Genomic DNA, 86,771 nt, shown 5'->3' with positions numbered 1-86,771 from the left:
CGAATGGTGATAATCCAAGCGTCTCCGGCGGCAGCCGGCGCGATGTCCGCTTGAGCGGATGAATTGTCCTGGGAAAAAAGCCCGGAAACGGTGAAGAATCCGCACAGGCACAGGGCAAAGAACTGAAAATATCGCTTTTTAATTAAACCAACCATTGAATAAGTATACACGATTCTGCTATTTTATGGTACCCTAGTTAAAATATGGTTTCGGAGAGGTTCCAGTGGCAAAAGAAAAAAGGAAATATTGGATCATCCTGGTTTTTTTCATTTTTGTCGCCTATGTTTTTGTTGCCGCCCAGCCGATTCCCGTGGAGACCATCCTGGTTCCCCGCTGGCTCAGTTCTCTGGAGTCGGACTATTCCACGAATATGCTTACAGAAAACAGCCCATCCCCGGATTACCTTGTCCCCTTTAAGCTGGGAAACCGTTTCGGCTATGTGAATACCCGGGGTCAATTTACCATTAACCAGCCTATCAGGGGGGCTGGCACAAGCGGCGTATCCCTTTCGGAAGATCGTTGGGCGGAATTTAAAGCGGTTCCCGAAACCATACATATCCGCAATCCCCAGGGAGAATCCCTCACAACCATAGAAAACGGCAGGGGTTATCCCCTATTCCTGGATGGAAAAATTTTTCTTATCGGGGAAGATCAGACTTCCCTTTCCTTGGTGGAGGAAAGCGGGGAGATACTCTGGACCTACGATTTTGCGGCTCCCCTTACCAGCATTGATGCCGGCTCGGATCTGATCCTCACCGGCTCCCTGGATGGGACCGTGGAACTGCTGGACGCTTCGGGAAAGCGGGTCTATTCCCTTAACCCCGGCGGTTCCCGGCTTGCGGTGATCCTGGGCTGCCGTATCTCCCAGGACGGTTTGCGGCTGGCCATTATTTCGGGCTATGACGATCAGCGCTTTCTTCTTCTGGAACAATTTGGAAATTCCTACCGGATTGTCTACCACGAATTTCTGGAAGACGGATTCAGGCATGCGGTCCATATGGCCTTTGTTGAAAATGACAAATGGATCGTCTTTGAGCGTCAGGGCGGGCTGGGGCTCTACGAGATTGAAACCCGGCGAAGTATTAAGGTGCCCCTTAATGGAACCATCACCGCCTTGGATGAAACAGGCAATAGTGGCCTGATCTTTGTAATCAGCTCCCTGGGGGGCGCATCGAAAAATCTGGTCGCCATACGGCTGCCCGGTATCATCGTCATGCAGGCCGCCTTCAAAAGCGAGACCGCCTTTTTAAGCCGGCGGGGTTCGGAACTCTACGTTGGCGGGGGCATGACCCTGGCCTCATTTGAATTGGAAGAGAGATAAGTATGAAAAATAAGTACCTGCTTTTAGCCGCGGCGTTTTTTGCCCTATCCGGTCTCCACGGAATGGAATGGCCTACCCAGGAAGGACTGATGAGCCGCAATTTCGGGTGGAACGATCATGGCAAACCTGTTCTGGGGGTGTGTTTTGAGGTTGAAGGTCCCATCCGCGCCGCCGATGCCGGGGAGATCCTCTTCTACAATGATCCTGAAACTACCGCCTCCCAGCTTCCCTCGCCCCTGGGCGCCTGGGTTGCCCTGGATCACGGCGATGGGCTGGTGAGTATATACAGCCGTTTTGACGAAAAGACATTACCGGAAACCCTTTCTCTGATTGAAAAAGATACGGTCATTGCCTCTGCGGGAAAGTCCGGCTGGTCCAATGATGGGGGGTTTCTTTTTTCCCTCTTTGACCGGCGGGAACGGCGCTGGGTTAACCCGTCTATGATCATCACCCCATTGCCGGATACGCGGCCGCCGAATATTCTGTCCGTTACCCTGAGTAACGGGAATAACAGAGATATTAAGCTCAGCCCGGGCTCAGCCAGAAATACTATCAACCAGGGCCGGTACACGGTTTCTGTGGAAGTTTCGGATACCCGGGAAGGAAACGGAGACCGGCAGCTGGCCCCTTTCCGGATCGTCTGTTCCCTAAACGGCGTTGAGCTAGGCTACCTCAACCTTGAAACCTTCTCCGTCCGGGATGGAATTGCCATGGCCTACCGGAACAGTCTGGCCCCGGTGCAGCAAGTCTACGCCCCCTACCCCGCCTTTGAAATCGGTGATATCGCCTTTACCCGGGGTCAGGTCACCCTGGAAATAATTGCCCTGGATAATGTCCAAAATCCCCGAAACGAAATCTACCGGCTCCAGGTTGATTAAAACATGGTCCACCCCGGTGGGGAAAGAAAAAAACCGACCCATCCCCTGCGCCCTCTGCGGCGGCGCGGAATTTAGTCCGCATCTTTTCTGTGAAGATTTTTTCTATGTCCGCTGCCGGCGCTGTGGTCTGGTACAAATGAACCCCCAGCCGGAACAAGCCGAAGTGACCCGGCGTTACCGGGAAGGTTCCGGTACAGCGTACCTGTCCTACGAGCTAAAAAACGAACCGGCGTTTCTGCATCTCCAGGAACTGGCCCTGGCGGACGCCGGGTTCGAGGAGCTGGAACGGGATCTGCGTGCCCGATCCTCCCAGGGCCGGGTCTTGGACATAGGCTGCGCCACCGGAGCATTGTTAGAAAAGCTGCGGGATCGCGGCTGGGCTGTAAGCGGGGTAGAGATTTCCCCCGCCGCCGAATATGCCCGTAAAGAACGCTCCCTTGATGTACGGAGCCTTCCCCTGGAGGAGAACCGGTTCCCCAATGCGAGCTTCGACCTGGTCCTGGCATCCCATTTAATCGAACACCTGAACGATCCCGCTTCCTTTGTCCGGGAAGTTTACCGGATACTTGCCCCGGGGGGCTATTGTATCGTTACCACCCCGAACATCTCGGGTTTCCAGGCTCGGCTCTTCCGGAGCCATTGGCGCTCGGCGATTTTTGACCACCTCTACCTATTTTCAATAAAGACCCTGTCCCGGCTTTTAACACAGCATGGGTTTACGATAGAACGGATATGCACCTGGGGGGGACTTGCAGCGGGGCTTGCTCCGGCGCCGCTAAAGCGCATAGCCGACAGGGCAGCAAAATTTTTTACCGCCGGAGATGTGATGCTGATCCGGGCAAGGACAGCCCGCTGAGTCTAGCACAAACCATCAAGAATAGTTATACTGTGATTTATAAAAGAGGTATAAGAACCATGGCAAAGAGTTATCGTTCCGAACTTGTGGGAGTATTTGGATGTCCGGTAGATGAAAATCCTACTATCGTGATGGAAGAGGCGGCTTTCAAGGCCAAGAACCTTAATTGGCGCTATATTACCATGCTGGTAAAACCCGAAAATCTGGACGCCGCCTTTGAGGCCCTCCGGGCGCTGAATTTTGCGGGGGTCAACCTGACCATACCCCACAAGGTAGAAGCCCTGAAATACGTAGATGGGCTGAGCAAAAAAGCGGAATTAATAGGAGCCATCAATACTATTATCAACCGGGATGGCAAATTATTTGGAGAAAATACTGATGGCGCAGGATTTGTCCAGGGTATGCAGAAACAGGGACTTGAACTCCGGGGCAAATCCATTGTCGTGCTCGGAGCCGGCGGCGCCTCCCGGGCAATCTGCGTGGAGTGCGCCTTGGCGGGAGCCGGTAAACTGCTGATCCTTAATCGTACCCTGCATAAGGCCGATGAGATCGCCGCGGTGGTAAAAAAGAACACCCCCTGCGAAGTTAAGACCGCCGAATGGAAGGGTACCGCCCATATCCCCCCCTGTGACATCCTGATCAACGCCACGTCCATAGGCCTTTTCCCGGACCCGGGATTCCCGGATATCTTCTATGAAGACATCACCCCGGCTATGATTGTACAGGATATTATCCCCAACCCTGCCAAAACTGAATTTTTGAAAAAGGCAAAAGAGCGGGGAGCCATGACCTATGACGGCCTGAGCATGCTGGTGGAACAGGGCGCCATTGGTTTTAAGCTCTGGACCGGCCAGGATGCCCCCACAGAGGTGATGCACAGCGCCCTGGCAAAGGAATTTGAATAAAATCTAGTTAATGCGATGGTAGCTAAGCTGTTTCCGTTCCGCCATGGATTTCCTCAGAAGCTTTTTCATGGTCAGGGCGAGCGCTATGGTCAGGGGCACACAGGCGCCCAGCCACGCCAGGGGGCCGGCGAAGCAGAGCCCGACAAAACTGAAAAAGGCCGGCAGGAGAATCGCTGCCAGGGTACGCATCACCAGTTCCATAATTCCCGCCACCGTGGGGATAAGGCTGTTGCCCAGCCCCTGAAGGGTCTGCCGGAAAATAAACAGAAAGGATAACAAAATATAACAGGCGCCGTTTATTCGAAGATAGGTGTAGGACAGGGCGACTGCGTTAGGATCCGAACCGATAAAGATCGCCGACAGCTGGCGGCCGGTAAGGAAAAAGGTGATCCCCATGATTATGCTAAAGGCGCCGGAGATGATAGAACTCTGGATTATCCCGGCGCGGATACGGTCGAATTTGCGGGCCCCGTAATTCTGGGCTGTAAAGGTTGCCATGGTAACCCCAAAGGACATCATGGGCAAAGTCGCCACCATGTCTATCTTCTGGGCCGCTGTAAAGGCCGCCACCGCGGTGGTTCCCAGCTTATTCAGGGCGAACTGAAGCACCACCACCCCGATAGCAATGATACTCATCTGGAAGCCCATGGGCATGGCCACCCGGATATGTTCCGCCATATCCGCCTTATCAATTTTCCAGTCCTCCTTACGGATCTTGAGGATGGGAAGTCTTTTGACAATCACCAAAGCGCAAAAAATGCAGGAAACAAACTGGGCGATAACCGTGGCATAGGCCGCCCCCTCCACCCCGGTATGGAAGACCAGGATAAAAATATAATCCAGGATAATATTGACAACAGAGGCAATTACCAGACAAACCAGGGGGGTCCGGCTATCCCCCACGGCCCGCATTACATTGGAGAGGAGGTTGAACATCATCAACACCGCGGTACCCCAGAATATGATGATGATGTACCTATAGGCGCCGTCAAAAATCTCCGCCGGAGTGCGGAGAAGCTTCAAAATAGAGCGGGTAAAGATCACGCTCACCACGGTTAATATCAACGCCATGATGATACTGAGAACTATGCTTGCCGCAAAGCTCCGGCGCACCCCCTTCTCATCCCCGGCGCCGAAACGCTGTGCGGTAATAATCGCGGTCCCGGAGGTAAACCCCATGACAAAGCCAAGGAACAGGAAGCTGAGGCTTCCGGTACAGCCTACCGCCGCCAGAGCAGCCACCCCGATGGTACGCCCCACAATGAAGGTGTCCGCCATACTGTAGAACTGCTGGAAAAGATTTCCGATAAGCAGGGGAATGGTGAAGGAAACAATAAGTAAGGCTGGGTTGCCTACGGTAAGGTTTTTAGTCATAATTTGTATGTACACCCATAGTCTACCATAATCGCTTTTCTTATTCAATGTAGTACGGTACAATGGAAGGTATGAGATTTAAGTGTATACTATTTGATCTGGATGGTACCCTGGTAGATACCATCGGCGATATTGCCGCGTCCATGAACCATGCCCTGGAAGAAGGGGGGTTCCCCGCCCTCACCCGGGAAAGTTATGCTAAAATTGTCGGCAACGGCCTGAGAAACCTGGCCGCTAAAGCCCTGCCGCCCTCGGCCTGTGACGAAAAAACCGTGGATACCGTATACCGCAGCGCCATAGCCTATTATACGGACCACCCGGCGGATCTTTCACGGCCCTATCCGGGAATACCGGAACTGGCGGCGGAGCTGCGGGGAAGATCGGATAGAAGGTCCGCAATTAAGACCGCCGTCCTGTCCAACAAGGCGGATTCCATAACCCAATTGGTAATTGGGAAGCTCTTCCCCCGCTATACTTTTGATATGGTCCTGGGAGAGCGGCCGGGGGTTCCCCGAAAGCCGGACCCCACCGCCGCCTGGGAGCTTATTACGGAGCTCGATTCAAGCCCCCGGGAAACTCTGTTCGTAGGCGATTCGGAGGTGGATGTGGCCACCGCCCTGGCCGCAGAATGCAGCTTCCTGGGGGTAAGCTGGGGCTTCCGCGGCAGGGCTATCCTGGAAGCCGCCGGCGCCGACCGGATCATAGATGATCCGGCGGAACTGTGGGAACTCCTGGCCCTGCGGTACTAACCTTAAAACGTATCCTTAATGTTTTTGTAGGGCAGGGAATATCCCACCGCCACATTTTCACAGGTACATTCCCCATCATAGGTATTAATGGCGGAATAGATCACCGGATTTTTTTTGCAGGCCCCCTCAAGCCCATGGGCGGCAATCTGCAGCCCATACTTGATGGTTGCGTTGGTAAGGGCGACGGTCGAAGTTCTCGGAACCGCGCCGGGCATATTTCCCACGCAATAGTGGAGAATATCATCCACCACAAAGGTCGGGTTATCGTGGTAGGTAACCTTGGTGGTTTCCGCACAGCCGCCCTGATCCACCGCAACGTCAACAATAAGACTGTTGGGGCTCATGTTTTTAAGATAGGCCCGCTTAATCATCTTCGGCGCCGCCTTTCCGGGAATCAATATACAACCCACCACCAGATCCGAAGAAGCCATGGTTTCCTCAATGGTACCCGGGGTACTGTAGAGGGTCTGGATCCGGTCGCCGTAAATATCGTCAAGATAGGCAAGCCGTTCCAGGTTGATATCCATGATGGTGACATCCGCGCCCATACCGCAGGCAAGCCTACAGGCGTTGGCGCCCACAACACCGGCGCCCAGAATCATGACCTTCGCCTTAGGTGTACCCGGTACACCGGCGAGCAGCTTTCCGGAACCGCCGAAGGGCTTCTCCAGGTATTTCGCCCCCTCCTGTATACTCAGGCGGCCGGCGATTTGGCTCATAGGCGCCAGCAGGGGAATGGTTCCGTTCTTTTCTATCAGGGTTTCATAGGCCACCCCGCGAATCCCGGATTTGAGCATAGCATCGGTGAGCGGCTTGTCCGCCGCAAGGTGCAGATAGGTAAAGAGGATAAGGTTCTTTCTGAAATATTTGAATTCCTCCTCCAGGGGTTCCTTCACCTTGACGATCATATCGCTGGATTTCCAAATGACGTCGGCGGAAGCGATCATTTTCACCCCGGCCCGTATATACTCCTCGTCACGGAATCCGGAACCGAGACCGGCGTCCTTTTCGATGAGCACCTCATGGCCCTCACTGATATAGGATTTAACATTATCCGGGGTCAGACCGACACGAAACTCATTGTTCTTAATTTCCTTTACACAACCAATATTCATTTTTTGCTCCTCCTGGAATTTTATCTGTCAATTTATACTATAACTATAAAATAGCCTTGGGAGGAAACACAATAAAAAAGCTTTTAAAACCGGATTGATCATGATTTTTTTCCAGGTTTCTTTTGAAATTTCGCTTCTTTTATATCAGTTGATGTATATCCATATATATGAAATAATATGCCCGGGGAAGGAAGGAATATGAATACCCTCTATTTTAACTATGCCCTTGAAATTGAACGTACCGGGTCTATTACAAAGGCGGCGGAAAGCCTTCATATGGCCCAGCCTAACTTAAGCAAACACGTAAAGGAGCTGGAAGATTCCATAGGGTTTCCCCTGTTTGCACGGAGTACAAAGGGGGTAATCCCCACAAAAAAGGGCGCCCAGTTCCTGGTATATGCCCGGAAGATCCTTGACCAGATGGAAAGGATTTCCGATCTATCCGATACAAACAACAAGGTACGGCAGCGTTTAAGTATCTCCATACCCCGGAGCAGCTATATTGCCGAAGGATTTACGAATTTTGTTTCCGAACTGGATCATGATAAAAGCATTGATATTAATCTTCAGGAAACCAATTCCATGCAGACCATAAACAGCCTTGAAGATAAGGTGTTTGCCCTGGGAATTATCCGGTATCAGACCATTCATGAAAAATATTTTCTTGATTACCTGAAGGATAAAAACATGGGTTACGATAAAATATGGGAGTTTGAGTTTGTTGTTTCCATGTCCAAAAACCACGAACTGGCAAAGGTCCCCGCCATAACGGTTCAGGACCTGGCCCCGTATACTGAAATTATCGATGGGGATATCATGGTCCCCTATATCGACACCCTGGATATTTACCGTTCAAGCCCTGATATGGAATCGCAAAAGCGAATCTATCTGTACGAACGGTACAACGAGTTTGATCTTCTCAGTACCATCCCCAAAATAATCATGTGGACCTCTCCGCTTCCCGATAATCTGCTTGACCGGTATGGGTTAATACTCCGGAAATGCAAGATAGAAAACAACCATTATAAGGATATCCTCATCTACCACCGGGGCTACACTCTCTCGGAGCTTGAAAAAAAATTTATCGATAAGATATTTGAAGCGAAAAACAAGGTCTCCTCAAAGATCTATACCTAGCCTTTCTTCGCCATTTCCAGGATACGCCGGAATGCGGAATTGTCTTTTTTTAATTCCCTGGAACCCCTGGTTATCTTGCAGAGCGAAAGCCCCAGGTTTTTCGCAATCTCCCGCTGGGGAAGCCCCGCGTCCAGGGCTTTGACCAGGGCCCACCGGGCGGCGATATCCGCCGTTTCCGCAGGGGTCAGGAGGCAGCGGAGAAAGGATTCGATAAGTTCCGGTTCCCCGGTATTCGCAAGGGTCCGTGATAATTCTCCGAGATTTTCTCCAACCCTGGGATCGTCTATATTCATACTTAATCCTCTCCGAACACTATCGCTGTAAAGGTTAGCAGCTTCGCTTCCGGGTTCTCGCAGGAACCGGGAGGAAGACCCGCTTTAACACAAATATAATCCAGATATTCATCCAGGTTCCATCCCTGCTCCACCGGCACCTGGGGAAGCAGTACCCCGGACCGGCCCCTCAGGGTGAGGTGAAGCCCGTGGACACCCACCACCACCTGCCGGGGATCGGCGCAGACCTCCATGGGGGAGAGGGCGGAGATTTCGATACCACAGGCGGGCCATTCGTCCCGGGCAAGGGGTGGAAACCGGGGATCTCCAAAGGCCGCTTCGCAAGCCATGGTACGGACGGTTTTTTCCAAGGGGTCCGGGGATGCCATCCTGCCTATACAGCCCCGGAGACTTCCCGCCTTACGGAGGGTTACAAAGGCCCCGCAGGGCCGGAGCAGCGCCGAATTTCCGCTTTCGATTGACCGCTGCAGTTCCGGATCCCGCGAATATTCGGGCCGCCGGTTTTCCAGCCTGGCGGCGATGCTTTCCCGGGCGTCCGCCAAGAGGGCCTTCCGTTCTTTGGAATTTATGGTAAAATCCATAAATACAGTGTATCATGGATACACAAATTTGAGAACAACCATGAATGTGCAAAACAACAAGGGATTATTCATCAGCGCCGTCAAATACTCCTTTCCGGTCCTTCTGGGTTACCTCGCCATCGGAATAGCCGCCGGCCTCCTCCTGGTAGACGCCGGTTACCCCTGGTGGCTCAGCCTGATCATGAGCGTGGTGATGTACGCCGGGGCCGGTCAGTATATCGCCGTGGGCCTCTTTGCCGCCGGGGCAGGTCTTCTTGAGGCAGCCCTGGTACAGCTGGTGGTCAACGCCCGGCACATAGCCTACGGTCTCACCATGTTCAAACGGTTCAATGCCGCCGGCCCCTATAAGTTCTATCTCATCTTTGCCCTAACGGATGAAACCTTCGCCCTCCTCTCTTCCCTGCCTGAAGATAAAAACCAGGACCCCAGAGCGAAAAGCCGCTTTATGTTCCTGGTGGCCCTCCTGGATCATGCATACTGGACCTTCGGCGCGGTGATCGGCGCTTTGCTGGGAACCCTCATCCCCTTCAGCATGGAGGGGATCAGCTTTGCCCTAACCGCCCTGTTTATCGTTCTCATGATCGAACAGATACTCCGGGTAAAGCGTCCCAAGCCCTTTATCATTTCCGCCCTGGCGGCGATCCTGGGCGTAGCATTTCTGCCCTCCCGGCTCTCCCTGCTCTCGGCCATGGTGATTGCCCTGGTTACCGTACAACTGCTGACGGGGAAGCGCCCCGTAGAAGCCGGTACAGGAACGGAGGCCGGAAATGGTTAGCGTCACCCAGGCCCTTGTTATGACCTTCGTCATGGGGGCGGTAATTTTTTTCTGCCGGGTGTTCCCTTTCCTGTTCTTCCGAAAAAAGACATCGGAGACCTTCCTATCCCTGGTGGAAAAAACTGCTCCCCCCGTGGCCATGACCGTACTGGCGTTCAACGCCATAAGCGGACCCATCAAAGACAACATCCACATAAGCATCCCGGTGCTGATAGCTTCCGCCTTCACCGCCCTGGTGCACCTGTGGAAGCGGAACCCCCTGATCAGTATTATTGGCGGAACCGCGGTGTATATGGTCCTGAGCAGAGTTATGTGAGGGGATAGGAAGTGGCTGGAGCGCAGAAATGCCTGAATTAACCGAAAAAGATAAGGTTATAGAGAAAATACGAAAACTCTTTGCGATGTCCGAATCCACTTCGATTAACGAGGCGGCAATAGCGGCGGAAAAAGCACAACTGTTGATGAGTGAATACAGCATATCCGCCGGAGATTTTATGGCATCCTTCGATATCCCCACAAAAAGAAATATTCCATTGTGGCAGCAAAGCCTTGCACTTACGGTTGCAGATTTATACGGTGTAGTCATGAGGCGGAATCAAAATTTAATTTATGAAGATGATGTCTCCAGCTATTATACCTTTTCTATTCAGTTTATTGGTGATGAAGTTTATGCAACGGTTGCAAATGAAATGTTTGTTTACCTCAAAGAAGCAATACAGCGGCTGTCTATGGCGGTAGGCGGACGCAGCAGCCGGGATGCTTTCTGTAAAGGCGCTTCCCGGACTGTTATTGAGAAACTCAATAACATGGATACCGATGAATCATGGATCAGCCAAAGAGAACGCCGGTATTTGCAAGCCTGTGATTATGTCGAAAATACCCTGGCGCTTATTGTTCCCACGAGAAGAACCGTTAAGTTTTCTATTGATCAATCAAATTACGATAAAGGGCGCGATGCGGGAAATAGCATCTCCCTGCATCGACAGACAGGCGGAATAACATCGCAGGGTCCTCAAATAACAAAGTATCATTGACATTTTCCCCCGGCCCTGCAAAGGGCAAGATAGAATTCAGATGTTTTTATTTTTTCGGGTATATACAAGAGTGCTTCAAAATTGTTTAAAGCAGCGGATAAACACAGTTCCGGTGTTAGCAATGTATCCGGAATAAAAACCAATACATTCGGATCTCTCTGTATTGCGGCGGTGTAGAAACCGGGATCACCCCTGAGTGCGTCCGGTACCCTCCGAAAGACCCTTGTATCGTATTCAATGGCAGTAAGATAGAATTCCCTTGTTTTGAATTCTTCAGGAATGGTTTTCAACACGAATGATGCAAATCGATTCCTGATAGGCAGCCAATATAAATCCTGACTCCGCATGGGTTCCGGTACAAATTGCAGCGCATGGCCATCCTCTTTGACGAGCCTGTAAAAATAATGTGTAAACGGCTATACTACCCAAAGGAGTAAGTATGGCCTTTTCGAAAGAATTGCTGGATGAGATCCTAAAGGATTACAAAGGCCCTGAAGACATGATGGGGCAAGAAGGGATCATCAAGCAGCTGAGTAAAGCCCTGATAGAACGGGCAATGGAAGCGGAGCTTGCTGAGGCTAACATCGACTTCTTTGACTTTTTTGAAAATATGATACACTGAAGGTTTAAATTGAGATGCACGAATTTCATTAGAGGTCATAGGCAAAATATGATCACTACAAAGAATCTCCGCAGACGCCAAGACTGTGGGGGCTTGGTTAAGTTATTACAGGTTGGTATACTGACCTGTATGGACTATGATGAACAGCTTTTCAGGATACGCTGGCCCAGGGGGTTTATATGCCCCCGCTGCGGCGGCACGGCTTACTATCCTGTGCAAAAGCGGAATCAGTACGAATGTTCAGGCTGCGGATATCAGCTTTCCTTAAGCGCAGGGACCCTCATGCACAAGAGCCGTATCCCTCTGGAAAAGTGGTTTGCAGCGGTGGCCTTGTATAACCGCAGTCCGGATATTACACCCCTGGAATTTTCGCGTACCCTGAGGCTGACCAAACCAACCGGGAGCCTGCTGCTCAAAAAGATACGCCAAGGACTGGTGAACGGGAATGACAGAATCCTTTTGACCAAAATGATAAATGAAGAAAAGGGTAGTTCCGTAAACTAAAACAGCCTTGTTTCCTGTAATAACTTAACCAGCGCCCTATAACCCCTCAAAAAGCCCCAAAAAGCCATTTTTTCGGCTTAAAATTTATTACTTTTACCCATGTCGTTAGTATATACAATCTACCGAAGAAAATCTTTGAACTGACAGGTAAAGCATATAAAAAGGTTGGAGTGTTTTATTAATGGGAAAGGAAAAGCAATATACAAAAAAAGCCCGGCTTATTGATAATCTTTTGCTATTGACGGAGGCGGAAAAATTTGAGGTTAAAAAATTCTTTAATAAGTATCCGGTTTATGAGAGCAAAATAGACTGGAACAATAGAGATTTGCATTACACTGATTTTCTAAAGGTATTTGAACTGGCAGAAAGGTCTGCAAAAAACAGTAAAAGAAAAGCAAAGAAAAATCCGCTTACCCTGTTCCTGAATTGCAATTGTAATATTATTGCCCAAATGGAAGATTTTATTATTACGATCCCCCTTGATTGGGAATGCATGGTTTATTTTAATTCTTTTGGTTGTGGTGGCAGCGGCGCCAGGTGGTGTATTGGGGATAAAAAAACCAGCGAGCACTGGGATACCAGCATTATAAAAGGTGAAAATTTTTTCTTCATCTTCTTTTTAGAAACGGATACCATTTTTGGTAAAAAAATCATTATTCAATATGCGGATAATCTCTATAGAATTTGGTTGGCTGATGATACTCCTTTTTGGTGGGGAATAAACTATATTAATGATATTTCTAAATTAATTTATACTGTTTTTGGAATAAATGAACAAAATATGTTAAAAGAACTATTGATAAATAAGCAGTATTTTTTTAATTTTGGTATTTTTAAAGAAAATTATGATTCAGATGATCAAATTAGAAGTTATATGAAAATAGTAACAATACTTCATCTGGTGAATGAAGTGAAACATTTTACTAATACCAATAGTATATGTAGAAATCAACTTGGCATTTATACATTATTTCAAATGCTGAATAAGGTTGGATTACAATTAATTGAAGAGGAAGGTTTAATAAGGCCGCGTGTCGATTGTTCGGTTAATGAATTGTTTGAGCTTATCAGTATGTATTATTTTCTATTTACTAATGGGATTGGTATTACATCTAAAAATTTTATTGATTTGTATGAAGCATTTGATTTTATTTATAAAAAAGGAAGTGAGGCGGATAGAAACCGTTGTTTAAGTGAAATTAAATTGCTTGAAGCTGCATATAAAGAGAACTGTTGCAGATAATGAAGGATATGCTACTGATGAAAACTGTTGGACTTGGAAAAAACGCCCCGCAGAATTACCCGGTCTTGGTTGTGTTGAGCAGGGTTTCTATTTGAACCATCACATAATCCTGAAACTTTGGAGGCAAGTCGTTGAACAGGCTAATCATGCGCTGGAGTTTTTCGTCCGGTGTCTTGTACAGCATCTCCCCCTCGCCGTTTTTCAGCCATGCTTCACTAATCCCAAAGGTCAGCGAGATAAGGTGGATAATCCGGTCATTGACCTTCCGGTGATTGGATTCCAATTCCGCAATATAACCATTGCTGATAAAAATGGCTTTGGCAAACTCCGCCTGGGACATATTGAGGGCTTTTCGGGCCTGTTTGAGGCGTTCATTGACGGTCATAGGTCAAATGTACCACAAGAAAACTCACTAAACAAGGTATTTTTTTACGGAATGAGGATTGACGAATACTCACATGTTGGTATATTATATCTACATTGTGAGTATTTTACAATGAGGTGAACTGCCATGACAAAAGAAGAAAAGCTTGACAAGGTATGCAATGCATTTTCCGCCCTAAGCGAGGAAAAACAGGAGTATATCATCGGCATTTTGCAAGCCCTGGTTTTTGCAGCAAATGAGACCTCAGCAATCCGGAAAATGGCAATTAAACAAACACCGGAGGTACGGAAATAAAAAAGGGCACTATTCTCATCATTCCAATAAAGTCCACCCTACCATGACATTAGGTGTCACTAGAAATATGGTATACCATATGCTACTATCGGAGCAGCCGAAGAACTTCGGACAATAAACGCAAAAGGAGACTAGTTATGGGAAAAGAAAAACTTGAAAAATTCTATCAGGAGCTGAAACGCCTTGAAAAAGGTACCGTACAAAGGTGGAATTTTGGGGAAGCTATTGAAAACTTAAAAACAAGTCAATGGCCGCAGAAAGGCGTGTATTTTTTCTTTGACGACACGGAAGCAGGTCTTGGTGATTTTCCGCGGATAGTGCGGGTGGGAACAGTTGACATAGATGAAAAACCAAAAAAAGCAAAATTAAGGGGCAGGCTTAAAGCGCATTATGGGGCGAAAAAGAATAATGGTGGTAATCATCGTGAATCTTCATTCAGAAAGCACGTTGGCAATGCCTTTATCAATTCAGAAAATCTTATGAATGAATACCCTGAATGGGATAAGGGAAACAAGAGGCCAAAAAAATTAGCTGAAAAAGAATTGCCCCTTGAGCAAAAAGTATCCAAATATATCAGAAATCTCGGCGTTGTTGTATTGGATATTCCGGACCGCGATGCCAGAAAATATATTGAAAGTAACGCCATCGGTTTTTTGTCAGCCCTGTTGCCAAAATTCGACTCTATTGATGGTGACTATTTGCTTAAGAAAAGCATTAAGGACGAAATAAAAAACAGCCAGTTATGGAATGTAGATGATGTCGATTATAAATATACCGATGATTTTCTGGACAAATTAAAACACTGGGTTGATTACAGTATCGCTGAATATAAAAAAGCCTGATAAGGACGGCGATAAAAGGGGGTGAACAGTGAGCGACAATATTCCTCAAAAGTACAAAAATTATTTTGAATTTGCTGATGGATCATGGTGGCATATTGAAACTGATATTACTTGCTACTACACCGAAACCGGTTCTGTCAACAATCCTGTCGTAAAGGCCAGAAAAAAACAGTGTACACTCGAAACGCTCTATGCCGAGGCGGAGAAGGCAGCAAAAACAAAAGCAAAGAGCGCGTTTCCCCAGACTGATGCATTTTGGAAAGCTGCGATACTCTTTTCCCCACACGATAATATAATCAAGTTTATGCCCGAGGAACAAAAAACAGAAGAAATCTGCCTTGTCGCCGCGCGGAGGCAATATACCCTTGAATTTGTGCCGCTCCCCCTGCGGACTTACCCTGTATGCCTTGAAGCGGTTCGGAATGGCAGCCGTCTGGAATTGGTACCCGAGCGCCTGCGGACAGCGGAACTGTGTCTTGCGGCGATACGGGGGTCAGAAGACTCTCCCCAGGAACTATGCTATATTCCCCATTCCGTGCTGACAGGGGAAATGTGTTTAGAGTCTCTGCAGAGAATGAAAAGGACTGCCAATTTTCTGGACAAGGTATTTGACTGTTTGCCGGAACATTTGCGGACCCGGGAAATGTATCTTGCCGCAGTACGGGAAATTGCATATGCAATCAACTATGTGCCGCAGAAGTTTATTACAAAGGACTTCATTCTGGATGCAATAACAGAAAGCCCCCGGGGGACCGCAGCTATAGAAGCGCAGTACAAGTGGGTATCTGGTGTTGGAAGAAAGGTAGCGCAGCTTGAGGATTTTGGCTCTAACGTCTTGTACGAGCGATGGCTTTTTGTACTCAAATATATGCCGGAAGAACTAAAAACCAAAGACCTGTTTCTTGCGGCGGTACAAAAAAACGGCCACGCCCTCTTTCTGGCGCCTATGGAGATGCGGACCCGGGATCTTTGCCTTGCGGCCGTACAAAATGACGGCCATGCGCTTGCATTTGTTCCCGAAGATTTGAGAGACCCGGCGATGTGTCTTGCTGCGGCACAGGCGCCAAGTTCTTTTGCATCCGGACCGTGGAACTATTTCCCTCCGAAATATATTCCAAATGCAGTATTTGGTTCCGTGGTCCCGGCGGTATGGAAAGAAGTATTTGATGCTGCGCTTGCAACCCACGGATTAGGGATATCATTGAAGAATATTCCCGAAGACTGCCGTACGCCGGATCTTTGTCGTGCAGCCGTCCTTCGTGATGCCTATCATGAACTTGAATATGTGCCGGAAGAACACATACCAGCACTTTACCAGTTGATGGATGAAATACTGGAATCAGCATGGTTGGGCAAGCCCGCCACTATTCAGGTGAGCGCAATTCAGGCGAACGCTGTTCAGGCGGAGGCTATTCGGAGGAGCCTTTCGGTTTTTTTTAGAATGTTGCCGAAGGAATACAAAACTTACGAACTTTGCCTTGCTGCCGTTAAGAACTCTCCAGGCAATTATAATCTGGTACCGAAAGAATTCGAAACCCGGGAAATGGTTTTTTCCGCTGCGGATTACTTCCTTCCGGTATCTAACATTCCGGAGGAATTCAAAACGCCGGAATTGTGGCTGTATGCCGTACAGCATAATGGCCGAAGTCTTTGTTCTGTCCCTGAAGAAGAGCGTACAGTTGAGCTTTGTCTTACCGCCCTTAATGCCTTCAGTGATATGTTGAACTATCGCCACATCCGTACTGATATTATTGAACCTATTCCAATCACGATGAGAGAGGAAATATGCGCCCTTTTTTTAGACAACAATCCCCCAAAAACGGCTCTGTCGTCCGAAACACCCCCGGTTCTTACCTCGGAGGAGCTTAAGAAAAAGGGCAATAAAGCTCTTGAAGAAAATGATTTATCCGGTGCAATTGCCGCCTATACAATGGCAATACGCGAAGTCTCCGGAGCTTCCAATGACTGGCGTTTTTTTAATAACCGGGGCATTGCATACCGGAGACTTGGAGAATACGATAATGCCCTAAAGGATTACCATGAAGCCCAGCGGCTTTCGCCTACTGCAATGGGTTATTATAATTTGGGCTTAGTGTATTGTGATCTGGAGGACTATGCCAAAGCGCGGGAAAGCTATTTGCAGGCTTTAAAGCTTGACCCTGCAAATGAGAATGCTCTGGCTGCTCTTTCCGAGCTTGATAAGCACCCTGCGCTTGATTCTGATAAATTTATTGGGTATGATGAAGATGATTGTGAGCATCAGGCGGAGGGAATCCAGGGAATCTATTTCCCCGATGGAATAACTTTGGTTGGTGGTACTTTTAGTGAAAATGAAATTGTCCAACTTATATTTCCTTCGGGTGTTACTGTTATAAATGCGGAATTTTCATATAACCAAATAGAAAGCGTTCAGCTGCCGGAGAGCTTAACGGAAATTGGTGCGGAAGTTTTTTTGGATAATCAACTAGAAGAAATTTTTCTTCCCGACAGCCTTACCGAAATCGGCGATGGCGCGTTTTGCGCAAATAAATTAAGCAGCGTACATATTCCGGGAAAGTTACGGTATATTTTAGAGAATGTATTTTCGGATAATGAAATAGAAGAAGTCGATCTTGATGATGCGGCTGCGCTTGAAGGAATTGCCACAGGCGCATTTTATAACAACAAAATTCAACATATTGACCTTAAGGGTGTCAAGAATATCGGCAATGGCGCCTTTGACAAGAATCCCTTAACCCTCATAAGCATAGGAAGCAACGTTAATGAGGAAAATGATCCTCCATTTGCACCAAATACATTTGGCATATTCGGTGAATCCTTTGTTGCGGCCTATATGGGCAATGGCAGAAAAGGGGGAATCTATTTTTACGATGCCCCCTCCGGTACATGGAAATACGATGGAAATTACGATAATTGGGAAATACATTTGGAGCAAGAAGATTCCTCGGAGATTCCCCCCGCACCGGTTCCGTCCCCTGTAACGTCGGTTGCGTTGCCTGTAACGCCGGTTGCGTTGCCCGTAACACCGGTTGTGCCGCCTGTAACACCGGTTGCACCGCCCGTAACGCCAACGTCCGTCCCTGTCCCGCAAACTGCGCCTTCCATCGTACCAGCCGTAACGGCTGCTGGAACAACCTGTACCCAATGCGGCGCGTACATAGCAGATGGCATTAAATTCTGTTCATCCTGCGGAACAAAGGTTTCCACGGCGCCGGAAAACTGTCTGTCCTGCGGCGCAAAGCTTAACCCGGGAGCGCAATTCTGCTCATCCTGCGGGGCAAAAATTTCCGCCGCCCCGGCGCCTGCATCCGCCCGCCGTTTCATCATCCTGTGTACAGCGGTTCCAGGCATCATTGGCATTTTTGCAGGCGGTTTTTTTGGCTCCGTCATTATGGCATTCTTTGGTTTCGGTATGGGTTCTCTTGTATGGAAAAAGCATAACCGGCAAATTCTGGCCTCGCCCCTGGGCAAGGTATTTGGAAAGAAACGATGATGCCCGAAAAAATGCCCTGGAGCACAGAACTTACAAAACGGACACGACTGGAATTGGAAGAAATGCTCACCTGCACGGACCCGGATACGGGTAAAAAGCAGTGGGCATTGGGGAGCATGGTTGTGGACGCCGCGCGGTTCAAGAACGCCGATGGCACACGTTTTGGTATGATGACAGTAGAAAATGCTGCGGTGGATAAATGGATAATACAGCTGGACGGCGGCGGTGAGGAATCTTACGAAACGGTTGACGCGCTTCTTGAGGCAGGCTGGGCTCTGGATTAGTATAAAAATTAAAACATCAAATTTCAGGGAAATATGTTCAGGCCGTATAGGCCATGGAAAATTGTATCGCAGCAATCATCCGGTTTGTGATGGTATACAGGTTAAAGAAATAGCTTTTGCCGCAGGGGCAGCGGGAATAAATTCAATTATAAACCTCGTTGATAGTGAAGCCTCAGTAAAATCAAAGATTGTGCACTGCCCCTGGTACAAAAAATTATATGAAGACGGCAATGTTATTGCATTGCATATGAATATGAAATTTATGGATAATCTGTTTGGTAAAAAATTGAAAAAGGGGATATTGTATATGGTTGAAAAAAATCCTCCCTATCTTTTTCATTGTGAAGCAGGAATAGACAGAACAGGGTTTGTTTCAATGGTGTTGGAGATATTGCTGGGCGCTCATTTTAATGAAATTGTAAAGGGTTATATGCTGTCCTTTGTTACCAATTCCGAATATTCCGAAAATGATTTTAAGCAGGGCGCCATGTATATTAAAAATATGATGTCCAGGATAAAGGGAGAAGCAATAATACCGGGCGAAGATTTTTCGTTAATTATACATGATTATTTAATAAACAAGCTTGGGTTAAATCACGAAGATATAATAAAATTGAAAAATGTTTTAATATGACATTAGATGTCACTGTGATCATGCTATACTATATCATATAAATGGAAGGTATAGTACTGATGGGTGAAGCGGACGGGCTTATCAAAATACAGGGCGGCGTCTTTATGATGGGAAGCCCCGATACAGAAAAGAAAGGGTGGGATGCAAGTGAAGCCGATCCTGACGAAACCCTTCATCAAGTAAAGGTTTGGGATTTTTTTCTGGGCGCTTGTCCTGTTACCCATAGAGAATATGAGGAGCTGATCGGATACAACCCGAGCAGGTTCAAGGGCGCGGAAAACCCGGTGGAACAGGTAACCTGGTATGAGGCAGTAGAATACTGCAATCTACGGAGTCGCCGGGATGGGCTGCACCCGGCCTATCATATCAATAAGGAAGAGATTGACCGGAACAACCTGGACTGTCACGACCTGCACCGCTGGACCGTAAGCTGGGATAAAAGCGCCGATGGGTATCGGCTCCCCACAGAGGCTGAATGGGAATACGCCTGCCGGGCCGGAACCACTACTTCTTTTAGTACCGGAGACACCATTACTACGGATCAGGCAAATTTTAACAGAAAACATAAAAGCGGAGTACTTCCGGTGGGCAGCTTTAATCCCAATGGCTGGGGTTTATACGATATGCACGGGAATGTGTTTGAGTGGTGCTGGGATTGGTTGGGGCCATATACCACTGATACCGATACACCCGACGGACCGGCATCAGGAACCCAGCGTGTACTTCGGGGAGGAAGCTGGAATTGGTGGCTCTACGGAGTCCGTTCCGGCAGTCGGTTTGCAGGCCGCCCCTATGGGCGGTACTATCTTTCCATCGGGTTCCGTCTAGCCCGTTCTTCTTTCAATGAGGTACACGTTTATGGGTGATACTTCCATGAGGGAACTCCTGAAAATAATTGTACAGGAAAAAGGACCCGAGGTCTTTGACAACCATGTCCTTCTGGCAGGGTTATTAAATGACTATGCCTTGGGGGAATATAAAAAGGAAAGAAGTGTGCTGCTGCGCCTCCTTTCGGATTCCCCGGAGGGGGATAGTGTTTTGTGGGATCCCTTGTCCCGGGAAACCCGGATCGGTGTGGAACCAGCCATAGCGGCGCCGGTTATTCCTGAACTTGTGCTGATCGACGGGGGTACTTTCCTGATGGGAAGCCCCCTGTCTGAGCCGGATCGGAATATTGGTTCCAGGAAGAATACCTATGATTATGAAAAACAGCATCAGGTAAGGGTGGATTCATTTTTTCTGGGGAAATACGCGGTGACCCAGGGTGAGTATGAGGATGTGACCGGGGATAATCCAAGTGAATTCAAAGGGAGAAACCTGCCTGTTCATAAAATAAACTGGTATGAGGCGGTTATATATTGCAATTTGCGCAGTAAAAGTGAGGGGCTTTTGCCGGCCTATACCATCCATAAGGATCGGATAGATCCGGGTAATTACTGTAAGTACGATGACTTCAGATGGCTTGTGTACTGGAACCATGACGCCGACGGGTACCGGCTGCCCACGGAAGCCGAATGGGAATACGCCTGCCGGGCCGGAACAAAAACGACTTTTTATACCGGGAACAGTATTTCTGCCTACCAGGCTAATTTTGACGGGACTTACAAAAGGGAGATGCTTCCGGTTGGGAGCTTCGATCCCAATAACTGGGGCTTATATGATATGCATGGGAATGTACAGGAATGGTGCTGGGATTGGGAAGGAAAATACGAAGATAACGCAGTCAATCCCCTGGGACCGGCAACCGGGGAATGCAGGATACGCCGGGGCGGCGCTTATCTTTGGTCATCGGCTGGCATACGCTCCGCCATGCGGTCCAGCTATCCTCCCTGCACTTATCATACTGAAATGGGGTTCCGTTTGGCCTGTTCAATAAGAACAATGTAAAGGAGGCTATATGAAGGACTATTTTGAATTTGAGGATGGATCGTTTTGGGCGGTGCGTACCAGCGGGAAAACATTTTGCGCTTTATCCGGTAGTATTTATGACAGTTTCAATCCTGGGGTGATGGAAAACGAGGGCTATAAACGCTACAGCAGGTACAAGGATATAGAGACCGGCGTCTTTGACAGTGAGGCTGAAGCGGAGGAAGCTGCGCTCAGTTTGGCGGACGGAAAGCGTCTGACGGCGAAACCCCAAACTAAGGCTTTTTGGGTCAGGACGGTTGAGCGTAACCCTACTCTGATTCTTTTCGTACCCCAAACACTTAAAACAGAGGAACTATGCCTTGCGGCGGTTTGTAAAGACGAATCTGCCCTTGAATTTGTGGACCATGCGCTCAAAACGGCGGAGCTTTGTACCACTGCGGTAAGGAGGAACCCCTACGCGCTTCAATTTGTACCCGAGGGGTTAAAAACCCCGGAGCTGTGCCGGCTTGCAGTCAAAAAATACCGCGCTGCGCTGGAATATGTGCCTGAGGAACTGCGGACAGCGGAATTTTGCAAAGCTGCGGTAAAAAAAGACGGGCGAGCGTTCCGGTATGTACCGGAAGCGTACAAAACTCCGGAACTCTGTACCGAAGCGGTTTATGGATACGGCCATATGCTTAAGTATGTGCCGGAAGCGCTTAAAACGTTCGAGATATGTTTTGCCGCCGTGTACTATTTACGTGACTTCCGTTTTGTCGATGAAATTGACGGGATATATTCTGCACTTTACTACGTTCCAGAAAAATTTAAAACCCCGGACCTATGCCTTAATGCCGTTGCTAAAGACTCTGAGGCGTTGAAATATGTACCCCCCAAACTTGTTACCCCAAAGCTCTGCCTTACTGCGGTAGAATACTGGGGTTCCGCGCTTAAACTCGTACCGGAAAAACTCAGAACCCGGGAACTCTGTCATGTAGCGATAAAAAATGATGGCGAATCCCTTGAATTTGTGCCCGGAGATTTAAAATCAGAAAAACTGTGCGCTCTTGCAGTACAGCACGATATGGCGCTTCAATTTGTGTCGGAAAAATTTAAAACCCGGGAACTGTGCCTTACGGCGATAAAAAGCCAGGGGGAGGCCCTGCAATATGTGCCGGACACCTTCAAATATGGGGCATTTTACCTTGAGGCGGTTCAGAAAAACGTTGAAGCCTTTAGCTCAATACCGGAGGCGGATAAAACACCTGAACTCTGCCGTCTGGCGGTAGAAATGAAAGGTGAAGCGCTGCAACACGTACCGGAGGCGCTTAAAACGCTGGAATTCTGCGACCTGGCGGTAGAAATGAAAGGTGAAGCGCTGCAATACGTACCGGAGGCGCTTAAAACGCCAGCACTCTGCGCACTGGTGGTACAAAAAGAGCCTTATGCACTGGGTTATGTCCCCGAACAGCTCAAAACAGCGGAAATGTGCCTCTCGGCGGTAATAGAAGATGGCTGTGCGATCAAATATGTACCTGAAATGCTTATCACAGAGGAACTATGCCTTGCGGCCGTTCAAAATGATGGATCTGCCCTGGAATACGTGCCCGAGGTGTTCAAAACAGAGGCTATCTGTCTTGCGGCGGCGGAAAAAGGCTTCGGTTGGGACAAGCTCCCCGATAGGTTAAAAACCCAAGGGTTCTATCTAATGGTAATCCAAAAAAAATATTTGGGAGCACCTCTGGATAAAATGCCCGATGATTTTAAAACTTATGATTTCTGCATGGAAGCCATCAGGGTAGACGGTAATGAACTGGAATATGTTCCGGAAGAACTCAAAACCTTTGAACTCTGTGTAACCGCATTACAGCAATCTCGTGGTGATGTGCTTTCTGATATACCCGATTCATTTAAAACGCCGGAGTTCTGCTTATCGGCAGTAAGAATATCCGGCTGTAATCTGGGTGGTGTACCGGAAGAGCTTAAAACAAAAGAAATGTGTGAGCTGGCGATAAAGAGAGACGGTATTGCCTTGCAATCTGTTCCGTTTCGCTTACGTACCCACGAATTATGTTATATCGCTGCAGAGAATTCGCCTGTCACGATTGAGCATTGTGCACCTGAGCATCTAAAAACGGAAGAACTCTATTTTGCGGCAGCAAATTGCGAAGGAGGGGGTTGGCTTCTGAACTTGCCGGATAGCATGCAAAGTGAGAGAATTTTTCTTAAAATCCTGGAGAAATGGACTTATAACAACAGGGTATTGGAACACATGCGCAGCGAATTCAAAACCCCGAATTTTTACTGTAAGGCAGTTCAGGTAGAATTCTTAACGCTTGAGCAGGTGCCTTTGGAACTCAAAACATCGGATTTTTACCGTAAGGTGGTTCAGGGAGAAGGCTTAATACTTGGGCAGGTGCCTTTGGAACTCAAGACCCTGGAACTCTGTATGGATGCGGTTATCGAAAACGGCAGTGCCCTGATGTTCGTACCGGAAGCACTTAAAACGCAGGAACTCTGTTACCAGGCAGTTAAAAGTAATGGATATGCGCTGCAATATGTTCCGGAACCGCTCAAAACTGAAGAATTGTATCTCCTCGCTGTACAAACCAACCGTTTTGCGCTTAAACTTATAAACGAGCGTTTTTTGAGCGCCGAACTATGCCTCGCCGCCGTCAAGGCAGACGGCACGGCGCTGCAATATGTCCCCCAACTTCTGCGGACAGCGGAACTCTGTTTAGAGGCGGTTAAAAATGCAGACAGCGTACTTGAATATGTGCCCGAACCGCTCAAAACATTCGAGTTATGCGCCATGGCAGTAGAAAGGAAATATGGCTATGCTTTAAACTATAACTATGTACCGGAATCGCTTAAAACGCAGAAACTCTACGAAATAGCCGTGAAGTGTGATGTAGAGGCGCTGCAATATATCCCCGATGAATACAAAACATTCGACCTCTGCCTTGCGGCAGTAACGCAAAACGGCCATGCCCTTCCCTATGTAAATTACAAAGCTCTTTCTGCAGAGCAGTACAGGGTGCTCTGCCGCACTTCCCTTAATGCTCCATCTAGCTCGTTCGCATTTATTGCAGCCGCTCAACCCAGTTGGTCTTAAAATTGAGGTTTAAGCGATGATAAAATACAATTGGAAGGCGGCGAGGAGTTCTTACGAAATGGTTGAAATAGAACAAGCTATTTTGGCCGGATTGGATACTCTCAATACATTGTTGCAGCAATATACTGTATCGAGGTGGCAATTACAGGAATCATTCAGATTCGCTGCGTTACACCACAATCGAAAATTATTATTGCATATCAGGAAAGAATTTAAAGCTGTTGATTATAATATAAATGGGCTAATGGATATGTGTGTGGGAAACGATCTCAGGCAGACTTTGCGTGAAGATCAATTACAAGATGGCAATAAATCTATAGTATCAATGGCGTCAAAATTGGCAACCCTGGGGCGGATATATGCACCCCTATCAGGATACAACTCTCAGCTTGATCTGGAATGGGACTTGTTGATGTATTGTATTCACGGCCAGGATTACTTTTCCTTTACATATAATAAAAGTCAAGATAGGGAAGCTAATATAGTGGCAATGACCGTAGAGCAACAGCGGCAATGGGCGAAAAAAAACCATGTTTTTTCAATATTAAACGCGGTTAATGCCATCGGAGTACCGTCCGGGTTATTTAATTCGTCATACCCGGTTAAACCCAAGCGGCATATCAGGGAAGTGTTAAAATCATAATGTATATAATACCTTTAGCTAAGTAAGACATTAGATGTCACTGTTATTCTGTATAAAGGAGACTATATGAAGGACCATTTTGATCCAGGGATGATGGAAAACAAAAGCATGAAAGAATTATCTTTGCTTGGGTATAGGGTTCCTCCCCATGACGATGAAGCGGAAAGGGCAGTCCTTGGGGCATTGCTGCTTGATAAAAACGCCCTGGAAATTACTGAAAAATTTCTAACAGGAGATGATTTTTATTCCGGCGCAAATAAACGGATTTATCAGGTTGTTGGATATTTGCTGCATAAAGGGTATGTTGCGGATATTATTACGGTTGCCGCAGAACTTAAGAAAAACGGAGAGTTGGATACAGCGGGTGGTTATGGATATATTGCATCCCTAACCAGCGTGGTGCCTTCCATTGCAAATATTGAATACTATGCAAAAATTGTATTCGCCTGTTCTGTAAAAAGGTCATTATTCAAAATAGCTAACCTTATCATTGACAAGGTGTTTGATGAATCAGTAGAATACGGAGAAATTCTGGAAAAAGCCCAGCAGGATATATTCGGTATTGTGGAGAATAAGAAGGGGATAATTTATAAAAGGCTGGATAAAATAGTACCACTGTTTATTGAAAAGACAGAGGAGCGCTTAAAATCAGGATCGTCCCTTACAGGTATTCCATCGGGATTCAGTAAGTTGGATGAATTGACATCAGGTTTTCAGCCCTCCGATTTTATTGTAATCGGCGCCCGGCCTTCGGTGGGGAAAACTGCCCTGGCATTATCCATGGCCGCTCATATTGCGATTAAAAAGAAAATCCCGGCGGCATTTTTTTCTTTGGAAATGAATGATCTTTCCCTGGTCCTGCGACTTTTTGCGGGGGAATCCCGGATAGATGCCAAAAGGCTTAAAACAGGGTTCTTAAAATCCAGCGATTTACAAAAAATGCTTGAGACCGCAGGCAGCTTATATGAAGCCCCCTTGTATATTATTGATACACCTAACATGAAACTTTTTGACCTCCGATCTCAGGCGCGGCGTTTGCGGCTTCATGAAAAAGTTGAGATTATTTTTATTGATTATCTGACCCTGGTTACTCCCGATAATACAAATTTGCAAACCTTTGATCAGTTTGCGGAAATATCAAAATCCCTTAAAAGTCTTGCCAGGGAATTGGAAATTCCCATAGTGGTGTTATCCCAACTGAACCGCCAGACCAGTGAAAAGGGAGCACAGCTCAACAATATCCGCGCGTCCGGCGCTATTGAACAGGATGCGGATCTCGTTATGTTTCTAGAAAGAAAGCTTGGGGAATCCGAAGCAAAGATTAATGTGGTTAAGCAGCGTCAGGGGGAAGTGGGATATGTAGATATTGTCTTTTTACCGCAATATACACGGTTTGAAAATCTCGCCAAGGATAATTAGCGTTACCGCAGAATATTGATGCTACATCTTGATAGGGGTTCCATTTGGCCCGTTCAATAAGAACAATGTAAAGGAGACTATATGAAGGATTATTTTGAATTTGCGGATGGAGCGTTTTGGGCGGTGCATACCAGCGGAAAAACATTTTGCGCTCTATCCGGTAGTATTTATGACAGTTTCAATCCTGGGGAGATGGAAAATGAGGGCTACAAACGCTACAGCGGGTATAAGGATATAGAAACTGGCGTCTTTGGCAATGAGGCTGAAGCGGAGGAAGCTGCGCGCATTTTAGCGGATGGAAAGCGTCTGACTGCGAAACCCCAAACTGAGGCTTTTTGGGTCAGGGCGCTTGAGCGTAACCCTGCTCTGATTTTTTTTGTGCCCCATGGGCTTAAAACCGGGGAGCTATGCCTTGCGGCTGTTCGTAAAGACGGATCCGCCCTTGGATTTGTGGAGGAAACGCTCAAAACGGCGGAGCTTTGTACCGCTGCGGTAAGGAGGGACCCCTACGCGCTTCAATTTGTACCCGAGGGGTTAAAAACCCCGGAGCTGTGCCGGCTTGCGGCCAATAAATACGGCGCCACATTGGAATATGTGCCCATGGAACTGCGGACAGCGGAACTCTGCAAAGCTGCGATAAAGAAAGACGGACATGCGTTGCAGTTTGTACCGGATGCGTACAAAACTCAGGAACTCTATACCGAAGTGGTCAACAGAAACGGTCATATACTTAAGTATGTGCCGGAAACGTTTAAAACATTGGAGATGTGTTTTGCCGCTGTATCATTTATATCTGAAGTCGAGCTTGTCGATGAAAGCGGCAAGATGCGGTCCGTACTTTACTACGTTCCCGAAAAATTTAAAACCCCGGAATTATGTCTGGCCGCTATTGCCAATCACCATGAGGCGCTGGGATATGTACCCACCGAACTTGTTACGCCAAAACTGTGTCTTATGGCGGTGGAACACTGGGGTTCTGCGCTTAAACTCGTGCCGGAAAAATTCAGAACCCGGGAACTTTGCCATGCAGCGATAAAAACCTATGGCAAATCCCTTGAATTTGTGCCCGAAGAATTAAAATCAGAAGAACTTTGTACCACTGCGGTAAGGAGGAACCCCTACGCGCTCCAATTTGTGCCGGAAAAATTTAAAACCCGGACACTGTGCCTTAATGCGATAAAGAGCCAGGGGAAGGCCCTGCACTATGTACCGGACACATTCAAAAATGGGGCATTTTATCTTGAGGCGGTTCGGAAAAACGGTGAAGCCCTTTGCTCAATACCGGAGGAGGATAAAACCCCTGAACTCTGCCGTCTTGCGGTAGCAAAGAAAGTGGAAGCGCTGCAATACGTACCGGAGGCGCTTAAAACGCCGGAACTCTGCGCCCTGGCGGTACAAAAAGCGTCTTATGTACTGCACCATGTTCCCGAACAGCTCAAAACAGCGGAAATGTGCCTCACGGCGGTAATGAGACATGGCTATCTAATTAAATATGTACCGGAAACGCTTATCACAGAGGAACTATGCCTTGCGGCTGTTCAAAATTATGGACCTGCCCTGGAATACGTGTCCGATGCGTTCAAAACAGAGGCTATCTGTCTTGCAGCAATGGAAAAAGGCTGCGATCCGGATGACATCCCCGACAGGTTAAAAACTCACGAGTTCTGCCTAAAGGCGGTCCAAAGCGGATTTTGGGAATTGGATAAAGTTCCCTATGATTTTAAAACCTATGATTTCTGCATGGAAGCTGTCAGGACAGATGGTGGTGCGCTTGAACATGTTCCGGAAGAATTCAAAACCTTTGAACTCTGTGTAACCGCGTTACAGCATTATCTCGATGATGTTCTTTCCCATACACCCGCTTCTTTTAAGACCCCGGAATTCTGCTTGTCGGCGGTAAGGATATCCGGAAAAAATCTGGGTGGTGTACCGGAAGAGCTTAAAACAAAAGAACTGTGTGAACTGGCGGTAAAGAGAAACGGTTTTGTCTTGCAATTTGTTCCGTTCCGCTTACGTACCCGCGAATTGTGTTATATCGCCGTAGAGAGTCAGCCTGACGCGATTGAGTATGTACCTGAGCATCTAAAAACGGAAGAACTCTATTTTGTGGCGGCAAATCACAAAGGATTTTTTGTAGGGACTTGGTTTTATACCATGCCGGATAGCATGCAAAGTGAGAAACTTTTTCTTAAAATCCTGGAGAATTGCCCTGGTGACAGGGGGGTCCTGTATCACATGCGTAGCGAATTTAAAAACCCGGATTTTTCCCGCAAAGCAGTTCAGGTACTCGGCATGGCGCTTAAACATATCCCTGTGGAACTCAAAACCCGTAAACTCTGCATGGATGCGGTTATCGCAAACGGCAGGGCCCTGAGCTTCGTACCGGAAGTGCTTAAAACGCAGGAAATCTGTTACCAGGCAGTTAAAAGTAATGGAGCAGCGCTGCAATATGTTCCGGAACCGCTCAAAACCGAAGAATTGTGCCGCCTCGCTGTACAAACCAACGGTTCTGTGCTTAAATTGATAGACGAGCGCTTTTTAAGCGCCGAACTATGCCTTGCCGCCGTTAAGACAAACGGCAATGCACTTCAATATGTCCCCCACCCCCTGAGGACAGCGGAAGTCTGTTTAGAGGCGGTTAAAAATGCAAACAGCGCGCTCGAACATGTGCCCGAGCCGCTCAAAACATTCGAGTTATGCGCCATGGCGGTGGAAAAATACGGCTACGCATTAAACTTTGTACCAGAGGGACTTAAAACGCAGGAACTTTACGAAATTGCCGTGAGGAATGACGGAGCGGCGTTACAATATATCCCCGATGAATACAAAACATTCGACCTCTGCCTTACGGCGGTAAAACAAAACGGCCTTGCCCTTCCCTATGTGAATTACAAGGCTTTTCCCAATATTATTAATTATAAGGACCTGTTCGCATACTTGTACATGGCGCTCTGCTGCGCCTCCCTTAATATTCCCTCGTCTTACAGTGTAATAGTTTGTTGGCTTGACAGGCATGAAGCAGCGTTTTTCAGGAAAGCTAATAAAGCCGAAAATTACCAAGTACCTATTATATTTGCAAAAAATTATACCGAGTTTAAACGCCATATAACGGCTGATTCGATGCTAGTTATTTCAACAAGAAAAGGTAAATTTAAAAAAACAATCCAGCTTGTGCGGCAGTATCCTCAGTATCGATTTTGGGCGTTTGCCAGATCAGATGATGAATGCACAACTGTACCCGAACTTAAGTTTCTCCTGGAACTGAATGTAGATACATCAGATGGGACATGTCAGCAGTATAGGGAAGAAGAATTACTTATAATTTTTCGTACTTGTCTTTATAGGTTTATAAAAAGTAGCGTGAAATGTTAACTAATTTGGGGATGGAGGGTATATTGTTGGTATGAAACGACCATTATACGAAAAGAATGCATATTGTTTAAAAGGATATTGATATGAAAAGAGTATTAATTGAAGCCCAACAATCCCCCGTAACCTATTCGGACATACAGGCAGCTTTTCATACCTGCCATCAATTATTTCGTAAATTGTGTTCTTTGAGTTTACCAGATCTTTCAGGGGCATCCCAGGTGTCTGTACTCACCAAATTATCTGCAGCAGAGCATCAATTGAAATTCCGGCTTCGGGAAGCTGATACATATTTCCAACAAATATTGGCTGATTTACAAGAAGCATTAGATGATGTTACTGTAAAAGTTCAGCAATACCAATCAGGTAAATCTATTATGATTCAAGAAGAAGCCGACCCTACGACCTGCTCTATTATCATTGATATTCAATTCATTATCCAAAGATATGAGTTCTATTTGAGTCTTGAAGATCCGGTTACCCCAACGGAGTGGGTAATGAAATGGTATACTCAGTATATTGAACAGACAAAACGGATGGATGCTATAATTAAGGCCCAAATGAAAACTATTCAATTAAAAGTAATTTATACAGATAATGCCCAAACAATATTAAATACTTCTTAATCTGTCGACGGTATATACATAACCATATAATTCCGAATTATTATAAGGGCGATAGTGATATGAAAAGGGTTTTAGAGGAAAAAAAGTTAGGTCATTTGCAGGAAATGTCCTATCCTTGTAAAAAGAACGATGGATATGGGCTAATAATTGAAATTCGCTCTACAGATGAACAGGGGGAATTAGGTAATAAAGAATCACCCGCTCATGCCCATATTTATGATACTAATAAAAACCCTGTCGGTGAAATTGAAATAACAGTTCAAAAACCGGAGCGCCCAAATGACGTTATTCCTTATAGAGGGGAATTACCTGACGAGTATTCAAACCGAATCTGCAAGTGGGCAAATGATTCAAATAAACCAGGCATCAATCACTGGGACTGTTTGATAGAAGCCTGGAACAGAAGAATGCCCGATTAACTAAAATTATACATAACTATATAATTCCGATTTAGTATGCCTAATCCATATTTTCGAGAGAAAATAATGTATCACGATCTCGCGCTAGTTGAATAGCTTGATTGATAGAATACAATTCGGGTCGAGTCCGTTGAACAGTTGTAATGAACGTATTCAATGCTCGCAAACAGTCAACCCAATCCTGATAGATGGTAGCCATCTGTTGTTTTTCAGTCGCATCGACTGTTGTTAAGGCTTGGAATATTCCCTGACCGCTTCCAATGAACCGAGCAGTATTTGCAAATTGTACCAATGAGTCATTAGAGGTTTGTACATTAATAGCTGCATCTTCATGCTGAATCAGCCACATCACATCAGCATGGATATATGCAATAGACTGCTTAAGTTCGCGAATTACCACATCTCCAGCATCACTCTCGTCTAATTTCGGTTTACCAACAGTGAAATAAGTCACGAAATCAACCGGTCCGGCAAATTTTTCATAGTATTGCCCAAATAATTCTCTAATAGTGTTCGATTCAGCGGCCATATCTTGAATTGCCGCTTCTACTGTAGAAAAATGTATAGCCGTACTTTCTCGTAAGGGTCTTTGCATATAAATAATATACAAGGGTATACCAGTAAAAGGAACTACTTGAAGATAGAAATATTTAAACAGCCTGCTATGACACTAGAAGTCACTCTGAATATGGTATACACTGTAAAGACAAGGAGTGTCCTATGCCGTCCCGCCAATTTGAAGAAAAAGTCCGGATAAACCGTATACTCGTTATTGATGAAATGATCCGTTCCGGGCGCTATCCAAATGCCTCAGTCCTGGCGGACAGGACCGAGGTGAACCGTCGTACTATCCTGCGGGATGTGGAGTATCTGCGGGATATGTACCAGGCGCCTATTGAATACGACTTCAAACGCAGGGGCTATTACTATACGGAACCGAATTTCTTTGTAAAAAGCGTTGTTTTGACCGAGGGGGAGCTGTTTTCCGTGGCCCTCTTTGATCAGCTCCTGGAACAGTATAGGAACACCCCTCTGGAGAAAAACCTCCGGATGATATTTCAGAAGATCCTCAAATCCCTGCCGGAAACGGTGACCCTGAATTCAGTCTTTTCCCCATCCAATGCAAGTTTTATCCCGGACCCCCCGATCAGCATTGACCCAAAGGTTTTTGAGGCCCTGTTTACTGCCCTGAACACCCGCAGGACCATAACCGTGGAATACCGTGCCCTGGATAAAATCTCCTATATCAAACGCACCCTGGACCCTTATCACGCTATCTGCCAGCATAACTATTGGTATATCCTTGCGTTTTGTCATGAAAAACCGGGTCTGCCCGGATCTTCAGCGGGAGTCCCGCGGATCTATTCATTTTCCCGTATTAAATCCGTCAAGTTAACCGGAAACCATTTCAATTTACCTGACAATTTCGACCCTAATGATTATTTTGACCGGGAAATGGGGGTATTTTCCTCGAACCATGCCCCCTATACCTTCGAACTCCTGGTTCACAAGGATGTGGGAACCTTTGCCATTGAACGGCAATTCCACCATACCCAGCGCCTTGAACAGCGCCAGGACGGCTCGGTCTATATCAGCTTTACTACCACCCAAATAGAAGAGGTAAAGCGCTGGGTCCTGGGGCAGGGCTATACGGTAAAGGTCCTCAATCCTCCGGAATTAAAGAAAATGGTTAAAGACGAAATCGAAAAAATGCGGAAAATCTATCAATAATTGAAATATTTCAGAGTTTCTTTTTTTGTGACATTAGATGTCACTGTGACTATGCTATAGTATGTCATAGAAATAAAGGAGAAACAATGGAAACCGGAGAAATCAAGGTAAAACGCCCTCTGGACCTTCTGGGACATATAGGGAAGATCGTATCCCTGTCCCGCAAAAAAGGGCTCGGCAGGGAATTCGCCGCCGATGCAAAACGCCATATCCGCTTTGTTATGGATAAACTGGACCTGAAACCCCAGGAAGCGGTGTTTTTTTCACACCTCCTTGCCCGGTTTGATGAAGGTTTCATTTCCCTAAGCGAATTAACCGAATCAATGAAGGTCAGCAAAATAAAAATTCTACGGTACATGGATGTCCTTGAGACACTGGAAAAGAAACGGTTTATAACCAGTCGTGTAATTGATGAAGAACAATATAACAGGGGCAGGCACAACCACGTTATCTACCGAGTCCCCCTGGAAGTTGTAAACGCCGCCCGCAAGGGAGAAAAGGTTTCACTTCCGGTGTACCGGAACCTGCCTGCGGATGAATTTTTTATGGTTTTGTACTCCATAATCCAAAAAATGGGGGATGAACTGCGGCTTAATCCGTTGCTTGGGGAGATAAACAGCCTCTTTCAGCAAAATGACCAGCTCTTTTTCCCCAAAAAAATCAGGGATTACCCCTTAGATGATTGTAATTTTTTACTGCTGGTATATTTCTGCTGCAAGATGGCGGTTGATGAGGATGAACAGCTTTCTCTGCATGAGATTGAAAACTTTTTTGAATCGATGAACACCATTCCTTTTGTAACGAAAAGTGAGCTCCGTAATCTTAAACACGGTAATAGCGAGCTTTTTACCCTGGGGCTTATCGAAAATACCGGCGCCGCCGGCTTTAAGGAACGGGACCAGTTTACCCTGACCGAAAAGGCAAAACAGGAACTCCTGGGAGAAGTTGAGCTTACAGAAACCCGGATAATAAAAAAACGGGACCTTATTCCGGCGGACAAGATCACCGCAAAAGAACTCTTTTACCATGAACAGGAAGCGCCCCAAATCAGGCGGCTCAGGGAACTCCTGGAACCGCTCCAATTCGGCGCCGTGCGGGAACGGCTCACGGAAAAAGGGATGCGGACCGGTTTTGCCTGCTTGTTTTCCGGCCCCCCGGGAACAGGGAAAACCGAAACCGCCTACCAACTGGCCCGGGAAACCCGCCGGGACATCATGATAGTAGACATTTCCCGGACAAAAAGCATGTGGTTCGGGGAGAGCGAAAAAATCATTAAAAATGTTTTTGACCGTTACCGTTCCGCAGTGGAAACCGCGAAAAAACACGGCGAGCCTGAACCGATATTGCTCTTTAACGAGGCCGATGGGGTCATTGGTAAACGCCGGGATCTGAGCAGCGGTAATACCGCCCAGACAGAAAACGCCATTCAGAACATTATCCTCCAGGAAATGGAGAACCTGACAGGGATACTGATCGCTACCACCAATCTTGTCCAAAACCTGGACAGGGCTTTTGAACGGCGTTTTCTTTTTAAGATTGAATTCGCCAAGCCCTGTCTTGCCGCCCGTGAATCCATCTGGCAGACCATGCTCCCCCTCTTGCCCCCCGAAGATATCCGCAGCCTGGCATCCGGGTTTGATTTTTCCGGGGGTCAGATAGAAAATATCGCCCGCAAGTACTCAATGGAACAGGTACTTACCGGCAGGGAACCTTCCCTGGAAGCGCTGGTACGTTTTTGCACTGAAGAAAAAATGGAGAAGAAAGAAAACCGTATTGGCTTTGGGGTGCAGCAATGATAGGTGAAACGGATGGGCTAATTAAAATACAGGGCAGGATTTTTATCTGGGCGCCTATCTCGTTACCCATAGGGAATATGAGGATCTGATCGGATATAACCCGAGCAGGTTCAAGGGCGCAGAAAACCCGGTGGTGGAGTACTGTAATCTGCGCAGCCGTCCGTTTCGCCCACCGGTCCGGATTTTCTCCCTATGGAATGCACTATAATTCCATCGGATTCCGTTTGGCCCGTTCAATAAGAACTATAAAAAAGGAGATAAGATCATGAATGAATTGACAAAGGGAGTAATTCTGAAAACCGGGAGCCTCAAGACCATCAAGGTCGGGGAAAAACTGGGAGAGGGCGGACAGGGCGCAGTGTACCGGGTAAGTTATGACGGCAAGCCCAAGGCCCTAAAATGGTATTCCGCAAAAAAGTTACGGAATCCGGTGAAATTCCATGAAAACTTAGAGAACAACATCAGGAAGGGCGCCCCCACGGAATCCTTCCTCTGGCCCCAGGACCTTACCGCAGGGAAGCCGTCGGACGACTTCGGGTACATCATGGATCTCCGGCCTCCGAAGTATTATGAATTTTCCGAGTATCTTCTGGCAAGGCAGAAATTTGCCAGCGTTACAGCTATGATCAACGCCGCCCTTTACATCGCCGCCGCCTTCCGGGAACTTCACAACAAGGGCTACAGTTACCAAGATCTGAACGATGGGAACTTCTTTGTTCACCCCAAAACCGGGGAGGTGCTTATCTGTGATAACGATAATGTGTCCGAATACGGCAAGAACTTAGGTATCGCGGGAAAGTGCCGGTACATCGCCCCGGAAATTGTTCTGGGGAAAGCCATGCCCAGCGTACATACGGACAAATTTTCCCTGGCGGTGGTACTTTTCCTGCTGCTCGTGAACAACCACCCCCTGGAAGGCAAAAAGGCATACCCCCCCTGCATGACCGAGGAGCTGGAACGGAAACTCTACGGCGGGGAACCGCTTTTCATCTTTGATCCGGAAGACGACTCAAATTCCCCGGTTCCGGGAATCAACAACAACGCCATCGTCCGCTGGCCCCTGTACCCCGGCTATGTACGGGATAAATTCACCGAAGCCTTTAGCAAAACTGCCCTGACAGACCCATCCTTCCGAGTCATTGAACGGGATTGGCTCAAAACCTTTATACGCCTGCGGGGAGAGATTTTTAAGTGCCCCTGCGGGGAAGTGTTTTTCGCCGATCCGGTTAATCCCACAAAATGCCCCGCCTGTGGAGAGGAACATACCTTTGATCGGCACATCAGTACCCCCAGGTACAATATTCCGCTTCATCAGCGTACAAAACTCTACGCATGTCATACCGAGGGGGATTCGGACGATTTCTCCACGGTCACCGCCGAGGCCGTTATTAACCCTGATACGGGCTTGCCGGAACTTAAAAACCGTTCGAAAAAAACCTGGCTGGTCTTGGACAGCACGGGCAAACAGGTTTCCCGGGGGCCGGGGAAAACCGCGTCCCTGGATAAGGGTACAACCATTGTGTTTGGCAGTGTTACTGCCCAAATAATATAAATAGTAAGGAGTAAAAAATGTCATTAAACGAAGCGGTAGAGGCGATTCCCCGGAAAACCATGGTACTCTTCTTCCTGGTGGATACATCGGGAAGCATGGGTGGATCAAAAATCGGCGCGGTCAACGCCGCCATTGAGGAGGTGATCCCCGAATTAAAGGACCTGTCCGCCGCCAACGCCGATGCCCGGATCAAGATAGCGGCCCTGGAATTCTCAAGCGGTTCCCGCTGGGTTACCGCCCAGGGACCTGAGGACATCGAGCTCTTCCGGTGGCAGTACCTTGACGCCGGAGGTTCCACGGACATGGGGGACGCCTTTAGAAAACTAAACGAAAAACTCTCCATCAAAGCTTTTATGAAGGAAGCCACCGGCTCATTCGCCCCAGCGCTGTTCCTCCTCTCCGATGGGGAACCCACCGATGATTTTGATATTGCCCTGGATGAATTAAAACAGAACAATTGGTTCAAGAAGGGCATTAAGGTTGCGGTGTCCATCGGCGACGATGCCAACAAGGGGATGCTCGCGAAATTTACCGGCAGTACCGAATCGGTGCTGGAGGTACATTCGTCGGCCATGCTCAGGAAGATGATCCGCTTTGTCAGTATCCGCGCCTCGGAGGTAGCCAGTAAAAGTGTGCAGGCCGGAGTTTTTGGAACCGCTGGCCAGGCATCGACGAATGGCGGTTCGGCCGTACAGGCCTCGGTTCAGGCTGGGAGTGCTGCCGGGGGTGCCAACACCGGTATAGTGACACCCACTATCAGTGTCACATCAGCCGTTCCAATGGCTGCTCTCTCTTCTGAGGCCGGGGGCGTCCCGGCGGCATCGGTGCCGGAAACAACAATCAAACAGCAAATTTTAAACGAACAACTCAAGGAAATGGCGGCGGTACAGGCGGCTTCTAATGATGATGAGTGGTAAATGCCGGCAAGGGTTCAGCTGCAGCTGCGCCGGAGCGAACCACCTGCGGACAGGAAAACCCTGTCAGGATTACTCCCTGCACTATTCGGGGAACAACATGGCTATTGCCGCAGTTGCTGACGGCCATGGGGGAGACGCCTATATCCGAAGTGACCGGGGAGCTCAGTTTGCGGCCCAGTGCGCCCTTGAATGTATAAAGGAATTTATTATGACAGTCCGGGCCAAAAACATCAATGTTGCATCTTCCCCGGCAGCGTTCCTGTCGCAGTTGGAAAAGAGTATCATCGCTTCATGGCGCCTTAGGGTAGATGCGGACCTTGCGGCGGACCCGGCAGAAGGGGCGGTGGAAAACGGGAATTCCCTGTCCCGTATCTACGGTTCCACCCTTATTGCGGCGGCGGCAACGGAATCCTTTTGGTTTGGCATCCAGATTGGGGACGGTAAATGTGTAGTCCTGAACCATGACGGAAGTTTCAACCAGCCCATACCCTGGGATAGTAATTGCTTTCTTAACACAACAACATCCATCTGCGATGGTGACGCCGCCGCCCGGTTCAGACATTTTTTCAGTACGAGCCTGCCCGCAGGGGTTTTTATCGGTACCGATGGTGTGGACGATTCCTATCCTGTTGCGGATAACGAAGAACATCTTTCCAATTTGTACCGGATGGTAGCCCGAAATTTTATGGGTGCCGGTTTTGAACAGGGCTTCAATGAACTGCGGGCCTTTCTTCCTCGGCTTACGGAGAAAGGTTCCGGGGACGATGTATCCATTGCGGGCCTTATTGACATGGGCGCCCTGCCTGGAGCGTTCAGTAACACCAGAGGAGAAATGATATGGGCAGACAGTTAAACTTTTCATTGCGGGGCGCCTCCTTTTGCGCCGAACCCCTGAAGTTGGACCGGGCAAAACTCTACGGCAAAAGCGCAACCCTGGCCATCGACGAAAAAGGCGGCCCCTGTACTTTGGTATCCATGGATTCAGGAGGCGCCTTCATCATCCCCCAGGGAGGCATCGGCTTGGGGATACTCTCCCCTGAATCGCGTTGGGTGGAACGGAGCAGCCTCAAGGCCGTCACTTTAGGCGGCCATGAGGCTGTTTTGATGAAATCAAGCTATGATGGCGTCATCCTCCTGGAAAAATCAGTCCCGGTTGATGAATTTCTTAACCACAGTATTACTGCGGTATATAATGTTGAAACGGATACAGCCTTTATTGATGCAATCGGGGAAAACATCTATACGTTTACCTACAATTATCGGGATGGATACGAGGGGACAGCGGCGTTTCTCCTCAAAAAAGAAGAAAAACTCTTTATGCTTCTGGGATATCCCGCCCATTTCGAGATGCTGTCCCTCAGCGAAGCCGGTGAGATTGATGAAGATGCGCTTGAAGATGACGAAAATGAGAACGACGGGGAAATAGACTTTTCCATGTTCTGATTCGTATTAAAGAGGAGGTTCCCATGCGGGGAATAAACATAAGCAATGAAAAGAAACGGGACGCCAGGATTGGTTTTGAGGCGTTCCCAAAGAAGCCCTCAGTAAAACTGGTTCTACCCGATGGAAGGGACAGGCGAAATATCAAATTCCTTAAAACTACGGCCAGCGCAGAATCGTTGATAAAAAAATACGGGGATGCTAATACTTTGGGAGAGGCCCTTATCGCCGGGGACCCGGAGGTGGATATGGAACTTGCGGGCAGGATCTTGACCAAAACGTACAAGCTCTATCAAACCGGAGACGGAGAAATCGCCTACAAGGTCGATTTTGTGCAGGTTCTCTACAATCCCGATGGAACGGAGAAAGAACGGCGGGATATGTCAAAGGCCCTGGCAAATGTATCGGTTGATATTCCCCTGCAATGGACGGGGCGGGAAATCTCCAAGGAAGAGGCGGTGCGAAAATTTGTGTTTGCCAAAAACTATCAGCTCAGGCACACTTCAGGCTTAAGCTTTGACTTTTTGTACGACATGGCAAAAACACTGCAGGAACACAAAAGCCTGATGATGATCGGGGCGGGAAAAAAAGGGAGTGACCCCATTATTTTAAGCGCCGGCGGGGAACCCTACCGGGGATTTCTGGAGGGCCGTATTGTTGACGCCGGAAAGGCTGGCCCACAGTATTGCTTGATACTCCATTTGACCAATATGGAATTAAAAACACCGGACTAAACAAGGAGGCTTTGCGATGTCCCTTACTACTGTCAATTCGATTCCAAGAAAGACCGGGGTACTCTTTTTTCTGATTGATACCTCATCGGCCATGGCAGGCTCAAAGATTAACGCAGTTAATGAGGTAATGGAAAGGATAGTCAGCGAGATGGGTGCCCTATGCTCCGCTAATACCGCCCTGGGGATACAGGTTGCCGTGATGGCCTTTTCCGATGAGGCTCGGTGGATTACCGGAAGCGGCCCGGAAGACATTGCCGGTTTTTCCTGGCGCACCCTGGCCGCCGGCGGGAATGCAAACTATGGCGCAGCCCTTAGAGAATTACAGGAGAAGCTTTCCCGGAAAGTTTTTATGCGGGATAGTAAGGGCTATTACCCTCCGGTTATTTTTATGCTCGGCTCAGGCGGTAGTTTCGGGAATTATGAAGACAGTTTTACTGAACTGCAAAAAAACAAATGGTATATAAACGCCGTCAAAGCGGTTATTTCCATGGGAAAACATCCCGCAGAAAGCCTTTTTGAACAATTTGCCGGATGCCCCGACGCAGTGTTTGATGCCCCAGGGCCGGCGGCGTTCCGGGAAGGGCTTCATAACACCATACTTCGGGCTGTGGAAATTGCCGCCGGAAATATTGCCGGTGAGGCAAAGGCAGGTATGCGGCAGGAGGCTCTGAACGGCTTGATCCGGGATTTAGCGGCTGCACCCCTACCATCACCGACCCTCACTGCGCCTTTGTTGCCGCCAGCCCCGGCTGCCGCTCCGTCTTTGCCATCGGCCCCAGCCGCACCTTTGCTGCAGTCGGTTCCGACCGCCGCTGCGCCCATCCCCCCGGTGAAACCGGCGAATGTTCCGGCGGGTTTAGCGGAACAGGTAATTGCCTATAAAACCAGGATCGTCAAAAATTACATAAGCCTCTGCCCCGCGCAGATCGATGAAAGGGTCATTGGGAATCACTTTTATATTACCCGTAAATACGATGGCGAACTATCGGTACTCTTCTGGAACGGGGAACATATCTTCGCCCTCAATTCAGGCGGCAAACCCCGGCCAATGCTCCCCTGTATAGCCGAAGCGGCACAGATGCTCAAGGCGGCAGGGGTACGGGAAGCGGTAATCCCGGCGGAGCTCTACGCCTGCGAGGACTCAGGACGCACCAGGGTATTCGATGTTCTCGCAGCTCTGGCGGAAAGCTCCCGGTACGGAGAACTGCGGCTTGCAGTTTTTGATATCATCAGTTTGACCGATGCGGGGGGAACATCCTTCACATCCCATGGTTATGGGGACACCCACACAAAACTCCGGGAAATTTTCAGCGGCGGCCGCTACTGCGCTCCGGTTTGCTTTACATCCGCCTCTTCAAAAACCGAATTGAAGGAGACCTTTAACACCTGGGTAAACGACGATGGCAGCGAAGGTATCGTGGTCAGAAGCGATTTACCCATGGTGTACAAGATCAAACCCCGGCTTTCTATTGATGCGGCAATAATCGGTTTCTCCGAAGGATCCGGCGAGAGCGCAGGACAGGTGCGGACCCTGCTTTACGCCCTTATGACTGAGGACGGACGGTATCAGGTAATTGGGCGTACCGGCAATGGTCTCAGTGCGGAGCAAAAACACGAACTCTACCCGGTATTATTGGAGCGGGAAATCAAATCGAACTATATCGAAACCGATTCCAACCATGTGGCTTTCCGCCTTATTCGCCCGGGACTGGTAATGGAACTTTCCGTTAATGATGTGTTGTTTGAGAACAGCTCAGGATCGGTAATCAACCCCCTGCTTGAACTGAACAGCAATTTTTGGCGCCGCAGTGGAACTATCCCCGGGTTCAGTTTTGTGTCGCCGGTCTTTGAGCGTTTCCGGGAAGACAAGGGCATAAACCCCCAGGACCTGCGGATATCCCAGGTGTACGATCATATTGCCCCACCCCAGGCACAGTCCCTGTCCGAAGATAACCGTGCCGGCGGCAGTCTGCCCCAATCCGCCATGCTTCGCCGGGAAGTGTACCGGAAAGAATCCGCTGCTAAGGCGGGGGGGAAATTAATGGTACAGAAATTCCTTGTCTGGAAGACTAATAAGGAGGAATACGGCTATCCCGCCTATGTGCTTTCGGTTACGAATTTCAGTTCCGAACGGAATGAAATCCTCACTACGGAAATGCGCATATCAAGTGATGAAAAACAAATCCTGGGGCTCTGTGATGATTTTATCGCGAAGAACGTAAAGAAAGGGTGGGACCCGGTTACCTGACATAGGTACTGCGCGGGAAACTCCGTTGCAAGTTGCGCCACCCTTAATCCTCCTCCGCCTTAAAATTGTACACCAGCTTTAGGCGGCGCCCTAGGGTTCGATATCCGGAACCCCGAAGTTGCCGCTCACGGTTCCTCCGTTCTTCGTAAAAACCGCGCCGTATTGTGATACAAAGATCCCGCTTCCGCCCTTAGCGGGGGCGGTGTTTTCAGTGATGGTCCCTCCATTCATGATGAAGGTGGCGAAGGCCGTTACGTTTACGCCGCCGCCTGTTGCGGACGCCTTATTGCCCCGTATGGTTCCGCCGTCCATGACAAATTTTCCATACCCTTCTATCTGTACTCCTCCGCCTGCATAGGTGCTGCCGTCGGTTCCGTTCCCGGTGATGAGACCGGCGCCGGATAAGGTAAAGGAGCAATGTTGGTCAACATATACCGCCGATCCGGACCCGCCGCTGATGGTTCCCCCGGTCATGTTGAAGGAACTGTGCAGGCTCTGTTTGTCTTCAAAGATAAAGACCCCGGACCCATATTCGGCGGTACAATCGCTGATGCTTCCACCGGTCATGGTAAGGGCCGACTGTTCGAGGTACACGCCGCCGCCGTAGTTTTCATTGTGGGTCTTTGAATTGCCCCTGGTCAGACTAAGCCCCTCAGCAATAGTAACGGTATTGTTTGTTACATTGAGAACCCGGACCTGGTTTTCCCCGTCCAGCACTCCCCCGGAACTGCCGCCCCGGAGAATCAGGGGCGGGTAGTTTCCGGCGCCGCTGATGCTTACCAAACTGTTATTGGAGAGGGGCGCTTCCGCCGCCGCATTGATAGTCCCGGTAATCACCATAAGCGCCTTCCTGTTTCCCGCAAAGGCGCCTTTTTTATGGGCCGACCGTATCTGGTTTAAACCTTCCTTGACCGTTTTCGCCTTCCCCGCAGGCTCACCCTGGGGAACATCCGAATCTGACACAAACCATGTAACAGGACTTACTACAGCAACAGGAGGAAGCTCAGGGTTTTCAGGGGGAAACATGGGATTTTCGGGTGATTCCTGAGACCCGGGGGAACTTGCAACCAAATGGGAATTACAGGCCGACAAAAGAAGCGCACTGACCAGAAAAATAATACCAAAAAACGGAACAACGAAATTCTTAACAAGACAAAGATGCTTCATAACACTTAAAAGATACTGAATTCTTTGGGAAAAGCAAACCTTTTCGGTTGTAACATCATAAGCCTAGCACCGCCTTTTTTGCATAAATATACCGTATACTTGACATAAAACACCCCGATATGCAAAGATCACCCCATGAAAATCGAAGATTTACAGGTAACTGCCCAGCTTGCCCATCTCAATATGGGTGAAAAGGAGCTGGCCGCCGCGTTTCCCGCCTTTGAGCAGATGCTTGGGTTTTTTGCCGCCATGGAAGCGGCGGATAAGGACCCCGCAGCCTTTGCCGATGGTGCTACGGACACAACGGCGGCGCCCCAGATGACCGGTATGACGCGGACCGTCCTGGCGGATCATTTCCGGTCCGATACCCCCCCGAAGGTCGAGACTTTAGTCTCCGAACCCCTGATAAATAATGCGGGCGATAAGGACGGCCGGTTTATCGTAGTTCCCAACGTTCTGTAGGAATCACGTTCCCCGCTATCCCGATTATCCGAAATCCATACCCTACGGAGGAGTACATGGCATCATCATTGCCGGAAGGCTATATACCATATTTCAAGACCTGGGAAGAAAAAATCGGCGCCTTTATCGAGTTTAAGCCCGAAAAGGTGACTGACACCGGCGGGAGCCTCCCAAAAAAGGTGACTGACACCGTTTTTGCGGTAAAAGACAATATCGCCGTAAAAGATTTTTCCATAAGCTGCGGTTCCAAACTCCTGGAAAACATGAAATCCCCCTATACCGCCACGGCGGTGCAAAAGCTGGAAGCCCTTGGGGGGACGGTTATCGGCAAAACCAATATGGACGAATTCGGCATGGGGTCCTCCACGGATAACTCTGCCATCAAGCGGACCAACAACCCCTGGGACCAGAGCCGGGTGTCCGGGGGCTCCTCCGGGGGTTCCGCCGCAGCGGTGGCCGCCGGGCTTGTCCCCTACGCCCTGGGTTCCGACACCGGGGGTTCCATACGCCAGCCCGCCGCCTTTTGCGGGGTGGTGGGGCTTAAACCCACCTACGGCGCGGTATCCCGGTTCGGCCTGGTGGCCTACGCCTCCAGCCTGGAATCCATCGGCATCCTGGCGGATACCACAGAACGGTGCCGGGCGGTTTTTGCCGCCATACGCGGGAAGGACCCACTGGATCAGACATCCCAGGACGCCCCCTCGGGCGCCCCTGCCCTATACGGCGATAGCAACAGTAAAACTATTCCGCGCACTATTGGTGTACTTTCCCCGGAAGCTATCGCCAAAGCCCTCGCTTCGGAGATAGGGGGAAGTAAAGGGGATGAAGAAGCGGCTCTCCAGGCTGCGGCGGAGGCGGCGGTGCTTGAGGACGAGGTTGCCCGGGGTTTCGAGCTTGCCAAGACCAGGCTGAAAGATTTAGGACATACCCTGGTGGACGTGGAACTCCCCAGCCTTAAATACGGGGTTCCCGCCTACTACACCATTGCTACCGCCGAAGCGAGCGCCAACCTGGCCCGGTTCGACAGTATACGCTACGGGCAGCGGCCGGACTGGGCGGAAAACCCCGACGACCTGATCGACAAGGCCCGGGACGCGGGCTTTGGCGCGGAGGTTAAGCTGCGGATACTCCTGGGAACCTTTGTACTGCGATCCGGTTTTCAGGACCGGTACTACCTCCGGGCACAGCGTATCCGTGGGGGCATCAGGCGGAACTTCGAGTCCTACCTGGGCGCTTCGGATTACTCGCTCACCAATCCTGTGGATGCGGCGCATCCAATGGATGCGGCGCATCCTGTGGATGCGATACTCCTTCCGGTGTTCCCCACCAGGGCTTTTGGCCGCGGGCCCGGTAACCTTACCCCCTTCGCTCAAAAGGCGGCGGATCTTTACACCTGCTGCGCCAACTTAGCGGGGCTTCCCGCCCTGGCCTTCCCGGCAAGCGTTGAGGGCGGCCTTCCCGTGGGGGTCCAGCTTATAGGCCGGGCCTTTGCCGAAGGAACCCTTCTGGACATCGTGGAAAGCTACGAAGCCAGCCACCCCTTCCCCCATCCCGCGGGATACCAAAAATTCTGGAGCTAGTTATGAAATATCAATCCTTTATCGGCCTTGAAGTCCATATCCACCTGCTGACTAAAACAAAGGTATTCTGCGGCTGCCGTTCCGCCTTTGGGGATGAACCTAATACTAATGTCTGTCCGGTATGCATGGGCTACCCCGGGGTCCTGCCGGCGCTTAACATAGAGGCCATGCGCATGGGCTGCATGGTCGCTAAATCTCTCAACTGTACCATCCCCGAAAAAACCTGGTTTGAACGGAAACAGTATTTCTACCCCGATATGACCAAGAACTACCAGATTTCCCAGTTCGCCTCCCCCCTGGGACAGAAAGGCTGGGTGGATCTTGAAGGCAAGGGCCGCCAGGGGGCGATCAAGAAACGGGTACGGATCACCGAGTGCCACCTGGAAGAAGATGCGGGGAAGATGATCCACACCGGAACTGCGTCTCTCCTGGACTATAACCGCGCCGGAGTATCCCTCCTGGAGATCGTCACCGAGCCGGACATGGAAACCGGTGAGGAGGCGGAGCTTTTTATCCAGCAGCTGCGCCGCACCGTCCGCTATCTGGGGGTCTGTGACGGCAACATGGAAGAGGGCAGCCTCAGGGCGGACGCCAACGTTTCTATCAACCTTCCCGGCAAGGGCCTGGGGAAAAAGGTGGAGATTAAAAACCTCAACTCCTCCCGCTTCGTACGGCTGGGGCTGGACTACGAAATTGTCCGCCAGGGGGAACTGCTGGATGCGGGAAAGGAAGTGATCCAGGAAACCCGGCTCTGGAACGAGAACCGGGACGAGACCGCCATCATGCGGACCAAGGAAAACGCCAAGGACTACCGCTTCTTCCCCGAACCGGATCTCCCGGTCTTTACCCCGGACGCGGCGTTCCTCAAATCAGTGGAAGAAGCTTTAACCGAACTCCCCCTCAAACGGCAGCGCCGCTTTGAAGCGGACTACGGTCTTACGGAAGAACAGGCGGACCTTATCTGCGAAGAAAAAGCCCAGGCCGATTACTTCGAAGCTGCGGTCAAACAAGCCTGCGGTCAAGGACTGGAAAACAAGGATGCTGCGGGGCGGATCGCCAACTGGCTCCTTACGGACATCAAACACATACTCCACCGGGACGGGATATCGGCTTCGGAATTCGGTTCCTTCAAGCTGACGCCCCAGCGCTTAGCATCACTGCTGGTCCTTATCGCCAAGGGAACTGTCTCAGGCAAAAACGGCAAGCAGACCCTGGAAGCGGTCCTCGCCGAAGACAAGGACCCGGCGGCCATCATCAAGGAACGGGGCTGGGAGCAGATCGTTGACCCCGCAAAGATCGCCGGGATCGTGCAGACCGTATTTGCCGCCGAACAGGCCACGGTGGATGAACTCCGCTCCCTCCTAAGCGGGGGGAACCCCAAACGGACAAACACCCTCAGGGCGTACCTGGTAGGTAAGGCGCTGGCCGCCACCGGGGGACGGGCTGACCCGAAGATAGTCGGAACCCAGGTGGAGCAATTGCTTCAGGCGTAGTTTCTACAGAATACTATTGATAAAGCTGATAACCCCGTCGGTAACTTCCTCCCGGATATCCCGATCATTGTTGATTTCATGCCGGTGTCCGGGGTAGAGTTTTGTCGCAACCCGCCTGTGGCCCGTATTGGCGAGCCAGTTGGTAACCGCATACACCCCTTCACCGTAGTTTCCCACCGGATCCAGATCCCCGGCGATATTATAAATGGGAAGATCCTTGGGGACCTTAGCCGCCCACTGGGGGCCGGTAATAGCCTCTACCAATGCCACCAGATCGTAGTTTGCCTGATTGGTAGGCGGATATTTGGAGAAATTATTACTGAAGGGATCGTTGACCTGGTCGGCAACGATATCGGGATCTGCGGAGACCCAGTCACTGGGGGTTTTTGCATCTTCATACCGGTCGGTCCAACCCGCGAACATTACGCCCAAATACCGTGGGTCCCGTTCGCTGCCCTTCCCGGCGTCGATCAGGGCCTTTAGTTCCTTTTGTACGGATTCAAAGGCATCCAAAACACCGCAGGTACCGCAGAGAACCAAGCCGCTGAGCAGCTTACCGTATTGGGCCGCAAAACTCCGGGCGATCATGGAACCCCAGCTGTGTCCAAATACTATATAGGGCAGTCCGGGATAATCTTTAATAACCAGGTCATGAAGGCTTTTCTCGTCCTCCGTGGTGGTGATATACCCCTTGTCGCCGTAATCCCCCAGGGTATCGGAATCGATGGCGGTTTTGCCGTGCCCCACATGATCGTCGGCGCAGACCACAAACCCCGCTTCGTTCAGCTTGAGAATAAAATGCAGATACCGCCGGGAATGTTCCCCAAGACCGTGGACCACCTGTACAATGCCTTTCGGCTTCCGAATCGACGTATATACCCACCCTTTAACCGTATCTCTCCCGTTATAAGACGGAAAACTCACTTCCTTCAACGACATACCGTGCCTCCTTAATTTCTTCCTTATTATAAACGCCATTTTTAACGCGGTCAAGAAAAAGGGGGATTAAATCTTCCCCGATAATCTGATATACTTAAACAATTGTTTCTGAGAGCAATGGGAGGAATTGTGCGTATACTCGCGAAGGACATATTGGAAGGCAAGTTTACCGAAGAAGCGGAAGTTTCCGGCTGGGTCCACCGTATCCGGGAATTGGGGGGTATCACCTTTGTGATACTCCGGGACCGTTCCGGTGTATTACAACTTGTATTACAAGATACCGAAAAACCCAATTTGACCCTGGAATCGGTGATCCGGGCGCGGGGTATCCCTGCGCTGAACGAAAAGGCCCCGGGCGGAACGGAACTGCGGGTGACATCCCTGGAAATCATCAGCCGGGCCGCACCTGATCTGCCCTACCAGGTGAACGGGGATGTTGCTAAAACCGGGCTGGAATCGATACTTGATAACCGCACACTATCCCTGCGGAATCCGAAGATCCGCTCTATTTTTAAAGTCCAGGCCACCATCATCGAAGCCTTTGCAGCATACCTGCGGGGTCAGGATTTTACGGAAATAAAAACCAGCAAGCTTGTGGCGGGAGGCACCGAGGGGGGTACCGAGCTTTTCGAGGTAGAATACTTTGACCGGAAGGTTTGCCTGGCCCAATCCCCCCAGTACTATAAGGAAACCATGGTTGCCAGCGGCCTGGAGCGGGTCTTCGAAATTGCCCCGGCATACCGGGCGGAAAAACACGACACCCCCCGGCACCTTAACGAATATGTTTCCCTGGATGTGGAGATGGGGTTCATCGAATCGGAAAAAGATTTGATAGAACTTGAAAAGGGAGTCCTGGCCCATGTTTTTGAGGAAGTGATCCGCAAAAACAGTAATGATGTGGCCGCCTGGAACTCTACGGTCCCCGACCCTGCCCTGGTTTCCAAAGCTCCCACGGTTCCCTACGATGAGGCTATGAAAATCGCCACTTCCGAGGCTGCGAAAAGCAAGGGGGGCAGCGGAAAAATCTTCGACATCAACCCCGAGGCTGAGCGCTTCCTCTGTGCCTGGGCCGGCCGGGAACACGGTATAGAGCTTATCTTTGTAAACCAGTTCCCCCGCCGGCACCGGCCCTTCTACACCTACCCCCTGGATCTGGGGGACGGTAAGGCAAGCTCCACCATGAGCTTCGACTGCCTGTTCCGCGGCCTGGAGATTACCACCGGCGGGAAGCGCCAGCATGACTACAACGCCTTCCTGGAGGTGCTCCCCCGTTTTGGTCTAAAACCGGAAGATATGGAGAATTATATAACGCTTTTAAAATACGGCTGTCCCCCCCACGGCGGCTTCGCCATAGGCTGCGAACGGCTCACCCAGAAGATACTGGGACTGGCAAACGTAAAGGAAGCAAGTCTGTTCCCCAGGGACCGGAAACGGGTTTTGCCGTAGCTCAGAAACTCTGTCCAATTTTGGCGCCCCCCTCCTGTGCCAAATCTCATGGTGTTTTTCTTGCAATCCCGAATTTTCTCTGCTAGGATCAATTCAGACGAAAATATTATGGAGGTTGTAATGAAACAGGCTGTTCAAAAAGTTGGACGCTCACTAAGCGCTATGGTCATGCCGAATCTGGGAGCATTTATCGCATGGGGGCTCATCACCGCCCTCTTTATCCCTACGGGCTGGATTCCCAATGAAAAACTGGGGGCGATGGTAGGACCGATGCTTTCGTATTTATTACCCCTCCTGATAGGGTATACCGGCGGAAAGCTGACAGGCGGCGGTGTCAGGGGCGGTGTGGTTGGTTCCATTGCAACTATCGGCGTCATCATGGGAGCCAGCATTCCCATGTTTCTGGGCGCCATGATTGCCGGTCCCCTGGGTGGTTATTGTATTAAAAAATTTGACGAAGCTATTGACGGCCACGTTCCCGCAGGTTTTGAAATGCTCGTTAATAATTTTTCTGCGGGAATTATCGGCGCTATTCTCTCGATCATCTGTTATCTCGGTATCGGACCTGTTGCAGAAGGAATTACCAATGCCTTGGGCGCCGGTGTCGGCTGGCTGGTGGGTCACAATCTTTTACCCTTTGCCTCAGTCCTTGTTGAACCCGCAAAGATTCTCTTCCTCAATAACGCGATAAACCACGGGGTCTTTACACCCCTGGGCGCCCAGCAGGCAGAAGCCATGGGCAGATCTATTTATTACATGATCGAGTCAAACCCCGGTCCCGGTCTGGGACTTCTATTGGCCTACAGTCTCGTAGGAAAGGGCAGCGCCAAAAGCAGCGCTCCCGGAGCGGTAATAATTCATTTCTTTGGGGGTATTCACGAGATCTACTTCCCCTATGTGCTGATGAATCCCGTACTTATCCTCGCCATGATTGGCGGCGGCTTCTCCGGGGTACTTACCTTAAGTATTTTCAAGGGCGGCCTGATTGCGCCGGCTTCTCCCGGATCAATTTTTGCGGAACTGATGATGACCCCAAAAGGAGCATATATCCCCAATATTCTGGGTATCCTGGTGGGCGGCGCCGTATCGTTTGTACTCTCCATGGCACTGCTTAAGGTTTTCGGAAAGGATGAAGCGGATCTTGAAGCGACACAGGCGAAGGTCAAGGCGAGTAAGGCTGAATCAAAGGGCGTCGGTGTTGACGAAGTAAAAACTTCCTGGGAAAATACGAATACTTCCCCTGTAAAGGTCAAAAAAATAGTCTTTGCCTGTGACGCAGGTATGGGTTCAAGCGCCATGGGTGCAACAAAACTGCGCAAGAAAATACTGGCTGCGGGGTTTACCGAAATTACCGTGGTACATTCCCCGGTAAGTGAAGTCCCGGCGGATGCGGATATTATTGTCTGTCATAAAGAATTAGGCGGACGGGCCCATGACGCTAACCCAAGGGCGCGCCTTGTAACGATTACGGATTTCCTCGGCGCTCCTGAGTACGAGGAACTTATTGCCAGCTTGAAAAAATAAGGAAGGGAATAGTATGCAGCAATTCACCCACACCATAAGCGATCCCAATGGGATTCACGCGCGGCCCGCAGGTCTTCTTGCCCAGCAGATGCAGGCTTTTAAAAGCACTATCACCATTAAAAAGGATGAACAGAGCGCCAGCGCAAAACAGCTTATCGGCATCATGAAGATGCGGCTCAAATGCGGGCAGACCTTTACGCTGACCGCCGAAGGTGAGGATGAGACTGCGGCAATAGACGCGGCAAAAGCTTTTCTGGCGTCCAATTTATAAAATGGTATTGGCAGGGATTTCGGCACGGCTTGCACGGCTCTTGGAAATATTGAGTGATACGAAAGAGCCGGTAAAGATTGACGCCCTGGCGGCAATGCTGGAAACAAGCCGCCGTACGATTTTTCGGGAATTGGAAACCGCAGGCTCCGTTCTGAATTCTTTTCAGGCGGAGCTTGTTTCCATCCCCGGAAGGGGTATTGCATTTTCGGGCGGGGAAGACGCACGGGAAAGCATTCATACCGCACTTGCCGGCTACGGTCTCCAGCCGGATTCAAAACGGGAACGTCTCCTGCTGCTGGTTATCGAAATTCTTGCCAACTCGGGAGAAATACAGAAACTTTTTTATTATGCCGAACGGCTCAAGGTTAGTGAATCAACCATCAGCAATGATCTTAATGAGCTGGAACCCTGGTTTAAGCGGCACGGCATAGGGCTTACCAGGAAAAGCGGTCTTGGGGTAATGCCCGAAGGGACCGAGGAAGCAATACGGGCCGCCCTGGTAAGCCGCATTGTCACCGACGGCGATACGAGAGCTAAATCCTATACCGCAGCGTTTGCCTTTCCCGGCAATGAAATCGAACAGGGGATACGGGAGATTCTGAAGCGCCGCAGAGATACACTTGAATGGATGACCGCCGAATCCTATGCCATGATTACCGTCTATCTGATGGTGATGGTAAAACGTTTTTGCGCAGGAAAATTGCTGAGCTGTGAAAACAAAAGCCAGGGTGATTATCAGATAAAACTTGCGTTTACATTGGTAAATGACATTTCCAAATATTTTTTGATAAACTGCGGAAATGCAGAAATACAGGGACTGGCCTCCCGGATACAGGCCTGCCGGGCCAAACAGGAAAGCCCGGTAGAAACAGGTTCCGTTGAACAGCGGGAACTAATCCGGACACTGACTTTAAAAATGATAGATAGCTTTGATCCGTCCAAAGCTGCGGTTCTTAAAACAAATGAGAAACTGGTGCAGCTCCTGGGCAGACATTTAGGATCGGCCTTAACGAGATTACAGGAAGGTTTGGATGACCCCAACCCACTTCAGGAAGAATTGATACACAATTACCCTGAGGTCTTTCAAAAAACCTGTGCCGCCGTTAAGGTCCTGGAAGAATACCTTGGATTTAAAGTTCCGGTGAATGAAGTCACCTATATCGAGATACATTTTCTCTCCGCCCTTTCCTCTCTTGGAGAGAAAAATATCAGGAAACGGATACTCCGGGCAGGGGTTGTATGTGTCGCCGGCATAGGGATGTCCTATATGGTAGCTGCGCAGATACGCAAACGTTTTGTCGGACAACTGGAACTTGATGTCTGCGGCTGGGATGACAAGGAATCCTGGGAAAAGGCCGATTTTATTATTTCAACAATTCCCCTGGAAGATACCGGAAAGCCGTTAGTTTTAATCCAGCCCATCCTTCAGGAAGAAAACTATCAGCAGATTCAAAATACAATCAATGCAAATGCCTTTGTTGATCGGGGAATGGTTACTCAAAGGGCAAATCAATCCCTTGGCGAACAGATTATAGTACTTGAAGATATCTTCAGGCAGACCCGAAAGCTGCTTGACGGGTTCAGGGTTGAGAAAATAAATGATGACTGCAGTTTCGGAGAACTTTCTCGTTTTGCCGCCGCCCATTTTGCTCCCGAAGGCTGGGAATCTGTTTACAACGGTTTTATGGAACGGGAAAATATTTCCACCCAGGTAATTCCCGATCTGCAGATTGTATTACTCCATACCCGCAGCCCTGCGGTGACGATGCCGGTGTTTGCGGTGATTGAACCGAATGGAAAAAAATTCAAATCCGATTATTTTAAAAACGCAAAAAGCTGTGTCGTCATGCTCCTGCCCGAAAAGACGCCTGCAGAAATAACTGAATTGATGGGCGGCATATCAAGCGCCCTTATTGATGTCCCGGCTTTTCTCGATGCGATCCGGGAAGGTAATGAAAAGGTAATTAGGGCGTTATTGGAAGCGGAAATTTCCGACACCCTTACCCAATACAGTAAAGAAAAACTGAAAAAATAGGAGTTTGCCATGGAAATGCTTAAAAAGGAAAACCTTTTGATGAATCTGCCAAAGGCGGATCGGGAAGACGTTATACGCCGCTGCGGAAGGATGCTGGTGGATTCAGGATACGCCACTGAACACTATATCGAAGGGATGATCAAACGGGATAATTCTTTTACCACCTGCATCGGCAACCATATTGCCCTGCCCCACGGAGAAGAAGCCTACAAGGTCGATATTATTTCCACCGGTATTGTGGCGCTTGCCTTTCCCGAGGGCATAGACTGGCAGGGAACGCCAGTGTACCTCGTAATCGGTATTGCCGCCAAGGGGGACGAACACCTTGATATCATGGGGAATGTGGTGGATAAGCTTGAAACCGGCGATGACGTCAAGAAGCTTGTCAGGGAAGGTACGGTTGATGATATGTATAAAATGCTCTGCGGAGAGCCGTCATGATCATTACGGTAAGCGTAAATCCTGCGCTGGACAAGACCGCCAGGGTAGATGTAATGCGGCCCAACAGCCTGAACCGCCTTGAGGATGTACGTCTTGACGCCGGGGGCAAGGGGGTAAATGTGTCCGCCATGATTCAGGCCCTGGGGGGTAACAGCATGGCTGCCGGTTTTGCAGGTGGCGGCGCCGGGGATGAACTCCTGGCGCGGATTGCAGGACAGGGACTGGCCCATGATTTTGTGCGGATCGCATCGGTGACCCGTACCAATCTTAAGCTTGTTGATAAAGGAGGCTCCTTAACCGAATTAAACGAACCGGGGCCGGAAATAACAGCAGAAGAATATGAGACTCTGGAAAAAAAATTACTTGGTTTTGGAACCAGAGGAAATTTTTTTGTTCTTTCCGGGAGTCTCCCCAGGGGTTTACAAAAGGACACCTATAAGAAACTTTGCGCCCTACTGCGGAAAAACGGAGCGGCGGTATTTTTGGATGCCGATGGCGAAGCGTTGGAAAAAGCCCTTACATCGATCAGGACGGAAGTTCCGAATTTTATTAAACCAAACCGCTTTGAACTCCTAAAGTTATTCAACATGGAGGACAGGGAGGCTTCCGAAACGGTTTTAATTCAGCTCTGCAAACAATTACTTGAACGGGGGGTCAGCCTGGTATGCCTATCCATGGGACCGGAGGGGGCGCTCTTTATCAGTCCTCAAGGTACATGGAAGAGCCCTGCGCTTCCGGTGAAGGTACAATCAAGTGTCGGCGCCGGAGACAGTATGGTAGGCGCCCTGGTATATGGTTTTGAGAAAGGCCTCGGCGCCGAAGCGTGTTTCGCCCTGGCCATGGCCGCCTCTGCGGGCGCCTGTACAACCGAAGGTACCAGGCCACCCGCACGGGATCTGGTAAATGAACTTTTAAAGCAAGTCGAACTGCAAAAAATTAATTAAAGGGGTTATATCATGGGACAGAAAACAAAAGCGGTCAGGCTCTACGGAGCGGACGATCTTCGTTTGGAAGAATTTGAACTTCCTGAAATAAGGGATGACGAGATTCTCGTTAAAATAATCAGCGACAGCATCTGTATGTCCACCTACAAGCTTACGAAACAGGGGAAAAAACACAAACGCTGTCCGCAGAATGTGGATACCAATCCTATTATCATCGGCCATGAATTTGCCGGGGATATCGTAAAGGTCGGTTCAAAATGGAGCGGGGAATTCAAGGCGGGTGAAAAATTTGCCCAACAGCCCGCTCTTAATTACAAGGGAAGCTTAGCCTCCCCGGGCTATTCCTACGAATTTTTCGGCGGGGATACAACGTATTGTATTCTTCCCAATGAGGTAATGGAATTAGGCTGCCTCCTTCATTATAACGGGGACGCCTACTTTTATGCGTCCCTGGCCGAACCGGTAAGCTGTATCATAGGCGGCTACCATATTATGTACCACACCAACAAGCAGAATTACAGTCATGCCACGGATATCAAAGAAGGGGGTAATGTGCTTATCCTCGGCGGGGCCGGCCCCATGGGGCTTGGGGCGGTTGAGTATCCCCTGTACGGCGGCAATAAGCCAGGCAGAATAATTGTTACCGATGTTGATGACGGCCGTCTTGAACGGGCAAAAAAACTTATCCCACCTGAACTGGCAAAAAAACAGGGCGTTGAACTGTACTATGTAAATCCCCGTAATTTTGACGATCAGTATAAAACTCTTATGGATATCACCGGCGGTAAGGGCTACGATGATGTATTTGTCTATGCTCCCATCCGGGAGCTTGCGGAGCTGGGCGACCGGCTTATGGCTTTTGACGGCTGCCTTAATTTTTTTGCCGGTCCTTCGGATAAAAACTTTTCCGCCATGATGAATCTCTATAACTGCCATTATACCAGCACACACATCCTGGGAAGTACCGGGGGCAACACCGAAGATCTAAAGGAAGCGCTCAGGCTGTCCTCGGAAAAGAAAATCCGTCCTGCGGTCATGGTAACCCATATATGCGGCCTTGACGCCGTTGCATCTTCGGTGATGAATCTGCCGGACTTACGGGCGGGAAAAATCGTTACCTACACCCATATCAATATGCCCTTAACCGCCCTTGCGGATTTTGAAAAACTCGGTGAAAAGGAACCGCTTTTTGCGGAACTGCATAAAAGCTGCGCCGCCAACCAAGGACTATGGAACGCAGAAGCGGAAACAATTCTTTTAAAACATTTTGGGGTAAGCGCATGATCACACTGCAGGGTAAGGGAGTAAGCGGCGGTATAGCGGTTGGAAAGCTGACCTTTCTTGAACGTACCCATTATTCGATAGAAAAAAAACCCATCACCGAAGTTATCGCCGAAATCGAACGCTTTAATGCAGCCAGAGAAACCGCCGCCGTACAACTGGAGGAACTTTCCAGAACCATGGCGGAAAAGATAGGCAAGGAAAACGCCCTGGTTTTTGATATTCACAGTATGATGCTCTCGGACCCGGATTTTTATCAGCCTATTATTGACATTATCGAAAACCAGCGGCTTTGCGCGGAATATGCGGTCATGGAGGCCGGTTCCGCCTTAGCTCAGGATTTTGCCGACATGGATGATGATTACATGAAAGCCCGGGCTGTGGATATACGGGACGTGACTAACCGGGTGATAGCGATACTGTCCGGTACCTGGATGGATGCTGCCGCGGGAAGCGATCCGGTTATACTTGCCGCCGATGATTTTAGTCCCAGCGAAACCGCTCAGTTTGACCGCTCAAAAGTTTTGGCCCTGGTTTCCCGGGCAGGGGCGACCAATTCCCATACCGCCATTTTTGCCCGGACCATGGGAATTCCTGCAATCATAGGTTTCGGGCCATCCCTTTCTGCGGGGCTTGCGGGTACTATTGCGGCAATAGACGGCGAGACCGGGGTTCTTTGCGTTGATCCCGGACCGGAGCTTATCGAAGAATTTAATAAAAAGCATGAACAGCTTGAAGAAGAACGGCAGGCCATGGAGAAGTACCGGGGCCGGGAGACAATAACATCGGGGGGTAAAAGAATACAGCTCTTTGCCAATATCGGCTCTGTTGCTGATGTGGAAGCGGCGCTCCTGGGGGACGCTGAAGGGATAGGACTTTTCCGCAGTGAATTTCTCTACCTGGGCCGCGAAGACTATCCGGATGAAGAAACCCAGTATGAAAGCTATAAGCGGGTCCTGGAAGAGATGAAGGGTAAACAGGTAATAATCCGTACCATGGACATAGGCGCCGACAAACAGGCCGGCTATTTCGGTCTCCCCGAAGAAGAAAACCCCGCCCTGGGAATGCGGGCGATACGGATCTGCCTGACCCGGCCTGAACTGTTTAAGACCCAGCTCCGGGCAATTTACCGGGCCTCCTCTGCAGGTAATGCCGCCGTCATGTTTCCCATGATTTGTTCGGTAACAGAACTACTGCGGGCAAAGGCCATCGCCGCTGAAGTACGGGAGGAACTGGGGGCGCAGAAAATTGCCTTTAACGAAAAGGTACCCCTGGGGATCATGATTGAAACCCCCGCCGCCGCCGTAATAAGCGATCTCCTGGCAAAGGAGGCTGAATTTTTCAGCATAGGTACCAATGACCTGACCCAATATACGCTTGCCATAGACCGTCAAAACGATGCATTAAGTGAATTTTGCGACATACACCACGAGGCAATACTGCGGCTCATTAAACTCACCGCTGACAACGCCCATAAGGCGGGGATTCCGGTTGGTATCTGCGGCAGCCTCGGCGCCGACAAGACCCTCACCAAATTTTTTATAGAAACCGGTATTGATGAACTTTCGGTGGAACCGGCCAGTGTGCTTCCCCTGCGGAAGGTAATAGCAAAATTGTAGGGACGAAACCCTTTAACATACCCCCGGAAGAGTACCAGCCAACGGATATCGGCCGGAATATACAGGGACCGCCTGTTATACGGGATTTGTATACGGAGCTGCGGGATGCAACCAAGCTGAATAATTTTTTGTAATTAGCTATAAAAAGGAAATATAATTATGAATAACAAAGACCAAGTTGATCAGATCATCAAATCCTATGGCCTTACTGATTATAAATGGATAGTCCCCCGGGAAAATATTATTGTTGCACAATGGGTTAGGTTCCATTGCCAATTCGGATGTAAGAATTATGGGAAAAATGGCAGCTGCCCCCCAGCGGTACCTTCTGTCGAAGAATGCCGTGAAATGATTTATGGATATGATAACGCAATTATTTTTCATTTTCCAATGCAATCGGTGGACCAAGAGGATCACCATAAACTGATGTCAAAGCTTTCTGAGTTAGAACGCGCAATATTTCTTGCGGGGTATTATAAAACTTTTCTGCTGCAGTACGGTTCATGTATTTTATGTAAAGACTGTATGGCTGAAGGTACTCGTGTAAAATGCGTCAATAAAATTAAATCCAGACCCGGTGCCGATGCTATGGGTATTGATATATATCAGACCGCCCATAATGCCGGTTATCCGATTCAGGTAGTTAAGGACCATAATGAAATGACAAATCGGTTTGCTTTTGTACTAGTTGAATGAAATGAGCCTCTGCGGAGCTTACTATTCTTGCGGGGGGCTCGCCGCCTTCGGCCGCCAGTTCCCCTAATTTGATTATTTCACTATTTACGCTCTGAGCCGTTCTGACCCCCGGCCTTCTGGCATGGTCCGATATTCCGCAATAATAATACCTAGCTTAGCACATTCATCCTCACCCGTGCGGTGTGGAGCAGCTCCTTCAGGTTAGGACTGCCAATTTTCTGCGCCGCAAGACAGGTAATATCGCCGCAGGTACGGGCATCGTCCAGGGCATTGTGGGCTTCATAGTTTATGCCGAAATGCTCCCCAAGCCGGGGGAGGCTGTGGGATTTCAGGCTGGGCCATACATTTCTGGATAGGACCAGGGTACAAAAATAATTCAACCGGGGAACCGAAAGCTCATACCATTCCAATACCGCCCGCAGTACTCCCATGTCGAAGGGGGCGTTGTGAGCCGCCAGGGGGAAGTTGCCAATGAAGGGTAGTATGGTCCTGTCCCAAAGATCCGCAAAGGTGGGAGCATCCCTAACATCATCAACCGTAAGGCCGTGGATCTCCGTAAAATCAGGACGGATGTAGAGAATGGGCGGCCGTATCAGGGAATAGAAACTCTCCCCCGCTTTCCCATCCAGGAACCGTACCAACCCAATGGCACAGGCGCTTTCCCGGGAGTATTTTGCAGTTTCAAAATCCATGGCTACGAAATTCATTTTCCCGAGAGCCGCTACTCAACCCGTACCCGGTAGGAACGCATCACCAGGTAACGGCGAAGCCGTTCCAGCCATACCGCCAGGGTTCCCAGGACAAACCGGGGGATGGCGGCCCAAAAGAAGGGGACGCCGATGGACATAAAGAGCAGGGTATCCTCCAGATGGGAGTGGCTTAGGCCTGCGTAATGGTTAAAGAGGTCCGCATCTGTTTTTGAAACAGCCCCGATTTCAACTTCCTCTATAAGTATAGCCGAACCATAGGCCAGGCCAACCAGGGTTACCACCATCCACAGATACCCCGTATGCTCCGGCAGGCCGAACACATTCATCAGGGGGGCCATAACACGGCCCAGGAGCCGCATGACGCCGAACTCGTCCAGGAGTTTCTGGATAAACATGATACCCAGAATAATGAGAAAAATGCGCAGTATATTAATAAGTGTTTCTATAAGCCATACCTTGAGTACCGCCGGAAGCCTCGCAAGGTTCAAGCCAATGCCGTGGGTCCCAACAAGACCGGCTTCGGTGGCTGCGGCCCCATGGACGGGTCTTCCCAGTTCAGCGGGAAGGATAAAATGAAGGACCCAACCGGCAAGGATGGCGCTGAAAAGACGTAAAAAGACCATTTTGACCATGGAAGAGCCGGTTTTTTTCATCACCGCACATTCCACGAAGAAATTATGCGCTAAAAAGCACATGGTCGCCAGGATCGTAAGCTCCCGGCCGGTCAGATCCAGGGTTCCTATCACCGCCAGGGCGGAATAAATATTAACAAAAATCGAGCTGATCAGCGCCAGCGCCGCTTCCCCGGGCAAACCCAGATAGTGCATCATGGGCCCCAGGAACCGGCCAATGTAGTAGAGTACCCCCGAACAATCCAGGATCAGCACCGCAAAGGAGACGGGAATCATGATGCAAAGCAGGAACCGTGCGGTGGTGAAGGCCGGTTTCAGGGCTTTTCGGCCTGCTTCCCCAGCATGGTGTATGAAAGACTTCTTTTCCATAATTGTAACAGGGATAATAGCATAAAAGGGCCGGAAGGCATATACTGGTCTGATATAAAATGGAAGAACACCAAAATCATCAGGATGAAAAATTACACCACATGACCACTGCCCCGGTTGAAAAACTGGTGGTGAGCCTGGGTATTCCCAGCGTGATCATTATGATGATCTCCGGCATCTACAACCTGGCGGATACCTATTTTGTCAGTTCCCTGGGGACCAGCGCGGTGGCCGCCGTGGGGATAGTTTTCCCCCTGATGGCGATTATCCAGGCCCTGGGCTTCCTCTTCGGCCAAGGTTCGGGGAACTATATTTCCCGGGAATTAGGGGCCAAGCATTTTGATAAGGCCTCCCAGATGGCAGCCACGGGCTTCATCAGCAGCTTCATCGCCACGGGGACCATAGCAATCGTGGGGCTTATTTTTATCAACCCCCTATCCCTGGCTTTAGGGTCAACCCCCACCATTCTTCCCCATGCCCTGGACTACATGCTGTTCATCCTCATCGGCGGCCCCTTTATGGCCGCTTCCCAGGTTTTGAATAACCAGCTCCGTTTTCAGGGCAGTTCCTTCTACGCCATGTTCGGTATGATCGCCGGGGCGGTCCTCAATATCATCCTGGACCCCCTGTTTATCTTCGGCTTGCATCTGGGGGTTCTTGGGGCTTCCCTGGCAACCGCCATAAGCCAGTTCGTTGGCTGCATCGTCCTCCTGGTGGGCTGTACGAAAAAGGGTAATATCCGTATTAACCCTAAACACTTTTCCCCCAGCATCAAAAACTACCTTGAAATTGCCCGGGGAGGCATCCCTTCCCTGCTCAGACAGGGACTGCAGAGCGCCGCCACGATACTGATCAACCACCTTGCGGGGGTATACGGGGATGCCGCCATCGCGGCCATAAGCATTGTAAACCGGCTCGGCATTATCGCCGGTTCGACGGTGCTGGGAATAGGCCAGGGTTTCCAGCCCGTATGCGGCTTTAACTACGGCGCAAAACTCTACGGCCGGGTAAAAAAAGCCTTCTGGTTCTGCGCCCGGTTCGCCACCATCGCCATGACAATACTCGCCCTGCTTATGGCCATCTTCGCCCCGCAGATAATCTCCCTGTTCCGTAAGGATGACCCGGAACTTATCGCCATCGGCGTCCGGTACCTTCGTTTCCACTGCATCGCCATGCCCTTCCTGGGATGGGTAGTCCTCTGCAACATGATGACCCAGACCATGGGCAAAGCCCGGATAGCAAGCCTCCTGGCCCTGTCCCGCCAGGGCCTGTTCCTGCTGCCCTTCCTGCTGATCTTCCCGGCCCTGTTCGGCCTCCTGGGAATACAGCTAAGCCAGCCCGCTTCGGATATCGCCTCCTTCTTTTTTACTATTCCCTTTGTGGTTAAGATATTACGGAAAGAACTGAAGGAAGAGTAAAGCGAAGGAGAAGATAATGACTGAAATTTCGGCGCAGGCGCCTGAACGTTATGGTTATGATTTTATTCCCCCGGCATATATCCCGGCGGGGAAGGACGAATACTGGCTGCGGAATGAGCAGATCCGGGGACCGAAAAGGACCTGGCGCAAGCTCAAGGTCCAGGAAATAGAAATCCTGGTTAAGAACGATAACTTCTGTTCCGATTGGGATAATTTTTTGGTAAGCGATCCCTTTGATCCGGCGTTGATCCGGAATTCAAACTTTTACGGGCTTATACGCCTGGGGGCGCTGCAGGAAATGCTCCTGCGGCACCACGATTACAACATCCCTGTGGGTATACGGAACAGTACGGTGATTTCCTGCGACATCGGGGACAATACCACCATCCAGGACTGTCCTTTCATTTCCCACTACATCATCGGCGACCGGGTTATCCTTTCCCGGATAGACGAGATGCAGACCACCAACCACGCAAAATTCGGCAACGGGGTAATCAAGGACGGTGAGGATGAGGATATCCGGGTCTGGATCGATGTGATGAACGAAGCGGGGGGCCGGTCCATCCTGGCCTTCACGGATATGATATGCGCCGACGCCTATCTCTGGGCCTGCTACCGGGATGATACGGAATTGACAGAAAAACTACGGGACATTACACAGAAAAACTACGACAGCAGGCGCGGGCTTTATGGGATAGTCGGTTCCGGGTCGGTTATAAAAAGCTGCGGGGTAATTAAGGATGTGGCCGTGGGGGAAGCGGCCTATATCAAGGGGGCCAATAAGCTCAAGAACCTGTCTATCCTTTCATCGGAGGATGAACCCAGCCAGATCGGGGAAGGGGTGGAGATGATAAACGGCATTGTGGGTTACGCATGCCACGCCTTCTACGGTTCCAAGGCGGTGCGCTTTGTCATGGGCAGGCGGAGCAACCTCAAGTACGGCGCCCGGCTGATCCATTCCGTCCTGGGGGATAATTCCACCGTCTCCTGCTGCGAAATTCTTAACAACCTGATTTTCCCCATCCATGAACAGCACCACAACAATTCTTTCCTCATCGCCGCCCTGGTTCAGGGGCTTTCCAATCTCGCCGCAGGGTCGACCATCGGGTCCAACCACAACAGCAGGGCTAATGACGGGGAGATCCGTGCGGGCCGCGGTTTCTGGCCGGGTCTTTCGGTAAGCCTGAAACATTCCAGCCGCTTTGCCGGTTTTGTTATCATTGCCAAGGGGGATTACCCCCGGGAGCTCAACATCACCCTCCCCTTCTCCCTGGTGAACAACAATGTGCAGAAGGACCGGCTGGAGGTGATGCCCGCCTATTTCTGGATGTACAATCTCTACGCCCTGGAGCGGAATTCCTGGAAGGCCACGGACCGGGACAAACGGGTTACCAAGGTCCAGCACATCGAGACGGACTACCTGGCCCCGGACACGGCGGAGGAAATCATCGCCGCCCTTGGGCAGATGGAAACTTGGCTGGAAGCTGCGGGCCAGCCCGTGGAGCCGAAAGATAATGCCGACGGGGAGATCCCCGCCCCGGGCTTGGAACATAAGCGGCAGGCGGTACTCCTCAAACCCCGAAAAGCCCGCGCCGCCTACCGGGAGATGCTCCGCTTCTACGCCGGAAAGACCCTCATTGCCTACATGGAAGCAAACCCGGGCCTTTCCTTTGCAGGGCTCGCCGCCGAAATGGAAGGATCCGGTAGTAATACTAATCGGGTTACAGACTGGGTAAACATGGGCGGCCAAATCGCTCCCGCCTTCCGTGTCGATAATCTGCGCGCCCAAATCCGGGAGGGCAGGCTGGACAGCTGGACAGCTATCCACAAAGCCTACGACGAATTTTGGGCAGCCTATCCCCTGGATAAGGCCCGCCACGCATGGGGGATCCTGACATACCTCCAGGGTAAGGGGCCTGCCAATACCGGCGCCTTTATCACAGAACTGGACCACACCCTGGAAACCCAGCGCTGGGTTGCGGATCAGGTCTACTGCAGCCGGGCCAAGGACTTCCACGACCCCTTCCGGAACATCACCTACCGCAACAAAGAAGAGATGGATCAGGTGGCAGGAAAGGTGGAGGATAACTTTTTTATAAAACTGACCAGGGAAAAGCTGGGGCAGTTCGAAGAAACAGTAAAACTGTTAAAAGATCGGCTTACGTAAGTACCGGTATGGCAAGTTCGGTCAGCTCTATGGCGGCGGGGAAGTCCTCCGGTTTGAGCAGCACCGTTTCTCCGTCCATCTGGGCCAGGATGGGGTTTTCGCCCCGGAACTCCACCCGGTGGGCGTTGAACAGCTTTGATTCCGGCTTGTGGATATGCTCCCCGGTGGTAAAAAGTCCCTTCAACGCCACCTTGCGGAACAGGGACATCTGCTCAACCACACAAACGTTACGATCATCCGGGAGTATCCGCTTGTTGGAACCGTAGCTACGGTGGCCGGTGGCGCCCACCGCTAAAAGAAGAACCCGCTCGTCAAAGCTCTCCACCTGACGGCCCGCCTCATCGTATATCGAAACATCCATGGGACCCACCCGGTAGATCCGGTCGTAGAGCAGGGAGGCGATATCCACCCAAAGCTTGTAGGAGTCCCCGGGCAGCTTACCCTTCATCTTATTGGTCATATGGGTAACAAAGGCATCCAGGCCCACCGAAAGGATATTGAAGGCCAGGAAGGGACCCTTCCGCGGCGTAGCCGTGGTAAGCCGTACCGCCCGGGCGTATTCGATCTTCGAAGGATATATAAGCCGGCCCAGCACGTTTTCCAGTTCCCGGCCATCGGCGCCGTCGTTACCGGTCCCCATGGGAAGCCTGAGCACGCCAAAGTTTGCACGCAGGGCCGCCGGCGCCGAATAAAGCGCCGTCAGAGCTTCCAGACTGGTCCCGTCCCCCCCGGCGGTAAGGATAAGATTGAAGGGGGACTGCTTTCCGCCATGGGCCGAAACCGCATCATCCAGAAGGGCCTTGACGATTTTGCCCGCAGTTCCCGGCCCCGTGGTAGGGACCAGCCCCAGCCTGCCGAGGCTGCCCCTGCCCGGGTCGGCATCCAGAGCAGCTTGGGACGGCCCCGCATTTTCCCGCAAAGGATTGGCTGCCGCCTTCTCCATATAACTTTTCAAGGCCGCGTAATGCCGCTTCCACCGGGAACCGATGGTAAAGCCCCCCGCCTTAGGGTTGGCAATGATGGTCCACACCAGAGGCCGTCCGGGGGCAACAAGGCTATGGGAACAGATATTCGCCATGGCTGCCGCGAAATCGTCAAGGTTCATTGGTTAAGGGTGGCATGAAAAACCGGAACGGTCAAGCTTAGGCCGTTCCTCCGGGCAAAATGGAAGGAACTTTGTACACATCCTCCACCCCATCTACCAGGATGCCCCCCATACCAAGTTCCAGGGGCAGCGCAAGGTCGATGTCGTAGCGGTCGCCGATGGAAACACAGGCTTCAACAGGGGCGCCAAGCAGTTCCGCGGCCCTGCGCAGGGGCTTTTCGTGGGGCTTGGAGACGCCGCAGGTATCCAGGCCGACTATTACCGGGAAAAGGTCCTCCACACCCAGACAGGCCAGGGTCTTCCGGGCCACCAGAACGGGGTTATTGGTGAGCACCCCCAGGGTAAGGGATGATGCTGAAAGTGAGGCCAGGGTTTCCCGGAGTTTGAGGTCCGGCTTAAGGTATTGGGCAGGTTCGTAGAGTTCCTCCCGCCAGCGTATGCTCTCTTCAATGGAAATACCAAAGGCTTCCTTAAAAAGATTACCCAGGCTTACCTGTTTTCCCCCGTGTGTTTCCGCCCAATGACGGCGGAATCCGGCAATTTCTTCCTTCATTTTTTCAAAACTGAGCCCCCGGATATTGGCAAGCCGTTCAATGGGGCTGTCGATCTGAAAGCGAAGGTACGCATCGTGGGTGTAGAGGGTTCCGTCCATGTCAAAGATGAGGGCCGATATTTTGGCGGGAAGTTTATAATACTTCATGAAGCGCCTCCCCTACCCTATCCCGCAGTTCCCGGCGGTTCTGAAAGCGCTGTCCGTAAATCGCCGCAGTATGGGTGTTCGGGATGTATCGTTCCTGTATATGCACAATCCGCCCTATACCTTCCCGCAAATCCGCCGCTTCCCCCAGGGCTATGGCCCCCAGAACCGCGTCCCCGGCCAACTCGCCATCCCGTTGTTCCGGAACCAACAGGGCAGAACCGGTCAGATCCGCCTTGAGCTGATTCCAGCGGCGGCTTTTACTCTGCCCTCCGGAAAGGCGCATCTCCGATACCGGAAACCCATGCCGGCCCAGGGTGTCCATGGCGGCCCTCACCTCAAAACCCATGGCCATCAGTACCGCCTGTCCCAGTTCCGCCGGATCCAGGATCCTGCCTTCGGGAATAAGTTCCGCCAGGGTATCCTCGTAGGGACGCTGTTCCTGACCGCTCAGGGTCCGGTACCGCTCAAAGAGCCGCCCCGATGATGGGATGATAACACTGATATTCCGGTAACCAGGATTCACGTGGGGCAAAACCCGAAGCTCCGCACTATTTGTAACGACGTTCCCTGCGCAAAAGTTTATCCCCTCGGAGGTACCCGCCCGGTCACAAACCATGCCCGGCTCAACCGTCCCGGTCCCGATGAGGGCCATGATAAAGTCGGAACCCCCGGCGATGATGGGTATCCCCATGGGCAGCCGTTCCTCCGGGAAGCCCCCGGCCAAACCGCTTAAACGGCGGACCGCCTCCGGAGCAAGACGGCCTATAACGGTCCCCAGGTCCACAAAGGGAGGGAACTTCCCCATATCCAAACCCAGTATGCCGCATTGGGCGGCGTCCCAGTAATAGGGCCCGTAGGATGCGGGGAGCGCCGTCACCGCATCCGCCCCTAAGCGCCAGGAAAGCCATTCCTGGGCGGAAAAAAGATACCGGGTTTTTTCATAATCCCCCGGATGTTCCCGGAGAAAGCGCAGCGCATGGGGCAGAAAGAAGGACCGTATCGCGGGGGCCCCCTCCTTCTGCGGGGCAGTAGTACCCAGGGGCCCCTGGTACCAGTGCAGGGAGGCCAGGGTTTCACCGTTCTTAGTCAGGGGAACCAGGGTGGGACCGTTTCCGGATACGCAGATTGCATCAGGTTTGCATACATCGGCCTGGGCAAGGAGTACCCCCAGGGCCCGCGCCAAAGCCCGCTCCCAGTGGTCCGCCGTTACCGGTCCGGTACTTCCGGCGGCAACATAGGCCTCCCGGGAAAAACCATGGGAATGACCATCCGTATCGATAAGAGCGGCTTTTAGGGATGATGTACCGATGTCGGCGCAGAGTATGGTCCGGAGAGAACTCATAAGGACCGGTTATCTGCGAGGCGTTTTTCTATGATAGCCCGATTATCCAGAAGAGAACTAAGGGAAAGGCCCTGATGGAGCCGGGAAATAGTCTGGGCAAACAGTTTGGTGATATTCACGCTCACATACCATTCACGCTTCAAGAGCTCTTCCTGGTAGATCGCGTTGGTCCCGATGATGCGGTAAAAAAGACCGTCCTTGTAGGCCTGGTCAAAATAAGTGATAGCGTTTCCGGAAAACATGGGAAGGCTGATGGCGGCAATTACCTGCCGGGCCCCCTGATCCTTGAGAAATTGCATGGCCTTGAGGAGGGTACCCCCGGTACCCAGCATATCGTCGGCCATAAACACGGTCTTCCCCGAAACATTACCCAGGAGCTTAATCTCGGAAATATTGTTTTCCATGGCGTCCTTGGTTACCCGGGAATAGTCCCGTTCCTTGTACAGCAGCGCCAGGGGTTTTTTAAAGGCCGTAGCGTAAAACTTGTTCCGGTCCACCGCCCCGGTATCCGGAGAAACCACCACCAGATCGTCCCCGCGAATCTCCGTAACCTTGGAAAGCTGCCGTATAATCTGATAACTGGCATGGAGATTTTCCAGTCGCATAAATTTGAAGGCGTTTACGATTTCCCGGGAATGGATATCCAGGGTGATAATCCGGTTCACCCCCAGGGATTCCAGGATACCCCCCACCCTGCTGGCGGTAAGCCCTTCCCGCCCCTTCCGCTTGTGCTGCCGGGAATAGGGGTAGGTGGGGATTACCAGGGTAACCCTATCGGCCCCGGCCTGTTTTACCGCATCCACGGTAACAAATATACTCATCAGGTGATCGTTGATCGAAAGCGCCCTGGTCAGGCTGCCGTCATTAAAACTCAGGGGATAGCGATTTTCCACATCCTGGACGATATAAATGTCCTTCCCCCGGATAGATTCCAGAATTTCCGCTTTAAGCTCCCCGTTGGGAAACATGGTAAACCGGGCGGGAACCTTGAATTGGGGTGTGTGGTACTTGAGGAAGCCCCCCTGGGCAAGGGATGTAAGGGGCCCCGCATCGTTGATAAAGTTGATCTGCCGGACCACGTCATCGGTGTTCATATTGTACTGCCGAACCAGATCGGACACGGTTGCATCGTATTTATGACGGTAGTACTTTTTCAGATGAAGGATCACTTCATCGGCAAATACTTCCCCACCAGGACATGCTAGGACGGCAAGATTTGCCGGATTAGAATAATTCATCGGTAGTATGGTAATACCACATCAGAGCTTAGTTTTCAAGTATGGTAATTTCCACCCGCCGGTTCCTCCGCCGTCCTGCCTCGGTACGGTTATCCCCCAGGGGCTTTTCAGCGCCGTAACCCCGGACCACCATCCGCTCCGGTCCCCGCACCTTCCCGGCGATCAGGTACTCCGCCACCGAGGCAGCCCTATCCTGGGAAAGCTGCATCCGCCCCGCCTCAGTCCCCGCCAGCGCCGTATGGCCGCCCACCAGGATGTCCCGGTTCGGATATCGTCGCAGTATCTCGCTGATTTTAGCCAGCTTAGCCCGCTCTTCCGGCAAAAGTACCGCCGATTCCGCCTGAAACTGCACATTTTCCAGGCTGATGGTTATCCCCTCGTCCACAATCCGCGCCGAAGCGTCGGCTATGCCCAGGTCTGCGATATCCCGGTTAATGTCCCGTACCGCCTGTTCCTTATCCATACGGGGCGACTCAACAATCTCAGCCTCAGCGGTCCCGCAATATTCCACGGTCCGCCCGTCGGAAAGCTCAAAGATCATGCGGAAGGTTTCGGTATAGGCCACAGCCTGACCCAGAGCGAAATCCCAGAACACCCTCTGATCCGAGGCCCCCAGGATACGCCGCGGCCATATCCTGCCCGCCACAGGATTAGGCTCCGAAAATATCCGGTAGGACACCGAAAAGGCCGGATACGGCCTCCCCTTCCATTCCTGCTCCCCTAAAAAAGTATAATTCGCCGTAAAAGGAATCCGGTAAGGCTCGGAAATGCCGAAACTATCCCGAAAATCGTGCATTTCGTGTCCTTCAGCGCTCCAGGAATCCCCAACTTTGATATCCCGATCCGGAAAAACCGGTACATTCCTCACCACGGGCATATAAAAACGCCGGTCTATGGTGATATACCCCCGCGCATCCCGCTGAAACTCCGATTCATACTCCCGTTCCCATTGATAACTCTGCCCCTCAGCGTATCCGTCGGACCGAACAGCCGGTTCTGTCCGCAAAGCCCGTTCCGCAGTCTGGAAAACCGCCCGGTGCCGGCCAGTCCCACCCCTGGCCTCCACAACCTCCACGGCAATCCGGTTCAAAATCTCCGACCTTAGACTCAGCTTTCGGTTTACATACCCTTCCTCATGTACCGTCGAGAGAATCCGGTACCGGTCCCCCGCCGCATGCTTATAGGCAAACCGAAAGGAACCCACGTCTTCCCCCCAGACACCGGGAGCAACAACAGCCAAGACCGCCAGGACCAGGGCAGGCAAGAAGAATCGGGCAGCAGAACCAGGAACTTGTCGCATATACCTTAGGTATCGGCGAAATCGGCGGACCTAATGACCCGGGCGTACATACAAAAGCTTGAAAAGTCCACCCCTTTGGGTTATATTTTGTTATGCGGACCTTTAAGAATACCAGATTTGACCGCTTTGCCGCCAAGGAAGGTATAAATGACGCCGAGCTAAAGGGCATGGTAGACCAGCTCGAAGCAGGACAGGCCGACGCTGACCTGGGCGGTGGGGTCTTTAAGGTGTGGGTAGCCCGTCCGGGGGAAGGGAAATCCGGGGGTTACCGGGTTATCGTGTTCTTCAGAAGCGGGGACAAGACCTTTTTTCAGTATGGCTTTGCAAAGTCAGTCCTCGCCAATATCAGCGAGAAAGAATTGCGGGTCTTGAAAAGGTCGGCCAAACGCTTGTTTTCATTTGACGATGATGATATTAAAGACGAACTGAAAAACGGAAGACTGATTGAGATTTAGGGGGGAGAATATGAAAAAGAAATATGAAAGCGAATTATTGATGGTTTGTCATGAGCAAGCGAAGGATTGGCACCAGGCTGGCATTATCAGCGATGCCGAAATGAGGGAATATGACGAAGATTGCCTTGTACACGAGCCTTCTAGCCCCTCCACGGCTGGCAGCTCTAAACAAAACCCTTCCCCTGCCTATGCCCGCCCCCAGCGCTGATAGGCGTCTGTTTCCCCTCGTTCTCTAAAAGTCCATAGCCCATACCCAAAAAAAGTCGCCGATGAATTGACTTTTTTGATTGTTTAGGGTATAAAAACTTAGTACTGTCCCTGGCCGGTGTTTGAAAGGTTTTGTTAGGTAATTTAGTGGGCCTTTGGCTCAGTTGGTTAGAGCTGCGGACTCATAATCCGTAGGTCCCTGGTTCAAGTCCAGGAAGGCCCATTAAATTACTTTTCTTTTGCGAACCGGGAAATCGTGTAAGCTTGGTCTCTTCTGAAAATATCCTTTAAATGAACTTGCCTATGCATATGTTATACAGTATGATGTATGCATAGGAGAATAGTATGCGAACAACATTAAATTTAAATGAAACGTTACTATCCGAGGCCATGAAATGGACCGGTGAACCTACAAAAACGGCCGTTATTAATGAAGCTTTAAAAGAAATAATAACTCACAGAAAAAGAATGCGGCTTATTGAAATGGCAGGCAAAGTAAAACTGGATGTTAATCTTGATGTTACGAGAAAAAGAAAATGAGGTATCTTATAGATAGTTGTGTATGGATTGATTTTTTCAATAAGAAAATGTATTTTCAATCGGTTTCTCAATTATTGACCGATAATTTAGCCTTTGTTAATAAAATAATTTTAGCAGAAATAATACCATCCGCTCAATTATTTAAAGAGCTTGATTTAGTAAATTGTCTCGCAGGCATTCCTGCTTTATCATTGGAAATAGACTGGGACGAAATAATGGAAATACAATATCAGTGTTTAAAAAACGGTATAAACAAACTAGGCTTATTGGATATTGCCATTGTTCAAAATGCAAAGCAAAATAATATGGAAGTATTTTCAACAAACCGGCACATGATGTTGTTATGTAAAAAAATCAGAGTCGGATGTAAAACGGCATAAACAATCCCACAGTAAACCTTCCTTGCCATGTTGCGTTTTAAAGCTTACCTGCCTTGCATCCGTAATTATATCGGTTGCTTTTAATTCCCCAATTAAAATCGGTGATTTTGGATTGTGCATTTTATAGTTTCTTATTGCAAGATTAGGGTCGTTAGTGGCATAACAATATTTACACCCGTTTGGGCAGGTGTTGTATGCCCCTATATCGTTACTTGGGATACAGCCGCAGCCTTTTCTCGTCGGCTTCACCTTTGCTTTTAGTTCTTTGCCTATTGCTTTTTCTATAATGGGTACGGTGATACACCCTGAACGGTTAATACCATATTCCGTATAGTCGTTATCATCGCCACAAGTTTGAATACGTAATTTATGCCTTTGAGCAATTCTCCCCATTCCTTGTAGTAAAACTATTTTTTCTTCCCCGGATACCGCCCTAAGCTCCGGGAAAGTGAAGGACAGTTTTTTATACATTTCAACAAAACTGAAAATACAAAAATTTGTATAGGGGGCAATTTTTTCAGCCATTTCGTTATAGCATTTCAAGTGATGCTCTATTGTATATTTAGGAGTAACAAAAACAGGGTCATATCGCCAACATAAATTGTTTTTCCCTACCGCATCGGAAAGTTCCTTAAATGCTTCTATCATTTCGTTATAATCCGGCACCCCAGGCTCCATGTCTTTCCCGTAACTTGTTATCGTTATATAGAAAAACATTTTGAACCCCCTTGCCTTTATTTCATCAAGCTTATCCATTATTGGTTTTGGGTTTTTGGTACAGAAAATAATACAATCCACTACGCCGGGGTCTAATTTATATTTTGATACCTTCTCTTGAAAGAGCGGATTCCGAGAAAAAACATATCCCTCCCGTATTCTATTTATCAGCCATTCGCTGTAATAATTTACGATATCAGTTCTTCCGCCAACATTTATAAACATTTCCACCCCGCATCACAGAGCTGTTTATATTTTCACCGATACCAAAATACCGTTTATTGTCGGGGTAAGGGTTATACGCTCGCTGCCGCTTCTTTTTAAGTGCAGGGCCGGAATAAGATATCCATAGAGGGAACCAATCCCGGCGCCGACAATAACATCGGTCAGAAAATGATTACCGGATAGGATGCGCCCTGCGGCTATTCCCGCCGCAAGGGAATAGCTTATACCCACCACGGGGATACGCCACTTGGAATCGGGGTACTCGGTTAAAAAGGTAGAACTTAAGAAGCCGGCGGCCATAAAGGCCAGGGAAGTATGGCCGGATGGAAAGCTGTCCTCATATTCGGAAGATTGATCCCCGGGGATCTCACCGGAATAGCAATAAGGGCGATACCTATTAATTGCGTTTTTTAAAATATCCTTTGTACCGTAGGTTAAAAGGAACGCCTCCGCATACATAATGCCATAGGTTGCAATGGCGTTAAAATCTTTTATATTTCCTGCCAGGGATAAAGCGGGAAGAACCAAGAGCCCATAGGCGCCAATAGAAGTGATAGTATCAATTTGCCCATCGTATGAATACATTAAAGGACGGTCAAAATTGTTAATGTCATCCTTGCTAAATTCATTTGGAACCGTTGCCGGGTTATCTATGAAAAACGGAACGGCAAAAATACCGGCTGCCGTTGAACCAAGGATCAAATCTTTCTTCAATTCGAAGGTATAATGACTCTCGGCAAAGACTGCGCCTGCCTGCATGATAATAAATAACGCAATAATCAATTTCTTCACACAAATCTCCAAATGGTGATGCTTACTAACTTCATTACTCAGAATACCACTAAAAAACAGGAAAAACAAGGGGGGATGGAGAATATGCCATCCTGCGCCCTGTTATTAAGTACTTAAGTACCGGATACATCCCTTAAAACAGTACTTTAGTAACTATACGGATTTTTAAAAAAACATAATTCTATGATCATGAAAGGACCAATATTAGTAGTACTGGCGGCGGGCATGGGCAGCCGCTATGGCGGGTTAAAGCAGATCGACCGGCTCTAAGGAATTGGTTGATCAGGGCGTGTATCCACCACAGCTCTGGGCATAATTTAAAAAATATTTCCAAAAAAATTGGGGCCCCTGCGTACGTTTTACGTAGACGGCCCCGTTTTTTGCTTATTTCTTCAGGATAAGTTATTCTCCCGGAAATTCCAGCCCCCAAATCTTCCTAATCTGGTCCATGATTTCCATCACCCGTATAATCTCCCGGTGGGGCATTTCCGGACACTCAAGTGTGCCGGCTTCTATGGCCTTCCTGCATGACTCAACCTCATACTCATAACCGGTTACCTGCGGCGGCGTTTCAAAGGAAGCGATGAGCGTATCGTTAACATCATAGACCCGAATTCCCGCGTAATTATTAATGTTAAGGGATTCGATATAGCCTTTATCGCCATATACTATCCCACGCCGGTCACTCCGAAAGGTCATGCCAAACTGCAGAAAAGCTATCTTGCCGTCATCATAGATAAGGTTGACATTACCCGCAGCATCAACTCCGCTTGTATAGGGAACCATGGTTGTCTCAATCTTTTTTATCTTGTCCCCGAAATGCATCAGCGCAAAATTGATAGGATATACCCCAATATCCAAAAGGGAACCGCCCCCTAAATCCAGGCTCCCCAGCCGCTCCACCTTAGAGACCGGATACGCCAGGTTTGCGGAAAGAGCTTTAATCTCCCCAATCAGACCCTTCGCAATAACTTCATCCATGGTGAGCCGCATGGGCATATATCGGGTCCAGATAGCTTCTGTAACCAGCACTTTTTTTTCTTTCCCCAGGGCAAGTATTTCCTTCGCCTGGGCTGCGTTCAAGGTAAATGCCTTTTCGCAAAGAATATTTTTCCCCTGCAAAATCGCTGCTTTCATCTGATCAAAATGATGAGATATGGGAGTGGCAATATAAATCAGATCGACATTTTTGTCCCGATACAACTCTTCGTAGGACCCATACGCCTGGGATATGCCATACTTTTCCGCAAAATCCTTAGCCCTATGTAAGTCCCGCGCTGCCACCGCATAGGCTTTTGCGGTTTCCATTCCATTCAGGGTTTTTGCCATCAAATTGGCAATACCTCCGGCCCCAAGTATCCCTACGTTCATAGCAACTCCTCTGCATCAACAAATATACAGCCGCATCCTGAAAATCCCCGGCCGTACCCGGTACTGTTCCAGGGTATCCGGCCCGCAGGTGGCGGTTCCCACTCCCCGCTGAGCACAGTCGATGTTCAGAAGATAGTAACCCCCATCCGCAGAAACATCAACAAGGTCAGTGGTATGCAGGCTTTTCCACAGATTTTCCTGTGTATATCTGCTGGCGCTCATATGCACAGGCTCTGCGGATAGTATGGTTATTGGCAAAGCGTCCTGTCCCGAAAGGCTGATGCGTCGTACCCCCACGCGGTTGCCGTTTTCCTGGGGAACGATATAGGGTGTCTCCAGGCTTGCGGGGCTGTCTTCGTAAAGGCCCAGAAAAGCTCCGGCGCAGCGATCCGGATACGATTCCTGGGGCCCCCTGCCGAACCATGTGATGTTACGGTAATGGGCGGGAATTTGGGCGCTGATCCCAATCTTGGGGAGTTCCGGCAGATCCGGCTCAAGGTTAAAGAGGATATCCATAATCAGGGGATGGGTTTCACCGCCCTCAACAATGGTGCGGGTATAGGTTCCGATCCGCCTGTCCTTAAATCCCGATGCAGCGTTGCTGCCGGATTCAAGTACCGCAGTATATCTATTGGCCGAGTACCCCTCCCACTGCAGGGGTTCATTCTTTTCATCCTTAAGCCGGAGATGCAGCAGATCAAGATCAAGCCAGGGATACATAGCCTTGTCTTTGTAATAAAATTCTGCCGCAGGGTCTCCCCGCAGGTGAACATAGGTTTTAAGGCCGTCATTTTCCGTAGGGACCCTGAACAACGATGGCTTAAACAAAGCGGCAAATTCGGTGATCGCCTGGTTAGACCGGAGAGGAGTCTGTTCCCAAACAGAAACCTGTTCCTGCACAGGAACTTGTTCCCGAAGTATCCGTTCCGCAGATCCTATAACAAAGCCGCCCTCAGCCCAGAAAGTCCGTTTCTTTAAACAAATATCGATATGGATAAAGATAATGCCCCTATGATCTTGAATATTTATTTTCGTATCCACCGGAAATGTTATTTCAGCCGAAGCGCCGGGGGAGATGCTCGGAAGCGCCGCCTTCCCCTGGGCAAGGATGACCGATTCTGCGGACACCGCAGGTCCCGCAGAGAGCTTCCATTGCAGCTCCACCCCATCCAAGGAAGAAAAATCAAAACGGTTCTCCACTCTAAAGCTATAGGGTTTTCCGGGAATCGCCGTAATTTTGACCGGAGAAAATAGCTGCTTACACTCCGCCATGGCCGGTTTGGGGGTCTGGTCCGGAAACAGGATACCGTTTAAACAGAAATCGTAATCCGTAGGATCATCCCCGAAATCGCCGCCGTACTTCCAGTACTTTTGCCCTGTGGCGCTAAAGGCTTCGATGCCCTGATCGATCCAGTCCCAGATATAGCCCCCCTGGAGGCCGTGGAGCTCCTCGATCGCCTTCCAGTAATCCGCAAGGCTGCCGTTGGAATTGCCCATGCCGTGGGAATACTCGCACATAATAAGCGGGCGGTCATCTTCCCGGTATTTGACAAAGTCGGTAATCAGTTTTATCTCCGGGTACATGGGGCCTATGATATCCGTAATACCCCTGCCCCTGCTCAATGAATCCAGGGTAAAGGCTCCCTGGCCCCGTTCAGGCCGGATCGCTCCCTCGTAATGGACCGGGCGGCTCGGGTCGAATTTACGAATCCAAGCGCCGCAGAGGGTGTTGTTTCCCCCGTCGCCGCTTTCATTCCCCAGGGACCAAATGATGACCGAGGGATGATTCTTGTCCCGTTCCACCATGCGCTCCACCCGTGCAAGGTAAGCGTAGGACCATGCGGTATCCCGGCAGAGCTGATCGTAGAAACAGTGATGCTCAATATTCGCTTCATCGGTAAGGTAGATGCCGTACCGGTCGCAGAGATCGTACCAGCCTTCGTCGTTAGGGTAGTGGCAGGTCCGTACCGCATTAAAGTTATGCTGTTTGAGGAGCATGATATCCCGGACCATGGATTCTACCGGAATGGTCTTGCCGGTTTTCTCATGATGCTCATGGCGGTTAACACCTTTTATCAGCACCGCTTTTTCGTTTATCAGCAGTTCCCGTTTGGCTACCCGGACGGATCTAAAGCCGGTACAGAAACCGGTATGCTCAATGGCTTTGCCCTTCCGTAATAGTGTTACGGTGAAGATATAGAGATTCGGCGTCTCGTGTGACCAGATCGCAGGATTGGGGACTGCAAGCTCCACACGAACGCTGTTTGAATTGAGGCGATAATTACAGTCCAGGCTCAGTTCTCCGGCAATGATCGGCTTGTTTTTTTTCAGAAGATCCCCGGCGATATTCTTTGCGTCATCCGCCGAGGAGGGCAGCGTAAAGGGGTACAGCGCGTAGGCCAGGACAAAGGGATCATCCGCCCCTGATGAGGCAAGAACGGCATTCCCGCTGCTGCGTCCCTGGGGAAGATCCCCGCCCAGGCTAATCTCCAGGTCAAGAACGCCATCGGGTGTAATGGTATTGTCAGCTCCCAATCCCGGTATGGCTTTGATGTCCTTGATATAGCATTCTTCCGTGGAGTACAGGTACACGCTCCGGTGTATCCCGCCAAACCACCATTGATCCTGATCTTCCATATAACTGGCATCGGAATAGCGGACTACCTTGAGGCAGAGGGTATTCTCGCCGTTTGTAAGGAAACTGCTGATATCGTATTCCTGGGGCAGCCGGGTATCCTTGGCAGCCCCGGCAAAAACGCCGTTCACGTAGACCAGGCAGCAGCTCTCTGCGGAACCGATGTGGAGCACCGTGCGGCGGTTCTCCCAGGTTTTGGGAAGGGTAATTTTTCTGCGGTACAGCCCCGTGGGATTGTGCTCCGGGGCATGAGGCGGAAGGACGTCAAAGGGCATCTGAACATTGGTATAGTGCGGTTTGTCGTATCCCTGGAGCGTCCAGGTTCCGGGAACCCGGATTTCCCCCCAGCCTTGGGCGGCATATTGCGGACCGGTCCATTCCACAGGATCATCATCATTCGGGTTGTTCACCAGCTTGAAGGACCAGGTCCCGTCAAGGCTGAGACAGAGGGGGTTGGCAAGCGCCGCACGGAATTCAGGTCCGGCAATCGTGTCGGTCAATGCCGCTTCTTCCGAAGAAAAAGGCAGGAGGGGACTCCGCATGGGGAGCCGGTTAAGGCCCTGCAATTCAGGGGTTTCCCAGAAGCGGTTCTCAAGAGTCGTCCGGGGGCTTATTTTTCTTTCCATCATAGGATTATAGTAGAGATGGTTTTTTTGTTTTGTCAATGCGTTTTTTCCAGGTACCAAGGTACCTGGTACTAAAGTACCGGATATTGGCAAGGAAAAGAGTACTTTAGTAACTTTATCTTTACAAAAAATTGGACTAGACTAACGCCATATCTAAGTTATGGAGGAATAGTGATGAAAAGATTAAGTTTAGCGGCTGCGGTTTTGTTGGTAAGCAGCGCACTGTTATTGGCGGGATGCAGTAAAAAAAATACCGCCGTGGCTGCGGACCCGAACGGGCCGATAACCTTGACAGTTTGGTGCTGGGACCCGACCTTTAACGTCTACGCCATGAATGAAGCGGCAAAAATTTACAAGGCTTCCCACCCCAATGTAACGGTGAATGTGGTAGAAACCGCCTGGGCTGATTTACAGCAGAAACTGCTTACCGCCCTTTCCGCCAATCAGACCAGCAGCCTGCCGGATATTGTACTGATGCAGGATAATGCCATCCAGAAAAATGTTACCACCTACCCCAAGGGTTTCCTTCCGGTGAACGGAAAGGTGGATGTATCCCAGTTCGCCCAGTATAAGGTTGATGTGGCCACCATTAACGGGCAGAGTTATGGGGTCCCCTTTGATAACGGCGCCAGCGGAACCTTCCTCCGCAGGGATATTGTGGAACAGGCCGGCTTGCAGGTTTCCGATTTTAACGATATTACCTGGGAACGTTTTATTGAACTGGGGAAAATCGTTAAACAAAAGACCGGGGTCGCCATGATTTCCGCGGTGGGGAATGAGAACGATATTATTGCTCTTATGATGCAGAGCGCCGGAACCTGGTTCTTTGATGCCGAGGGAAAGGTAAATATTGCCAACAACACCGTATTAAAGGAAGCCGTTAAGCAGTACAAGGCCATGGTTGATGCGGGGATCATCCTGCTGGTAACGGATTGGAACGCCTATATCGCCAGTCTTAATAACGGTTCCGTGGCGTCTACGATCAATGGCTGCTGGATAGTGGGTTCTATCTCCGCCGAGGCGTCTCAGTCCGGGAAGTGGGCGGTGGCCAATACCCCCAAACTGAATGTACCGGGCGGCATAAACTATTCCAGCGTGGGCGGTTCAAGCTGGGTAGTCCTGGCGAATACCAAGTATCCCGATGTGGTGATGGATCTGCTGAATACAACCTTTGCCGGAAGCGTCCCCTTGTATGAGACTATCCTGCCATCCTCCGGCGCTATCTCCACATGGCTTCCCGCAAGCAAATCTGCGACCTACGGGCAGCCGAACGCCTTCTTCGGCGGACAGAAAATCTATGAAGACATTGTAGCCTATGCGGGCAATGTGCCGCAGATAAAGTACGGCCTCTTCAATTACGAAGCCCGTGACGCCGTATCCCGGGCGCTTGCCGACATTGTGGGAGGCACACCGGTGGATACCGCCCTGGCAACTGCGCAGAAAAACGTTGAATTCCTTGTAGCGGGTCAGTAAACAAACAAAAATGGATAGGGGATAAAATGAAACGGCATAGTTTTGTTAAAAAATACGATTTCTGGGGTTGGTTTTTTATCGCCCCGGCATCGCTGATGATTTTTATTTTATCCTTCTATCCCATGATCCAGGCATTTATACTGTCCCTGCAAACCGGGCTTGGGAATAACCTGCGTTTTACCGGCATATGGAATTATTACCGGCTCTTCCAGGATGAGATATTCCTGAGTTCGGTTGCCAATGTTTTTATCTATTTGATTTTCCAGGTTCCGATCATGTTGTTCATGGCCCTGATCCTGGCGTCTATCCTCAACAATGAAAAACTAAAATTCAAGGGCCTTTTCAGGACCCTTGTTTTTCTTCCCTGCGCAACCGCCCTGGTTTCTTCCGCGATGATTTTTAAAACCTTTTTCTCTGTGGACGGTATCGTCAACTTTATCCTATTGCATATAGGGATTATTACTTCCCCCGTAAGCTGGCTCACCCATCCTTTCTGGGCCAAGGTGGTCATTATCATGGTAATAACCTGGCGCTGGACCGGTTATAATACAATATTTTATCTTGCCGGACTGCAAAACATAGATACCTCGATATACGAAGCCGCCCGCATTGACGGCGCCTCTGCCTTCCAGCAATTCTTCAAAATAACCCTGCCCCTCCTGCGGCCGGTGATCCTCCTGACAACAATCATGTCCACCAACGGGACTCTCCAGCTCTTTGATGAGGTAAAAAACATCACCAGCGGCGGTCCCGGAAATGCGACGATAACCATATCGCAGTATATTTATAATTTATCCTTTGTTTACAATCCCCAGTTTGGATATGCCGCTGCAGTTTCATATACCATTCTAATTATGGTAGCGCTTCTGTCATTTATCCAGATGAAAGTAGGAGATAAGGCATGAATAAGAGAGTCCGCGTAAAAAACGTCATCATGTATGCCTTTTTGGTCCTGGTTTGTTTTTTTTCGGTTGTACCATTCTTCTGGATGATTTCCTCCGCCACAAACAGAAGCACCGATATTATCAGGGGGAGGATGCTTTTCGGATCCTACCTTTTTGAAAACATCAAAACGCTTGCGGGGACGGTTTCCCTGGGCAGTGCTTTTTGGAATTCCCTGCGGAACAGCGTAACCGGTACCTTTGCCAGTTTGTTTATCTGTTCCATGGCGGGCTACGGTTTTCAGGTATACCGGAGCAGGAACAAGGATCGGCTTATATCGATACTGCTCCTTTCCATGATGGTACCCTTTGCCTCAATAATGGTTCCGTTGTTTAAAATGTTCAGTCAGGCGCATCTGCTTGATACAACCCTCGGCTTTATTCTGCCCTCTATATCCACGGCCTTCCTCATTTTCTTTTTTCGCCAGAGCAGCATGTCCTTCCCCTATGAAATTGTACAGGCCGCCAGGGTGGACGGGATGGGCGAATTCGGCATATATCTCCGGATTTATCTGCCCGTCATGAGTCCCACCTTTGTAGCCGCCGGAATCGTTACCTTCATGAGCGGCTGGAACAACTACCTCTGGCCCCTTATCATCATGCAGAGCCAGGAAAGCCAAACCATGCCCCTGCTGATAACTTCCCTTACATCGGGGTATACCACCGACTACGGCATATTGATGCTGGCGGTAACCATCTGTACCCTGCCTACGGTATTGATCTTCTTCGCCCTGCAAAAGTACTTTGTGGCGGGGATACTTGGATCGGTCAAATGAGACTTTTCAAAACCCTGTTGGTTTTAAAAAGTCTCCGTTGCTTTTTTAAGCAGGCAGGTATACACTAACAGCACATGAAGGTTCGATGGCTGTTCCACAAGCTGCTACCTGTACTCATTGTATCGCTGCCCCTTGCAAGCGCCCTGCTGGTATTTATAATGAAATATAATGATCCCGGCGTGGTTCTTCCCCCCATACTTAATATAGGGGACGATGAAAACCGCTTGCTTTTCAATTTAAATTTTTATATTCCCTTTATTATATGTTCCGCTTCCATATATATATGTATTTTTTCTTCCGGTTTTTTTATCAAGATTAGTTGCATGCTCCTGGGTTTTATCGCCGCGGTTCTCGGCGTTTATATTCTGGACGATACCTTGATCATTAAAACCCTTATATACACCGCCTATCTCATGGCGGTGTCCCTGGCTTTTCCCCTGCCCAGGAGCGCGGCAATATCTTTTGTTACCATATTTCTCTTTCTGTTTTTTGAATACCACCCCCACTTCATGGGACAAGACCCTATTGGTTTTTCCTTCCCCATTCCACCATTTTTTGAAATTCTTCCCATGACTGCCATTTTTTTTCTGGTATCCATAGGTATGATCATGATGCGGTTTTTTATGAACCGGTATATCCTGGATCAACAAACTATTGAACATCTCGATTCCGTGGGGAAAAAGATGGTTCTTTTTAATCACCGGCTTCAGGAAATGGTAAAACAGCGGGGAGAAGATGCGATGGTAGAGGAACGGCTCCGACTTACCCGTGAGCTGCACGATAGCTGCGGTTATGCCTTTACCAACATTATTATGGTAACCGATGCCGCAGTAAGCTGCGGTCAGATGGAGACCGCAAATACCCAGGAGATTTTTCAGCGCATCAGAAAGCTGGCATCCACCGGCCTGAATGAAACCAGGGAGACCCTGCATTTTATCCGGAAGATACAGGAACCCTATGCAAAAAGCATTGACAGTGTTTATCAGCTGAAAAAGATTTTTGAGGAAGTTACGGGTATCAAGGTTGACATAGAATGGGGAAATATGCGGAACGAGTACGGCCCCACGGTAAATAAGGTTATCACCAGGATCATCCAGGAAGCTTTTACCAATTCAATACGCCACGGCAAGGCTACCCATATCTTTATCCAGTTTTGGGAATTAAACCAAAAATTGTCAATGATCGTAACGGATAATGGGATCGGCGCTTCGGTTATTGTAAAGGGCATAGGGCTTGCGGGCATGGAGGAACGGCTTGACGAGGTAGGGGGAGAGCTTACCGTAGGCCTGCCCCCGGAAGGCGGGTTCAAGCTTAGTATAAGCATACCAATAATCAGTATAACTGCTCCTATAAGGAAAACAGGATGAAGATACTATTGGTGGACGATCAAAGTTTAATTACCGAAAGTCTGGGGACTTTTTTATCCAACTATGCAGATGATATGACGGTCATCGGCGTAGCCGGGAATGGCAAGGAGGCGGTCAATTTTACCGATGAACATCATCCTGATATTATTTTAATGGACGTGCTCATGCCGGAAATGGGCGGCGTAGAGGCGGTACGGATTATCAAGGGCAAATATCCTGAGATAAAAGTAATCATGCTTTCCACCTATGATGAGGATGAATATGTCAGGGCAGCCCTGGTCGGCGGCGCTTCGGGCTACCTCTTAAAGGATATTTCCCCCACGGAGCTTATAACGGCGATCCGGGCGCTGAATAACAATGTGATACAAATTTCGCCGGAGATCGTGCGGAATATGGTTCAGCAGAAATACAACCGCGATGAAGGTTCCCACAATGCTGAAGATACGGACAAAGCCGCCATTACGGAAAAAGAGCTGCCCTGGCTGAAAACCCTGACTAAACGGGAGCGGGAAATATTTACCCTGCTGGCTACGGGGTTTGATAATGAACAGATCGCAGAAAAACTGTTTTTAGCCCTGCAAACAGTAAAAAACCACGTGAGCGTTATCTACTCAAAGCTGGGGGTTAAGGACCGGTTCGAAATTATCCGGCTGGCGAACCAGGGCTAAAGGGTCTATCCCAGGATTCGGTCTATCCTTTCAAGCTCGTCCTGCGAAAACTCCGTTTTTTTCACCGCCTCAATATTTTCCCGGATATGTTCCGGACGGCTCGCGCCGATAAGGGAACTGCTTACCCGCTTATCCCTGAGTGTCCAGGCAATGGCCATCTGGGGCAGGCTCTGTCCCCGCTCCCGGGCAATTTCCCTCAAGGCTTTTACGGCAGTAATGGTACCGGCGCTTATATCGGTGGGTTTCAAGGATGTCCTTTCAGAAGCAGCCCGGGAATCCGGGGGAATGCCCTGAAGGTACCGGTCGGTGAGCAGGCCCTGGGCCAGGGGCATATAGGCGATAACCCCGACTCCGGCGGTATCGCACACATCCAGCAGCCCCTTTTCCGGGGTCCGTTCAAACATATGGTAACGGGGCTGGTGTATTAAGCAGGGAACCCCCATGCTCCGCAAAATTTCATTGGCCTCCCGGGTACGATCCGCCGGATAATTGGACAGCCCCGCATACAGGGCCTTGCCTTGACGCACTGCCTGGGCGAGGGCGCCCATGGTTTCCTCCAGGGGTGTATTGGGATCCGGACGGTGGGAATAGAAGATGTCCACATACTCCAGGCCCATCCGTTTAAGCCCGGCGTCGAGGCTTGCGAGCAGGTATTTCCGGGAACCCCAGTCGCCATAGGGTCCGGGCCACATGGTATAGCCGGCCTTGGTAGATATGATCAGTTCATCCCGGTAGGGCCTGAAATCGTCCCGGAGCAGCCGCCCCATGGTTTCCTCGGCGGAACCCGGCGGAGGCCCATAATTATTTGCCAAATCAAAATGGGTAATTCCTAAATCAAAGGCCATACGCGCAATGGCCCGCTGGTTTTCATAAACCTGCTCACCACCGAAGTTTTGCCAGAATCCCAGGGAGATCGCCGGTAATTGTATTCCCGATCTGCCGCAGCGGCGGAAGGGCAAGGTGTTGTACCGATTTTCTGAAGCCATGTATGTCATAGGTACTTCCATTTACACCTTAAACTTCTGTACGATCTGCTGTACCGCATCGGCGGAAGCGTCATTCTTAGCGGCGATTTCGGAAACCTGTTCCGCCATCGCCTGCATGGACTCGGTTTTATCGATTGATTTTTCCGAACGTTCCAGGATGAGGCCGGTATTCTCAACCAGAATATTGATACCCTCAAAGACAGGAACACTGTTTTCCTTCATCGCCTGGGTCGCATCGTAGATTGCCTGGGCAGTACTATTCACATCGTTGGTGGCTGCATGGATCTCCCGAATGCCCTCATTCTGTTCGGACATCGAGGCATTCACCTGGGTTATCATACCGCTGAGTTTTTCTATATCCGCAGAGATATTGTCAAAGGATGCCGTGGACCGTCCGGAGGCGGACACAATAACCTTAATGGTATTCTGAATTTCCTGGATAAAGGATTTTATGATCCCCGACTGTTCCGTGGCGGTCTCCGAAAGATTGCGGATCTCCTCGGCTACCACCGCGAACCCCTTTCCCGCTCCGCCGGCGTGGGCCGCCTCAATAGCGGCGTTCATGGAAAGCAGATTGGTCCGGGCGGCGATCTTGGTAATCGCGCTGTTGGCCTCAATCAGATTCTCTATCTGCTTTACAATCTGGGTAATACTGTCCGCCGTCTCCTGTTGGGTATTCCGGCCGGCCTGGGAGTTCTGCACCAGCTGCTCATACCGGCTGTTGATTTGCCGCATATTTTCGGTGACCGACTGCATCCCCTCGGTCATATGATTCACCGCCTCCGAAGCCTGCTCAACCGCCCCCATCTGTTTGGAGATCATCGTCTCCAGGCTGTCGATCTTTTCTTCGATCTTCTTGACCCCATCGTAGGTGGCGTGGGCATGGGTGTCCTGATTCCTGGCCTGGTCCCGTATCTCCGACACACCGTTGAACACGGCGCCGATGGAATCAATCATACCCTGGGACTGCCCCCGCAGGTTTTCTGCGTTGCCCGCAAGCTCCGTAAGGGACCGGCTTATGGCGCCGATGATCTCCCGCAGTTTTCCTACAAAGAGGTTAAAGTCCCCGGCGAGTTTTCCTATCTCCGCTGATTTTTGCGCCGGGATGGAAACCGTCAGGTCCCCCTCGCCGGAGGCTATCTCCTCCATGGGCTTAGCGATGGCCTTGATGGGGCCGAAGATCATCCTTAAGAAGAGGAACATCAAAAAGATGCCCAGCAGGACAAAGCCTACGGAAATCAGCACCTGCCGCAGGATCTGGGTGATTATGATATCGTGCAGGGACTGTCCGTCAAAATCGCAGCCCACAATCCCCACAACCTGGCTCTGGGAATTCAGAATGGGGGCATACATGGAGATGACCCAGCCCCAACCCTCCTGAAAATCAAGCTGGGACGCATGGGTGGCGCCGGTATCCATGGTCAGTAAAAAGGCGGGATCGAACTCGGATATATCCTCCTCGGACCCCAGGGGCGAGAAATTCTCCTCGTCATCGGGGTCGCTGCTGCCATCGATGATATACCGGTACTGGGTACCCTGCACGGGAGCCATGGTATACAAAAACTTGGCGCTGGAATTCTCCTTTAGAGTAAGCATCTTAAGCCGGGTTTCTTCATAATAGGGATCATTCAGGTCCAAACTCCGGGAGAGATCCTCAAATTTATCTCCGTTAATGAGGGCTGCGGTGTTCCTTGCCAGAGGCATGCCCTGGATACCAAAAATGTTCGAAGCGGTGCCGATGATCTGCCGGACGGAGATGAGGGTTATTACCGTACAAAGTACAATGATAAAAAGAGTGAAAAAGAAGACAAAACGAAATTTTAACGAATTAAAGAGAGATGTACGCTTTTTTACCACGGGATAACCTCATATATAAAGATCATACCATAATTTCGGAATAAAATACAAGAAATTGAAAGAAAACATTGATTCTATGTTTCTTTTAACGCCTCCGCATGCCGGTACCGTAGCAGCATATCCACAAATTCCCGGTTCCCCATGGGAGGCGCCTTGAAATAGAAAAGGTGACTCCCGCAGCCGCAATCCGAGGAACCGAAGTCCGCTATGGGCTTTCCACCCAGCTTCTCCAGATCCCGGGCCAGATCGCATTCCAGGTTCCGGTAAGAAAGGATGGGCAGGGCCTTCATTTTTCCCGCCCAAGCGGTGAGGTAATCGAGGTGCCAGTGTTTTTGCTTCCTCTGCCGGCGCAGGTGCCGGTTGATGCGCTGGGACAGGTTTTTCCGGGCGGACCCGGCGTAAACATACCAGCCTGCCTTAAACCGTATCGTCCCCAGGGCTCCCACCTCAATATCCTGACTAGCCGGCAATTCCAGCAGTATCATGTAGTTCCCACTATTGCTTTCCGCCAGCTTCCCATGGGAGAGGTCCACCGGCAGGGCAGGAACCGTCAGTATCGCCCGGCCTGAGGAATCACAGCGGAGCAGGGCAGCGTGGATAGCCACGGGACCTGAGCCGGCGGCTGCCTTTTTGCGTGTATTTTGCAACGAAGTTCCCCGGGCCCTTCCCCCGGGCGGAACCGCCGCATGGCCGAACCTGCTCAGGGCAGCGGCGAATTCCGGGTCCGTGTGGAGGTTTGGTATAAACACCGTGGGCTCACTGTGGGTGATAACAAAGAGTACATGGCAGAGATAGCCCTGGGCGCTTAGTTCCGCCAGCTCTTCCAGGTGCTTCAGAGCCCGGCCGCTGGGGGCGTCAGGGAACATGGCTACTTCGTACTCAATGAGGGAACAGGCCTTAACCTCAACCAGGTGTTTCCGCTTTTTAGCATCGGTACAGAGGAAGTCAAAACGAGAATCGCCCAGGGTATATTCGGGGCTAATCTCCGTAAGGCCGGGAATTATCTCTTTGAGAATGAGTTTTTCCGCCGCCTTGTTTGCCCGGGAGGAAAAGAGGGGCGCCACGGTATCCCGGTAGTAAAGACCCGCCGCAGTCCAGCCGGTTTTAGCCTTGAGATTCCCCTGATCCCGTTTTTCCAGGATAAGCCGGGTACCGGGGAAGACAAACTCAATGAGCCTCCCCGGGTTGGGGCAGTGGCAGGCTAACTCCTTTTTCTTACCCACCGGAGCGGCGATGATAAGGAAACGGTTTGGACGGCGGACGAAGAGGGCCTCCGTATCGTTGGTAAAAAGGGAAAGCTCCTCAGCCACGGGCTTTACCGGAGAAGCCCCGGAAAATTACATCCCACTGGGTGGCGAGCATGCCGCAGAACATCAGGATAAAGCCCAGGAGGGTCCAGGGACCCAGGGGTTCAGAAAGGATGAGCACCCCGCCGATGGCGGCAAAGACCCCCTCAAGGCAGAGGATGATCGAAGCGTGTGCCGGGGGAGCGTCTTTTTGCGCCACCACTTGGAGGGTATAGGCCACCCCCACGGAACCAAAACCGCCATAGAGTATGGGGATGAGCCCTCCCATAAGCGCGGCGGCGGAAAGGGGTTCCATCCGTACCAGGGCAACGATGCAGGAAAGGATCCCACAGCAGGCAAACTGCCCGGAGGAAAGCATAAGGGGATCAATTTTCTTTACCATGGCGTCGATCAGCAGCACATGGATGGTCCAGAAAAAGGCGCTTATGGCGGTGACAATATCCCCGGGGTTAATGGAGCCAAGGTTTCCCGCAGCGCTGAGGAAATAGAGTCCCATCAGGGTGAATACCGCCCCAACCCAGGTGGGTATTCCGGTCTTCCGCCCCAGGAAAATACCAAATATGGGGACCAGTACCACATAGAGTCCGGTAATGAATCCCGAATGTCCCGCGGTGGTGTAGATCAGCCCCACCTGCTGCAGGGACGCGGCGATAAAGAGACAGATCCCCGCCATTACGGAGGAAAGGATGAGCTGCTTTGGAGAAAACGCCGGCTGCTGCCCTTCCCCGCCCGCCTTCGCCGCTGATTTACGCCGAAGAACAAAAATCAGCGGAAGCAGGGAAAGGCTCCCCAGAAGAAACCGTATGCCATTGAAGGTAAAGGGCCCGACATACTCCATCCCGGTACGCTGGGCCACAAAGGCAAACCCCCATATACAGGAAGTCAATAATAGAAGAATATCCGCACGCAAAGCCCGTTTGTTCATGGATAAATGGTAATACAAGAACGCAGAGTTTGGAAGGGGGACTTATCCCGTAGGAATTCTGAATTCAACCCTGTGAGCCGGGCGAATCGGAAAAACGCCGGTGGGGGTGGGGGATCCCCACTGCGGGATGCCTGTAGAATTCGCTTGCGGAGCCCCTTCGGGTCTCCTCCAGCGAGGAATTCCAGAATATCCCTCAGCGTGGCTCCCCCACCCCCACCGGCGCCTGTACGATTGGCCTGTGTTTGGGCGTATTTCCCCGGGAGTCGGGGGCGCTTAACTGAGTATGACACATTGCCTGGGAGCCGAGGTGCTTAACTAAGTGTGGCGCATTGTTTGGGGGCCGGGTGCTTAACTGAGTGTGGCGCATTGTTTGGGGGCCGGGGTGCTTAACTGAGTGTGGCGCATTATTTGGGGGCCGGAAGCTACCTAACTAAGTGGAATCGTATTGTCTAAGGCTACCTGACCAAT

The 86,771-nt window shown here is 50.1% G+C and carries 79 protein-coding genes, 1 tRNA gene and 2 pseudogenes; 58 read left to right on the top strand and 24 right to left on the bottom strand.

The annotated features are described in order from the left end of the window. Positions 1-223 precede the first annotated feature (223 nt). The 4 genes from TPRIMZ1_RS0108245 to aroE are packed head-to-tail and all read left to right on the top strand — an operon-like array spanning position 224 to position 3,960. Positions 224-1,321, top strand: a complete 1,098-nt coding sequence (locus TPRIMZ1_RS0108245; RefSeq protein WP_010257642.1) for a hypothetical protein — start codon at positions 224-226, stop codon at positions 1,319-1,321. Positions 1,322-1,323: 2 nt separating this feature from the next. Beyond that, on the top strand, positions 1,324-2,199 hold the full coding sequence (locus TPRIMZ1_RS0108240) for a hypothetical protein (RefSeq protein WP_010257640.1): 876 nt from the start codon (positions 1,324-1,326) through the stop codon (positions 2,197-2,199). Next, positions 2,153-3,055 (top strand): class I SAM-dependent methyltransferase, encoded by a 903-nt coding sequence (locus tag TPRIMZ1_RS0108235; protein ID WP_010257631.1) that lies wholly within the window; start codon positions 2,153-2,155, stop codon positions 3,053-3,055. Before TPRIMZ1_RS0108240 ends, TPRIMZ1_RS0108235 begins: the two co-directional genes overlap by 47 nt. Positions 3,056-3,114: 59 nt before the next feature. Next, positions 3,115-3,960, top strand: coding sequence for a shikimate dehydrogenase (gene aroE / locus TPRIMZ1_RS0108230; RefSeq protein WP_010257628.1), 846 nt, complete (start codon positions 3,115-3,117; stop codon positions 3,958-3,960). A 3-nt stretch (positions 3,961-3,963) separates the two neighbouring features. On the opposite strand, the gene TPRIMZ1_RS18690 is transcribed toward aroE, so the two are convergent. Beyond that, positions 3,964-5,334, bottom strand: a complete 1,371-nt coding sequence (locus TPRIMZ1_RS18690) for an MATE family efflux transporter (RefSeq protein WP_010257626.1) — start codon at positions 5,332-5,334, stop codon at positions 3,964-3,966. Between the two features lie 71 nt (positions 5,335-5,405). On the opposite strand from TPRIMZ1_RS18690, the gene TPRIMZ1_RS0108220 reads away from it, so the two are divergent. After that, positions 5,406-6,083 carry an HAD family hydrolase gene (locus TPRIMZ1_RS0108220; RefSeq protein WP_010257624.1) on the top strand — a complete coding sequence of 226 codons (678 nt, stop codon included), beginning with the start codon at positions 5,406-5,408 and terminating at the stop codon, positions 6,081-6,083. A gap of 2 nt (positions 6,084-6,085) precedes the next feature. Here the strand turns inward: TPRIMZ1_RS0108220 and ald are convergent, their stop codons facing one another. Further along, entirely contained in the window at positions 6,086-7,198 is a 1,113-nt protein-coding gene (gene ald, locus TPRIMZ1_RS0108215) for an alanine dehydrogenase (protein WP_010257622.1), read from the bottom strand. A 198-nt stretch (positions 7,199-7,396) separates the two neighbouring features. Between ald and TPRIMZ1_RS0108205 the strand changes: the two genes are divergently transcribed. Further along, positions 7,397-8,335, top strand: a complete 939-nt coding sequence (locus tag TPRIMZ1_RS0108205; RefSeq protein WP_010257619.1) for a LysR family transcriptional regulator — start codon at positions 7,397-7,399, stop codon at positions 8,333-8,335. Here TPRIMZ1_RS0108205 and TPRIMZ1_RS0108200 read toward each other — a convergent pair. Both TPRIMZ1_RS0108200 and amrA read right to left on the bottom strand, forming a co-directional pair. Next, on the bottom strand, positions 8,332-8,628 hold the full coding sequence (locus TPRIMZ1_RS0108200) for a Trp family transcriptional regulator (RefSeq protein ID WP_010257617.1): 297 nt from the start codon (positions 8,626-8,628) through the stop codon (positions 8,332-8,334). The genes TPRIMZ1_RS0108205 and TPRIMZ1_RS0108200 overlap by 4 nt on opposite strands. A 2-nt stretch (positions 8,629-8,630) precedes the next feature. Next, complete coding sequence (gene amrA, locus TPRIMZ1_RS19725) at positions 8,631-9,209, bottom strand: AmmeMemoRadiSam system protein A (RefSeq protein ID WP_010257614.1); 579 nt, start codon at positions 9,207-9,209, stop codon at positions 8,631-8,633. A gap of 40 nt (positions 9,210-9,249) precedes the next feature. Here amrA and TPRIMZ1_RS0108190 point away from each other — a divergent pair, with 40 nt between their 5' ends. From TPRIMZ1_RS0108190 to TPRIMZ1_RS0108180, 3 genes are read left to right on the top strand one after another with little or no spacing between them, the layout of a single operon-like run. Continuing rightward, on the top strand, positions 9,250-9,984 hold the full coding sequence (locus TPRIMZ1_RS0108190; RefSeq protein ID WP_010257610.1) for an AzlC family ABC transporter permease: 735 nt from the start codon (positions 9,250-9,252) through the stop codon (positions 9,982-9,984). Continuing rightward, positions 9,977-10,300: a branched-chain amino acid transporter permease gene (locus TPRIMZ1_RS0108185; protein ID WP_010257607.1), complete on the top strand. Its 324-nt coding sequence runs from the start codon at positions 9,977-9,979 to the stop codon at positions 10,298-10,300. Before TPRIMZ1_RS0108190 ends, TPRIMZ1_RS0108185 begins: the two co-directional genes overlap by 8 nt. A gap of 28 nt (positions 10,301-10,328) precedes the next feature. After that, on the top strand, positions 10,329-11,018 hold the full coding sequence (locus TPRIMZ1_RS0108180; RefSeq protein ID WP_010257603.1) for a DUF2786 domain-containing protein: 690 nt from the start codon (positions 10,329-10,331) through the stop codon (positions 11,016-11,018). On the opposite strand, the gene TPRIMZ1_RS21140 is transcribed toward TPRIMZ1_RS0108180, so the two are convergent. Then, a complete protein-coding gene (locus tag TPRIMZ1_RS21140; RefSeq protein ID WP_420082993.1) occupies positions 11,012-11,365 on the bottom strand; it encodes a DUF4116 domain-containing protein in 354 nt (117 codons plus the stop codon). The genes TPRIMZ1_RS0108180 and TPRIMZ1_RS21140 overlap by 7 nt on opposite strands. A 92-nt stretch (positions 11,366-11,457) precedes the next feature. Here TPRIMZ1_RS21140 and TPRIMZ1_RS18685 point away from each other — a divergent pair. From TPRIMZ1_RS18685 to TPRIMZ1_RS0108160, 3 genes and pseudogenes are all read left to right on the top strand, one after another. Continuing rightward, positions 11,458-11,583: pseudogene (locus tag TPRIMZ1_RS18685) on the top strand (IS256 family transposase); the annotation flags it as partial. Positions 11,584-11,733: 150 nt separating this feature from the next. Further along, on the top strand, positions 11,734-12,144 hold the full coding sequence (locus tag TPRIMZ1_RS0108165; RefSeq protein ID WP_010257596.1) for a transposase: 411 nt from the start codon (positions 11,734-11,736) through the stop codon (positions 12,142-12,144). A gap of 181 nt (positions 12,145-12,325) precedes the next feature. Further along, a complete protein-coding gene (locus tag TPRIMZ1_RS0108160) occupies positions 12,326-13,387 on the top strand; it encodes a hypothetical protein (RefSeq protein WP_010257593.1) in 1,062 nt (353 codons plus the stop codon). Between the two features lie 55 nt (positions 13,388-13,442). Here the strand turns inward: TPRIMZ1_RS0108160 and TPRIMZ1_RS0108155 are convergent, their stop codons facing one another. Continuing rightward, positions 13,443-13,772, bottom strand: coding sequence for a helix-turn-helix domain-containing protein (locus tag TPRIMZ1_RS0108155; RefSeq protein WP_010257590.1), 330 nt, complete (start codon positions 13,770-13,772; stop codon positions 13,443-13,445). A gap of 126 nt (positions 13,773-13,898) precedes the next feature. On the opposite strand from TPRIMZ1_RS0108155, the gene TPRIMZ1_RS20475 reads away from it, so the two are divergent. The 14 genes and pseudogenes from TPRIMZ1_RS20475 (at position 13,899) to TPRIMZ1_RS0108090 (ending at position 30,758) form a co-directional block, all read left to right on the top strand. Next, positions 13,899-14,066, top strand: coding sequence for a hypothetical protein (locus tag TPRIMZ1_RS20475; RefSeq protein ID WP_157784200.1), 168 nt, complete (start codon positions 13,899-13,901; stop codon positions 14,064-14,066). A gap of 137 nt (positions 14,067-14,203) precedes the next feature. Further along, on the top strand, positions 14,204-14,908 hold the full coding sequence (locus TPRIMZ1_RS0108145) for a hypothetical protein (protein WP_010257587.1): 705 nt from the start codon (positions 14,204-14,206) through the stop codon (positions 14,906-14,908). Between the two features lie 304 nt (positions 14,909-15,212). After that, positions 15,213-15,926 (top strand): annotated as a pseudogene (locus tag TPRIMZ1_RS21135) (DUF4116 domain-containing protein); the annotation flags it as partial. 21 nt (positions 15,927-15,947) lie between these two features. After that, positions 15,948-18,401 (top strand): leucine-rich repeat protein, encoded by a 2,454-nt coding sequence (locus TPRIMZ1_RS0108140; RefSeq protein ID WP_232616774.1) that lies wholly within the window; start codon positions 15,948-15,950, stop codon positions 18,399-18,401. After that, a complete protein-coding gene (locus tag TPRIMZ1_RS0108135) occupies positions 18,398-18,685 on the top strand; it encodes a hypothetical protein (protein ID WP_010257581.1) in 288 nt (95 codons plus the stop codon). The genes TPRIMZ1_RS0108140 and TPRIMZ1_RS0108135 overlap by 4 nt, the downstream gene beginning before the upstream one ends. Beyond that, entirely contained in the window at positions 18,660-19,319 is a 660-nt protein-coding gene (locus TPRIMZ1_RS18680) for a tyrosine-protein phosphatase (protein WP_157784199.1), read from the top strand. The genes TPRIMZ1_RS0108135 and TPRIMZ1_RS18680 overlap by 26 nt, the downstream gene beginning before the upstream one ends. Before the next feature lie 59 nt (positions 19,320-19,378). After that, the gene (locus TPRIMZ1_RS18675) at positions 19,379-20,185 is read left to right on the top strand and encodes a formylglycine-generating enzyme family protein (RefSeq protein ID WP_010257575.1); all 807 of its coding nucleotides are present in this window, start codon (positions 19,379-19,381) and stop codon (positions 20,183-20,185) included. Beyond that, positions 20,178-21,206, top strand: a complete 1,029-nt coding sequence (locus TPRIMZ1_RS18670; protein ID WP_010257571.1) for a formylglycine-generating enzyme family protein — start codon at positions 20,178-20,180, stop codon at positions 21,204-21,206. The genes TPRIMZ1_RS18675 and TPRIMZ1_RS18670 overlap by 8 nt, the downstream gene beginning before the upstream one ends. 10 nt (positions 21,207-21,216) lie before the next feature. Continuing rightward, entirely contained in the window at positions 21,217-24,282 is a 3,066-nt protein-coding gene (locus tag TPRIMZ1_RS0108115) for a DUF4116 domain-containing protein (RefSeq protein WP_010257569.1), read from the top strand. Positions 24,283-24,340: 58 nt separating this feature from the next. Continuing rightward, positions 24,341-24,925, top strand: coding sequence for a hypothetical protein (locus TPRIMZ1_RS0108110; protein WP_010257567.1), 585 nt, complete (start codon positions 24,341-24,343; stop codon positions 24,923-24,925). A gap of 66 nt (positions 24,926-24,991) precedes the next feature. Beyond that, entirely contained in the window at positions 24,992-26,344 is a 1,353-nt protein-coding gene (dnaB, locus tag TPRIMZ1_RS0108105) for a replicative DNA helicase (RefSeq protein WP_010257566.1), read from the top strand. Between the two features lie 81 nt (positions 26,345-26,425). After that, positions 26,426-29,716, top strand: a complete 3,291-nt coding sequence (locus tag TPRIMZ1_RS0108100; RefSeq protein WP_010257565.1) for a DUF4116 domain-containing protein — start codon at positions 26,426-26,428, stop codon at positions 29,714-29,716. A gap of 83 nt (positions 29,717-29,799) precedes the next feature. Continuing rightward, complete coding sequence (locus TPRIMZ1_RS0108095) at positions 29,800-30,339, top strand: hypothetical protein (RefSeq protein ID WP_026043610.1); 540 nt, start codon at positions 29,800-29,802, stop codon at positions 30,337-30,339. A 59-nt stretch (positions 30,340-30,398) separates the two neighbouring features. Next, a complete protein-coding gene (locus TPRIMZ1_RS0108090; protein ID WP_010257563.1) occupies positions 30,399-30,758 on the top strand; it encodes a hypothetical protein in 360 nt (119 codons plus the stop codon). A gap of 40 nt (positions 30,759-30,798) precedes the next feature. Here TPRIMZ1_RS0108090 and TPRIMZ1_RS0108085 read toward each other — a convergent pair whose 3' ends face one another. Beyond that, positions 30,799-31,353, bottom strand: coding sequence for a hypothetical protein (locus TPRIMZ1_RS0108085; protein WP_157784198.1), 555 nt, complete (start codon positions 31,351-31,353; stop codon positions 30,799-30,801). A gap of 125 nt (positions 31,354-31,478) precedes the next feature. On the opposite strand from TPRIMZ1_RS0108085, the gene TPRIMZ1_RS0108080 reads away from it, so the two are divergent. The 8 genes from TPRIMZ1_RS0108080 (at position 31,479) to TPRIMZ1_RS19720 (ending at position 41,176) form a co-directional block, all read left to right on the top strand. Then, the gene (locus TPRIMZ1_RS0108080; protein ID WP_010257557.1) at positions 31,479-32,489 is read left to right on the top strand and encodes a helix-turn-helix transcriptional regulator; all 1,011 of its coding nucleotides are present in this window, start codon (positions 31,479-31,481) and stop codon (positions 32,487-32,489) included. A gap of 86 nt (positions 32,490-32,575) precedes the next feature. Beyond that, positions 32,576-34,285: an ATP-binding protein gene (locus TPRIMZ1_RS0108075; protein ID WP_010257554.1), complete on the top strand. Its 1,710-nt coding sequence runs from the start codon at positions 32,576-32,578 to the stop codon at positions 34,283-34,285. Positions 34,286-34,550: 265 nt separating this feature from the next. Then, a complete protein-coding gene (locus tag TPRIMZ1_RS0108065) occupies positions 34,551-35,837 on the top strand; it encodes a serine/threonine protein kinase (protein WP_010257550.1) in 1,287 nt (428 codons plus the stop codon). A 17-nt stretch (positions 35,838-35,854) separates the two neighbouring features. Further along, a complete protein-coding gene (locus tag TPRIMZ1_RS0108060; protein ID WP_010257549.1) occupies positions 35,855-36,754 on the top strand; it encodes a vWA domain-containing protein in 900 nt (299 codons plus the stop codon). Continuing rightward, entirely contained in the window at positions 36,738-37,607 is an 870-nt protein-coding gene (locus TPRIMZ1_RS0108055) for a PP2C family serine/threonine-protein phosphatase (RefSeq protein ID WP_010257547.1), read from the top strand. Before TPRIMZ1_RS0108060 ends, TPRIMZ1_RS0108055 begins: the two co-directional genes overlap by 17 nt. After that, a complete protein-coding gene (locus tag TPRIMZ1_RS0108050) occupies positions 37,592-38,197 on the top strand; it encodes a hypothetical protein (RefSeq protein WP_010257544.1) in 606 nt (201 codons plus the stop codon). The genes TPRIMZ1_RS0108055 and TPRIMZ1_RS0108050 overlap by 16 nt, the downstream gene beginning before the upstream one ends. Positions 38,198-38,220: 23 nt before the next feature. Then, positions 38,221-38,928 carry a hypothetical protein gene (locus TPRIMZ1_RS0108045; RefSeq protein WP_010257541.1) on the top strand — a complete coding sequence of 236 codons (708 nt, stop codon included), beginning with the start codon at positions 38,221-38,223 and terminating at the stop codon, positions 38,926-38,928. Positions 38,929-38,944: 16 nt separating this feature from the next. Next, positions 38,945-41,176, top strand: a complete 2,232-nt coding sequence (locus TPRIMZ1_RS19720; protein WP_010257537.1) for a VWA domain-containing protein — start codon at positions 38,945-38,947, stop codon at positions 41,174-41,176. A 90-nt stretch (positions 41,177-41,266) separates the two neighbouring features. On the opposite strand, the gene TPRIMZ1_RS0108035 is transcribed toward TPRIMZ1_RS19720, so the two are convergent. Continuing rightward, entirely contained in the window at positions 41,267-42,202 is a 936-nt protein-coding gene (locus tag TPRIMZ1_RS0108035; RefSeq protein WP_198429919.1) for a hypothetical protein, read from the bottom strand. A 276-nt stretch (positions 42,203-42,478) separates the two neighbouring features. On the opposite strand from TPRIMZ1_RS0108035, the gene TPRIMZ1_RS0108030 reads away from it, so the two are divergent. The 3 genes from TPRIMZ1_RS0108030 to gatB are packed head-to-tail and all read left to right on the top strand — an operon-like array spanning position 42,479 to position 45,878. Next, positions 42,479-42,805 carry an Asp-tRNA(Asn)/Glu-tRNA(Gln) amidotransferase subunit GatC gene (locus TPRIMZ1_RS0108030; protein WP_010257530.1) on the top strand — a complete coding sequence of 109 codons (327 nt, stop codon included), beginning with the start codon at positions 42,479-42,481 and terminating at the stop codon, positions 42,803-42,805. Positions 42,806-42,861: 56 nt separating this feature from the next. Then, positions 42,862-44,385: an amidase family protein gene (locus TPRIMZ1_RS0108025; RefSeq protein WP_010257527.1), complete on the top strand. Its 1,524-nt coding sequence runs from the start codon at positions 42,862-42,864 to the stop codon at positions 44,383-44,385. A gap of 2 nt (positions 44,386-44,387) precedes the next feature. Beyond that, positions 44,388-45,878 (top strand): Asp-tRNA(Asn)/Glu-tRNA(Gln) amidotransferase subunit GatB, encoded by a 1,491-nt coding sequence (gene gatB / locus TPRIMZ1_RS0108020; RefSeq protein WP_010257523.1) that lies wholly within the window; start codon positions 44,388-44,390, stop codon positions 45,876-45,878. Positions 45,879-45,881: 3 nt separating this feature from the next. Here the strand turns inward: gatB and TPRIMZ1_RS0108015 are convergent, their stop codons facing one another. Beyond that, on the bottom strand, positions 45,882-46,817 hold the full coding sequence (locus TPRIMZ1_RS0108015) for an alpha/beta hydrolase (RefSeq protein ID WP_010257520.1): 936 nt from the start codon (positions 46,815-46,817) through the stop codon (positions 45,882-45,884). Positions 46,818-46,946: 129 nt separating this feature from the next. Here TPRIMZ1_RS0108015 and aspS point away from each other — a divergent pair, with 129 nt between their 5' ends. The 9 genes from aspS to TPRIMZ1_RS0107970 all read left to right on the top strand — a co-directional run bounded on the left by aspS (position 46,947) and on the right by TPRIMZ1_RS0107970 (position 57,074). Then, entirely contained in the window at positions 46,947-48,263 is a 1,317-nt protein-coding gene (gene aspS, locus TPRIMZ1_RS0108010) for an aspartate--tRNA(Asn) ligase (RefSeq protein WP_010257517.1), read from the top strand. Positions 48,264-48,383: 120 nt separating this feature from the next. Next, entirely contained in the window at positions 48,384-49,787 is a 1,404-nt protein-coding gene (locus tag TPRIMZ1_RS0108005; RefSeq protein ID WP_010257515.1) for a PTS mannitol transporter subunit IICB, read from the top strand. 13 nt (positions 49,788-49,800) lie between these two features. Continuing rightward, positions 49,801-50,058 carry an HPr family phosphocarrier protein gene (locus tag TPRIMZ1_RS0108000; RefSeq protein ID WP_010257514.1) on the top strand — a complete coding sequence of 86 codons (258 nt, stop codon included), beginning with the start codon at positions 49,801-49,803 and terminating at the stop codon, positions 50,056-50,058. Position 50,059: 1 nt separating this feature from the next. Then, complete coding sequence (locus TPRIMZ1_RS0107995) at positions 50,060-52,093, top strand: BglG family transcription antiterminator (RefSeq protein ID WP_010257513.1); 2,034 nt, start codon at positions 50,060-50,062, stop codon at positions 52,091-52,093. 9 nt (positions 52,094-52,102) lie between these two features. Continuing rightward, positions 52,103-52,534, top strand: coding sequence for a PTS sugar transporter subunit IIA (locus tag TPRIMZ1_RS0107990; protein ID WP_010257512.1), 432 nt, complete (start codon positions 52,103-52,105; stop codon positions 52,532-52,534). Next, a complete protein-coding gene (gene pfkB, locus TPRIMZ1_RS0107985; protein WP_010257511.1) occupies positions 52,531-53,478 on the top strand; it encodes a 1-phosphofructokinase in 948 nt (315 codons plus the stop codon). Before TPRIMZ1_RS0107990 ends, pfkB begins: the two co-directional genes overlap by 4 nt. Before the next feature lie 12 nt (positions 53,479-53,490). Beyond that, positions 53,491-54,762: a zinc-binding dehydrogenase gene (locus TPRIMZ1_RS0107980; RefSeq protein ID WP_010257509.1), complete on the top strand. Its 1,272-nt coding sequence runs from the start codon at positions 53,491-53,493 to the stop codon at positions 54,760-54,762. Further along, positions 54,759-56,378 (top strand): phosphoenolpyruvate--protein phosphotransferase, encoded by a 1,620-nt coding sequence (gene ptsP / locus TPRIMZ1_RS0107975; RefSeq protein ID WP_010257507.1) that lies wholly within the window; start codon positions 54,759-54,761, stop codon positions 56,376-56,378. The genes TPRIMZ1_RS0107980 and ptsP overlap by 4 nt, the downstream gene beginning before the upstream one ends. Positions 56,379-56,537: 159 nt before the next feature. Continuing rightward, a complete protein-coding gene (locus TPRIMZ1_RS0107970) occupies positions 56,538-57,074 on the top strand; it encodes a DUF2284 domain-containing protein (protein WP_010257506.1) in 537 nt (178 codons plus the stop codon). 149 nt (positions 57,075-57,223) lie between these two features. Here TPRIMZ1_RS0107970 and TPRIMZ1_RS0107965 read toward each other — a convergent pair whose 3' ends face one another. Both TPRIMZ1_RS0107965 and TPRIMZ1_RS0107960 read right to left on the bottom strand, forming a co-directional pair. Beyond that, the gene (locus TPRIMZ1_RS0107965) at positions 57,224-57,781 is read right to left on the bottom strand and encodes a 3'-5' exonuclease (RefSeq protein WP_010257505.1); all 558 of its coding nucleotides are present in this window, start codon (positions 57,779-57,781) and stop codon (positions 57,224-57,226) included. A 14-nt stretch (positions 57,782-57,795) separates the two neighbouring features. Beyond that, positions 57,796-58,785 (bottom strand): nucleoside recognition domain-containing protein, encoded by a 990-nt coding sequence (locus tag TPRIMZ1_RS0107960; RefSeq protein ID WP_010257503.1) that lies wholly within the window; start codon positions 58,783-58,785, stop codon positions 57,796-57,798. Positions 58,786-58,844: 59 nt separating this feature from the next. Between TPRIMZ1_RS0107960 and TPRIMZ1_RS0107955 the strand changes: the two genes are divergently transcribed. Both TPRIMZ1_RS0107955 and TPRIMZ1_RS0107950 read left to right on the top strand, forming a co-directional pair. Then, a complete protein-coding gene (locus tag TPRIMZ1_RS0107955; protein WP_010257500.1) occupies positions 58,845-60,203 on the top strand; it encodes an MATE family efflux transporter in 1,359 nt (452 codons plus the stop codon). Positions 60,204-60,219: 16 nt separating this feature from the next. Next, positions 60,220-62,370 (top strand): DUF4954 family protein, encoded by a 2,151-nt coding sequence (locus TPRIMZ1_RS0107950; protein WP_010257497.1) that lies wholly within the window; start codon positions 60,220-60,222, stop codon positions 62,368-62,370. Here the strand turns inward: TPRIMZ1_RS0107950 and TPRIMZ1_RS0107945 are convergent. The 5 genes from TPRIMZ1_RS0107945 to TPRIMZ1_RS0107925 are packed head-to-tail and all read right to left on the bottom strand — an operon-like array spanning position 62,363 to position 68,055. Further along, entirely contained in the window at positions 62,363-63,475 is a 1,113-nt protein-coding gene (locus tag TPRIMZ1_RS0107945) for a diacylglycerol/lipid kinase family protein (protein WP_010257493.1), read from the bottom strand. The two genes, TPRIMZ1_RS0107950 and TPRIMZ1_RS0107945, sit on opposite strands and share 8 nt — an antisense overlap. Positions 63,476-63,512: 37 nt before the next feature. After that, the gene (locus tag TPRIMZ1_RS0107940) at positions 63,513-64,175 is read right to left on the bottom strand and encodes an HAD family hydrolase (RefSeq protein WP_010257489.1); all 663 of its coding nucleotides are present in this window, start codon (positions 64,173-64,175) and stop codon (positions 63,513-63,515) included. Continuing rightward, a complete protein-coding gene (locus TPRIMZ1_RS0107935) occupies positions 64,162-65,517 on the bottom strand; it encodes a xylulokinase (protein WP_010257486.1) in 1,356 nt (451 codons plus the stop codon). The genes TPRIMZ1_RS0107940 and TPRIMZ1_RS0107935 overlap by 14 nt, the downstream gene beginning before the upstream one ends. Further along, on the bottom strand, positions 65,514-66,755 hold the full coding sequence (gene prs, locus TPRIMZ1_RS0107930; protein ID WP_010257483.1) for a ribose-phosphate diphosphokinase: 1,242 nt from the start codon (positions 66,753-66,755) through the stop codon (positions 65,514-65,516). The genes TPRIMZ1_RS0107935 and prs overlap by 4 nt, the downstream gene beginning before the upstream one ends. Positions 66,756-66,783: 28 nt before the next feature. Further along, positions 66,784-68,055 carry an OmpA family protein gene (locus TPRIMZ1_RS0107925; RefSeq protein ID WP_100217027.1) on the bottom strand — a complete coding sequence of 424 codons (1,272 nt, stop codon included), beginning with the start codon at positions 68,053-68,055 and terminating at the stop codon, positions 66,784-66,786. Positions 68,056-68,147: 92 nt separating this feature from the next. Here TPRIMZ1_RS0107925 and TPRIMZ1_RS0107920 point away from each other — a divergent pair, with 92 nt between their 5' ends. From TPRIMZ1_RS0107920 to TPRIMZ1_RS20470, 5 genes are all read left to right on the top strand, one after another. After that, positions 68,148-68,510, top strand: coding sequence for a type II toxin-antitoxin system RelE/ParE family toxin (locus TPRIMZ1_RS0107920; protein ID WP_010257479.1), 363 nt, complete (start codon positions 68,148-68,150; stop codon positions 68,508-68,510). A gap of 10 nt (positions 68,511-68,520) precedes the next feature. Next, positions 68,521-68,718 (top strand): hypothetical protein, encoded by a 198-nt coding sequence (locus TPRIMZ1_RS18660; RefSeq protein ID WP_010257475.1) that lies wholly within the window; start codon positions 68,521-68,523, stop codon positions 68,716-68,718. A gap of 148 nt (positions 68,719-68,866) precedes the next feature. Further along, a tRNA-Ile gene (locus tag TPRIMZ1_RS0107910) sits at positions 68,867-68,940 on the top strand. A 122-nt stretch (positions 68,941-69,062) separates the two neighbouring features. Further along, positions 69,063-69,257, top strand: coding sequence for a type II toxin-antitoxin system VapB family antitoxin (locus tag TPRIMZ1_RS0107905; RefSeq protein WP_010257472.1), 195 nt, complete (start codon positions 69,063-69,065; stop codon positions 69,255-69,257). Beyond that, the gene (locus tag TPRIMZ1_RS20470; protein ID WP_157784196.1) at positions 69,254-69,637 is read left to right on the top strand and encodes a PIN domain-containing protein; all 384 of its coding nucleotides are present in this window, start codon (positions 69,254-69,256) and stop codon (positions 69,635-69,637) included. Before TPRIMZ1_RS0107905 ends, TPRIMZ1_RS20470 begins: the two co-directional genes overlap by 4 nt. On the opposite strand, the gene TPRIMZ1_RS0107900 is transcribed toward TPRIMZ1_RS20470, so the two are convergent. The 4 genes from TPRIMZ1_RS0107900 to TPRIMZ1_RS0107885 form a co-directional block, all read right to left on the bottom strand. After that, on the bottom strand, positions 69,599-70,579 hold the full coding sequence (locus tag TPRIMZ1_RS0107900) for a DUF1848 domain-containing protein (protein WP_010257465.1): 981 nt from the start codon (positions 70,577-70,579) through the stop codon (positions 69,599-69,601). The two genes, TPRIMZ1_RS20470 and TPRIMZ1_RS0107900, sit on opposite strands and share 39 nt — an antisense overlap. A 24-nt stretch (positions 70,580-70,603) precedes the next feature. Next, positions 70,604-71,371 (bottom strand): phosphatase PAP2 family protein, encoded by a 768-nt coding sequence (locus TPRIMZ1_RS0107895; RefSeq protein ID WP_010257463.1) that lies wholly within the window; start codon positions 71,369-71,371, stop codon positions 70,604-70,606. A 402-nt stretch (positions 71,372-71,773) separates the two neighbouring features. After that, a complete protein-coding gene (locus TPRIMZ1_RS0107890; RefSeq protein ID WP_010257461.1) occupies positions 71,774-72,742 on the bottom strand; it encodes a Gfo/Idh/MocA family protein in 969 nt (322 codons plus the stop codon). Positions 72,743-72,757: 15 nt separating this feature from the next. Further along, positions 72,758-76,042 carry a glycoside hydrolase family 2 TIM barrel-domain containing protein gene (locus TPRIMZ1_RS0107885; RefSeq protein ID WP_010257459.1) on the bottom strand — a complete coding sequence of 1,095 codons (3,285 nt, stop codon included), beginning with the start codon at positions 76,040-76,042 and terminating at the stop codon, positions 72,758-72,760. A gap of 135 nt (positions 76,043-76,177) precedes the next feature. Between TPRIMZ1_RS0107885 and TPRIMZ1_RS0107880 the strand changes: the two genes are divergently transcribed. From TPRIMZ1_RS0107880 to TPRIMZ1_RS0107860, 5 genes are all read left to right on the top strand, one after another. Further along, a complete protein-coding gene (locus TPRIMZ1_RS0107880; protein WP_010257457.1) occupies positions 76,178-77,476 on the top strand; it encodes an ABC transporter substrate-binding protein in 1,299 nt (432 codons plus the stop codon). A 26-nt stretch (positions 77,477-77,502) separates the two neighbouring features. Continuing rightward, positions 77,503-78,381: a carbohydrate ABC transporter permease gene (locus TPRIMZ1_RS0107875; RefSeq protein WP_010257454.1), complete on the top strand. Its 879-nt coding sequence runs from the start codon at positions 77,503-77,505 to the stop codon at positions 78,379-78,381. Continuing rightward, positions 78,378-79,193, top strand: coding sequence for a carbohydrate ABC transporter permease (locus TPRIMZ1_RS0107870; protein ID WP_010257453.1), 816 nt, complete (start codon positions 78,378-78,380; stop codon positions 79,191-79,193). The genes TPRIMZ1_RS0107875 and TPRIMZ1_RS0107870 overlap by 4 nt, the downstream gene beginning before the upstream one ends. 323 nt (positions 79,194-79,516) lie before the next feature. Further along, positions 79,517-80,560 (top strand): sensor histidine kinase, encoded by a 1,044-nt coding sequence (locus tag TPRIMZ1_RS0107865; protein ID WP_198429917.1) that lies wholly within the window; start codon positions 79,517-79,519, stop codon positions 80,558-80,560. Further along, positions 80,557-81,228: a response regulator transcription factor gene (locus TPRIMZ1_RS0107860; RefSeq protein WP_010257449.1), complete on the top strand. Its 672-nt coding sequence runs from the start codon at positions 80,557-80,559 to the stop codon at positions 81,226-81,228. The genes TPRIMZ1_RS0107865 and TPRIMZ1_RS0107860 overlap by 4 nt, the downstream gene beginning before the upstream one ends. 5 nt (positions 81,229-81,233) lie before the next feature. Here the strand turns inward: TPRIMZ1_RS0107860 and mgrA are convergent, their stop codons facing one another. The 4 genes from mgrA to TPRIMZ1_RS0107840 form a co-directional block, all read right to left on the bottom strand. Continuing rightward, complete coding sequence (gene mgrA, locus TPRIMZ1_RS0107855) at positions 81,234-82,223, bottom strand: L-glyceraldehyde 3-phosphate reductase (RefSeq protein ID WP_026043607.1); 990 nt, start codon at positions 82,221-82,223, stop codon at positions 81,234-81,236. Between the two features lie 12 nt (positions 82,224-82,235). After that, the gene (locus TPRIMZ1_RS0107850) at positions 82,236-84,071 is read right to left on the bottom strand and encodes a methyl-accepting chemotaxis protein (RefSeq protein WP_010257441.1); all 1,836 of its coding nucleotides are present in this window, start codon (positions 84,069-84,071) and stop codon (positions 82,236-82,238) included. A 74-nt stretch (positions 84,072-84,145) separates the two neighbouring features. Continuing rightward, positions 84,146-85,381 carry a DNA/RNA nuclease SfsA gene (gene sfsA / locus TPRIMZ1_RS0107845; RefSeq protein WP_010257439.1) on the bottom strand — a complete coding sequence of 412 codons (1,236 nt, stop codon included), beginning with the start codon at positions 85,379-85,381 and terminating at the stop codon, positions 84,146-84,148. After that, positions 85,374-86,303 carry a DMT family transporter gene (locus tag TPRIMZ1_RS0107840; protein ID WP_026043606.1) on the bottom strand — a complete coding sequence of 310 codons (930 nt, stop codon included), beginning with the start codon at positions 86,301-86,303 and terminating at the stop codon, positions 85,374-85,376. The genes sfsA and TPRIMZ1_RS0107840 overlap by 8 nt, the downstream gene beginning before the upstream one ends. Positions 86,304-86,771 lie beyond the last annotated feature (468 nt).

Origin of the sequence: Treponema primitia ZAS-1 (genome assembly GCF_000297095.1) — a bacterium.
In the GTDB taxonomy this organism is placed as follows: domain Bacteria; phylum Spirochaetota; class Spirochaetia; order Treponematales; family Breznakiellaceae; genus Termitinema; species Termitinema primitia_A.
Note: the sequence above shows the minus strand (reverse complement) of the source record. Positions and strands in the feature narration are given on the sequence as shown.

Coding starts and splice junctions, on each gene's coding strand:
- prs (WP_010257483.1), bottom strand. CDS start 66,755: ATGAATTATTCTAATCCGGCAAATCTTGCCGTCCTAGCATGTCCTGGT.
- TPRIMZ1_RS0108055 (WP_010257547.1), top strand. CDS start 36,738: ATGATGATGAGTGGTAAATGCCGGCAAGGGTTCAGCTGCAGCTGCGCC.
- TPRIMZ1_RS0107920 (WP_010257479.1), top strand. CDS start 68,148: ATGCGGACCTTTAAGAATACCAGATTTGACCGCTTTGCCGCCAAGGAA.
- TPRIMZ1_RS0107950 (WP_010257497.1), top strand. CDS start 60,220: ATGACTGAAATTTCGGCGCAGGCGCCTGAACGTTATGGTTATGATTTT.
- gatB (WP_010257523.1), top strand. CDS start 44,388: ATGAAATATCAATCCTTTATCGGCCTTGAAGTCCATATCCACCTGCTG.
- pfkB (WP_010257511.1), top strand. CDS start 52,531: ATGATCATTACGGTAAGCGTAAATCCTGCGCTGGACAAGACCGCCAGG.
- TPRIMZ1_RS0108085 (WP_157784198.1), bottom strand. CDS start 31,353: ATGCAAAGACCCTTACGAGAAAGTACGGCTATACATTTTTCTACAGTA.
- TPRIMZ1_RS0107935 (WP_010257486.1), bottom strand. CDS start 65,517: ATGAGTTCTCTCCGGACCATACTCTGCGCCGACATCGGTACATCATCC.
- TPRIMZ1_RS0108015 (WP_010257520.1), bottom strand. CDS start 46,817: ATGTCGTTGAAGGAAGTGAGTTTTCCGTCTTATAACGGGAGAGATACG.
- TPRIMZ1_RS0108145 (WP_010257587.1), top strand. CDS start 14,204: ATGGGAAAAGAAAAACTTGAAAAATTCTATCAGGAGCTGAAACGCCTT.
- TPRIMZ1_RS0107875 (WP_010257454.1), top strand. CDS start 77,503: ATGAAACGGCATAGTTTTGTTAAAAAATACGATTTCTGGGGTTGGTTT.
- TPRIMZ1_RS0108200 (WP_010257617.1), bottom strand. CDS start 8,628: ATGAATATAGACGATCCCAGGGTTGGAGAAAATCTCGGAGAATTATCA.
- TPRIMZ1_RS0108080 (WP_010257557.1), top strand. CDS start 31,479: ATGCCGTCCCGCCAATTTGAAGAAAAAGTCCGGATAAACCGTATACTC.
- aroE (WP_010257628.1), top strand. CDS start 3,115: ATGGCAAAGAGTTATCGTTCCGAACTTGTGGGAGTATTTGGATGTCCG.
- TPRIMZ1_RS0107990 (WP_010257512.1), top strand. CDS start 52,103: ATGGAAATGCTTAAAAAGGAAAACCTTTTGATGAATCTGCCAAAGGCG.
- TPRIMZ1_RS0108180 (WP_010257603.1), top strand. CDS start 10,329: ATGCCTGAATTAACCGAAAAAGATAAGGTTATAGAGAAAATACGAAAA.
- TPRIMZ1_RS18675 (WP_010257575.1), top strand. CDS start 19,379: ATGGGTGAAGCGGACGGGCTTATCAAAATACAGGGCGGCGTCTTTATG.
- TPRIMZ1_RS0107865 (WP_198429917.1), top strand. CDS start 79,517: ATGCTCCTGGGTTTTATCGCCGCGGTTCTCGGCGTTTATATTCTGGAC.
- TPRIMZ1_RS0108140 (WP_232616774.1), top strand. CDS start 15,948: ATGTGTCTTGCTGCGGCACAGGCGCCAAGTTCTTTTGCATCCGGACCG.
- TPRIMZ1_RS0108160 (WP_010257593.1), top strand. CDS start 12,326: ATGGGAAAGGAAAAGCAATATACAAAAAAAGCCCGGCTTATTGATAAT.
- TPRIMZ1_RS0108045 (WP_010257541.1), top strand. CDS start 38,221: ATGCGGGGAATAAACATAAGCAATGAAAAGAAACGGGACGCCAGGATT.
- TPRIMZ1_RS0108095 (WP_026043610.1), top strand. CDS start 29,800: ATGAAAAGAGTATTAATTGAAGCCCAACAATCCCCCGTAACCTATTCG.
- TPRIMZ1_RS0108030 (WP_010257530.1), top strand. CDS start 42,479: ATGAAAATCGAAGATTTACAGGTAACTGCCCAGCTTGCCCATCTCAAT.
- dnaB (WP_010257566.1), top strand. CDS start 24,992: ATGAAGGACCATTTTGATCCAGGGATGATGGAAAACAAAAGCATGAAA.
- TPRIMZ1_RS0107840 (WP_026043606.1), bottom strand. CDS start 86,303: ATGAACAAACGGGCTTTGCGTGCGGATATTCTTCTATTATTGACTTCC.
- TPRIMZ1_RS0108100 (WP_010257565.1), top strand. CDS start 26,426: ATGAAGGATTATTTTGAATTTGCGGATGGAGCGTTTTGGGCGGTGCAT.
- TPRIMZ1_RS0107860 (WP_010257449.1), top strand. CDS start 80,557: ATGAAGATACTATTGGTGGACGATCAAAGTTTAATTACCGAAAGTCTG.
- amrA (WP_010257614.1), bottom strand. CDS start 9,209: ATGGATTTTACCATAAATTCCAAAGAACGGAAGGCCCTCTTGGCGGAC.
- TPRIMZ1_RS18660 (WP_010257475.1), top strand. CDS start 68,521: ATGAAAAAGAAATATGAAAGCGAATTATTGATGGTTTGTCATGAGCAA.
- TPRIMZ1_RS0108050 (WP_010257544.1), top strand. CDS start 37,592: ATGGGCAGACAGTTAAACTTTTCATTGCGGGGCGCCTCCTTTTGCGCC.
- TPRIMZ1_RS0108135 (WP_010257581.1), top strand. CDS start 18,398: ATGATGCCCGAAAAAATGCCCTGGAGCACAGAACTTACAAAACGGACA.
- TPRIMZ1_RS20475 (WP_157784200.1), top strand. CDS start 13,899: ATGACAAAAGAAGAAAAGCTTGACAAGGTATGCAATGCATTTTCCGCC.
- TPRIMZ1_RS0108115 (WP_010257569.1), top strand. CDS start 21,217: ATGAAGGACTATTTTGAATTTGAGGATGGATCGTTTTGGGCGGTGCGT.
- TPRIMZ1_RS0108235 (WP_010257631.1), top strand. CDS start 2,153: ATGTCCAAAATCCCCGAAACGAAATCTACCGGCTCCAGGTTGATTAAA.
- TPRIMZ1_RS0107965 (WP_010257505.1), bottom strand. CDS start 57,781: ATGAATTTCGTAGCCATGGATTTTGAAACTGCAAAATACTCCCGGGAA.
- TPRIMZ1_RS0108035 (WP_198429919.1), bottom strand. CDS start 42,202: ATGTTTCCCCCTGAAAACCCTGAGCTTCCTCCTGTTGCTGTAGTAAGT.
- TPRIMZ1_RS0107970 (WP_010257506.1), top strand. CDS start 56,538: ATGAATAACAAAGACCAAGTTGATCAGATCATCAAATCCTATGGCCTT.
- TPRIMZ1_RS0108065 (WP_010257550.1), top strand. CDS start 34,551: ATGAATGAATTGACAAAGGGAGTAATTCTGAAAACCGGGAGCCTCAAG.
- TPRIMZ1_RS0108220 (WP_010257624.1), top strand. CDS start 5,406: ATGAGATTTAAGTGTATACTATTTGATCTGGATGGTACCCTGGTAGAT.
- TPRIMZ1_RS0107870 (WP_010257453.1), top strand. CDS start 78,378: ATGAATAAGAGAGTCCGCGTAAAAAACGTCATCATGTATGCCTTTTTG.
- TPRIMZ1_RS0108240 (WP_010257640.1), top strand. CDS start 1,324: ATGAAAAATAAGTACCTGCTTTTAGCCGCGGCGTTTTTTGCCCTATCC.
- TPRIMZ1_RS0107890 (WP_010257461.1), bottom strand. CDS start 72,742: ATGAACGTAGGGATACTTGGGGCCGGAGGTATTGCCAATTTGATGGCA.
- TPRIMZ1_RS0107940 (WP_010257489.1), bottom strand. CDS start 64,175: ATGAAGTATTATAAACTTCCCGCCAAAATATCGGCCCTCATCTTTGAC.
- mgrA (WP_026043607.1), bottom strand. CDS start 82,223: ATGACATACATGGCTTCAGAAAATCGGTACAACACCTTGCCCTTCCGC.
- TPRIMZ1_RS0107945 (WP_010257493.1), bottom strand. CDS start 63,475: ATGAACCTTGACGATTTCGCGGCAGCCATGGCGAATATCTGTTCCCAT.
- TPRIMZ1_RS0107980 (WP_010257509.1), top strand. CDS start 53,491: ATGGGACAGAAAACAAAAGCGGTCAGGCTCTACGGAGCGGACGATCTT.
- TPRIMZ1_RS21140 (WP_420082993.1), bottom strand. CDS start 11,365: ATGCGGAGTCAGGATTTATATTGGCTGCCTATCAGGAATCGATTTGCA.
- TPRIMZ1_RS0107880 (WP_010257457.1), top strand. CDS start 76,178: ATGAAAAGATTAAGTTTAGCGGCTGCGGTTTTGTTGGTAAGCAGCGCA.
- TPRIMZ1_RS0107955 (WP_010257500.1), top strand. CDS start 58,845: ATGGAAGAACACCAAAATCATCAGGATGAAAAATTACACCACATGACC.
- TPRIMZ1_RS0108190 (WP_010257610.1), top strand. CDS start 9,250: ATGAATGTGCAAAACAACAAGGGATTATTCATCAGCGCCGTCAAATAC.
- TPRIMZ1_RS0107995 (WP_010257513.1), top strand. CDS start 50,060: ATGGTATTGGCAGGGATTTCGGCACGGCTTGCACGGCTCTTGGAAATA.
- TPRIMZ1_RS0107960 (WP_010257503.1), bottom strand. CDS start 58,785: ATGGAAAAGAAGTCTTTCATACACCATGCTGGGGAAGCAGGCCGAAAA.
- TPRIMZ1_RS0108025 (WP_010257527.1), top strand. CDS start 42,862: ATGGCATCATCATTGCCGGAAGGCTATATACCATATTTCAAGACCTGG.
- TPRIMZ1_RS0108090 (WP_010257563.1), top strand. CDS start 30,399: ATGAAAAGGGTTTTAGAGGAAAAAAAGTTAGGTCATTTGCAGGAAATG.
- TPRIMZ1_RS0108005 (WP_010257515.1), top strand. CDS start 48,384: ATGAAACAGGCTGTTCAAAAAGTTGGACGCTCACTAAGCGCTATGGTC.
- TPRIMZ1_RS20470 (WP_157784196.1), top strand. CDS start 69,254: ATGAGGTATCTTATAGATAGTTGTGTATGGATTGATTTTTTCAATAAG.
- TPRIMZ1_RS0108000 (WP_010257514.1), top strand. CDS start 49,801: ATGCAGCAATTCACCCACACCATAAGCGATCCCAATGGGATTCACGCG.
- TPRIMZ1_RS0107900 (WP_010257465.1), bottom strand. CDS start 70,579: ATGTTTATAAATGTTGGCGGAAGAACTGATATCGTAAATTATTACAGC.
- TPRIMZ1_RS19720 (WP_010257537.1), top strand. CDS start 38,945: ATGTCCCTTACTACTGTCAATTCGATTCCAAGAAAGACCGGGGTACTC.
- TPRIMZ1_RS0108185 (WP_010257607.1), top strand. CDS start 9,977: ATGGTTAGCGTCACCCAGGCCCTTGTTATGACCTTCGTCATGGGGGCG.
- TPRIMZ1_RS18690 (WP_010257626.1), bottom strand. CDS start 5,334: ATGACTAAAAACCTTACCGTAGGCAACCCAGCCTTACTTATTGTTTCC.
- TPRIMZ1_RS0108110 (WP_010257567.1), top strand. CDS start 24,341: ATGGTTGAAATAGAACAAGCTATTTTGGCCGGATTGGATACTCTCAAT.
- TPRIMZ1_RS0107905 (WP_010257472.1), top strand. CDS start 69,063: ATGCGAACAACATTAAATTTAAATGAAACGTTACTATCCGAGGCCATG.
- TPRIMZ1_RS0108155 (WP_010257590.1), bottom strand. CDS start 13,772: ATGACCGTCAATGAACGCCTCAAACAGGCCCGAAAAGCCCTCAATATG.
- TPRIMZ1_RS18670 (WP_010257571.1), top strand. CDS start 20,178: ATGGGTGATACTTCCATGAGGGAACTCCTGAAAATAATTGTACAGGAA.
- TPRIMZ1_RS0108075 (WP_010257554.1), top strand. CDS start 32,576: ATGGAAACCGGAGAAATCAAGGTAAAACGCCCTCTGGACCTTCTGGGA.
- TPRIMZ1_RS0107925 (WP_100217027.1), bottom strand. CDS start 68,055: ATGCGACAAGTTCCTGGTTCTGCTGCCCGATTCTTCTTGCCTGCCCTG.
- TPRIMZ1_RS0108060 (WP_010257549.1), top strand. CDS start 35,855: ATGTCATTAAACGAAGCGGTAGAGGCGATTCCCCGGAAAACCATGGTA.
- ald (WP_010257622.1), bottom strand. CDS start 7,198: ATGAATATTGGTTGTGTAAAGGAAATTAAGAACAATGAGTTTCGTGTC.
- TPRIMZ1_RS0108205 (WP_010257619.1), top strand. CDS start 7,397: ATGAATACCCTCTATTTTAACTATGCCCTTGAAATTGAACGTACCGGG.
- ptsP (WP_010257507.1), top strand. CDS start 54,759: ATGATCACACTGCAGGGTAAGGGAGTAAGCGGCGGTATAGCGGTTGGA.